111 protein-coding genes, 1 tRNA gene and 5 pseudogenes (1 of these 117 only partly in view) are annotated in these 113,882 nt (G+C 58.4%); 60 read left to right on the forward strand and 57 right to left on the reverse strand.

The window, feature by feature from the left end:
• Positions 1–85 precede the first annotated feature (85 nt).
• From QMK51_RS19140 to ppsA, 6 genes are all read right to left on the reverse strand, one after another.
• Positions 86–910 (reverse strand): mechanosensitive ion channel family protein, encoded by an 825-nt coding sequence (locus QMK51_RS19140; protein WP_007940637.1) that lies wholly within the window; start codon positions 908–910, stop codon positions 86–88.
• Positions 911–912: 2 nt separating this feature from the next.
• Positions 913–1,161 carry a hypothetical protein gene (locus QMK51_RS19145; RefSeq protein WP_007940635.1) on the reverse strand — a complete coding sequence of 83 codons (249 nt, stop codon included), beginning with the start codon at positions 1,159–1,161 and terminating at the stop codon, positions 913–915.
• A 63-nt stretch (positions 1,162–1,224) separates the two neighbouring features.
• Positions 1,225–2,220, reverse strand: a complete 996-nt coding sequence (locus tag QMK51_RS19150) for a zinc transporter ZntB (protein ID WP_320391253.1) — start codon at positions 2,218–2,220, stop codon at positions 1,225–1,227.
• A gap of 38 nt (positions 2,221–2,258) precedes the next feature.
• On the reverse strand, positions 2,259–2,750 hold the full coding sequence (gene rraA, locus QMK51_RS19155; RefSeq protein WP_258696777.1) for a ribonuclease E activity regulator RraA: 492 nt from the start codon (positions 2,748–2,750) through the stop codon (positions 2,259–2,261).
• Between the two features lie 192 nt (positions 2,751–2,942).
• Positions 2,943–3,932, reverse strand: coding sequence for an alpha/beta fold hydrolase (locus tag QMK51_RS19160; RefSeq protein WP_320391254.1), 990 nt, complete (start codon positions 3,930–3,932; stop codon positions 2,943–2,945).
• A 96-nt stretch (positions 3,933–4,028) separates the two neighbouring features.
• On the reverse strand, positions 4,029–6,404 hold the full coding sequence (ppsA, locus tag QMK51_RS19165; protein WP_320391255.1) for a phosphoenolpyruvate synthase: 2,376 nt from the start codon (positions 6,402–6,404) through the stop codon (positions 4,029–4,031).
• A gap of 174 nt (positions 6,405–6,578) precedes the next feature.
• On the opposite strand from ppsA, the gene QMK51_RS19170 reads away from it, so the two are divergent.
• Complete coding sequence (locus QMK51_RS19170) at positions 6,579–7,397, forward strand: pyruvate, water dikinase regulatory protein (protein ID WP_258696780.1); 819 nt, start codon at positions 6,579–6,581, stop codon at positions 7,395–7,397.
• Positions 7,398–7,534: 137 nt separating this feature from the next.
• On the opposite strand, the gene prpD is transcribed toward QMK51_RS19170, so the two are convergent.
• The 6 genes from prpD to QMK51_RS19200 form a co-directional block, all read right to left on the reverse strand.
• Entirely contained in the window at positions 7,535–9,019 is a 1,485-nt protein-coding gene (gene prpD, locus QMK51_RS19175) for a 2-methylcitrate dehydratase (RefSeq protein WP_320391256.1), read from the reverse strand.
• A 203-nt stretch (positions 9,020–9,222) separates the two neighbouring features.
• Positions 9,223–10,425, reverse strand: a complete 1,203-nt coding sequence (prpF, locus tag QMK51_RS19180) for a 2-methylaconitate cis-trans isomerase PrpF (protein ID WP_320391257.1) — start codon at positions 10,423–10,425, stop codon at positions 9,223–9,225.
• Between the two features lie 51 nt (positions 10,426–10,476).
• The gene (gene acnD / locus QMK51_RS19185) at positions 10,477–13,074 is read right to left on the reverse strand and encodes a Fe/S-dependent 2-methylisocitrate dehydratase AcnD (protein WP_320391258.1); all 2,598 of its coding nucleotides are present in this window, start codon (positions 13,072–13,074) and stop codon (positions 10,477–10,479) included.
• Between the two features lie 203 nt (positions 13,075–13,277).
• Entirely contained in the window at positions 13,278–14,405 is a 1,128-nt protein-coding gene (gene prpC, locus QMK51_RS19190) for a 2-methylcitrate synthase (protein WP_320391259.1), read from the reverse strand.
• Positions 14,406–14,548: 143 nt separating this feature from the next.
• Positions 14,549–15,439: a methylisocitrate lyase gene (gene prpB, locus QMK51_RS19195; protein WP_320391260.1), complete on the reverse strand. Its 891-nt coding sequence runs from the start codon at positions 15,437–15,439 to the stop codon at positions 14,549–14,551.
• Positions 15,436–16,158: a GntR family transcriptional regulator gene (locus QMK51_RS19200; protein WP_413817497.1), complete on the reverse strand. Its 723-nt coding sequence runs from the start codon at positions 16,156–16,158 to the stop codon at positions 15,436–15,438. The genes prpB and QMK51_RS19200 overlap by 4 nt, the downstream gene beginning before the upstream one ends.
• Before the next feature lie 297 nt (positions 16,159–16,455).
• On the opposite strand from QMK51_RS19200, the gene QMK51_RS19205 reads away from it, so the two are divergent.
• From QMK51_RS19205 to pabB, 4 genes are all read left to right on the forward strand, one after another.
• The gene (locus QMK51_RS19205; RefSeq protein WP_258696786.1) at positions 16,456–16,992 is read left to right on the forward strand and encodes an ATP-dependent zinc protease; all 537 of its coding nucleotides are present in this window, start codon (positions 16,456–16,458) and stop codon (positions 16,990–16,992) included.
• 5 nt (positions 16,993–16,997) lie between these two features.
• Positions 16,998–18,533: an inactive transglutaminase family protein gene (locus QMK51_RS19210; protein ID WP_320391261.1), complete on the forward strand. Its 1,536-nt coding sequence runs from the start codon at positions 16,998–17,000 to the stop codon at positions 18,531–18,533.
• Positions 18,533–19,519, forward strand: coding sequence for an alpha-L-glutamate ligase-like protein (locus tag QMK51_RS19215; RefSeq protein ID WP_320391262.1), 987 nt, complete (start codon positions 18,533–18,535; stop codon positions 19,517–19,519). The genes QMK51_RS19210 and QMK51_RS19215 overlap by 1 nt, the downstream gene beginning before the upstream one ends.
• Before the next feature lie 202 nt (positions 19,520–19,721).
• Positions 19,722–21,059, forward strand: a complete 1,338-nt coding sequence (gene pabB, locus QMK51_RS19220; RefSeq protein ID WP_320391263.1) for an aminodeoxychorismate synthase component I — start codon at positions 19,722–19,724, stop codon at positions 21,057–21,059.
• 52 nt (positions 21,060–21,111) lie between these two features.
• On the opposite strand, the gene thrH is transcribed toward pabB, so the two are convergent.
• Positions 21,112–21,729 (reverse strand): bifunctional phosphoserine phosphatase/homoserine phosphotransferase ThrH, encoded by a 618-nt coding sequence (thrH, locus tag QMK51_RS19225; RefSeq protein WP_320391264.1) that lies wholly within the window; start codon positions 21,727–21,729, stop codon positions 21,112–21,114.
• A gap of 173 nt (positions 21,730–21,902) precedes the next feature.
• Between thrH and QMK51_RS19230 the strand changes: the two genes are divergently transcribed.
• The 3 genes from QMK51_RS19230 (at position 21,903) to QMK51_RS19240 (ending at position 25,505) form a co-directional block, all read left to right on the forward strand.
• Positions 21,903–22,643 carry a phosphoadenylyl-sulfate reductase gene (locus QMK51_RS19230; RefSeq protein WP_008074131.1) on the forward strand — a complete coding sequence of 247 codons (741 nt, stop codon included), beginning with the start codon at positions 21,903–21,905 and terminating at the stop codon, positions 22,641–22,643.
• Positions 22,644–23,221: 578 nt separating this feature from the next.
• Positions 23,222–24,763, forward strand: coding sequence for an NCS1 family nucleobase:cation symporter-1 (locus tag QMK51_RS19235; RefSeq protein WP_320391265.1), 1,542 nt, complete (start codon positions 23,222–23,224; stop codon positions 24,761–24,763).
• Between the two features lie 13 nt (positions 24,764–24,776).
• Entirely contained in the window at positions 24,777–25,505 is a 729-nt protein-coding gene (locus QMK51_RS19240) for an aspartate/glutamate racemase family protein (protein WP_320391266.1), read from the forward strand.
• Between the two features lie 109 nt (positions 25,506–25,614).
• Here the strand turns inward: QMK51_RS19240 and QMK51_RS19245 are convergent, their stop codons facing one another.
• A complete protein-coding gene (locus QMK51_RS19245; RefSeq protein WP_320391267.1) occupies positions 25,615–26,538 on the reverse strand; it encodes a LysR family transcriptional regulator in 924 nt (307 codons plus the stop codon).
• 124 nt (positions 26,539–26,662) lie between these two features.
• Between QMK51_RS19245 and QMK51_RS19250 the strand changes: the two genes are divergently transcribed.
• Complete coding sequence (locus QMK51_RS19250) at positions 26,663–27,409, forward strand: 3-oxoacyl-ACP reductase family protein (RefSeq protein WP_258696798.1); 747 nt, start codon at positions 26,663–26,665, stop codon at positions 27,407–27,409.
• A gap of 117 nt (positions 27,410–27,526) precedes the next feature.
• On the opposite strand, the gene QMK51_RS19255 is transcribed toward QMK51_RS19250, so the two are convergent.
• A complete protein-coding gene (locus tag QMK51_RS19255) occupies positions 27,527–28,222 on the reverse strand; it encodes an HAD-IA family hydrolase (protein WP_258696799.1) in 696 nt (231 codons plus the stop codon).
• A 263-nt stretch (positions 28,223–28,485) separates the two neighbouring features.
• Here QMK51_RS19255 and QMK51_RS19260 point away from each other — a divergent pair, with 263 nt between their 5' ends.
• The 4 genes from QMK51_RS19260 to QMK51_RS19275 all read left to right on the forward strand — a co-directional run bounded on the left by QMK51_RS19260 (position 28,486) and on the right by QMK51_RS19275 (position 34,803).
• Positions 28,486–33,360, forward strand: coding sequence for an RHS repeat-associated core domain-containing protein (locus QMK51_RS19260; RefSeq protein ID WP_320391268.1), 4,875 nt, complete (start codon positions 28,486–28,488; stop codon positions 33,358–33,360).
• Complete coding sequence (locus tag QMK51_RS19265; RefSeq protein WP_320391269.1) at positions 33,357–33,767, forward strand: hypothetical protein; 411 nt, start codon at positions 33,357–33,359, stop codon at positions 33,765–33,767. Before QMK51_RS19260 ends, QMK51_RS19265 begins: the two co-directional genes overlap by 4 nt.
• A gap of 281 nt (positions 33,768–34,048) precedes the next feature.
• Positions 34,049–34,252, forward strand: a complete 204-nt coding sequence (locus QMK51_RS19270) for a hypothetical protein (protein WP_320391270.1) — start codon at positions 34,049–34,051, stop codon at positions 34,250–34,252.
• Between the two features lie 152 nt (positions 34,253–34,404).
• Positions 34,405–34,803 carry a hypothetical protein gene (locus QMK51_RS19275; RefSeq protein WP_320391271.1) on the forward strand — a complete coding sequence of 133 codons (399 nt, stop codon included), beginning with the start codon at positions 34,405–34,407 and terminating at the stop codon, positions 34,801–34,803.
• Between the two features lie 94 nt (positions 34,804–34,897).
• On the opposite strand, the gene QMK51_RS19280 is transcribed toward QMK51_RS19275, so the two are convergent.
• The 8 genes from QMK51_RS19280 to QMK51_RS19315 all read right to left on the reverse strand — a co-directional run bounded on the left by QMK51_RS19280 (position 34,898) and on the right by QMK51_RS19315 (position 38,443).
• A complete protein-coding gene (locus QMK51_RS19280; protein ID WP_320391272.1) occupies positions 34,898–35,248 on the reverse strand; it encodes a hypothetical protein in 351 nt (116 codons plus the stop codon).
• A gap of 101 nt (positions 35,249–35,349) precedes the next feature.
• Positions 35,350–35,565 carry a hypothetical protein gene (locus QMK51_RS19285; protein WP_258696803.1) on the reverse strand — a complete coding sequence of 72 codons (216 nt, stop codon included), beginning with the start codon at positions 35,563–35,565 and terminating at the stop codon, positions 35,350–35,352.
• Between the two features lie 107 nt (positions 35,566–35,672).
• Entirely contained in the window at positions 35,673–35,843 is a 171-nt protein-coding gene (locus QMK51_RS19290) for a hypothetical protein (RefSeq protein WP_320391273.1), read from the reverse strand.
• Between the two features lie 128 nt (positions 35,844–35,971).
• The gene (locus tag QMK51_RS19295; RefSeq protein ID WP_320391274.1) at positions 35,972–36,397 is read right to left on the reverse strand and encodes a glycine zipper domain-containing protein; all 426 of its coding nucleotides are present in this window, start codon (positions 36,395–36,397) and stop codon (positions 35,972–35,974) included.
• Between the two features lie 185 nt (positions 36,398–36,582).
• Entirely contained in the window at positions 36,583–36,948 is a 366-nt protein-coding gene (locus QMK51_RS19300) for a hypothetical protein (protein WP_008072998.1), read from the reverse strand.
• 348 nt (positions 36,949–37,296) lie between these two features.
• The gene (locus QMK51_RS19305) at positions 37,297–37,491 is read right to left on the reverse strand and encodes a hypothetical protein (RefSeq protein ID WP_258696806.1); all 195 of its coding nucleotides are present in this window, start codon (positions 37,489–37,491) and stop codon (positions 37,297–37,299) included.
• Between the two features lie 168 nt (positions 37,492–37,659).
• Complete coding sequence (locus QMK51_RS19310) at positions 37,660–37,980, reverse strand: YbjQ family protein (protein WP_258696807.1); 321 nt, start codon at positions 37,978–37,980, stop codon at positions 37,660–37,662.
• A 280-nt stretch (positions 37,981–38,260) separates the two neighbouring features.
• On the reverse strand, positions 38,261–38,443 hold the full coding sequence (locus tag QMK51_RS19315; protein WP_253551729.1) for a hypothetical protein: 183 nt from the start codon (positions 38,441–38,443) through the stop codon (positions 38,261–38,263).
• 141 nt (positions 38,444–38,584) lie between these two features.
• Between QMK51_RS19315 and QMK51_RS19320 the strand changes: the two genes are divergently transcribed.
• Positions 38,585–38,737, forward strand: a complete 153-nt coding sequence (locus tag QMK51_RS19320; RefSeq protein WP_320391275.1) for a hypothetical protein — start codon at positions 38,585–38,587, stop codon at positions 38,735–38,737.
• Positions 38,738–38,774: 37 nt separating this feature from the next.
• On the opposite strand, the gene QMK51_RS19325 is transcribed toward QMK51_RS19320, so the two are convergent.
• Positions 38,775–38,864: transfer RNA gene (locus QMK51_RS19325), tRNA-Ser, on the reverse strand.
• A gap of 308 nt (positions 38,865–39,172) precedes the next feature.
• Here QMK51_RS19325 and QMK51_RS19330 point away from each other — a divergent pair.
• The 3 genes from QMK51_RS19330 to QMK51_RS19340 all read left to right on the forward strand — a co-directional run bounded on the left by QMK51_RS19330 (position 39,173) and on the right by QMK51_RS19340 (position 41,949).
• Positions 39,173–39,862, forward strand: coding sequence for a crotonase/enoyl-CoA hydratase family protein (locus tag QMK51_RS19330; protein ID WP_258696809.1), 690 nt, complete (start codon positions 39,173–39,175; stop codon positions 39,860–39,862).
• A 214-nt stretch (positions 39,863–40,076) separates the two neighbouring features.
• A complete protein-coding gene (locus tag QMK51_RS19335) occupies positions 40,077–40,799 on the forward strand; it encodes a 1-acylglycerol-3-phosphate O-acyltransferase (RefSeq protein WP_018925219.1) in 723 nt (240 codons plus the stop codon).
• Between the two features lie 178 nt (positions 40,800–40,977).
• On the forward strand, positions 40,978–41,949 hold the full coding sequence (locus QMK51_RS19340) for a magnesium and cobalt transport protein CorA (RefSeq protein ID WP_320391276.1): 972 nt from the start codon (positions 40,978–40,980) through the stop codon (positions 41,947–41,949).
• A 122-nt stretch (positions 41,950–42,071) separates the two neighbouring features.
• Here QMK51_RS19340 and QMK51_RS19345 read toward each other — a convergent pair whose 3' ends face one another.
• The 3 genes from QMK51_RS19345 to QMK51_RS19355 all read right to left on the reverse strand — a co-directional run bounded on the left by QMK51_RS19345 (position 42,072) and on the right by QMK51_RS19355 (position 46,290).
• Positions 42,072–42,806, reverse strand: a complete 735-nt coding sequence (locus QMK51_RS19345; RefSeq protein ID WP_258696812.1) for an amidotransferase — start codon at positions 42,804–42,806, stop codon at positions 42,072–42,074.
• Positions 42,807–42,901: 95 nt separating this feature from the next.
• Positions 42,902–45,046 carry a 3-hydroxyacyl-CoA dehydrogenase NAD-binding domain-containing protein gene (locus tag QMK51_RS19350; RefSeq protein WP_320391277.1) on the reverse strand — a complete coding sequence of 715 codons (2,145 nt, stop codon included), beginning with the start codon at positions 45,044–45,046 and terminating at the stop codon, positions 42,902–42,904.
• A 38-nt stretch (positions 45,047–45,084) separates the two neighbouring features.
• Positions 45,085–46,290 (reverse strand): acetyl-CoA C-acetyltransferase, encoded by a 1,206-nt coding sequence (locus QMK51_RS19355; protein WP_320391278.1) that lies wholly within the window; start codon positions 46,288–46,290, stop codon positions 45,085–45,087.
• A gap of 642 nt (positions 46,291–46,932) precedes the next feature.
• Here QMK51_RS19355 and QMK51_RS19360 point away from each other — a divergent pair.
• The gene (locus tag QMK51_RS19360) at positions 46,933–47,754 is read left to right on the forward strand and encodes a cytochrome c (protein WP_320391279.1); all 822 of its coding nucleotides are present in this window, start codon (positions 46,933–46,935) and stop codon (positions 47,752–47,754) included.
• 122 nt (positions 47,755–47,876) lie between these two features.
• Here the strand turns inward: QMK51_RS19360 and QMK51_RS19365 are convergent, their stop codons facing one another.
• The 10 genes from QMK51_RS19365 to QMK51_RS19410 form a co-directional block, all read right to left on the reverse strand.
• Positions 47,877–48,686, reverse strand: coding sequence for a transglutaminase family protein (locus tag QMK51_RS19365; protein ID WP_258696815.1), 810 nt, complete (start codon positions 48,684–48,686; stop codon positions 47,877–47,879).
• Positions 48,683–49,633 carry an alpha-E domain-containing protein gene (locus QMK51_RS19370; RefSeq protein ID WP_010456611.1) on the reverse strand — a complete coding sequence of 317 codons (951 nt, stop codon included), beginning with the start codon at positions 49,631–49,633 and terminating at the stop codon, positions 48,683–48,685. Before QMK51_RS19370 ends, QMK51_RS19365 begins: the two co-directional genes overlap by 4 nt.
• A gap of 12 nt (positions 49,634–49,645) precedes the next feature.
• Complete coding sequence (locus QMK51_RS19375) at positions 49,646–51,055, reverse strand: circularly permuted type 2 ATP-grasp protein (protein WP_320391280.1); 1,410 nt, start codon at positions 51,053–51,055, stop codon at positions 49,646–49,648.
• A gap of 409 nt (positions 51,056–51,464) precedes the next feature.
• Entirely contained in the window at positions 51,465–51,806 is a 342-nt protein-coding gene (locus QMK51_RS19380) for a ribonuclease E inhibitor RraB (RefSeq protein ID WP_258696816.1), read from the reverse strand.
• A 215-nt stretch (positions 51,807–52,021) separates the two neighbouring features.
• Entirely contained in the window at positions 52,022–52,255 is a 234-nt protein-coding gene (locus tag QMK51_RS19385) for a hypothetical protein (protein ID WP_105339692.1), read from the reverse strand.
• Between the two features lie 214 nt (positions 52,256–52,469).
• Positions 52,470–53,345 carry a polyamine aminopropyltransferase gene (speE, locus tag QMK51_RS19390; RefSeq protein WP_205889622.1) on the reverse strand — a complete coding sequence of 292 codons (876 nt, stop codon included), beginning with the start codon at positions 53,343–53,345 and terminating at the stop codon, positions 52,470–52,472.
• A 220-nt stretch (positions 53,346–53,565) separates the two neighbouring features.
• Entirely contained in the window at positions 53,566–53,757 is a 192-nt protein-coding gene (locus QMK51_RS19395; protein ID WP_258696817.1) for a PLDc N-terminal domain-containing protein, read from the reverse strand.
• Positions 53,758–53,840: 83 nt separating this feature from the next.
• Positions 53,841–54,371: a hypothetical protein gene (locus QMK51_RS19400; protein ID WP_258696818.1), complete on the reverse strand. Its 531-nt coding sequence runs from the start codon at positions 54,369–54,371 to the stop codon at positions 53,841–53,843.
• Between the two features lie 237 nt (positions 54,372–54,608).
• Positions 54,609–55,127 carry an ankyrin repeat domain-containing protein gene (locus tag QMK51_RS19405; RefSeq protein ID WP_320391281.1) on the reverse strand — a complete coding sequence of 173 codons (519 nt, stop codon included), beginning with the start codon at positions 55,125–55,127 and terminating at the stop codon, positions 54,609–54,611.
• Positions 55,128–55,239: 112 nt separating this feature from the next.
• Positions 55,240–57,078 (reverse strand): long-chain-acyl-CoA synthetase, encoded by a 1,839-nt coding sequence (locus QMK51_RS19410; RefSeq protein WP_320391282.1) that lies wholly within the window; start codon positions 57,076–57,078, stop codon positions 55,240–55,242.
• Between the two features lie 354 nt (positions 57,079–57,432).
• Here QMK51_RS19410 and QMK51_RS19415 point away from each other — a divergent pair, with 354 nt between their 5' ends.
• Positions 57,433–57,711, forward strand: a complete 279-nt coding sequence (locus QMK51_RS19415; protein WP_258696821.1) for a DUF3509 domain-containing protein — start codon at positions 57,433–57,435, stop codon at positions 57,709–57,711.
• Between the two features lie 181 nt (positions 57,712–57,892).
• Here QMK51_RS19415 and mtnC read toward each other — a convergent pair whose 3' ends face one another.
• Genes mtnC through aroC form a run of 5 tightly spaced genes read right to left on the reverse strand, consistent with a single transcriptional unit; the run spans position 57,893 to position 62,041 of the window.
• Complete coding sequence (gene mtnC / locus QMK51_RS19420) at positions 57,893–58,576, reverse strand: acireductone synthase (protein ID WP_320391283.1); 684 nt, start codon at positions 58,574–58,576, stop codon at positions 57,893–57,895.
• Between the two features lie 4 nt (positions 58,577–58,580).
• Complete coding sequence (locus QMK51_RS19425; protein ID WP_320391284.1) at positions 58,581–59,126, reverse strand: acireductone dioxygenase; 546 nt, start codon at positions 59,124–59,126, stop codon at positions 58,581–58,583.
• Positions 59,127–59,146: 20 nt separating this feature from the next.
• On the reverse strand, positions 59,147–59,773 hold the full coding sequence (locus tag QMK51_RS19430) for a methylthioribulose 1-phosphate dehydratase (protein WP_258696824.1): 627 nt from the start codon (positions 59,771–59,773) through the stop codon (positions 59,147–59,149).
• Positions 59,770–60,915 carry an MFS transporter gene (locus QMK51_RS19435; protein ID WP_258696825.1) on the reverse strand — a complete coding sequence of 382 codons (1,146 nt, stop codon included), beginning with the start codon at positions 60,913–60,915 and terminating at the stop codon, positions 59,770–59,772. Before QMK51_RS19435 ends, QMK51_RS19430 begins: the two co-directional genes overlap by 4 nt.
• 34 nt (positions 60,916–60,949) lie before the next feature.
• Positions 60,950–62,041, reverse strand: coding sequence for a chorismate synthase (aroC, locus tag QMK51_RS19440; protein WP_320391285.1), 1,092 nt, complete (start codon positions 62,039–62,041; stop codon positions 60,950–60,952).
• An 85-nt stretch (positions 62,042–62,126) separates the two neighbouring features.
• Between aroC and QMK51_RS19445 the strand changes: the two genes are divergently transcribed.
• Entirely contained in the window at positions 62,127–63,125 is a 999-nt protein-coding gene (locus QMK51_RS19445; protein WP_258696826.1) for an alpha/beta hydrolase, read from the forward strand.
• A 130-nt stretch (positions 63,126–63,255) separates the two neighbouring features.
• The gene (locus tag QMK51_RS19450; protein ID WP_258696827.1) at positions 63,256–64,047 is read left to right on the forward strand and encodes a hypothetical protein; all 792 of its coding nucleotides are present in this window, start codon (positions 63,256–63,258) and stop codon (positions 64,045–64,047) included.
• A 125-nt stretch (positions 64,048–64,172) separates the two neighbouring features.
• Here the strand turns inward: QMK51_RS19450 and prmB are convergent, their stop codons facing one another.
• On the reverse strand, positions 64,173–65,081 hold the full coding sequence (gene prmB / locus QMK51_RS19455; RefSeq protein WP_320391286.1) for a 50S ribosomal protein L3 N(5)-glutamine methyltransferase: 909 nt from the start codon (positions 65,079–65,081) through the stop codon (positions 64,173–64,175).
• Positions 65,082–65,319: 238 nt separating this feature from the next.
• Here prmB and QMK51_RS19460 point away from each other — a divergent pair, with 238 nt between their 5' ends.
• The 5 genes from QMK51_RS19460 to QMK51_RS19480 all read left to right on the forward strand — a co-directional run bounded on the left by QMK51_RS19460 (position 65,320) and on the right by QMK51_RS19480 (position 68,485).
• On the forward strand, positions 65,320–65,910 hold the full coding sequence (locus QMK51_RS19460) for a cysteine hydrolase family protein (RefSeq protein ID WP_258696829.1): 591 nt from the start codon (positions 65,320–65,322) through the stop codon (positions 65,908–65,910).
• 131 nt (positions 65,911–66,041) lie between these two features.
• Entirely contained in the window at positions 66,042–66,362 is a 321-nt protein-coding gene (locus tag QMK51_RS19465) for a hypothetical protein (protein ID WP_258696830.1), read from the forward strand.
• Between the two features lie 87 nt (positions 66,363–66,449).
• Positions 66,450–67,007, forward strand: a complete 558-nt coding sequence (locus QMK51_RS19470; RefSeq protein ID WP_105339706.1) for a Smr/MutS family protein — start codon at positions 66,450–66,452, stop codon at positions 67,005–67,007.
• A gap of 866 nt (positions 67,008–67,873) precedes the next feature.
• Positions 67,874–68,110, forward strand: coding sequence for a hypothetical protein (locus QMK51_RS19475; RefSeq protein WP_320391287.1), 237 nt, complete (start codon positions 67,874–67,876; stop codon positions 68,108–68,110).
• A 165-nt stretch (positions 68,111–68,275) separates the two neighbouring features.
• A complete protein-coding gene (locus QMK51_RS19480) occupies positions 68,276–68,485 on the forward strand; it encodes a hypothetical protein (RefSeq protein WP_320391288.1) in 210 nt (69 codons plus the stop codon).
• A 372-nt stretch (positions 68,486–68,857) separates the two neighbouring features.
• On the opposite strand, the gene QMK51_RS19485 is transcribed toward QMK51_RS19480, so the two are convergent.
• A complete protein-coding gene (locus QMK51_RS19485; RefSeq protein ID WP_320391289.1) occupies positions 68,858–69,712 on the reverse strand; it encodes a hypothetical protein in 855 nt (284 codons plus the stop codon).
• Between the two features lie 462 nt (positions 69,713–70,174).
• Between QMK51_RS19485 and QMK51_RS19490 the strand changes: the two genes are divergently transcribed.
• The 7 genes and pseudogenes from QMK51_RS19490 (at position 70,175) to QMK51_RS19520 (ending at position 74,813) form a co-directional block, all read left to right on the forward strand.
• On the forward strand, positions 70,175–71,440 hold the full coding sequence (locus tag QMK51_RS19490) for a hypothetical protein (protein WP_320391290.1): 1,266 nt from the start codon (positions 70,175–70,177) through the stop codon (positions 71,438–71,440).
• 207 nt (positions 71,441–71,647) lie between these two features.
• The gene (locus QMK51_RS19495; protein ID WP_320391291.1) at positions 71,648–72,190 is read left to right on the forward strand and encodes a PAAR domain-containing protein; all 543 of its coding nucleotides are present in this window, start codon (positions 71,648–71,650) and stop codon (positions 72,188–72,190) included.
• A gap of 10 nt (positions 72,191–72,200) precedes the next feature.
• Complete coding sequence (locus tag QMK51_RS19500; protein WP_320391292.1) at positions 72,201–72,983, forward strand: hypothetical protein; 783 nt, start codon at positions 72,201–72,203, stop codon at positions 72,981–72,983.
• Positions 72,968–73,336 (forward strand): hypothetical protein, encoded by a 369-nt coding sequence (locus tag QMK51_RS19505; RefSeq protein WP_320391293.1) that lies wholly within the window; start codon positions 72,968–72,970, stop codon positions 73,334–73,336. The genes QMK51_RS19500 and QMK51_RS19505 overlap by 16 nt, the downstream gene beginning before the upstream one ends.
• 174 nt (positions 73,337–73,510) lie before the next feature.
• Positions 73,511–73,771, forward strand: a pseudogene (locus QMK51_RS19510) (site-specific integrase); the annotation flags it as partial.
• Between the two features lie 22 nt (positions 73,772–73,793).
• Positions 73,794–74,339, forward strand: coding sequence for a GTP cyclohydrolase I FolE (gene folE / locus QMK51_RS19515; protein WP_320394541.1), 546 nt, complete (start codon positions 73,794–73,796; stop codon positions 74,337–74,339).
• 102 nt (positions 74,340–74,441) lie between these two features.
• The gene (locus QMK51_RS19520) at positions 74,442–74,813 is read left to right on the forward strand and encodes a glutathione S-transferase N-terminal domain-containing protein (RefSeq protein WP_129436949.1); all 372 of its coding nucleotides are present in this window, start codon (positions 74,442–74,444) and stop codon (positions 74,811–74,813) included.
• Between the two features lie 200 nt (positions 74,814–75,013).
• Here QMK51_RS19520 and QMK51_RS19525 read toward each other — a convergent pair.
• Positions 75,014–75,151, reverse strand: a pseudogene (locus QMK51_RS19525) (PLP-dependent aminotransferase family protein); the annotation flags it as partial.
• A gap of 271 nt (positions 75,152–75,422) precedes the next feature.
• Between QMK51_RS19525 and QMK51_RS19530 the strand changes: the two are divergent.
• Both QMK51_RS19530 and QMK51_RS19535 read left to right on the forward strand, forming a co-directional pair.
• The gene (locus tag QMK51_RS19530) at positions 75,423–76,772 is read left to right on the forward strand and encodes an NCS2 family permease (protein WP_413817499.1); all 1,350 of its coding nucleotides are present in this window, start codon (positions 75,423–75,425) and stop codon (positions 76,770–76,772) included.
• Between the two features lie 72 nt (positions 76,773–76,844).
• Positions 76,845–77,471 carry a LysE family translocator gene (locus QMK51_RS19535; protein WP_320391294.1) on the forward strand — a complete coding sequence of 209 codons (627 nt, stop codon included), beginning with the start codon at positions 76,845–76,847 and terminating at the stop codon, positions 77,469–77,471.
• 181 nt (positions 77,472–77,652) lie between these two features.
• On the opposite strand, the gene uraH is transcribed toward QMK51_RS19535, so the two are convergent.
• Positions 77,653–78,006, reverse strand: a complete 354-nt coding sequence (uraH, locus tag QMK51_RS19540; RefSeq protein ID WP_320391295.1) for a hydroxyisourate hydrolase — start codon at positions 78,004–78,006, stop codon at positions 77,653–77,655.
• 434 nt (positions 78,007–78,440) lie between these two features.
• On the opposite strand from uraH, the gene puuE reads away from it, so the two are divergent.
• The 6 genes from puuE (at position 78,441) to QMK51_RS19570 (ending at position 84,349) form a co-directional block, all read left to right on the forward strand.
• Positions 78,441–79,367 (forward strand): allantoinase PuuE, encoded by a 927-nt coding sequence (gene puuE, locus QMK51_RS19545; protein ID WP_320391296.1) that lies wholly within the window; start codon positions 78,441–78,443, stop codon positions 79,365–79,367.
• A complete protein-coding gene (gene uraD, locus QMK51_RS19550; RefSeq protein WP_320391297.1) occupies positions 79,364–79,879 on the forward strand; it encodes a 2-oxo-4-hydroxy-4-carboxy-5-ureidoimidazoline decarboxylase in 516 nt (171 codons plus the stop codon). The genes puuE and uraD overlap by 4 nt, the downstream gene beginning before the upstream one ends.
• Positions 79,880–79,965: 86 nt before the next feature.
• Positions 79,966–80,961 (forward strand): allantoicase, encoded by a 996-nt coding sequence (gene alc, locus QMK51_RS19555; RefSeq protein WP_320391298.1) that lies wholly within the window; start codon positions 79,966–79,968, stop codon positions 80,959–80,961.
• Between the two features lie 139 nt (positions 80,962–81,100).
• Complete coding sequence (locus tag QMK51_RS19560; protein WP_258700767.1) at positions 81,101–81,604, forward strand: ureidoglycolate lyase; 504 nt, start codon at positions 81,101–81,103, stop codon at positions 81,602–81,604.
• A 52-nt stretch (positions 81,605–81,656) separates the two neighbouring features.
• Positions 81,657–82,958, forward strand: a complete 1,302-nt coding sequence (locus QMK51_RS19565) for a urate hydroxylase PuuD (RefSeq protein ID WP_320391299.1) — start codon at positions 81,657–81,659, stop codon at positions 82,956–82,958.
• 605 nt (positions 82,959–83,563) lie between these two features.
• Complete coding sequence (locus tag QMK51_RS19570) at positions 83,564–84,349, forward strand: outer membrane protein OmpK (protein ID WP_258696837.1); 786 nt, start codon at positions 83,564–83,566, stop codon at positions 84,347–84,349.
• 87 nt (positions 84,350–84,436) lie between these two features.
• On the opposite strand, the gene QMK51_RS19575 is transcribed toward QMK51_RS19570, so the two are convergent.
• Both QMK51_RS19575 and QMK51_RS19580 read right to left on the reverse strand, forming a co-directional pair.
• Positions 84,437–85,591 (reverse strand): patatin-like phospholipase family protein, encoded by a 1,155-nt coding sequence (locus QMK51_RS19575; RefSeq protein ID WP_320391300.1) that lies wholly within the window; start codon positions 85,589–85,591, stop codon positions 84,437–84,439.
• 35 nt (positions 85,592–85,626) lie between these two features.
• The gene (locus tag QMK51_RS19580; RefSeq protein WP_320391301.1) at positions 85,627–86,559 is read right to left on the reverse strand and encodes a lipid A biosynthesis lauroyl acyltransferase; all 933 of its coding nucleotides are present in this window, start codon (positions 86,557–86,559) and stop codon (positions 85,627–85,629) included.
• 118 nt (positions 86,560–86,677) lie between these two features.
• Between QMK51_RS19580 and minC the strand changes: the two genes are divergently transcribed.
• The 6 genes from minC (at position 86,678) to QMK51_RS19610 (ending at position 91,340) form a co-directional block, all read left to right on the forward strand.
• Positions 86,678–87,415, forward strand: coding sequence for a septum site-determining protein MinC (gene minC, locus QMK51_RS19585; protein ID WP_258696840.1), 738 nt, complete (start codon positions 86,678–86,680; stop codon positions 87,413–87,415).
• Between the two features lie 201 nt (positions 87,416–87,616).
• On the forward strand, positions 87,617–88,429 hold the full coding sequence (gene minD / locus QMK51_RS19590) for a septum site-determining protein MinD (protein WP_030131659.1): 813 nt from the start codon (positions 87,617–87,619) through the stop codon (positions 88,427–88,429).
• A complete protein-coding gene (gene minE / locus QMK51_RS19595) occupies positions 88,429–88,683 on the forward strand; it encodes a cell division topological specificity factor MinE (RefSeq protein ID WP_007898843.1) in 255 nt (84 codons plus the stop codon). The genes minD and minE overlap by 1 nt, the downstream gene beginning before the upstream one ends.
• 180 nt (positions 88,684–88,863) lie before the next feature.
• Positions 88,864–89,499 carry an RluA family pseudouridine synthase gene (locus QMK51_RS19600; RefSeq protein ID WP_007940846.1) on the forward strand — a complete coding sequence of 212 codons (636 nt, stop codon included), beginning with the start codon at positions 88,864–88,866 and terminating at the stop codon, positions 89,497–89,499.
• A 187-nt stretch (positions 89,500–89,686) separates the two neighbouring features.
• Positions 89,687–90,976 (forward strand): M18 family aminopeptidase, encoded by a 1,290-nt coding sequence (locus QMK51_RS19605; protein ID WP_258696841.1) that lies wholly within the window; start codon positions 89,687–89,689, stop codon positions 90,974–90,976.
• A gap of 187 nt (positions 90,977–91,163) precedes the next feature.
• Positions 91,164–91,340 carry a hypothetical protein gene (locus QMK51_RS19610; protein ID WP_258696842.1) on the forward strand — a complete coding sequence of 59 codons (177 nt, stop codon included), beginning with the start codon at positions 91,164–91,166 and terminating at the stop codon, positions 91,338–91,340.
• A 29-nt stretch (positions 91,341–91,369) separates the two neighbouring features.
• Here QMK51_RS19610 and phnR read toward each other — a convergent pair whose 3' ends face one another.
• Complete coding sequence (gene phnR, locus QMK51_RS19615; protein WP_320391302.1) at positions 91,370–92,083, reverse strand: phosphonate utilization transcriptional regulator PhnR; 714 nt, start codon at positions 92,081–92,083, stop codon at positions 91,370–91,372.
• A 351-nt stretch (positions 92,084–92,434) separates the two neighbouring features.
• Here phnR and QMK51_RS19620 point away from each other — a divergent pair, with 351 nt between their 5' ends.
• From QMK51_RS19620 to QMK51_RS19645, 6 genes are all read left to right on the forward strand, one after another.
• Positions 92,435–93,502: an ABC transporter substrate-binding protein gene (locus tag QMK51_RS19620; RefSeq protein ID WP_258696844.1), complete on the forward strand. Its 1,068-nt coding sequence runs from the start codon at positions 92,435–92,437 to the stop codon at positions 93,500–93,502.
• A 181-nt stretch (positions 93,503–93,683) separates the two neighbouring features.
• Positions 93,684–94,490, forward strand: a complete 807-nt coding sequence (locus QMK51_RS19625) for an alkaline phosphatase family protein (RefSeq protein ID WP_320391303.1) — start codon at positions 93,684–93,686, stop codon at positions 94,488–94,490.
• Between the two features lie 5 nt (positions 94,491–94,495).
• Positions 94,496–95,332: an ABC transporter permease gene (locus tag QMK51_RS19630; RefSeq protein ID WP_258700768.1), complete on the forward strand. Its 837-nt coding sequence runs from the start codon at positions 94,496–94,498 to the stop codon at positions 95,330–95,332.
• Positions 95,319–96,119, forward strand: a complete 801-nt coding sequence (locus QMK51_RS19635) for an ABC transporter permease (protein WP_258696846.1) — start codon at positions 95,319–95,321, stop codon at positions 96,117–96,119. Before QMK51_RS19630 ends, QMK51_RS19635 begins: the two co-directional genes overlap by 14 nt.
• Positions 96,116–97,105, forward strand: a complete 990-nt coding sequence (locus tag QMK51_RS19640) for an ABC transporter ATP-binding protein (RefSeq protein WP_258696847.1) — start codon at positions 96,116–96,118, stop codon at positions 97,103–97,105. The genes QMK51_RS19635 and QMK51_RS19640 overlap by 4 nt, the downstream gene beginning before the upstream one ends.
• A 34-nt stretch (positions 97,106–97,139) precedes the next feature.
• On the forward strand, positions 97,140–97,793 hold the full coding sequence (locus QMK51_RS19645) for an HAD family hydrolase (RefSeq protein ID WP_258696848.1): 654 nt from the start codon (positions 97,140–97,142) through the stop codon (positions 97,791–97,793).
• A 114-nt stretch (positions 97,794–97,907) separates the two neighbouring features.
• On the opposite strand, the gene QMK51_RS19650 is transcribed toward QMK51_RS19645, so the two are convergent.
• On the reverse strand, positions 97,908–98,870 hold the full coding sequence (locus QMK51_RS19650) for a zinc-binding dehydrogenase (protein WP_320391304.1): 963 nt from the start codon (positions 98,868–98,870) through the stop codon (positions 97,908–97,910).
• Between the two features lie 140 nt (positions 98,871–99,010).
• On the opposite strand from QMK51_RS19650, the gene QMK51_RS19655 reads away from it, so the two are divergent.
• On the forward strand, positions 99,011–101,092 hold the full coding sequence (locus QMK51_RS19655; RefSeq protein WP_320391305.1) for a carboxy terminal-processing peptidase: 2,082 nt from the start codon (positions 99,011–99,013) through the stop codon (positions 101,090–101,092).
• A gap of 134 nt (positions 101,093–101,226) precedes the next feature.
• On the forward strand, positions 101,227–103,017 hold the full coding sequence (locus QMK51_RS19660; protein WP_320391306.1) for a bifunctional diguanylate cyclase/phosphodiesterase: 1,791 nt from the start codon (positions 101,227–101,229) through the stop codon (positions 103,015–103,017).
• A 247-nt stretch (positions 103,018–103,264) separates the two neighbouring features.
• Here QMK51_RS19660 and QMK51_RS19665 read toward each other — a convergent pair whose 3' ends face one another.
• Positions 103,265–103,588, reverse strand: coding sequence for a hypothetical protein (locus tag QMK51_RS19665; RefSeq protein WP_320391307.1), 324 nt, complete (start codon positions 103,586–103,588; stop codon positions 103,265–103,267).
• Between the two features lie 683 nt (positions 103,589–104,271).
• Positions 104,272–105,429, reverse strand: a complete 1,158-nt coding sequence (locus tag QMK51_RS19670; protein ID WP_320391308.1) for a PLP-dependent aspartate aminotransferase family protein — start codon at positions 105,427–105,429, stop codon at positions 104,272–104,274.
• A 44-nt stretch (positions 105,430–105,473) separates the two neighbouring features.
• Between QMK51_RS19670 and QMK51_RS19675 the strand changes: the two genes are divergently transcribed.
• Positions 105,474–106,289: a helix-turn-helix transcriptional regulator gene (locus QMK51_RS19675; protein WP_320391309.1), complete on the forward strand. Its 816-nt coding sequence runs from the start codon at positions 105,474–105,476 to the stop codon at positions 106,287–106,289.
• A 125-nt stretch (positions 106,290–106,414) separates the two neighbouring features.
• On the opposite strand, the pseudogene QMK51_RS19680 reads toward QMK51_RS19675, so the two are convergent.
• Both QMK51_RS19680 and QMK51_RS19685 read right to left on the reverse strand, forming a co-directional pair.
• Positions 106,415–106,977, reverse strand: a pseudogene (locus QMK51_RS19680) (GGDEF domain-containing protein); the annotation flags it as partial.
• A 118-nt stretch (positions 106,978–107,095) separates the two neighbouring features.
• Positions 107,096–107,665 (reverse strand): annotated as a pseudogene (locus QMK51_RS19685) (YceI family protein).
• A 169-nt stretch (positions 107,666–107,834) separates the two neighbouring features.
• Between QMK51_RS19685 and QMK51_RS19690 the strand changes: the two are divergent.
• A pseudogene (locus QMK51_RS19690) lies at positions 107,835–108,158 on the forward strand (NmrA family transcriptional regulator); the annotation flags it as partial.
• A 39-nt stretch (positions 108,159–108,197) separates the two neighbouring features.
• On the opposite strand, the gene QMK51_RS19695 reads toward QMK51_RS19690, so the two are convergent.
• The 3 genes from QMK51_RS19695 to QMK51_RS19705 all read right to left on the reverse strand — a co-directional run bounded on the left by QMK51_RS19695 (position 108,198) and on the right by QMK51_RS19705 (position 111,404).
• The gene (locus QMK51_RS19695; protein ID WP_320391310.1) at positions 108,198–108,845 is read right to left on the reverse strand and encodes a hypothetical protein; all 648 of its coding nucleotides are present in this window, start codon (positions 108,843–108,845) and stop codon (positions 108,198–108,200) included.
• 559 nt (positions 108,846–109,404) lie between these two features.
• Positions 109,405–110,748 (reverse strand): sensor histidine kinase, encoded by a 1,344-nt coding sequence (locus tag QMK51_RS19700; protein ID WP_258696855.1) that lies wholly within the window; start codon positions 110,746–110,748, stop codon positions 109,405–109,407.
• Entirely contained in the window at positions 110,745–111,404 is a 660-nt protein-coding gene (locus QMK51_RS19705; RefSeq protein WP_027926047.1) for a response regulator transcription factor, read from the reverse strand. The genes QMK51_RS19700 and QMK51_RS19705 overlap by 4 nt, the downstream gene beginning before the upstream one ends.
• A 132-nt stretch (positions 111,405–111,536) precedes the next feature.
• On the opposite strand from QMK51_RS19705, the gene QMK51_RS19710 reads away from it, so the two are divergent.
• The 3 genes from QMK51_RS19710 to QMK51_RS19720 all read left to right on the forward strand — a co-directional run.
• On the forward strand, positions 111,537–111,860 hold the full coding sequence (locus tag QMK51_RS19710) for a PepSY domain-containing protein (protein ID WP_258696856.1): 324 nt from the start codon (positions 111,537–111,539) through the stop codon (positions 111,858–111,860).
• A 92-nt stretch (positions 111,861–111,952) separates the two neighbouring features.
• The gene (locus QMK51_RS19715) at positions 111,953–112,423 is read left to right on the forward strand and encodes a DUF2271 domain-containing protein (protein ID WP_027926045.1); all 471 of its coding nucleotides are present in this window, start codon (positions 111,953–111,955) and stop codon (positions 112,421–112,423) included.
• Positions 112,424–112,448: 25 nt separating this feature from the next.
• A protein-coding gene (locus QMK51_RS19720; RefSeq protein ID WP_320391311.1) for a PepSY domain-containing protein crosses the window boundary here: on the forward strand, positions 112,449–113,882 show its 5' portion. Its footprint extends 747 nt past the window's final position; only the first 1,434 of its 2,181 coding nucleotides appear in the window; the start codon lies at positions 112,449–112,451; the stop codon falls past the right edge of the window.

Consider the following 113,882-nt stretch of genomic DNA (forward strand, 5'->3'; position numbering starts at 1 on the left):
ACAAGTCGGGCCGACAGTCAGGTCAATGTCCGCCGCAGCCCCTCAGGGCATTTTGCGGCGGCATACATTAGCAGGATTTGCCGGGTTAGCGGCTACTCACATGCTGCTCCAGGAGAATCCGATTCGAGAGAGAGACTAGCTCACCCTCGTCGGTCAGCACGGTGGTTTTCACCGTCCCGATCTCTTCGATCTGACCTTCGACCTCGCCAACTCGTACTTGTTGCCCAACCTGATACAACTCACGCACATAGATTCCCGCAAGAATCTGACCGGCAATTTCCCGGCTTCCCAACCCCATGGCCAGCGCAACCGCCAGACCAACGGTAATCAAGACGATCACGATCACGTGGTTAAGCAGGTCTGTCTTGACCTCCAACTGGCTGATCGCAACCGAAATACTGATGATGATCACCAGGCCCTGGGCAATCCGCCCCAGGCCCGCGGCGTAATCCAGCCCCACGCCTTCTGCCGCGCCACGCACCAGCCCATTGGCCAGTTGCGCCAGCAAGACACCTACCAGCAGCACCAGCGCCGCGCCGAATACTTTCGGCACATACAGCGCCAACATGTCCAGCGTAGCCGAAACTCGCTCAAGGCCGAGGGATTCTGCGGCAGAAACCAGAAAAATCAGCAGAACAAACCAATACACGATTTTTCCGATCAGGGTCGAGATAGGTACCTGGAGGCCGGCGCGAGACAGCAACTTGGTCAGCCCGGTACCGCCCATCAGGCGATCGAGGCCCAGTTTGGCGAGCAATTTGGAGAGCAGCGTGTCCAGCAGCTTGGCCACGACAAAACCCAGCAGCAGCACAACCAGTGCGCCGAACAGGTTCGGAATGAAGTTCGCAACTTTGGTCCACAACGCAGTCATTGCAGTGACGAGGCTCTGAGTCCAGAGGTCAAGTTCCATATTCAATCAGCCTTATCAGCAGTGCGAGCGGTAGGTTTGCGCAGACGAGAAACCGGCGCGACATGGGCCGATCCGTTATTCAGGGCGATCATCAGCGCGGGCAGCCAACGGCCCAGCAGGCTGAACAGATCGCCGGCACCGACCTGGCGGTTGGCGGTTTTCAGCACGCGACCCAGGCACGCATCGTCGTCACGGCTGGACGGCGACGCTTTGAGCATGTCACGCAAAGACTGTTCAAACGGATCGTGCATACGCACCTCTCGTGATATCTGTGAAAGACGCGGTCAAATTTGGTCGGGTCACATGACTCATCGTCAGAACCAGCGCAAACGTCGGAATAGCCACCACTGCGCCAGCGCTACCGAGCCTGCCAGCAAGCAGGCGATCAGGAAGCCATAAGGGTTGGTGGAGAACGGAATGCCGCCTACGTTGATACCCAAAAGACCGGTCAGAAAACTCATCGGCAAAAAGATCCCGGTGATGATCCCGAAGCGGTACATCGTGCGGTTCATACGCACGGTCAGACGCCGGTCTTCGGCCTCCAGCACCAGCCCCACGCGCTCCCGGGTCAATTCCAGCTCCTCGAGATAACGGGTCAGGCTGTTGTTCAATTCGTTCCAGTAATCGCCATCGTCTTCGGCGAACCACGGCAGTTTTATCCGCGTCAGCTGACCGAAAATATCCCGCTGCGGCGCCAGAAAACGCTTCAGCGCAGCCGCCCTGCGACGGATCTGCAAAACGGCCCCATGCTCGGGTGTATACCGTTCGTCGGCATCCAGCTTTTCTTCTTCCTCATCGACGATTTCCGAGAGGCAACCGACCAGATCCTGCACCTTGTGGGTGAGGTATTGCGCCATATAAAGGATGAGTTCGGAGGCGGTTTTCGGCCCTTTGCCTTCGGTTAGCTGCACCAACAACTCATCGGTGGCGCGCAGCGGCCGCAGACGCAAGGAAATCACACGCCGCGCCGAACCAAAGATCCGCACCGAGACCATGTCTTCCGGCTCCGCGCCCGGGTTCAGGTTGATCCCGCGCAGAAACAGCAGCAGTTCGGAGTCCGGCAGCGGCAAGAGACGCGGCCGGGTGTTCTCTTCCAGCAACAAGTCGCAACTGAATTCACTCAAACCGCTGGATTTACGCAGCCAGGTCTGGGTTTGCGGGTGGCTGCGATCCCAGTGCAGCCACAGGCTTTCATGGGCCTGCAGCTGCAAGTCATCGAGTTCAGTCCGGGCTATCGAACGCGCACCGCCTTTACCATCCAGCACCAGGGCATGCACCAGCCCCCACTGCGCGTTTTCTTCCTCGAACATCCTCACCCCTATTCTTGAAACAAAAAGCTGGCAGTGCTTTATTCAGGCATCGCAAGCGGGCTTGGCGAGATGATCACGCCATTGTTGTCCGCATAAACGTAGTGGCCCGGGTGAAAGGTCACGCCTGCGAAGGTCACGGCAACGTTGAGTTCACCAACACCGCGCCTGTCGGTTTTCATCGGATGACTGGCCAGGGCCTGAACCCCCAGATCGGTTTGCGCAATGACGTCGACGTCGCGGATGCAACCGTAGATCACCAGCCCTTCCCACCCGTTCTTCGCGGCTTTCTCGGCCAGCATGTCGCCCAGCAGCGCGCGGCGCAGGGAACCGCCACCGTCGACCACCAGCACCTTACCGTTGCCCTTGAGCTCGACTTGCTCCTTGACCAGCGAGTTATCTTCGAAACATTTGACGGTCACGATTTCGCCGCCGAAAGAATCACGGCCGCCAAAATTGCTGAACATCGGTTCCAGCACCTGCACCAGCTCCGGGTAGGCATCGCACAGGTCAGGCGTGAGGTAATGGTTCATCGAGAAACTCCTGTAAAAAGGAAGACAATCGAGTATGCAGCATACTCGGGCCGAGGCTGGACGACTGTAAATCGCTCCGCTTGCACGAACATAGCGGCCGAATCGGTCACCAAAAGTGACCAGAACCGCTAAATTCGTCACATCTTAGCCGCAAGCCGATCAGAGCGAAATGCCCTTTTTAGAGCATCAAGCTCAAATCGCTGTGGCCAAATCCGGCGTACCACCCAGCAAAGGCGTCTGTTGATCCGCCAGCCAACGCGCCACCAACGGCCAGACTTCAGTCTGCGCAGCCTTGCTGACCAGCATTTCCACATGACCGAAATTATCGCCAAAGCCTTGCTCGCGGCCAAGGGTGATGAATTGCTTGTGCTCGGAGCCGACCTGATCGAACAGCTTGTGGCAGGCCCACGTCGGGTCCTGATGATCGCCCGCGGCGCTCACGGCCAGCACCGGCAACTGAACCTCGGCCAAACCCGCCCACCAGTCTTTGTCGGCATCGCCAAAACGGCCGAACAGGCCGTACCAGCGCATGCTTTCCAGGGCCAGGCCTATCGGCTCGTCCTCCGGGCCGCGCTTGAGCCGTGAACCCGACAGCTGGGCAAACCGCTTGAGAATGAAGCGTCCGCTCCACTCCACCGGAGGAAACTTCAACGGCCAGTAGGTGCGGCTGACCTGCGTGCCGAAAAACGCCGCAGAAGCCACGGCAGGCTCGCCCAGGTACTGACCGCCCAATGCCGCGGCCAGGGTAATGCCGCCCAGCGAATGGCCGATCCAGTGCGGGACCTGGCCGCTTTGCTCGCGCACGAACGCGCCAATGGCCGGCAAATCGTAACGCGCATAGTCGGCGACGCGGTTCTGACGATAGCCCTGATTGCGCTGAGACAAGCCGTGACCGCGCATTTCCGGAATCCACACATCAAATCCCAGGCGCGTCAGATAAGCGCCCAGGCCCAGACCTTTGGGAGAGAACCAGAACCGTCGATTGGAAAAGCTGCCGTGCAACAGAATCACCGGCACGCCACGCACCGCTGGCTCGTCGGCCAGGCCCAGGCGCGTCACAGCCAGTTCGACGGTGCCGTCGGGGCTGTTGCCGGGTTTCAAACGATAGACGTCTTCGCTCAGATCGCCGCGCCGCTCGGCGCTGATCAGGGCGACAGGAAATAGGTTGCTGCTGCTTTGCATAATGCTCTTGCACAAAAAAGGGCGGCATCCAGATGGAGCCCGCCCTACTTGAATCCTAAAGAGGCCAGTCACCGACAGGCCTCTTCACTCAACACATCAGGCCGAAGCCTGACCTTCAGCCAGGAAGAACCAGGTTTCCAGTACGGAATCGGGGTTCAACGAAACGCTTTCGATGCCCTGCTCCATCAGCCACTTGGCCAGGTCCGGGTGGTCCGAAGGGCCCTGACCGCAAATGCCGATGTATTTGCCCGCCTTGTTGCAAGCCTGAATTGCGTTGGCCAGCAGCTTCTTGACCGCAGGATTACGCTCGTCGAACAGGTGCGCGATGATCCCGGAGTCACGGTCCAGGCCCAGGGTGAGCTGGGTCAGGTCGTTGGAGCCGATGGAGAAGCCGTCGAAGAACTCGAGGAACTCTTCAGCCAGGATCGCGTTGGACGGCAGTTCGCACATCATGATCACGCGCAGACCGTTGTCGCCACGGGCCAGACCGTTTTCGGCCAGCAGATCGACCACCTGGCTCGCTTCGCCCAGAGTACGAACGAACGGCACCATGATTTCAACGTTGGTCAGGCCCATCTCGTTACGCACGCGCTTGAGCGCGCGGCATTCGAGCTCGAAGCAGTCACGGAACGATTCGCTGATGTAACGCGAAGCGCCTCGGAAGCCCAGCATCGGGTTCTCTTCTTCCGGCTCGTAGAGTTTGCCGCCGATCAGGTTCGCGTATTCGTTGGACTTGAAGTCCGACAGACGCACGATGACCTTTTTCGGCCAGAACGCTGCCGCCAGGGTGCTGATGCCCTCGACCAGTTTCTCGACGTAGAAGCCGACCGGGTCGTTGTAACCGGCAATGCGCTTGTCGACGCTGTCCTTGATTTCCTGCGGCAGGCCGTCGTAGTTCAACAGCGCTTTGGGGTGCACACCGATCATGCGGTTGATGATGAATTCCAGACGGGCCAGGCCCACACCGGCGTTCGGCAGCTGCGCGAAGTCGAAGGCGCGGTCCGGGTTGCCGACGTTCATCATGATCTTGAACGGCAGATCCGGCATGGCATCCACGGAGTTTTTCTTGATGTCGAAACCAAGCTCGCCTTCGAAGATGTAACCGGTGTCGCCTTCAGCGCAGGAAACGGTCACGCCCTGGCCGTCTTTCAACAGCTGGGTGGCGTTGCCGCAACCGACCACTGCCGGGATGCCCAGCTCGCGAGCGATGATCGCCGCGTGGCAGGTACGGCCGCCACGGTTGGTGACGATGGCGCTGGCGCGCTTCATGACCGGTTCCCAGTCCGGGTCGGTCATATCGGAAACCAGAACGTCGCCCGGCTGGACTTTGTCCATCTCGGACACGTCCTTGATGATCCGCACCTTGCCGGCGCCGATACGCTGGCCGATGGCGCGACCTTCCACCAGCACGGTGCCGGTCTCTTTCAACAGGTAACGTTCCATGACGTTGGCCTGGGTGCGGCTCTTCACGGTTTCAGGGCGAGCTTGAACGATGTACAGCTTGCCGTCGTCACCGTCTTTGGCCCATTCGATGTCCATCGGGCACTTGTAGTGCTTCTCGATGATCATCGCTTGTTTGGCCAGCTCGCTGACTTCGGCGTCGCTCAGGCAGAAACGCGCACGATCGGCTTTGTCCACGTCGATGGTCTTGACCGATTTACCGGCCGTGGCCACTTCGCCGTAAATCATCTTGATGGCTTTGCTGCCCAGGTTGCGACGCAGAATGGCCGGACGACCGGCTTCCAGCGTGCCTTTGTGAACATAGAATTCATCCGGGTTCACCGCGCCTTGTACGACGGTTTCACCCAGGCCGTAGGCGCCGGTGATGAACACCACGTCACGGAAGCCCGATTCGGTATCGAGGGTGAACATCACGCCGGCGGTGCCGGTTTCGGAGCGGACCATGCGCTGCACGCCGGCCGACAGGGCTACCAGCTTGTGATCGAAGCCCTGGTGGACACGGTAGGAAATCGCACGGTCGTTGAACAGGGAAGCGAACACTTCCTTGGCGGCGCGAATGACGTTTTCGACACCACGGATGTTCAGGAAGGTTTCCTGCTGACCGGCGAAGGAAGCGTCCGGCAGGTCTTCGGCGGTAGCGGAAGAGCGCACGGCCACGGCCATGTCAGGGTTGCCGGTCGACAGCGTGGCGAACGCAGTGCGGATCTCGGCGTTGAGCTTCTCGGGGAACTCGGCTTCCATGATCCATTGACGGATCTGGGCGCCGGTCTTGGCAAGGGCGTTTACATCATCGACGTCCAGGGCGTCGAGGGCAGCGTGGATCTGATCGTTCAGGCCGCTCAGTTCCAGAAAATCACGATAAGCCTGAGCTGTCGTGGCGAAGCCACCGGGCACCGATACACCGGCACCTGCAAGGTTACTGATCATCTCGCCCAGGGATGCGTTCTTGCCCCCCACATGCTCTACATCATGGACGCCGAGCTTATCGAGGGAAACTACGTACTCTACCAAGGTGATCTCTCCACTAACTGTGTTGGAAAAGCTCAGAAGCCGGCGACTCGGGGGAGCATTTGCCGGCTGTATGGCCTGGACCTGGAAAATAAGTGAGAATGCGGGCCATTGGCGGCCGACAAATCGCGCCTACTATATCCAAGAATCGTCACTAGCTTAAGGCCCAAGGTGCAAATGAAACGATCTGCTTTCTTTATCTCCGATGGCACGGGCATTACCGCCGAAACCCTCGGCCAAAGCCTGCTGGCGCAGTTCGAAAACATTACCTTCAGCAAAATCACGCGGCCCTACATCGACAACGCGGATAAAGCGCGGGCCATGGTACAACAAATCAACAAAGCCGCCGAAAACGATGGTTTTCGTCCGATTATTTTCGACACCATTGTCAATCAGGACATTCGTGAGATCCTCGCGACCTCGAATGGTTTCATGATCGACATTTTCTCGACCTTCCTGGCGCCCCTTGAACAGGAACTGACCGAGCATTCTTCCTACACCGTCGGCAAATCCCACTCCATCGGTGGCAACTCCAATTACATGGAGCGGATCGAGGCGGTGAACTTCGCCCTCGACAATGACGATGGCGCCCGCACCCACTATTACGACAAAGCTGACCTGATACTAGTAGGCGTGTCGCGATGCGGCAAAACACCGACGTGTTTGTACATGGCCATGCAATTCGGTATCCGCGCGGCCAATTACCCGCTGACCGAAGACGACATGGAGCGCCTGCAACTGCCGACCGCCCTGCGCGCCCATCAGCACAAGCTGTTCGGCCTGACCATCGACCCGGACCGCCTCACCGCCATCCGCAACGAACGCAAGCCCAACAGCCGCTACTCGAGCTACGCCCAGTGCGAATTCGAAGTGCGCGAGGTGGAGAATCTGTTTCGACGCGAGAACATTCCCCACATCAATTCCACGCATTTCTCGGTGGAAGAGATCTCGGCGAAGATTCTGGTGGAGAAAGGTGTGGAGCGGCGGTTCAAGTAAATTTCCGGCGACAGTTACACCGCCATCGCGAGCAGGCTCGCTCCCACATTTGAACGGTGTCGCACACAGATCATGTGTCCGCTGAAGAGCCAATGTGGGAGCGAGCCTGCTCGCGATTGAACGATGACGCGGTGCAACTAGATCACAAACAAATCCACAAACCGATTCACCGCCGTCTCCTCAAGCCGCGCCTGATCCTTGCACAACGCAAAGATCTCGGCACTTCGCTGAGCCGTGAAACGCGTTGCCAGATTGGCCTTGAACTTGTCTTCCAGCAGCGGGATACCATCGGTGCGGCGACGACGATGGCCAATCGGGTACTCCACTACCACGTTTTCGGTGCTGGAGCCGTCCTTGAAAAACACCTGCAGCGCATTGGCGATGGAGCGTTTGTCCGGCTCCAGGTATTCGCGAGTGAAGCGCGGGTCTTCGACGATGACCATTTTGTCGCGCAGCACGTCGATGATCGGATGTGCGACGTGGAAATCGTCTTCGTACTGCTCGGCCACCAGATTGCCGAAGGCCAGCGGTACGGCGGTCATGTACTGGATGCAGTGATCGCGGTCCGCGGCATTGGCCAGAGGGCCGACCTTGGAGATGATGCGGATCGCCGATTCGTGGGTGGTGATGACAATTTTGTCGATTTCGTGCAGGCGGTTTCTGACCAGCGGGTGCAGGGTGACGGCGGCCTCGCAGGCCGTTTGCGCATGGAACTCGGCGGGAAAGCTGATCTTGAACAGCACGTTTTCCATCACGTAGCTGCCGAACGGCCGGGAAAAGCTGAAGGCACGTTTGTCTTCAGGCTTGAGCGCCAGGTCGTTGTTGGTGTGGCTGAACAGCACATCGTAGAACCCCCATTGTTTGGCGGTCAGTACGCCGGGGATGCCCATTTCACCACGCATAGCGATGTCCGCCAGACGCACGCCACGGCTGGATGCATCCCCTGCCGCCCAGGACTTTCGCGACCCGGCATTCGGCGCATGCCGGTAAGTGCGCAGCGCCTGGCCGTCGGCAAACGCGTGGGACAACGCCGACAGCAGTTGCTCGCGGTTGGCGCCCATGAGTTTGGCGGTGACGGCGGTCGAGGCGACTTTCACCAGAATCACGTGATCGAGGCCAACGCGGTTGAACGAATTTTCCAGGGCGATAACACCTTGAATCTCGTGAGCCATGATCATGGCTTCCAGCACTGCGCGAACGGTCAACGGTGCGTCGCCATTGGTCAAATATTTTTGCGACAGGTGATCGGCCACCGCGAGAATACCGCCCAGGTTGTCGGACGGATGCCCCCATTCAGCAGCGAGCCAGGTGTCGTTGTAATCGAGCCAGCGGACGATGCAACCGATGTCCCACGCGGCCTTGACCGGATCGAGACGATAACTCGTACCCGGCACGCGCGCACCGAAAGGCACGACCGTGCCTTCGACGATCGGCCCCAGGTGTTTGGTGCACTCGGGAAAACGCAGGGCCAACAGACCGCAGCCGAGGGTGTCCATCAGGCAGTTGCGGGCGGTATCAAGCGCCTCTGAAGATTGGATTTTGAAATTGAGGACGTAGTTGGCGATGTCCTGCAGGACCGTGTCGTAGTCGGGGCGGTCGTTCAGGTCGACGTTGGCGCTCATGTTCGATTCACTCGGTCAGTGGTTCGCTGATGGGACCTCGGTTCAGGTTAAATCTCAGTCAGTCGCTACTTTCTTATTTTGGTAATCGAGATCAACTGTGGGAGCGAGCCTGCTCGCGAAGGTGGTGTGACAGGCAACATTGATGCTGAATGTCATGGCCTCTTCGCGAGCAGGCTCGCTCCCACATTGGTTCTGTGTCCGGTTTAGAAACAGTCACCCGGCACACGGACGTAACCTTCCATCAACACCCGCGCACTGCGGCTCATGATGGCTTTTTTCACGGTCCACTCGCCGTTGACCTGGCTGGCCTCGGCGCCCACGCGCAAGGTGCCGGAGGGATGACCGAAGCGCACGGCGTTGCGTTCGATGCCGCCCGCCGCCAGGTTGACCAGCGTGCCGGAAATCGCCGCCGCCGTGCCGATGGCCACTGCTGCCGTGCCCATCATCGCGTGGTGCAGTTTACCCATGGACAGCGCGCGCACCAGCAAATCGACGTCGGTTGCCGCAATCGCCTTGCCGCTGGAGGCGACATAATCCGCCGGCGTGGCGACGAACGCCACCTTCGGCGTGTGCTGACGCTTGGCCGCTTCGTCCAGGTGCTGAATCAGCCCCATGCGCAGCGCGCCGTAAGCGCGGATGGTTTCGAACATCGCCAGGGCTTTCAGGTCGCCGTTGATCGCGCCCTGCAACTCGGTGCCGGTGTAGCCGATGTCTTCGGCGTTGATGAAAATCGTCGGGATGCCGGCGTTGATCAGAGTGGCCTTGAGCGTACCGACGCCCGGCACTTCGAGGTCATCCACCAGATTGCCGGTGGGGAACATCGAACCACCGCCCCCCTCTTCTTCCGCCGCCGGGTCCATGAATTCGAGCTGCACTTCGGCCGCCGGAAAAGTCACGCCGTCGAGTTCGAAATCGCCGGTTTCCTGGACCTCACCGTTGGTGATCGGCACATGGGCGATGATGGTCTTGCCAATGTTGGCCTGCCACACGCGCACTACCGCCACACCGTTGTGCGGAATGCGGCTGGCGTCCACCAGGCCGTTGCTGATGGCGAACGAACCGACCGCCGCCGACAGATTGCCGCAGTTACCGCTCCAATCGACGAAGGGCTTGTCGATGGAGACCTGACCGAACAGGTAATCGACGTCGTGATCGGCCTTGATGCTTTTCGACAAGATCACGGTTTTGCTGGTGCTGGATGTCGCACCACCCATGCCGTCGATTTGCTTTTCGTACGGATCGGGGCTGCCGATCACCCGCAGCAATAACGCATCGCGAGCCGGCCCTGGAATTTGTGCCGCTTCGGGCAAGTCTTGCAGGCTGAAGAACACGCCTTTGCTGGTGCCGCCACGCATATAGGTGGCGGGGATCTTGATCTGCGGTGCAATTTGAGATGCGTGAGCCATATTGATCCTGTAGGCCAGCGCGGGACTCAAGATCCCGCGCGGCTCATCGTGTTAAACGGCAACCGCCGATTCTTCGAGGAAGTCTTGAGCGAAACGCTGCAACACGCCGCCGGCCTCGTAGATCGAGACTTCTTCGGCCGTGTCGAGGCGGCAGGTCACCGGCACTTCGACGCGCTCGCCGTTCTTGCGGTTGATCACCAGCGTCAGTTCGGCGCGCGGGGTGCGCTCACCGATCACGTCGTAGGTTTCGCTGCCATCGATGCCCAATGTCTTGCGGTCGGTGCCCGGCTTGAACTCCAGCGGCAACACGCCCATGCCCACCAGGTTGGTGCGGTGGATGCGCTCGAAACCTTCAGCGGCAATCGCTTCCACACCCGCCAGGCGCACGCCTTTGGCCGCCCAGTCCCGGGACGAACCCTGGCCGTAGTCCGCGCCAGCAATAATGATCAGCGGCTGCTTGCGTTCCATGTAGGTTTCGATGGCTTCCCACATGCGCATCACTTTGCCTTCCGGCTCGACGCGAGCGAGAGAACCCTGCTTGACCTTGCCGTTTTCCTGAACCATTTCGTTGAACAGTTTCGGGTTGGCGAAGGTTGCGCGTTGCGCGGTCAGGTGGTCACCGCGGTGCGTTGCATAAGAGTTGAAGTCCTCTTCCGGCAGGCCCATTTTCGCCAGGTATTCGCCCGCCGCGCTGTCGAGCATGATCGCGTTGGACGGCGACAGGTGATCGGTGGTGATGTTATCCGGCAGCACCGCCAAGGGGCGCATGCCCTTGAGCGGACGAGCGCCAGCCAGCGCGCCTTCCCAGTACGGCGGACGGCGGATGTAGGTGCTCATCTCGCGCCAGTCATACAGCGGCGTGACCTTCGGACCGGTGTCTTCGTGGATGGCGAACATCGGGATGTACACCTGACGGAATTGCTCCGGTTTGACCGAAGCTTTCACCACCGCGTCGATTTCTTCGTCGCTCGGCCAGATGTCTTTCAGGCGGATTTCCTTGCCGTTCGCGTCCAGGCCCAGCACATCTTTTTCGATGTCGAAACGGATGGTCCCGGCGATGGCGTAAGCCACCACCAATGGCGGCGAAGCCAGGAACGCGTTTTTGGCGTACGGGTGAATCCGCCCGTCGAAGTTGCGGTTACCGGACAGCACTGCCGTGGCATACAGATCGCGGTCGATGATTTCCTGTTGGATCACCGGGTCCAGCGCGCCGGACATGCCATTGCACGTGGTGCAGGCGAAAGCCACGACGCCGAAGCCGAGTTGCTCCAGCTCTTTGGTCAGCCCGGCTTCATCCAGATACAGCGCCACGGTTTTCGAACCCGGCGCCAGCGAGGATTTGACCCACGGTTTGCGGGCCAGCCCGAGCTTGTTGGCATTGCGCGCCAGCAGGCCTGCGGCAATGACGTTGCGCGGGTTGCTGGTGTTGGTGCAACTGGTGATGGCGGCGATGATCACCGCGCCGTCCGGCATTTGGCCGGGAACGTCGTCCCACTGGCCGGAGATGCCTTGCGCCGCGAGATCGGACGTGGCGACACGGGCGTGCGGGTTGCTTGGACCTGCCATGTTGCGCACCACCGAGGACAGGTCGAAGCTCAACCCGCGCTCGTATTGCGCGCCTTTGAGGCTGTCGGCCCACAGGCCCGTGGTCTTGGCGTAGTTCTCGACCAATTGCACCTGCTCGTCTTCACGGCCGGTGAGTTTCAGGTAGTCGATGGTCTGCTGGTCGATGTAGAACATCGCCGCCGTGGCGCCGTATTCCGGAGCCATGTTGGAGATGGTCGCGCGGTCGCCCAGGGTCAGGTTTGATGCGCCTTCGCCGAAGAATTCCAGCCACGCGCCGACGACTTTTTGTTTGCGCAGGTATTCGGTCAGCGCCAGCACCATGTCGGTGGCGGTGATGCCCGGCTGCAGTTTGCCAGTGAGCTCGACGCCGACACTTTCCGGCAGACGCATCCACGATGCGCGACCGAGCATCACGCTTTCCGCTTCCAGACCACCAACACCAATGGCGATCACGCCCAGCGCATCGACGTGCGGGGTGTGACTGTCGGTGCCGACGCAGGTATCAGGGAAGGCCACGCCGTCACGCACCTGGATCACCGGCGACATTTTCTCCAGGTTGATCTGGTGCATGATCCCGTTGCCCGGCGGGATCACGTCGACGTTCTTGAACGCCTTTTTGGTCCAGTTGATGAAGTGGAAACGGTCTTCATTGCGACGGTCTTCGATGGCGCGGTTCTTTTCGAACGCCTCAGGATCGAAGCCACCGCGCTCAACAGCCAGGGAGTGGTCGACGATCAGTTGCGTCGGCACCACCGGGTTCACTTGCGCCGGATCGCCGCCTTGCAGGGCGATGGCGTCGCGCAGGCCGGCGAGGTCCACCAGGGCGGTCTGACCCAGAATGTCGTGGCACACCACGCGGGCCGGAAACCACGGGAAGTCGAGGTCGCGTTTGCGCTCGATGAATTGCTTCAAGGATTCGGTGAGCGTGGCCGGGTCGCAGCGACGCACAAGGTTTTCCGCCAGCACGCGGGAGGTGTACGGCAGGGTGTCGTAGGCGCCGGGCGCAATGGCATCGACCGCCGCACGGACGTCGAAATAATCCAGGTGGCTGCCGGGCAGCGGTTTGCGGAATTCTGTGTTCATCGTCAGGACTCGGTCACGGTGGTTTCAAAGGGTGGGGCCTGGCGCAGCTATTGAAGCAAACACAATCCACTGTGGGAGCGAGCCTGCTCGCGATAGCGATATATCAGCCGACATAGATGTTGAATGTCAGTCCGTCATCGCGAGCAGGCTCGCTCTCACAGGGTTTCCGGCTCCTTCAGTACCTCGCGCCAGTGCTCCCCCAGTCAGCGTTGTTCGATTGGCACGAACTTGCGCTGTTCGACGCCGACGTACTCGGCGCTCGGACGGATGATGCGGTTGTTGGCACGTTGTTCGAACACGTGGGCCGCCCAGCCGGTCAGGCGCGAGCAGACGAAAATCGGCGTGAACAACTTGGTCGGAATGCCCATGAAGTGGTACGTCGAGGCATGGTAGAAGTCGGCGTTCGGGAACAGTTTCTTCTGTTCCCACATGGTTGCGTCGATGGCTTCGGAAACCGGGAACAGCACGGTGTCGCCCACTTCGTCGGCGAGTTTTTTCGACCAGCCCTTGATCACCTCATTGCGCGGATCGTTGTCTTTATAGATCGCGTGGCCGAAGCCCATGATCTTGTCCTTGCGCGCCAGCATGCCAAGGGTGCCCTCGACCGCCTCTTCAGGCGACGAGAAGCGTTCGATCATTTCCATCGCCGCTTCGTTGGCGCCACCGTGCAGCGGGCCGCGCAGGGAGCCGATGGCCGCCGTGATGCAGGAATACAGATCCGACAGGGTCGAGGCACACACCCGGGCGGTGAAGGTCGAGGCGTTGAACTCGTGTTCCGCGTAGAGAATCAGCGAAACGTTCATCACCTTGACGTGCAACTCGCTCGGCTTCTTGTCATGCAACAGGTGCAGGAAATGGCCGCCGATGCAGGCTTCGTCGGTCACGCAGTTGATGCGCTTGCCGTCGTGACTGAAGCGATACCAGTAGCACATGATCGCCGGGAACGCGGCCAGCAGGCGGTCGGTTTTGTCGTGTTGCTCGGTGAAGTCTTGCTCGGGCTCGATGTTGCCCAGAAACGAGCAACCGGTGCGCATCACGTCCATCGGATGGGCGTCGACGGGGATGCGCTCCAGCACTTCTTTGAGCGCTTGCGGCAGGTCACGCAGTTTGCTCAGCTTCTGGGTGTAGGCAGCGAGTTGCGCCTTGGTCGGCAGTTCGCCGTACAGCAGCAGATAGGCCACTTCTTCGAACTGTGCGTCAGCCGCCAGTTCGCGAACATCGTAGCCGCGATAGGTCAGGCCGGCGCCCGACTGGCCCACGGTGGACAGTGCGGTTTGCCCGGCCACCTGGCCACGGAGCCCGGCGCCACTGAGTACTTTTGCTTCGGCCATTGCTGTCTCCAGTTTTTGAATTTGTCAGGGAATCTGCAATTTTTGGGTGATGCCGAAAAGATCGCAGCCTTCGGCAGCTCCTACATTGACCGAGCCTGACGACATCTCTGTAGGAGCTGCCGAAGGCTGCGATCTCTTGATCTTTATTTCTTCGCGGCAAACAACGCATCGAGCTTCTGCTCGAACGTGTGGTAATCGATACGATCGTAAAGCTCCATGCGCGTCTGCATGGTGTCGATGACATTCTGTTGCGTGCCGTCGCGGCGGATCGCGGTGTAGACGTTTTCCGCGGCCTTGTTCATCGCGCGGAACGCCGACAGCGGGTACAGCACCAACGACACGTCGGCAGCAGCGAGCTGCTCGGTGGTGTACAGCGGCGTCGCGCCGAACTCGGTGATGTTGGCCAGGATCGGCGCTTTCACGCGGCTGGCGAACAGTTTGTACATTTCAAGTTCAGTGATCGCTTCCGGGAACACCATGTCGGCGCCGGCCTCGATGCACGCGGCGGCGCGATCCAGCGCAGACTCCAGACCTTCCACCGCCAAAGCGTCGGTGCGGGCCATGATCACGAAGCTATCGTCGGTGCGAGCGTCGACGGCGGCCTTGATGCGGTCGACCATTTCCTGCTGCGAGACGATCTCCTTATTAGGACGATGGCCGCAGCGCTTGGCGCCGACCTGGTCTTCGATGTGAATCGCCGCCGCGCCGAACTTGATCATCGACTTCACGGTACGGGCGACGTTGAACGCCGAGGAACCGAAACCGGTGTCCACGTCTACCAACAGTGGCAAGTCGCAGACGTCAGTGATGCGACGCACGTCGGTCAACACGTCATCCAGGCCGGTAATCCCCAGGTCCGGTACGCCGAGGGAGCCGGCAGCCACCCCGCCGCCCGACAGGTAAATCGCCTTGAAACCGGCGCGCTTGGCCAGCAGTGCGTGGTTGGCGTTGATCGTGCCTACCACTTGCAGCGGATGCTCGCTGGCGACCGCATCGCGGAAACGCTGGCCTGGAGTGCTCTTGCTGGAACTCATGACTCACCTCGTTCAGTGGCTGTCGGGTTAGCGCCGTCCTGATAGTGACGGGCGATATTGCGTTTGGAGGCGCCGATGTGACGGCGCATCAACAACTCGGCCAATTCACCGTCACGGTCGGCGATGGCATCAAGAATGCGGTGATGCTCGGCAAACGCCTGGCGCGGCCGATTGGGCGTGGTGGAAAACTGGATGCGGTACATGCGCACCAACTGATAGAGCTCGCCACAAAGCATCTGGGTCAGGGTGCGGTTGCCGCTGCCCTGGATGATCCGGTAATGAAAGTCGAAATCGCCTTCCTGCTGGTAATAGCCGACGCCTGCCTGAAATGCCGCATCGCGCTCATGGGTTTCGAGCACCCGGCGCAGTTCGTCGATTTCTTCGACCGTCATGCGTTCGGCCGCCAGACGGCAGGCCATGCCTTCCAGGGATTCGCGAATTTCGTAGAGCTCCAGCAGCTCGGCGTGGCTCAGCGACACCACCCGCGCCCCGACGTGCGGCACGCGAACCAGCAAGCGCTGGCCTTCCAGACGGTGAATCGCCTCACGCAACGGCCCGCGACTGATGCCGTAGGTGCGCGCCAGCTCCGGTTCGGAGATCTTGCTGCCCGGGGCGATCTCACCCTTGACGATAGCCGCCTGAATGCGTCGGAAGACATTTTCGGAAAGTGTCTCCGAGTCGTCCTGAACCGCGACCGGGGGATCGAGTTGATCCAGCATATTGTCGACACCTTGAAAACCAATGTGGCAAAAACTAGCGAATAAGACCAGTTACGTCAAAGGATAAATAGGTATTGTCGACAATCGTCTAATAACTGGCCGCACCATAACGAAGCAGAACCCCTGTTTATAGCCGCCCGCCAGCGCTGGCGCCATAAAACCACCGTGCTAGAATGCCGCCCGCATTTGCTTGTCATCTGCATTGCCGGTCATAAAAAGTGGACAGGCATACGAGGGAGCTTGTGCAGCAATGCCAGGGCCTTGAATTGAAGAACGGACCGCTGCGCATCAGGATTTATGAGACTCAAGCTCTTCACCACATTCCTTTGTCTTCTTGGCCTGTCAGGTTTCACCGCGGCAGGGGAAAAGACTGTGTACGGCCTCAATGAGTACGCTTCGCTGGACGGCATCAACCTGGAAGTCGCCGCCAAACTCGACACTGGGGCGAAAACCGCTTCGTTGAGCGCTCGCGACATCAAGCGTTTCAAACGCAATGGCGAATCCTGGGTGCGTTTCTATCTGGCCATCGACGCCGCGCATTCGCACCCAATCGAACGACCTCTGGCCCGTGTCAGCAAGATCAAGCGCCGGGCCGGCGACTACGACCCGGAAGAAGGCAAGAAGTACACCGCCCGTCCGGTCATCGAGCTGGATATTTGCATGGGTTCGGCTTTACGCAGTATCGAAGTGAACTTGACCGACCGCAGTGCCTTCCAATACCCGCTCTTGATCGGCTCCGAGGCGCTCAAGCGCTTCGACGCGCTGGTTGACCCAAGTCTTAAATACGCTGCTGGCAAACCTGCCTGCGCCACCGACGCACATACCGCAGAGTAATTCCAATGCGCTCTCTTACCCTCCACCTGAAATTGCTGATCGCCATCCTGGTGGTGCTGGGCATTTCAGTTACGGCCTATCAGATTTTCGTGCTCGGAATTCCGGTAACCGAAGACGCCACGGACGACTTGTGGAACATCGACGCCAAGGTCGAGTTCGTCGCCAACGCCAAAGACCCGATCAAGATCCAGATGTTCGTGCCGCCGCTGAGCCGCGACTACGTGAGCCTCAACGAGAGTTTCATTTCCAATAACTACGGCGTGGCGGTGAACCGCGTCGACGGCAACCGCAAGGTCACCTGGTCGGCGCGTCGGGCCAAAGGCAACCAGACCCTTTATTACCGTCTGGTGCTGACCAAGCGCTACAGCGGCGAAAAATCCAAGGTCAAAGGGCCGACCTTCCGCGACAGCATCGCCGTCGAAGGCCCGGAAAAAATCGCTGCCGAAGCCCTGCTCGCACCGATTCGCCAGCATTCGGCCGACGTCGAAACCTTCATCGGCGAAGCCATCAAGCGCGTCAACAATCTCAACGATGACAACGTGAAACTGCTGCTGGCGGGCGATCCGTCCACCGTGAACAAAGCCAAAATCGTCGAGCTGGTACTGTCCATCGCCCACGTGCCGGTGGAAAAGGTCCACACCATCCGCCTGGTGGCCGATCAGCCGCAAATGCCTGAACTCTGGTTGCGCAGCTTCAACGGCACCGACTGGCTGTACTTCAACCCGGAAACCGGGGAACAGGGTCTGCCCACTGACCGTTTGCTGTGGTGGACCGGCGATGAAAACCTGATCACCGTCGATGGCGGCAAGAAAGCCAACGTCACGTTCAGCCTGAACAACAGCGAAATGAACGCCATTCGCCTGGCCAAGTTGACCGACGAAAACTCCGACGCCAATTTCCTCGATTACTCGCTGTACGGCCTGCCGCTGGAAACCCAGCAGACCTTCATGATCATGGTGATGATCCCGATCGGCGTGCTGGTGATCCTGATCCTGCGCAACCTGATCGGCATTCAGACACTCGGCACCTTTACCCCGGTGCTGATCGCCCTCGCCTTCCGGGAAACCCAGCTCGGCTTCGGCATCGTGCTGTTTACCATCATCACGGCGCTGGGGCTGTCGCTGCGCTCCTACCTTGAGCACTTGAAGCTGCAAATGCTGCCTAGGCTGTCGGTGGTGCTGACCTTCGTGGTGGTGCTGATCGCGGCGATCAGCCTGTTCAGCCACAAACTCGGCCTGGAACGCGGGTTGTCGGTGGCGCTGTTCCCGATGGTGATTCTGACCATGACCATCGAACGCCTGTCGATCACCTGGGAAGAGCGCGGTGGCGGCCACGCGATGAAAGTGGCGATCGGCACTCTGTTCGCCGCCTCCCTGGCGCACCTGATCATGAGCGTGCCGGAGCTGGTGTACTTCGTGTTCACCTTCCCGGCGGTCCTGCTGATTCTGGTGGGCTTCATGCTGGCCATGGGTCGCTATCGCGGTTACCGCCTGACCGAACTGGTGCGTTTCAAGGCTTTCCTCAAGGAGGCTGACGCCTGATGTTCGGTCTCTGGAAGACCTGGAAAGCCCTGGAGGCCCGGGGCATCATGGGGATCAATCGGCGTAACGCAGACTACGTGCTCAAGTACAACAAGCGCAGCCTGTACCCGATCGTCGATGACAAGATCATCACCAAGGAGCGCGCCATCGCCGCCGGCATCCACGTGCCAGAGCTGTACGGCGTGATCTCCACCGAGAAGGAAATCGACAACCTCGGCGAGATCATCGGCGGGCGCACCGACTTCGTGATCAAACCGGCCCAGGGCGCCGGCGGTGACGGCATTCTGGTGATCGCCGACCGCTTCGAAGGCCGCTATCGCACGGTGTCGGGCAAGATCATCAGCCACGAGGAAATCGAGCATCAGATTTCCAGCATCCTGACCGGCCTGTATTCCCTGGGCGGTCACCGTGACCGTGCATTGATCGAGTACCGCGTGACCCCGGACCAGATCTTCAAAAGCATCAGCTATGAAGGCGTGCCGGACATCCGCATCATCGTGCTGATGGGCTATCCGGTGATGGCCATGTTGCGCCTGCCAACACGCCAGTCCGGTGGCAAAGCCAACCTGCACCAGGGCGCCATCGGCGTCGGTGTCGATCTGGCCACCGGCCTGACATTGCGCGGCACCTGGCTGAACAACATCATCAACAAACACCCGGACACCACCAACGCGGTGGACGGCGTGCAACTGCCCTACTGGGACGGCTTCATGAAACTCGCCGCCGGCTGTTATGAGCTGTGCGGGCTGGGTTACATCGGTGTCGACATGGTGCTCGACCAGGAAAAAGGCCCGCTGATTCTTGAGCTTAACGCCCGGCCCGGGTTGAACATTCAAATTGCCAACGATTGCGGATTGACGTTACGTACCCACGCGGTCGAAGCGCGACTGGAAGAATTGAAAGCGCGCGGGATAACCGAAACGGTGCAGGAACGCGTGGAGTTCGTTCAGGAAATGTTTGGGCATATTCCAGCGGTTGAGGGCTGATCCAAGACCGAGGTGCTGCCATCGCGAGCAGGCTCGCTCCCACAAGGACCGCGCTAAACCCTGTGGGAGCGAGCCTGCTCGCGATGGCTGACTGACAGTCACTAAAGCTCTCAACCTGCCAATCCCCGACATCCCCTCTAGGAGCAAATCCTGCAGAGGACTACAATCGCTCCCCCGCCTCGATGGCTGATCTGCCCCGCCCATGTTGACCTGTTCCGTACACCCGCTGCCCTATCGCGCCAACCCCGCCGAGTACTTCGCGGCGATTCGTCATGCCCCCGGTGCCGTGCTGCTCGACAGCGGCCGGCCGAGCGCCGAGCGCGGGCGTTATGACCTGCTCAGCGCCTGGCCGCTGGAGCAACTGGCTGTATTACCGAATGAAAGCGGCAGCCATTTCCTGCAACGCCTTCGCGACAACCTGACCCGACTCGGTGAAGCCACTGTTCCTGTCGACCTGCCTTTCGCCGGTGGCCTGATCGGCTACCTGAGCTACGACTTTGGCCGGCATCTGGAACACCTGCCGAGCCAGGCGCGGGACGACCTGCATTTGCCCGATGCACGTTTCGGGCTGTACGACTGGGCACTGATCAGCGATCACCACCTGGCCACCAGTCAACTGGTGTTCCACCCGACGCTGATCGACAGCGAACGACAGCGACTGATCGAACTGTTCACCCAACCGGCACCTCAGAAAGTCCAGCCTTTCAAACTGGACGGCCCGATGAACGCCGACCTGAGCGCCGATGACTATCGGCAGGCTCTCGAACGCATTCAGCAGTACATCCAGGCCGGCGACTGCTATCAGGTCAACTTCGCCCAGCGCTTTCGCGCGCAATGCCAGGGCGATCCGTGGGCCGCCTATTGCGCGCTGCGGGCGGCGTGCCCGACACCGTTTTCCGGCTTCCAGAGCCTGCCCGACGGCGGCGCCGTGCTGAGCCTGTCGCCGGAGCGTTTCGTCAAAGTCAGCGAACGCCACGTCGAAACCCGCCCGATCAAAGGCACCCGCCCCCGCGGGCTGACCGCTGCCGAAGATGCGGCGAACGCCGCCGAACTGCTGGCCAGCCCCAAGGACCGCGCGGAAAATCTGATGATCGTCGACCTGCTGCGCAACGACCTCGGTCGTACCTGCCGCATCGGCTCGGTGCGGGTGCCGGAGCTGTTCAGCCTGGAAAGCTATCCGAACGTGCATCATCTGGTGAGCAGCGTTACCGGCGAGCTGGCGGATGACAAGGATGCGCTGGATCTGATCGCCGGCAGCTTCCCCGGCGGTTCGATTACCGGCGCGCCGAAGATTCGGGCCATGCAGATCATCGATGAGCTGGAACCGACCCGTCGTGGGTTGTACTGCGGTTCATTGCTGTACCTGGACGTGCGCGGGGAGATGGACAGCTCCATCGCCATTCGCAGTTTGTTGGTCAAGGATGGGCAGGTGTGCTGCTGGGGCGGCGGCGGGATCGTCGCGGATTCGGATTGGCAGGCGGAGTATCAGGAATCGATTACCAAGGTGAAGGTGTTGCTCGATACGTTGCAGAGCCTCTGATACCGCACTTTTATGTGGCGAGGGAGCAAGCTCCCTCGCCACAGGATCGGGTTTACAGGCTCAGGTTGCGGTTCGAAGCCTTGATGAATTCCTGCTTCAACTCGGCAAAGCTGTGCACCGCCGGGAACTGTGGAAACTCGCGAATCACATTGTCCGGCGCATGGAACAGAATCCCGGCATCCGCCTCGCCCAGCATCGTGGTGTCGTTGTAGGAGTCGCCCGCCGCAATCACCCGATAGTAGAGGCTCTTGAACGCCAACACCGACTGACGCTTGGGATCTTTCTGACGCAACTGATAGCCCGTGACCCGACCGGCATCGTCAGTGATCAAGCGATGGCAAAGCAAAGTCGGGAAGCCCAGCTGGCGCATCAGCGGCTGGGAAAATTCGTAAAAGGTGTCTGACAGAATCACCACCTGAAAACGCTCACGCAGCCAGTCGACGAACTCGATGGCGCCCTCCAGGGGCTTGAGCGTGGCGATCACTTCCTGGATGTCGGAAAGCTTCAGGCCGTGCTCGTCGAGAATCCGCAGACGCTGCTTCATCAACACGTCGTAGTCGGGAATGTCCCGAGTGGTGGCCCTGAGGGAGTCGATCCCGGTTTTTTCGGCAAAGGCGATCCAGATTTCCGGGACCAGCACACCTTCAAGATCCAGACAGGCAATTTCCACAAGACACTCCTATTTGTACTGTTTATTGAGTCGAGCGAGCAAAGGGACTGCCGAACTCTAGCGACTAGCCTCCCTCTGTGCAACGCAGAGGGCACACCAGCCGCCGCAGGATTTTGTTACCATCAGGCACATATAGAGCGCCCAGCGCCACCGACCTGTAGGAAGCCGCCCTGATGAGCCCATCGTTCGATGTCGTGGAACTCGCCACGACCTATGCCAACAAATCCGCTCAGGACATCCTGAAACTCGCGTTTGCCGAGTTCGGCGATGACCTGTGGATATCTTTCAGCGGCGCCGAGGATGTGGTGCTGGTGGACATGGCCTGGAAGCTGAACAAAAACGTCAAAGTGTTCAGCCTCGACACCGGCCGCTTGCACCCCGAGACCTACCGCTTCATCGAACAGGTGCGCGAGCACTACAAGATAGACATCGAAGTGGTGTCGCCGGACTACACCAAACTCGAACCTTTCGTGAAGGAAAAAGGCCTGTTCAGTTTCTACAAGGACGGCCATGGCGAGTGCTGCGGCATTCGCAAGATCGAGCCGCTGCGTCGCAAACTGTCTGGCGTGACCGCCTGGGCCACCGGCCAGCGTCGGGACCAGAGCCCGGGCACCCGCAGCGCCGTCGCGGTGCTGGAAATCGACACCGCGTTCTCCACGCCGGAGCGCACCCTGTACAAATTCAACCCGCTGGCACAGATGACCAGCGAAGAGATCTGGGGCTACATCCGCATGCTGGAGCTGCCGTACAACAGCCTGCATGAGCGCGGGTTCATCAGCATCGGTTGCGAGCCTTGCACCCGCCCAGTGCTGCCGAACCAGCATGAGCGCGAAGGTCGTTGGTGGTGGGAAGAAGCCACGCAGAAAGAATGCGGGCTGCATGCGGGCAATATCATCAGCAAATCCAAGGCCTGATCCCCTCGCCCTATGCAATCCCCTGTGGGAGCGGGCTTGCTCGCGAAGGCGGACTGTCAGTCAACATCAGTGTTGAACGTGACTGCCTCTTCGCGAGCAAGCTCGCTCCCACACTGATCCTGGGTCAACCAGAATAATTCTGTACACATAAATGTCACCATAAGTGCCATATTTGTGTGCATTTTTAGTTTCAAAGCCCCAAAAAGTTACATCCCCCTCTCCTGACTTCCTCAGTCGATCATTTCCAGAAAATCCCCGTCGAAATAAATACCTGTTCAATCGGTCAATTTATATCGCCATTTTTTCAGCTACTTAGCTTCAATCAATAACAAAACGAAATTAACGCTGAAATTAATAGATCAGGGGCTGGCACAAATCTGGCTTAAGTGAACACATGTTTTGTATACAATAAATACAAAAACATACACACACTTTAGATCCGCAAGCCTGAAGCGCCCTATCCCGTACAGGCTGCAGATGCCCCGTAACCAAGGATGCCCTCCCGCCCGCGACGAAGATTTGTCGAGCCCACGCTCATGCACAGTCATCGCGGCAACGAGCTTCAGGAGCCTGCCGGAATGCGTACTAGCCTCCCCGATAACAACATCGCGCTGGATCTGCCCTCCCCCCTTTCCACGTCTGTCATTCACGATCAAACGTTTCAGCCACCCGTCGTGCTCAGCCCCCGCCTGCACAACAAGGACCTGGCACCGACCAAGGCTGAAGGCCGGCGCTGGGGTCGTTACAGCATCTTTGCCCTGTGGACAAACGATGTGCACAACATTGCCAACTACTCCTTCGCCATTGGCCTATACGCACTGGGCCTGGGCGGCTGGCAGATTCTGCTGTCCCTGGGAATCGGTGCGACGCTGGTGTATTGCTTCATGAACCTGTCCGGTTACATGGGCCAGAAAACCGGTGTGCCGTTTCCGGTGATCAGCCGCATCAGTTTCGGCATCCATGGGGCGCAGATTCCTGCATTGATTCGCGCCATTATCGCCATTGCCTGGTTTGGAATTCAGACGTACCTGGCGTCAGTGGTCTTTCGCGTATTGCTGACGGCGGTGCATCCCGGCTTCGCCGATTACGACCATAACTCGATCCTCGGGCTGTCGAGCCTGGGCTGGGTGTGTTTCGTGGCGATCTGGTTCGTGCAGTTGGCGATTCTGGCCTATGGCATGGAAATGGTGCGACGTTACGAGGCGTTTGCCGGCCCGGTGATTTTACTGACCGTCGCCGCCCTCGCCGGGTGGATGTACTTCCAGGCCAACGCCACCATTGCCTGGTCGATTCGCGAACCACTGACCGGCGGCGAGATGTGGCGCAACATCTTTGCCGGCGGCGCCTTGTGGCTATCGATCTACGGCACGTTGATCCTGAACTTCTGCGACTTCGCCCGCTCTTCGCCCTGCCGCAAGACCATCCGGGTCGGAAATTTCTGGGGTCTGCCTGTCAACATTCTGGTGTTCGCCGGGATCACCGTCCTGCTATGCGGTGCGCAATTTCAGATCAATGGCCGGATCATCGAAAGCCCGACGGAGATCATCGCGTCGATTCCCAATACCTTCTTTCTGGTACTCGGTTGCCTGGCGTTCCTGATTGTCACCGTGGCAGTGAACATCATGGCCAACTTCGTGGCCCCGGCCTTCGTCCTGAGCAACCTGGCGCCCAAGTACCTGACCTTCCGCCGCGCCGGGCTGATCAGTGCAACCATCGCGGTGCTGATCCTGCCGTGGAACCTCTACAACAGCCCGCTGGTGATCGTGTATTTCCTGTCCGGCCTCGGTGCCCTGCTCGGCCCGTTGTACGGGGTGATCATGGTCGACTACTGGCAGGTACGAAAAGGCCGGATCAACGTGCCGCAGTTGTACAGCGAAGATCCCGATGGCGATTATTACTACAGCTATGGCGTCAATCTGCGTGCCGTGGCGGCGTTCATTCCGGCAGCCATGATCGCCATTGTCCTGGCCCTGGCTCCAGGTTTCGACAACGTATCGCCGTTCTCCTGGCTGATTGGCGCCGCAATTGCAGGGATGCTTTACCTGATCATCGCCAAACGGCAGCCCTACTACGCCGATGTCAGCGGCGAAGCCATCGCGGTCGATAATGTCAGCCATTAATAAAGGACTTCCCATGCGAATTCTCGTGGTCAACGTCAATACCACCGAATCCATCACCCAGGCCATCGCCCGCCAGGCCCAATCCGTGGCCTCGCCCGGCACGCAAATCATCGGCCTGACTCCGCATTTTGGTGCCGACTCCATCGAAGGCAATTTCGAAAGCTACCTGGCCGCCATCGCGGTGATGGATCGGGTCATGTCCTACGACCAGCCCTTCGATGCGGTGATCCAGGCCGGGTATGGCGAGCACGGTCGCGAAGGTTTGCAGGAGTTGCTCAACGTGCCGGTGGTGGACATCACCGATGCCGGCGCCAGCACCGCGATGTTCCTCGGCCATGCCTACTCGGTGGTCACCACCCTGGACCGTACCGTGCCGCTGATCGAGGATCGCCTCAAATTGTCCGGGCTCTGGGACCGCTGCGCGTCGGTGCGGGCCAGCGGGTTGGCGGTACTGGAGCTGGAATCCGATCCAGAGCGTGCGCTGGAGGCGATTGTCCGGCAGGCGGAATTGGCGGTGAGCGAGGACAAGGCCGAGGTGATTTGCCTGGGCTGTGGCGGCATGGCCGGGCTGGATGAACAGATTCGTCAGCGCACCGGCGTACCGGTGGTGGATGGCGTGACGGCGGCGGTGACCATTGCCGAATCACTGGTGCGGTTGGGGTTGTCGACGTCGAAAGTGCGGACGTATGCGACGCCTCGGCCGAAGACCATTATTGGTTGGCCGGGGCGGTTTGGGCGGTAGATCGCGTTATCGTTTATCGCGGGCAAGCCACGCTCCCACAGGGTTTTGCACAACACCCTGTGGGAGCGTGGCTTGCCCGCGATGGCCACACCTCGGTCTTATGCCAGGTTCAAAGCGCACTAAATCGCTGCCCCAACCCCTGCTCCGCAAACTGCTCAATGATGAAATCGACAAACGCCCGGGTCTTGCCCGGCAGCAGTTTGTGCTCGGCGTAATAGATAGAGATGTTGCCGTCATCGACATGCCAGTCGGGCAACACCCGCTGCAACGTTTCGGCATCCAGATAGCCCACGGCGAACGGCATGCTGACCAATGCGATGCCCAAACCCTGGGCCGCCGCGGCACAAGCGGCTTGCGAATCGCTCATGGTCATCCGCGCCTTGAGTGTCAGCGGGCTGTGTTGCCGGGTTCGGCTGGTCAACTGCCAGGAACGCACGCGCCCCGTCTGCGGCGAGCGTATCAAGATGCCATCGTGGTGCTTGAGGTCGTCGGGCTCGACGATCGCCTCGTGCCCCGCCAGGTACTCGGCTGAGGCCACCAACACCCGATGAGCGGACGTCAGCTTGCGCGCCACCAAGCCTTGGGGCAGCTCGAATCCGCCACCAATCGCCGCATCGAAACCCTGGCCGATCAGGTCAACCTGGCGGTTGTCGAAATGCCAGTCCGGGTTGATCGCCGGAAAGCGCCGCAGAAACTCTCCGAGCAACGGTACGATGTACAAACGCCCGAACACCGTGCCCATGCTGACCTTCAGCGTTCCCGCCGGGCGTCCCTCGGCGCTGGCCAGGTTGGCCACGGCATTCTGGATCGTGTGCAGGCTGGCGCTGACTTCGCCGAGAAACAGCTGACCGGCCTCGGTGAGCGTCAAGCTGCGCGTGCTGCGCTGGAAGAGCCGCACACCCAGTCGCGCCTCCAGCTTGGCGACGCTCTTGCCCACCGCCGCCGGCGTTAGGCTCAAGCGCCGCGCGGCTTCGGCGAAGCTGCCGACCTCGGCGCTACGCACGAAGCATTCGATACTGCTGAAGGTTTCCATAGGCGCCACTATAAACTTTTGGTTTACACAGACTATAGCAATAACGGTCTACCCTCAGGGTAATGCGAGGCCGATACTCGACTCCGACAACAAGGCAGCCCGCCTTGAATTTCTGGAGATCGACATGACCACTCAACACCTCAGCGGTAAAGTAGCTCTGATTCAAGGCGGCTCACGCGGCATCGGCGCTGCCATCGTCAAACGCCTGGCCTCCGAAGGCGCTACCGTCGCCTTCACTTACGTCAGCTCTACCGCCAAAGCCGAAGACCTGCAAAACAGCATCACCAGCGCTGGCGGCAAAGCCCTGGCCATCAAGGCCGACAGCGCCGATGCCGTCGCCATTCGCAATGCCGTGAACGCCACCGTCGAAGCCTTCGGTCGCCTGGACATCCTGGTCAACAACGCAGGCGTTCTGGCTGTCGCACCGCTGGAAGACTTCAAACTCGAAGATTTCGACCAGACCCTGGCCATCAACGTACGTAGCGTGTTCATCGCCACCCAGGAAGCAGCCAAACACATGACCGAAGGCGGTCGCATCATCAACATAGGCAGCACCAACGCCGAGCGCATGCCCTTCGCCGGTGGCGGCCCGTACGCCATGAGCAAATCGGCGCTGGTCGGCCTGACCAAAGGCCTGGCTCGCGACCTCGGTCCACGGGGTATCACCATCAACAACGTGCAACCGGGCCCGGTCGACACCGACATGAACCCGGCCGACGGTGATTTCGCCGAAAGCCTGATCCCGCTGATGGCCGTGGGCCGTTACGGCAAAGCAGAAGAAATCGCCAGTTTCGTGGCCTACCTTGTCGGTCCCGAAGCCGGCTACATCACCGGTGCCAGCCTGACCATCGACGGTGGTTTCGGCGCCTGATGCAGCTCACTGTGGGAGCGAGCTTGTTCGCGAAGGCGTCGTATCAGTCGACATTGATGTTGCCTGACACGCCCACTTCGCGAGCAAGCCCGCTCCCACATTTACCGGCTACCGGCGTTAAACCCACTCGAGTGCCGGCAAGCCACATGCACTGGGCTTGAACGCCTTCAACGTACGAAGAATGCCATCGGCATGCGCGTATTTTTCGTCGGCCATCGCCGCATCCGGGACCGCAATCGCCGTCATCCCCGCCGCTTTCGCGGCAGTGACGCCGAACGGCGAATCCTCGAACACCAGGCAATCCCGGGGTGCGACACCCAAGCGCCGCGCCGCTGTCAGGAAAATATCCGGTGCCGGTTTGGCCGCGCCCACTTCCGGGTCGTCAGCGGTGACAATGAAGTCGAACAACGCGAACCAGTCGCGGTGCAAAGTGGTTTTCTGACCGAACGACTGACGCGACGAACTGGTGCCCACCGCAATAGGAATGTGGTTGGCTTTCAAGTGCCTAACCAGCTCCTCTGCGCCGGGCATCGCCAACGCCGTCGGAAAACGCTCGCACATCAGTGGCTCGCGGATCACCAGAAACTCTTCGGCGGTGATCGGCAGGTCCAGCGCCTCGACCACATAGCGCGCCAGATCACCCGCGCCGCGGCCGATGATGTTCTGTTTGACGCTCCAGTCGAAGGTCCGGCCATAACGCTGGGCAATGATGGAGGTGACCTCGGTGTAAATGCCCTCGGTATCCAGCAGCAAGCCGTCCATATCGAAAATCACGGCCTTGATCGGGCCGAACTCATCCAAGGGTGCATTCATCGCATCTGATCCGTTTTCTCATGACATCCCAGGAGCGGCTCAGGCACGACCGGGTCCGTGATGGATTAAAGGGTTCAGCAGCATAGCGAGCGCACTTGGCAGAGAGCAACGGGCAATGCCTGGCGGATACAAAAACCTGTATCGAGGCGCCTGCGATGATTTAGCGATTTCCCCTACACCAAACACCTCCTTTCCCGACTTCTTTCCTTTTTGATCCCCCGCAAAGTCTCTCGCTCCAAATTAATCGGCGCGAGGGATTGCGAATGTTCGAACCTGACAAGGTCCTGGCCTTGAACAACGCCATCGGTCTGTTGGTGGTCGCCGCCATGAACCCCGAGCAGCCGGACGTCGAAGCGCTGCTCGGTGATTTCCGACTCTGCCTCAACGACTACGAGGCCTGGGCGGAAAACTTCTGGACCGCTGGCGCGCTGAACGTCGAGCAAGCGTTCAAGGTCGGCAACGAAGTCCGGCTCAGCGCGCCGAAGGACTCCACCGTTCCTGTCAGCTCGACGCTTGCCATGTGCCCGGCCAGTGGTCCGTTGACCCTGGTGCATATGTTTGAAGCCGCGCGTTTCGTGCCGATCGGCGATACGCCGGTGATGCTCGAGCCGGTTATCTCGCAGCGCAATGGTGAACAGATCTTCGGTGAGCCCGTCCACGCAACCATCGGCCCCAGCGGCATTCTCGAAATCCCCGAATGCTGGCGTGGCCATCGCTATCGCATCACCTTCTTTCCCAATGTCTCCACTGAACACGTCAAAGCGCTCTACGCCTCCTATCAAAGCGTGATCGGCGAACTGGAAGGCTGGTTGCGCAATGAATGGACGAGCGAATTCGAACCTTTGTGGGCGGGGTTTTCCGAGGCAGGGTTCACCCAGCGCTACGGCTTGCTGCAACAGGCTGACTGGCGCGGCTTCGAGCATTCGCTGCACGGTTTGTGGGATGACGTGAAGCAGGTCTACGCCCTGGTGGCAGACCTGCAAGGCAACAGCGAAAAACTCCTTGAGTACCTGACCCAAGGCGAGCTTGAGACGCTGCTGAACGCTTCGGCTGAAACCATTGCCAATGTGTTGCTGATGTTGAGCGATGAGCCATTGATGTTCATCCATCTCGCGGCGTTCACCAGTTGGCTGAGGATGTTGCCGCCGCAGTACATCGCCGAAGTCGTGGCGCAAATTCGTACGGAAATATTGATCAGCTTCCTGTTGGTACGTCTCATCGGTCCTACGGGCCTGAAGCTCGGCATGAGCGCCAAATTACTGGACAAGATCAAGTCCCCGCGGGCTCGGCAGTGGTTGGCGGCGGCCAGTTTGCGGTTGGCCGGGCTGACGGCCAAATCCGACCTGACAGCCCACGCTGGCGCGCTCAAACCGCTCGTGGTCAGCGTGCGGAATGTACCGCTGAAACCTGCACCGACGGTTCCGCTACAGATCAGCGCCGGCGCCTCACCGATTGTGCAGGTGAGCAATCCGGTTGCCATTGCTCGCGACAAATCCACAGACATGACCCGGCTGGGTCGTCACGAACCTCACGACGATGCACCGAATCAGGCAAAAAACCCCAACGGCGACAGCGCCACTTGTGTGCCGTCGACCTGCAAGAACGGGTGCCCGGTATCGATGGTCACCGGCGAAGAACTGCTGACCCTCACCGATGGTTCGCTGGACGGCATCCTGCCGTTCGACTTCACCCGGCTCTACCGCACCAGTGCCGCCGAGATCGACTGCGGCCTCGGCTTTGGCTGGAGCCATTCGCTCGCCCATCGATTGGAAATCGACGGCGACACCGTCATCTGGATCGACCACGAAAACCGCCGCACCACGTTCCCGCTGCCGAGTGTCGAACGCCCTGCGATCCATAACAGCCTGTCGCGCGCGGCGATTTATCTGGGCGATGCACCCGAAGAGCTGATCCTCGCCCAGGCTGGCGACGACACGCGTTTCTACCACTTTCACAACGGCTGGCTGACGGCGATCAGCGATGCCTACGACAACCGATTGCGCATCACCCGCGACCGGCAGGAACGCATCCAGCGCCTCGACAACGGCGCCGGGCGTTCGTTGTTGTTTCGCTACGAGCGCAGGCACCTTGTGGCCGTCGAATACCAGTCGTTTCACTCCGGCGATGCCCCGGGTGAGGCCTGGCATACAGAGCAGACACTGGTTTCCTATCGCTACGACGCCCGCCAACGCTTGATCGCAGCGACCAATGCCGCAGGGGAAAACGAGCGCTACGACTACGACGACCGGCACGTCATCCTGCAGCGGCAACTGGCCGGTGGCGCGAGTTTCTTCTGGGAGTGGCAGCGGTCCGGCAAGGCGGCACGCTGCGTGCGGCATTGGGCGTCGTTCGCGCAAGTGGACACGCGCTACGCCTGGGATGACCAAGGCAGCGTCACGGTCCAGAACATCGACGGCAGCGAAGAAGTTTACGTCCATGACGACCGGGCGCGACTAGTGCACCGGGTTGAGCTCAATGGCGGCGAACAGCTCAAGGCCTATGACGAGCAGGGTCGGTTGGTGGCCGAGCAGGATCCGCTGGGGGCCGTCACCGAATACCGCTACGACGAAGTCGGAAGGCTGGTGGCGTTGATTCCACCGCAAGATGAGCCAACGACCTACGAATACCGCAACGGTTTCCTGCATGCGCGCAATCGCGGCCAAGCAGTGTGGAAATACCAGCGCAATGCTCAGGGCGATGTCACCGAGGCCACCGATCCCGATGGCCAGGCCACTCACTATCACTACGACCCTCAGGGCCGGCTGTTGTCGATCCGCTACCCGGACGCCAGTCGCCATGTATTCGTCTGGAATGCCTTGGGCCAGTTGCTTGAGGAAACACTGCCGGACGGTGGGCAACGACGCTTTTCCTACGATGCGCTGGGGCGGCAGACGACTCGTCAGGACGAACACGGTGCGGTCACCCGCTACCAATGGGACGCCGTCGGCCGACTGGTCCAGACGACATTGCCTACCGGCGCCACGCGCGCGTTCAGCTACAACGCCTATGGCAAGGTCACCGCCAAACGCGACGAGCTGGGCCGCGTCACTCGTTACGAATACGTCGACGATTTGCACCTGGTCAGCCGCCGGATCAACCCCGACGGCACCCAGCTCAAATATCGCTACGACAACGCGCAGCTGCTGCTCACGGAAATCGAGAACGAATCCGGCGAACACTATCGGCTGGACTACACGTCCAACGGATTGATCCGACAGGAAACCGGTTTCGACGGTCGCCGCACCGCCTATGCCTATGACCTCAACGGCCATCTGCTGGAGAAAACCGAGTTCGGCGACGACGGCTCGCAGCTGGTCACGGGCTATCAACGGGATTTGGCCGGACACCTGTTGGTCAAGACCCTACCCGACGGGACTCAGATCGCGTACCGCTACGACCGCCTCGGCCGACTGACCAGCGTCGACGACGGCCACGACCACCCGCTGGAATTCGAATACGACCAACAAGACCGCCTGATCACCGAACACCAGGGCTGGGGCACCTTGCGTTATGGCTACGACGCCTGCGGCCAGCTCAACCGCCTGCGTCTGCCAGACGGCAGCAAACTCGATTACCACCACGCCAAGGGCGGCGCGCTGACCGCCATTGACCTCAACGGCGCACGCCTCACCAGCCACCAATTTGTCTTCGGCCGCGAACAGCAGCGTCAACAGGGTCTGTTGCTCAGTGAATACGCCTATGACGAACAGGGTCGCCTGAAGGCCCACGCCGTCGGCCAACACCAACATCCGCTGTATCGCCGCGACTATGCCTACAGCCTCAATGGCAATCTCGACAGCATCGCCGACACCCGCCATGGCCAACGTAGCTACCAGTACGACTCGCTGAACCGCCTGATCCGCGTGCGCCACTCTCGCGATCAGCCACCGGAAAGCTTCGCCCACGACCCGGCCAGCAACCTGCTGATGCAGGACCGCCCGGGCCCGGCCACCGTCAAAGGCAACCGCCTGTTGATGCACGGCGACTGCCACTTCGATTACGACACCTTCGGCAACCTCATCCGCGAACGCCGTGGTACCAGGCAGAAACTCGTCACTGAATACCGTTATGACTGCCAGCATCGGTTGGTCGGCGTCACCACCCCGGACGGTCGTTGCTCAACTTATCGCTATGACGCTTTCGGCCGTCGCATTACCAAAACCGTCGACGGTAAAACCACCGAGTTTTTCTGGCAGGGCGACAACCTTGTCGCTGAAAGCAGTCGCGAGCACTACCGCAGCTATGTCTATGAACCCGTCAGCTTCCGCCCGCTGGCGATGCTCGACGGCAAAGGCCCGCGCAAGGCCTGCCCGTTTTATTACCAACTCGACCACCTCGGCACCCCGCAAGAACTCACCGACTACAGCGGCGACATCATCTGGGCCGCTCGATACACCGCGTATGGCCGCCTCACCCGCCTCACCCGCGACACCCATCAGGTCCTCGATCAGCCGCTGCGCTTTCAAGGGCAGTATTTCGACGCGGAAACCGGCCTGCATTACAACCGGCATCGCTACTACAATCCGGATGTCGGGCGGTACCTGACGCCGGACCCGAGCAAGTTGGCGGGCGGGTTAAACGGGTATCAGTACACGCGCAATCCGGTGGGTTGGGTTGATCCGTTGGGGTTGAGTGAGTGCCCTGGGGGGGATGGGTGTAAGAAGCCGTCGTTTGGGGATGAGGATCCGGCGGGTAAGGCTGTGGTTGATGAGGGGGAGCCTGGAACCCCAAATCCAAAACAAGAGAACTATTATTTGTACCGTGGTGACGACCGAGAACCATGGGAAATTTTTGAAGCAGGATTTGAACCTTTGGGAGATAGTACAGATCTGTACATGCACGCATTGGATAACAGAAGTCCTCCTAGTTACTTTGTCAGTACTTCGACGAGCGAAAATGAGGCAAAAAAGTTTGCCACAGGCTACTGGCTTGACGACGGCTATGTATATGTACTGAAAAACATTAACGGAATCGATGTAAATAAAGAACTTGGTATAATGTCACCACATCGGCGTGAGGTTGAGATAGCGTTCCCGGGAGGAATAAAAAATCACGACATCGTCGGCGCCACCCCCGTCCATGATGATGGTAGCTATAAGGGCTACTCAATACCCAACCCTTACAGGAAGCAACCATGAAACCAATAGAAATACTAATAAACAATCATGGAGCCATAGAGACAGCCATAATCGAATGCAACAGAAAAAATCCGACACTCACATTTACGATGCGAAGTGGTTCAACCAAAATTTATTCAGCCTATGACCTTTATGTATGCTTTGGCATGTTAAGAGCCGACTACCCTGAAATAAAATTTCTGTGCAAAGGAGCCAAGTTAAACGTTCATCCTTCACGAATGTCCTCCCAAATGTCTAGCGGCTTAGTCGCATACGAACTTAAACTTGGAAAACCCAGCGAAGAAGAGGACCTAGTGCGAATTTTCGACTACGAAGACGAAAACATCACTAACAATATTGAAGAACAAAAAAAATTCTATCAGAACTGGATCGAATCACTGACAATTACAACACCAAACAAAACCTAAAGACAACAGCCGCAGTTGATCACAACTAATAAAATTTGGCACACAGAGCAAATACAATGAAACACTACATAAAATTACAATTCGGCAATACCATTCAAACCGCAACTCTTGAAGAGCGCTTTAGTTCACTGACGTTCACAATGGAAAATGGATTCAGAAAAACTTACACCGACCATGACCTTTATTTATGCCTGGCACAAATCCGACGAGATTTCCCATAAATAAAATTTCTTTGCAAAGGAGCAAAACTTAATGTACTCCCTTCACGAATGTACTCTCAGATGAGCGATGGAGCTGTAGCTTATGAGATGAAACTTGGAGAAGCAGCATCACGAGATAATATTGTTCACATTTTTGATTTCGAGGACAAAAACATCACCAATGACATCTCTGAACAAATAGACTTCCATCACCAATGGATAAGCCATTTTCGACCAAGTCAAATTAACTCAATAAAAGCTAAGACCCAGCTTAAAGAAGACTAATTCATTTAGCCTCCGCAAAAAACCCTGATAGCGTTCAAGACAAGTAATCCAAGGCAAAATCAATAGATCAGATACTCTCGGCGTTACGCCCTTCTTTGCTAATGTTCGCACACCAGGTAACACCACCTTTAAATCCGAGCTGGAAATGGAACTTGGATAGCATAGAGATTGTAATAATCAAAAATGACAAGCGTCAATCCGCGGAGTTTCTCTGTGACTCAGAAAACCTGACCATTACTTTCGTCATGAAAAATGGATATCAACAATCATACACAGGTGATAATTTTTATATTTGCTTGAGCCATATCAGGCAAGACCATAGTGATGTAACCTTCCTGTGCAAAGGAGCAAAAATAAACGTACACCCTTCCAGCATGTCCTCGCAGATGTCGCTTGGAGTAAAAGCATATGAACTCACATTAGGTAAGTATGCAACAAGGAATGACCTGGTAAATATTTTTGACTATGAAGAAAATAACCTTACCAACGATCCGGAGGTTCAGCGAGACTTCTTTATGCGCTGGTTTGAATCAGATATTGAAGAGGATTAGCGGTCGAAAAAGAGGTCAGGAAACTTTGAACTCCTGTGCAAACACCGAAGCCCAGCTCGACGCTGGGCTCAGTGCAACGGTAAAGAATCTGACTTCAGCCACCCGAATTACCGGTTTTATCTGCCCTGCCTCCACTCACCCCAGAACCACCTGACTCTCCAGCCCCACTTCCAGAACCACTCCCCATCGAACTTCCACCATTCATCGACCCACTTCCCTCCTCCGGGCTGGTGCTACTCCCGTTGGCATCGCCGCCATTCCCACCACCAACAGTCTCCGGTGGCAGCGCCTTCCCATCCGAAGTACCCGCATTCATTTCCGAGTAAGGTGGCATCCCCCCCTTGTCGACCGGCGCATCGCGGCCAGTAGATTGAGCAAACGCCGCCAATGAACTGATCGACAATAAGCCAACTACCGTCAGCGCTGTCAGTTTTGACCTGATCATGATGCATCTCCTTTAAAGAGTGCTTTACCTGACCTCTGGCAGTGATCGCCTTTTAAAGGTGCTGCGCAATCGACAAGCGGCGATGCACCACCGCACAGGCTTCAGCTCGGTTCACCCGAGGCGTCATCACCGGCAATGTCCGGGTCTTCCGGGTCGGCTTCCACATTCCCACGCTTCACATCATCGGCGGGCACTTGCTCCACAGCCGTGTCGTCATCGTCGGGCGGGCGCTGGTCACGGCGCAGGGAATTGGTGGGAGAAGGCAGCGGATATTCGGGGGTATCGTCGATATCGGAGTCTTTCGGGTCAGCGTTCATAACGCACCTCTCATTGGACCTGCAAAGCAGGTCCTGACCTTTCGAGGATGACACGATAGACGCGTTCGATCAGAAGGACGATTGGTCGTCCCGCCCCCAAAAACCGATCACTCGTCGTCTTCCTCGTCATACTCATCATTCTCGTAGTTGCCCACGCCGCCTGCATCATCGGCATCGTTGAGCGGCACTGTGGCGTCGTCCATCAGAGACCCCGGATCTTCATTGCCGGGATCGTTGATCGGGCCTTCTTCTTCCTTGTCTTCGGTTTCCGGGGTCATGGCATGCCTCACAACGTTCAGGTGTATATAAAGTTCGAAACGTCCTACAGCCAATCGTTCCAGAGTCCTATCGACAGAAATGAAAAACCCGGCACAGGGCCGGGTTTCTACTGTCACTCGATATCGAGTTAGCGATGCTTGTACTTATTTTTATGCTTGTGTTTGTAATTGCCGCCACCGGAATGCGAGCTGCCGCGATCATCACCCAAGCTGCTGCCCACCGCGCCACCGGCTGCACCGCCCACACCTGCGCCAATGGCCGAACCAGTCGAGCCGCCCAGGCTGTTGCCGATCACCGAACCGCCCGCCGCGCCGAGACCACCGCCAACGGCTGCTTCTGTGCGACTGCCCTTGCGCGCACCGACCGCACTGCCTGCCGCACCGCCGACGCCAGCGCCCACCGCAGCTCCGGTGCTGCCGCCCAACTGCCCGCCGACTACGTTGCCCAACACACCGCCAAGACCACCGCCGACTGCAGCGTCGCCGTTGCCGGCCGCCATTGCGCCCTGAGCGACCAAAAACCCTAGAAACACCGTGGACAATGTCAAACGCATGATATGCACCTCTAATTTCCGCATTGGGGAAGAGAACATGCCGCGGATAGCCTCAGCTGGCATCTGCGTCTGTTGAACAGCAAATCAAACACCGACTGTACGAGATTTGAGCCACATGCGGGAAAAACGTTCAAAAACGAAAAAGCCCGGCATCTAGCCGGGCTTTTTCAGCGGATCATTCAGGATCAGTGACCCTTTTTGGACAGGTTGCTGCCCACGCCGCCGCCCAATGCACCACCCAGGCCTGCGCCGATGGTGGAGCCGGTCTTGCCGCCCAGGCTGTTGCCGATCACCGAACCGCCCGCCGCGCCGACACCGCCGCCGATGGCCGCTTTGGTGCGGCTGCCTTTACGTGCGGCAACAGCGCTGCCGGCTGCGCCCGCTACGCCAGCACCAATGGCGGCACCGGTGCTGCCGCCCATTTTCTGGCCGATCACATTACCCAACGCACCACCCAAACCACCACCGAGCGCAGCCGTGCCGTCACCGGCAGCCATCGCACCTTGAGCAACCAAAAGGCCCAGAACCAGGGCAGGCAGTGTCAAACGCATCACAAGAACCTCAAAAAAAAGGGGAACGGAAAGGCCGGAAATTGAATGCTTTAGAGGAGGCAAAGTCCAGACACAAAACCGGAACAACCTCGCCATTGGCGACGGTTGGACAGCGTTTATGCAAAAGGTTTTATGACAGGCAAAAAAAAGCCCGCTGGGGAGACGGGCCAGGGTACTGCTTTCTAACGGATGAGCTGAGCCTACGTAGGCCGGTGTGAAAAGTTTGTGAAAAAACCACCAACGCTCGAAAAGTTGTAGGACATTTCTCGGCATTGCCAACGAGCCACGCTTTCAACCCTTCAAAAACAAGAAACCCCGCTCAATGGCGGGGTTCGTGCTGTTATCGGTTTACTTCCTGGAAGGCGCCCCCAGCTTGGGCATGAATTTCGATTTGGGCCCTCGGGTTCGAGGCACTGCGGATTTGATTTTGTTGATCTGGACACGGTCTTCACCGAAGCTCGGCACATAGTCCGTCTGACCACACTGCACGCAATCATTGATTGGAAACTCTGCCCCGTCGTCTTCGATATACGGCTCAGCCATATCTTCGCTCCTCTCAAAACGGGTCGATACCGGCAAGCCCTTTTTGCCTGAAAAATATCGACCACCCTGGATTTTGAGACTAGCCGGTCATTCCCAGACTTGTGATTCAGATCGTTACATGCCCGACGAATGGCCAGCACCGCGCGCCCAAGATCGGCTTACAGCGACCTACCTCAGTTTGACCGCCGTCCCGGTCACAAACACCACCACCATCCCCCCCTTGCCGGCCGGCATGCTGATCTCATAATCGAGCCCCACCACCGCATCCGCCTGAAGCGCCCGCGCCCGCTCCTTGATCTCGTCGGTCGCCTGAGTCCGCGCATCCTTCAATGCCCGCTCCAACGTCTGAGAACGCCCACCGAAAAAATCCCGCATTCCGGCAAACATATCGCGGATCACGTTAACGCCCTGCACCGACTCGGCGCTGACGATGTCCAGGTAAGCGGTGATTTGCCGGCCTTCAATGGTGTGGGTAGTGGTGGTGATCATGAGATGTCCTTCTTCATAGAAGCGCGCATTATTCCTCGGTAGCCAGGTGATGAAAACAAAAAGCCCGGCATCAGTTGAACTGGGGATAACGACTCAAGGCAACCCGGACATCAGCGGGTGGTGGGGAGCCGACCATTCCAGCCGAGCTTTGCCGGGTCGCTGGTGGCTGCGTCGGGGAAGATTTCAGGGGTGGCTGCGATGGCAAGTGATGACATGGCGCACATCAGCAGAGCCGTGATCGATAAGGTGAAACAACAGGAAACGGCGCTAGAATTGGGTATTAGAGCAGCTTGATCAACACCGCAGTAACGGTAGCTACCGTACCAATCAGCCCAATAGCAACTGCCACTGGATACCAAAAAGTCTCACGGGTCATCTTGCCGGCCTCGGCGTTCAGCTTGCGCTGTTCAGCGATCAGTTTGACGATCTCCACATGAACCTTTTCCAGCTCTGCCTGTTTCATGGTCATTTCCTGCATAACGTGCGTACGTCCGCTCCGGATAATGGGGGGCGTCATTTGTACTGCCCTTTGATTCATTTTGTACCCTAGAGGCGCAAAAAAAATACCCCTTCCCGAGATGGCTCATGTGAGGTGCTGAAACCTATGGAAGCACCCAACCGCCTGGCTTTCCAGCATTACTTCCCACACGCCTGGCACTTGTCCTACATCATTTTCGGACGCGCCTTTACTGATGCGCCTGAGCCAGCGGCGGCCATGATTGAAAAACCCAGACACCAGAAACCACAAAACCCCTGATTTCTCTCGAAATCAGGGGTTTTGTGTACATCGAATTTGGCGGTGAAGGAGAGATTCGAACTCTCGATACAGTTTCCTGTATACACACTTTCCAGGCGTGCTCCTTAAGCCACTCGGACACTTCACCGTATCTCGTCAAACATGTTCTGTCTGTCGAGGCGCGCTAATGTAGTCGAAAGCTTTTCTGATGGCAAATTTTTTTTGCAGAATTTTCATGCGGTTAGCGATTTAGTCGTTCCGGTGGGTGCCGTGCCATGGCAAACCCGCCAATCTCCGGCTTCGCGCCCTCTTCTATATAGAGGGGAATGCGCGGCTGGCGTGGCCGGCAACGCTTGCCGGGCGGGGAAAAGGGTGACCGGGCGGTCAGTCACAGCGCTTTACCTGACCTACAGCGGTGGGTAACGTCTGCCCTACTTTATTTGAAGGATTAGCGTCATGAGTGAGTTGATTTCCTACCATCTCGAAGACGGTATCGCGACCCTGACCTTGAGCAATGGCAAGGTCAATGCCATCTCGCCGGACGTGATTGTTGCGTTTAACGCTGCGCTGGATCGGGCGGTGGAGGATCGGGCGGTGGTGATCATTACCGGTCAGCCGGGGATTTTGTCGGGTGGTTATGACTTGAAGGTGATGACGGCCGGCCCTAACGAGGCCATGGCGCTGGTGGCTGCGGGTTCGACTCTGGCTCGTCGTCTGCTGTCGCACCCGTTCCCGGTGGTCGTGGCCTGTCCTGGGCATGCGGTGGCCAAGGGTGCATTTATTCTGTTGTCGGCCGACTACCGCATTGGTGTCGATGGCCCGTTCAGCATTGGCCTGAACGAAGTGCAGATCGGCATGACCATGCACCACGCCGGTATCGAGCTGGCCCGTGATCGTCTGCGCAAGTCGGCGTTTCATCGCGCGGTGATCAACGCCGAGATGTTCAACCCGCAAAGCGCCGTGGATGCCGGTTTCCTCGATAAGGTGGTGTCGGCCGAAGAGCTGCAAGGCGCGGCGCTGGCGGCGGCTCGTCAGTTGAAGAAGCTCAACATGATCGCCCACAAAAACACCAAGTTGAAAACGCGCAAAGCGCTGCTGGAGACGCTGGACAACGCGATCATCCTGGATCAAGAGCACATGGGTTAAGCCCGAATGCGTTGCACCGAAAAGCCCGACCGTCGTGTCGGGCTTTTTCTTGCGTGTTTGGTTTAAAACCTTACAACCGCTCTAGGCCACATCTGACCAATAAGTCGGGAACATGCACTCAAACATCGGCCATCTCCCACTTCTATAGCGGCAATTGCCGAAAACAGTGCACATCCGTACACTGCGCCACCTTTTGTCCCGGTGGGCCCTTTAAATGCTGTTTGTGTTTCGTATGCTATTGATGGGCCTGCACTTTATTCTGGCCGGTGTGCTTGGGGTGATCCTCGGTCTGTGCCGGCCGTTTAATCCGGACAACAGCCGTTTATGCGCGCGTCTGTATGCGTGGCCGGCGATGTGTATTTTGCGTTTGCGGGTGAAGGCCGACGTCGGGCCGTTGATGGATAAACCCGACAGCTGCGTGATCATCGCCAACCATCAGTCCAACTACGATCTGTTTGTGTTCGGCAACGTCGTGCCTCGCCGTACCGTGTGCATCGGCAAGAAGAGCTTGAAGTGGGTGCCGCTGTTCGGGCAATTGTTCTGGCTGGCCGGCAATGTGCTGATCGACCGCGGCAATGCGCACAAGGCACGCCAGTCGATGCTGACCACCACTCACACCTTGCAAAATGAAGACACCTCGATCTGGGTCTTCCCCGAGGGCACCCGCAACCTCGGTGAAGAGCTGCTGCCGTTCAAGAAAGGCGCGTTCCAGATGGCGATTGCCGCCGGGGTGCCGATCGTTCCGGTATGTGTCAGCAGTTACGTCAAACACATGCGATTGAACCGCTGGCGCAGTGGGAAGATTCTGATCCGTTCGCTGCCGGCGATTCCCACGGCTGGATTGAGCCTGGATGACATGCCGATGCTGATCGCCCAGTGCCGTGAGCAGATGCGCGAGTGCATCGACTCGATGGATCGGCAACTGCAAGCCGCCTGAAAGAAACCCCGCTCCCACAGGTTCCGCGTGCATTACCCGCCCTGCGCGGGTTTTCTTTTGCCTGCGAACTCTACAGATTTTGCTGACTCTCAAGCAGTAGACAAGGTTAAGCTGAAACCTGCCTGGCACCGCCAGTCTTTACCAATAGAAAGCGGCCAATAAGAAGTGAATCACCATCATGGGTAGAGTCGTTGCTGCTGCGGTTTACAGCGCCGGTAAAAAAGTCACCAACATTACCCTCGACGAAGGCGCTGCCTGGGCTGCCAAGCCTGGCCACTTTGTGTGGATCGGCCTCGAAGAGCCGAACGCTCAGGAGTTGTTCAACCTGCAACGCCAGTTCAACCTGCACGAATTGGCCATCGAAGACGCCCTGGAAAAACACAGTCGACCGAAGCTGGAAACCTTCGGCGATGCATTGTTTATCGTCACGTATTCGCCGATCCGCAACGAAGGCAAACTGCAGTTCATTGAGACGCATATCTTCGCCGGCAAGGGCTACATCATTACTGCACGTAACGGTCATTCCGCGTCCTACGCCCATGTCCGACAGCGTTGTGAGGCGCGGCCTCTGTTGCTGGAGCATGGGGAAGATTTCGTACTCTATGCCATCCTCGATTTCGTGATTGAAAACTACCAGCCGATGGGCGAAGCGATCCATGCCGAGATCGATGAACTGGAGAGCAATGTCATCTGCGGTTCCCTGAACGAGCGTGACATCCAGAAACTCCACGGCCTGCGCCGCGATGTGTTGCGCTTGCGCCGGTTTGCGGCGCCGATGGTGGAGATCGGTGAGGAACTGCAAAAGCTGAGCTTTCCGTTCATCGATAAAAACATGCGCCCGTATTTCCGCGATGTGCAGATTCATGTCACGCGGCAGATGGAAGATCTGACGACCCTGGCAGACATTGCCAGCCAGACCATCGAGGTCGGGGTGTTGCTGGAGGCGTCACGGCAAAGCGTGGTGCAGCGCAAGTTTGCCGCGTGGGCGGCGATTCTGGCGTTTCCGACGGCGGTGGCCGGGATTTACGGGATGAACTTCCAGAACATGCCGGAGTTGAGTTGGCATTACGGGTATTTCGCGGTGCTGGGGTTTATCACCGTTGGGTGCGTCGGTTTGTGGGCGAGTTTCAAGCGGTCGGGGTGGTTGTAAGGCCGTGTGTTTTCGGTGAGAAACGGTTGCCCCCATTCGCGAGCAAGCCCGCTCCCACATTGGATCTGTGTACGACGAAGATCCAATGTGGGAGCGGGCTTGCTCGCGAAGCTTTTAGCTTTCTAGCTTTTAGCCGCTTCACCCTCAGGCTTGTGCGCCACAAACCGCATCATCCACTCCGCAACGGTGGCGCCATGGTGTGGATGCTCCAGGCTCGCCACTCCCTTCTGATAAACCTGTTCGCCCAGATGTTGCTGACGGATTTCCAGCAGCGCCCGTGAGTAATCGTGAATGAACTCCGGATGCCCCTGGAAGCACAGCACTTGATCGTTGATGTGGTACGCGGCGAACGGGCAGAAATCGCTCGAGGCAATCACCGTAGCGTTTTCCGGTAGCGCGGTGACCTGATCCTGGTGGCTGATCAGCAACGTCAGCTCTTCCCTCACCGGGCTCATCCACGGCGCCTTGGCCGCGAGTTTGTAATTGTGGGTGCCGACGCCCCAGCCCTGGGTCGCCCGCTCGCTCTTGCCGCCCAATAGCAGCGCCAGCAGTTGATGGCCGAAGCACACGCCCAGCAGTTTGTCGCCACGTTCGTAGCGCTTGAGCAGGTACGTCTTGAGGGTTTGAATCCATGGGTCGGTGCCAAAGGAATCGGCCTTGCTGCCGGTGACCAGATACGCATCGAAGGTCAGGTCATCGCTGGGATAATCGCCCTGCATCACGTTGTACACGGTGAATTCGGCCGCGATGGGTTGCTGCGAAAACAGACGCTGGAACATCTGCCCGTAACCCTGATATTGATCGACCAGTTCCGGACGCAGGATGTCGGTTTCCAGAATGCAGATGCGTAACGACATAAAAAATACCTGACACGTGATGGGAATAGTGCACACCCCAGAGCCTGCCTTGAAACACAGTGGCAAGGCAAGTCCCGGAGCGCGTCATCGGTCCCTTAGAACAGCGCGTTTTTGGCGGCTTTCTCCAGCAGCAGCGCAGGCGGCGTGAAGCGCTCGCCGTACTGCTCGGCCAGGTACTGGGCGCGGGCGACGAAGTCTTTCACGCCGTACTGGTTGATGAATTGCAACGCACCGCCGGTCCAGGCCGCGAAGCCGATGCCGAAGATCGAGCCGACGTTGGCATCCGCCGTCGAGGTCAGCACGCCCTCCTCCATACAACGCACGGTTTCGATGGCTTGCACGAACAGCAGCCGATCGCGCACATCCTGCGGCGAAATCTGCCCGTCGGCTTTCTCGAAACGGGTTTTCAACTCTGGCCACAGATGTTTCTGCCCGGCAGCCGGGTAATCGTAGAAACCTCCTCCAGCGGCCTTGCCCGGACGCTTGTATTCCTTGAGCAGCAAGTCAATCACGGCGAACGCCGGGTGCTCAATCAGCGGTTTCCCTTCCGCTTGCAGGTCTTGGGCGGTTTGCTGGCGGATATGGCTCATGAGGCTGAGGGAAACTTCGTCGGAAATCGCCAGAGGCCCGACAGGCATGCCAGCCTTGCGCGCTTCGGTCTCGATAATCGACGCGCTCACCCCTTCACCGAGCATGGCAATGCCTTCATTGGTAAAGGTGCCGAATACCCGCGAGGTGAAGAAACCGCGACTGTCGTTGACCACAATCGGGGTTTTCTTGATTTGCAGGACGAAATCGAACCCGCGAGCCAGGGTTTCAGCACTCGTGTGGGCGCCTTTGATGATTTCCACCAGCGGCATTTTCTCCACGGGACTGAAGAAATGCAGGCCGATGAATTTCGTCTGGTCCGGCACGGCGGTGGCCAGGCCGCTGATCGGCAAGGTCGAGGTGTTGGAAGCAATGACCGCGTCCGGGCCGACGACTGCTTGTGCCGCCGATGAGACTTTGGCTTTCAGTTCGCGATCTTCAAACACCGCTTCAATGATCAAATCGCAACCGGCCAGGTCCGCATCGGTTTCGGTGGCATGGATTCGCGCCAGAATCGCCTCGCGCTGCTCTCGGCTCATCTGACCACGGGTGACTTGCTTGTCCAGCAGCGCCGCCGAGTGGGCCTTGCCCTTCTCTGCCGCAGCGAGGTTGATGTCTTTGAGCACCACGTCGATGCCGGCCGAGGCGCTGACAAACGCGATGCCCGCACCCATCATCCCGGCGCCGAGCACGCCGACTTTCTTCGTCACGTAAGGCACGATGCCTTGGGGCCGCGAGCCACCGGCATTGATCTCATTGAGCTGGAACCAGAACGTGCCGATGAGATTTTTCGACACCTTGCCAGTGGTCAGTTCGGTGAAGTAGCGGGTTTCGATCAGGTGCGCCGTGTCGAAATCCACTTGGGCGCCTTCCACCACGGCGCAGAGAATTTTCTCCGGCGCAGGCAGGCAACCCTGGGTTTTGCTGCGCAGGATCGATGGCGTGATGGCCAGCATCGCCGCGAGCTTCGGATCCGACGGCGTGCCGCCGGGAATCTGATAACCCTTTACGTCCCAACGCTGCACAGCAACCGGGTGAGCAACAATCCACGCCCGCGCCTTGGCCATCAGCGCATCGTGATCGGCGGCCAACTCGTCGATCAACCGCGCCTGCAACGCCTGTTGCGGCCGGATTTTCTTGCCTTCAAGCAGATACGGCAAGGCTTTTTCAATGCCCAGCATGCGAACCATGCGCACTACCCCGCCGCCGCCCGGCAACAGGCCAAGGGTGACTTCCGGCAGGCCAAGCAACACCGACGGATTGTCCAGCGCCACACGGTGATGGCACGCCAGGCAGATTTCCCAACCACCGCCGAGCGCCGCACCATTAATGGCGGCAACCACCGGTCTGCCGAGGGTTTCCAGGGTGCGCAGCTGGCCCTTGAGGGTCAGCACCCTGTCGTAAAAGGCTTTGGCTTCGGGTTTGCCGACCTTGATCAGTTCATTGAGGTCGCCGCCGGCGAAGAAGGTTTTTTTGGCCGAGGTGATGATCACGCCGGCAATCGCATCCTTGTCGGCGACCAGGCGCTCGACGCAGGTGGCCATGGCCTCGCGGTAGACCGCGTTCATGGTGTTGGCGCTCTGGCCCGGCATGTCGATGGTCAGGACGACAATCTGGTCCTGACCCTTTTCGTAACGGATGGCTTGGGTCATGGCAATTTTCCTTGAGTCGGATTTTCTTAAAGTCAGGCTCAGAGGCGTTCGATGATGGTGGCAATCCCCATGCCGCCGCCGACACACAATGTCGCCAGGCCATAGCGCAGGCGCCGGGTTTCCAGTTCATCGAGCAGCGTGCCGAGAATCGCGCAGCCGGTGGCGCCGAGCGGGTGGCCCATGGCGATGGAACCGCCGTTGACGTTGACCCTGTCCGGGTCGATGGCCATGTCTTTGATGAACTTGAGCACGACCGAGGCGAACGCTTCGTTGACTTCGAACAGGTCGATGTCTTCGACCCGCAGCCCGGCCTTGGCCAGTGCCTTGCGGGTGGCCGGCGCCGGGCCGGTGAGCATGATGGTCGGGTCGGTGCTGGTGACGGCCGTGGCGACGATCCGCGCCCGTGGCTGCAAGCCCAGCGCCCGGCCACAAGCTTCGGAGCCGATCAGCATCAGCGCCGCGCCATCGACGATCCCGGAACTGTTGCCCGGCGTGTGAACGTGGTTGATCCGCTCGACCTGGCTGTAAACCCGCAATGCCGTGGCGTCAAAGCCCATTTGCCCGATCATTTCGAAGCTCGGTTTGAGCTTGCCCAAGCCTTCCATGGTCGATTCGGCGCGAATGAACTCATCGTGATCGAGCAGGATGATGCCGTTCTGGTCCTGCACCGGCACCAGCGACTTGTTGAACGAACCGTTCGCCCGCGCCCGTGCAGCCTTCTGCTGGGAGTGCAGCGCGAAAGCATCGACGTCCTGACGGCTGAAGCCTTCAATCGTGGCGATCAGGTCGGCGCCCACGCCCTGAGGCGTGAAATGGTTGTGCAAATTGGTTTCCGGGTCCAGCGCCCAAGCGCCGCCATCGCTGCCCATGGGTACGCGGGACATCGACTCGACGCCACCGACCACCACCAGATCTTCGAAGCCGGAACGCACTTTCATCGCGCCCAGGTTCACCGCTTCCAGCCCCGACGCGCAGAAGCGATTGAGCTGCATCCCGGCCACACTGACGTCCCAATCGGCCACCTGGGTGGCGGTCTTGGCGATGTCGGCCCCCTGGTCGCCGATGGGCGTCACACAGCCGAGCACCACGTCATCGACCTGACTGGTGTCCAGGGACGTGCGCCGCTGCAACGCCCTCAGCAGCCCGGCCACCAGGTTCACAGGTTTGACGCTGTGCAACGCGCCATTGGCTTTGCCTTTGCCACGGGGCGTGCGTAACGCGTCGAATATCAAGGCTTGGGTCATGACGTCCTCGAACCTGGTGGTGAATGGAAATCAAAGGATCAAAAGATCGCAGCCTTCGGCAGCTCCTACGGGAGGCCGCGAGATTCTGATCTTTATGCATTCACCTTATGCCGAGCAGCCGTGGATTCAATGACCATAGTGCTCACTGGCGTTGACGGTCACGCTCAGACGAACGGTAGTCAGCTACCGGATTAACCGATTCATGTCACCAAGCTGTCTAGCCAACGGGCGCCCAAGTAGCTGGCCATAGGCCTCATGCCTTTTTAACAGTAACTAGTGCCAATCCCATACGAAATGGATCTAAGCCAAGCGTGACGCGGGCCCTAATGTAAACCTGTACGAAGTTGTCGTCGGGTTTTGCCGAGGCACTCGTCCTACAAGGAAGTGCAGCGCTCTGCCGTCATGGAGATAGGCAGGCATCAGGAAATAACAAAAAAGGCGGTCAAGCCATGTTCAAGCATTCGAAAGTACGTCAAGCCGGGCTCATTCTATTTGCCACTACGCTGTTGTTGATTTTGCCGAACCTGACCAAGGTGATTGGCTGATCGAGCATCAGGGTTTTCATTTCGCCTGATTAAAAATGTGATTGGCTCGCTACCCGGGCCAGCGTGGCTGTGCCAACCTTGCGGCACTTCTCACGACATGGACGGCGATCATTTGAAAACGCTCATTCTGTTTGGGGCCTTGCTGCTCAGCACGCCTCTGTTTGCCGCACAGCTGAATCTTGAGCTGGGCGCGAGACCTCGCACGTGGCAAACCGAGGAATTGCTCAAGCATCCTCAGGTTCAGACCATCACGATCACTAACGACGTTTCCTACAAGCGGGACATGAGCTATCGCGCCGTGCCGTTGGCGGCGTTGTTGACGGGCATCCAGCCTGACGATCATCTGCAAGCCGTTGCCCTGGATGGTTTTGCCGCCGAACTGGCTGCCGCGCCGCTGCTCAATACCCAAGGGGCGCGGGCCTGGCTGGCGATTGAAGACCCGGCCAAGCCGTGGCCGCCGCTGTCAGAGGGCAAGCACAGTGCCGGGCCGTTTTATCTGGTCTGGACCGATCCGCAGGCGGGCAATATCAGCCCCGAGCAATGGCCGTTCGAAGTGGCCAGTATCAAGCGCATGGCGCCGGTGGCCGAGCGCTTCCCTGCCTTGCTGCCCGATCCTGCGCTGAAGGCGGACGATCCGGTGAACAAGGGCTTTGCGCTGTTTCAGAAGAACTGCCTGGCGTGTCATCGATTGAATGGCGCGGGGGATGCGCAGTTCGGGCCGGACCTGAATATTCCGTTCAACCCGACCGAGTATTTCGGCGCGGACTTCCTCAAGCGCTACATTCGTGACCCGCAGAGTTTGCGTCAGTGGCCGCAGGCGAAAATGCCGGCGTTCGCGACGACGGTATTGCCGGAGGGGGATCTGGAATTGTTGGTGGGGTATTTGAAGCACATGGCGGGGCGCAAGGTGAAGCCCTGACACAAATCCCCTTGTGGGAGCGAGCCTGCTCGCGATAGCGGATGTTCAGTCAGTAAATCTATAGCTGACACACCGCTATCGCGAGCAGGCTCGCTCCCACAGGGGATTTGTGAAATCCCCGATTACTGCTGCTGGACGGAGATCACCGGCAGCGGCGTCGGCGAAACAAACACCTTGGCATGCATCTGCTCGCACCCACCGCCACGGCGCATGCCGCGCACCGGGCAGGCGTCGAGGTAGTCGAGGCCCACAGCCAGTTTCAGGTGACGCTCAGGGCGGGCCAGTTCGTTGGTCACGTCGAAGCTGTACCAGGCGTCATCCAGCCAGGCTTCAGCCCAGGCGTGACTGGCCAGGTGCTCGCTGTTCTCGCTGTATAAATACCCCGACACATAGCGCGACGGAACCCCAAGGCTGCGGGCGCAGGCGAGAAACGCATGGGTATGGTCCTGGCAGACCCCGGAACGCCTGGCAAAAGCTTGCGCGGCGCTGGTGTCCACTTCGGTGGAACCCGGCGCGTAGGTCATGTGCTGGTTCAGGCCATGCATCAAATCGATCAGCGCCGTGCGATCCCGGCGCTGTTTGCACTGTTTCTCGGCAAACGCGCGCAGGGCTTCGTCGGCTTCGGTCAGCCGGGTGAAGCGCAGGAACGGCAGCGCCGACTGGCTCTCATGCTCGGCTTCGCGCAATTCGTCGATGTCCACCTGGCCACGGGCACCGATGATGATTGCCTCGTGGGGTTCGTCCAGGGTCAGCACATGCAGAATGTTGCCGAACGGATCGAGTTGCGCGCGTACCGGGCGCGGCAGGTCGAGCTGCCAGCTGAGCACATGCTGGCGCTCGCTGTCGTGAGGGGTCAGTCGCAGGTACTGGATGCTCGCCCGCACCTGATCTTCATAGTGATAGGTGGTCTCGTGGCTAATGGAAAGTCTCATGCAGCCTCCAGGTAGGAACTGTGAATGGCGTTGCCCAACTGGCGCACCAGCGGGATGAACTCGGTCAGCCAGGCGTGCAGGCCTTCGTCGAGGATTTCGTTGATACCGGTGTAACGCAGGCGCGCGTCCATCTCCGCCGCCAAACGCTGCGCAGGACGGCCATTGGCCCCCGGCAATTGGGCAAGGATCTGGTCGATTTCTTCGGTGCAGGCCCGCAGGGATCGCGGCACGTCGGCGCGCAGCAGCAACAGCTCGGCCACATGCCGGGCGCCGGGGGCATCGCGGTAGATCTCGGTGTAAGCCTCGAACGACGACAAAGCCCGCAGCAAGGCGCTCCACTGGTAGTAGGCGTGGGCCGTGCCGTCGCTGACCGCTTCGGCCTGATCGCCGGCCATTTCGTAACGGGCGTCGAGCAGGCGCAAGGTGTTGTCAGCCCTTTCGATAAAGGTACCCAGACGAATGAACCGAAACGCGTCGTTACGCATGATCGTGCCGTAGGACGCGCCGCGGAACAGGTGGGAACGCTCCTTGATCCACTCACAAAAACGGCTCATGCCGTAGCGACTCAAGCCCTGCTCGGCGATCCCGCGAATTTCCAGCCAGGTGGCGTTGATGTTTTCCCACATGTCGGCGGTGATTCGCCCACGCACCGCATGGGCACTGGCTCGCGCGGCACCGAGGCAACTGTAGATACTCGCCGGGTTAGCCGCATCCAGAGCGAAGAAATGCAGCAGCCGTTCGGCATGCAAATCGCCGTGGCGCTCCAGGTAATCATCCAGGGTGCCGGTGATCAGCAACGGCATGGCAAGTTCGTGCAAGCCGTCGCCACGACCGTCCTGGGGCATCAGCGACAGCGAATAACTGATGTCGAGCATCCGTGCGAGGTTTTCCGCCCGCTCCAGGTAACGCGACATCCAATACAGATCCGAGGCAGTTCTACTTAACATGGCAGGCTTCCTTCAATCCTCGACCACCCAGGTGTCCTTGGTTCCGCCGCCCTGGGAGGAATTCACCACCAGGGAGCCTTCACGCAAGGCGACACGGGTCAAACCGCCGGGCACAACCCGGGTTTCGCGGCCAGACAATACAAACGGACGCAGGTCGATGTGGCGTGGAGCAATGCCGTTTTCGACAAAGGTCGGACAGGTCGATAAAGACAACGTCGGTTGGGCGATGTACGCGTGGGGCTTGGCTTTGATCCGCTCGCGGAAAGACTCGATTTCCGCCGCCGTCGCCGCCGGCCCCACCAGCATTCCGTAACCGCCGGAACCCTGGGTTTCCTTGACCACCAGCTCTGGAAGATTGGCCAAGACATGGGACAGTTCAGAGGGATTACGACACTGCCACGTCGGCACGTTCTTCAGGATTGGCTCTTCATCCAGGTAGAAACGAATCATGTCCGTGACGAAGGGATACACCGACTTGTCGTCCGCGACCCCGGTACCGATGGCATTCGCCAGCACCACGTTGCCGGAGCGATAGGACGACAGCAGCCCTGGCACGCCAAGCATCGAGTCCGGGTTGAACGCCAGCGGATCGAGGAAGGCATCGTCGAGGCGACGATAGATCACATCGACCGCTTTCGGCCCGTCCGTGGTGCGCATGAACACCTTGTCGTCGCGCACGAACAGGTCCGCGCCTTCCACCAGTTCAACGCCCATTTCCCGGGCCAGAAACGCATGCTCGAAAAATGCGCTGTTGAAGCGCCCTGGCGTCAGCACCACCACACTCGGGTTGTCGATCGGGCTGGAGCTTTTCAGGGTGTCGAGCAACAGGTTCGGATAGTGGTCGATTGGTGCGATGCGCTGGGCCGAGAACAACTCGGGGAACAGGCGCATCATCATCTTGCGGTCTTCGAGCATGTAGCTCACGCCACTGGGGGTACGAAGATTGTCTTCGAGCACGTAGTACGTGCCGTCACCATCGCGCACCAGGTCGACACCGGAAATGTGCGAATAGATATCGCGGTGCAGATCCAGCCCTTGCATCGCCAACTGGTATTGCTCGTTGGCCAGCACTTGCTCGGCCGGGATGATGCCGGCCTTGATGATGCGCTGCTCGTGATAGAGGTCGGCAAGGAACATGTTCAATGCCTTGACCCGCTGAATGCAGCCGCGCTCGACGACCCGCCATTCACTGGCGGGGATACTGCGGGGAATGGTGTCAAAGGGAATCAGGCGCTCTGTCCCCTGCTCATCACCATAGAGCGTGAATGTAATCCCGGCACGATGAAATAACAGATCGGCCTCGCGTCGCCGTTGTGCCAGAAGCTCGTCAGGCGTTTCGGCCAGCCAACGGGAAAACTCCCGATAATGCGGGCGGACCTGGCCGCCGGCATCGTACATCTCATCAAAATAGGTGCGGATCATGCCGTACTCCTTGTCACCCGGACATCCAGGCCTTCGCAAGGCCCGTGCCATCGGCATAAACGCTTTGATATCAATCAGTTGGATAATAGCGCCACACGCACCGCACCAAATCCGTGCAGTAAATGTCCCAACCTGATCGCCCCCGCTTCATGGCGAAGCAATGCTGTCGCCTATCAGCAGCATAGTCAGAGTTGATTTCACCGCTCGGGGGGGAGATGCGGATAATTCGGGCATTCGCTGCAAAACTTATCGCTCTTCCCTTTTAGCCACTTGTTTAGGTGGCTTTTTTTTGTCCGTTTGAAATGTCGTGAAATAAAAGCAAGATCAAAAGATCCTTTTCACCCCCCACAAACGAAAACGGCCAACCCGAAGGTCAGCCGTTGCTGAGTGTTGTCGCTTGTTCATAAGGTTATGCGAGTAGCCCTCGTACCTCCTGCTTGACGCCCCATCCTTCGATGATACCGCCCAAAGGTTCGACCACCGCCTCGAAGTCCTGCTCAAAGTCGCCGATCCCGTCGTAGGTGGCGTACATCACTTTGCTCAGTTCCAGATACCACGCACCGTCGTCGCGCACGCTGATCTGGGCATTCAAGGACTCACCACAAAAATGACCTGCCGCCCTGCGTGCCCGCTCCTCGTCCGGGAAAATGGCGTAGAACTCGATGGGGTGGAATCGTGAAAAGTCGAAACCGCCTTCTTTCATGCGGCGCAGCACGCTGCTGCTGATGTCTTCTTGATAGGCTGTGCTCATGAAACGTCCCCCTCAGACTGATGGATAGACTTTCCGTATTCCCTGCACTTTCAACCGATTGGCGAGAGCGATACGACAACAGAGGTTGCCGACGGGAAACAAGCATGTAGCTGACAAGACCAGACCTTAGCGAGTCATTCGCTGATCTCGCTTGCAGAGTAGCCCCAAGACAGAGCCGCTGCCAAGGTCTGGTGGTGAATGTGACAAGAGGTGTATCAGATCGGGGTAATACCGAGGATTTCAATGCTGTACTGGGATTTCAGACTTTTGACGGTCGGATCATCGGTACGACCCTCCAGATCGTTGAGGTCCAGTTCGGCAGCGACCGGTAGGCGCCGGGCGCGAATGAGTTTGGCGGCTTGCTCGCTGTTCGGGCATTCCTCGCACTCGAAGAGTTCGTCGACTGTTTCACCGTGATCATCCACGAAAGTGATTTTCCACTTTTGCATCGGTGCCTCCTCGATAACCCCGCAAAGGGGCTTACAACTATCTGGACTTTGGCACTGACTGATCGTTCAAACGGATTACACCGCAAAGTATGAAAAGTAGACGGCATTGTGGGAGCGAGCCTGCTCGCGAAAGCGGTGTGTCAGTCGACATCTCTATTGACTGGAAGACCGTCTTCGCGAGCAGGCTAGCTCCCACAGAGGTTATGCGCAGGATTTAGTCGTTGCTGGGTTTGTTCACCGCTTGCAGCACGTATTGCGGCAAGGCGAACGCACCGATGTGGATTTCCGGGTTGTAGTAGCGGGTGATGATGCCGCTGCCAGCGAAACGCTGTTGCAAGGTTTCGCGGGACAACTTGCGATAGGCGGTATCGGTCGCGCCCCAGGCGAAGGTCATCGCGCCGCCGATGTAGGTCGGCACGGCCGCCTGATAGAAGTGCCAGTCCGGGAACAGGCTGCGCAGGCGGCCGGCGGTGGTTTTGACTTCTTCGATCTGCATGAACGGGGTGCCGTTCTGGGTCACCAGAATGCCGCCTTCGTTCAGGCAGCGACGGCAAGCCTGGTAGAAGTTTTCGGAGAACAGCACTTCGCCCGGACCGATCGGATCGGTGGAGTCGGAAATGATCACGTCGAACTTTTCGGTGGTGGTGGCAACAAAACGCATGCCGTCGTCGATCACCAGGTTCAGGCGTGGATCATCGAACGCACCCTTGGAGTGGTTCGGCAGGAATTCCTTGCACATGTCGACCACGGTGCCGTCGATCTCGACCATGGTGATGTGCTCGACGCTGCGGTGCTTGGCCACTTCACGCAGCATGCCGCCGTCGCCACCGCCGATGATCAGCACGCGCTTGGCGGTGCCATGGGCGAGGATCGGCACGTGGGTAAGCATTTCGTGGTAGATGAACTCGTCGGCTTCGGTGGTCTGGATTACGCCGTCCAGCGCCATCACCCGGCCCATGCGCGGGTTCTCGAAGATCACCAGGTGCTGGTGCTCGGTGCGCACTTCGTGCAGCAGTTTTTCCATGCGAAAACGCTGGCCATAGCCTTCGTAGAGGGTTTCCAGGTACTCGCTGGTTGGGGTATTGCTCATGGGAAGTGCTCCGATGAATGCGGGTGGCAACGGACGGTTACCCGCCCATGATGGCCAATCGATCGCCTCGATTGACCGGGAAAGGCGCGCATTCTACGTTGCGGAACATGACAGGTCGAACCTTCGTCAGACAGAAGACATTTTGCACGCTCAAGAGACCCACTGTGGGAGCCGGCTTGCTCGCTCCCACAGGGGAAATGTGTCGGCCCTGAGCGCGGTATCAGATCCGCACGTCGCCTCGCGGCCCGGCGATGGCCCAGATGATCAGGCCCAGGACCGGCAGCAGGAGAATCAACAGCACCCAGAGGATTTTCATCCCGGTGTCGGCGCCACTTTTAAGCACGTTGATGATGGCCCAGATGTCCAGGGCAAGAATAATCAGGCCGATCAGACTGTTGAACGTGGAACCCATGGTGACGCTCCCAAAAAGTGATAGGCACTCTTAGGATAGTCGGGCCTGACGAGGGTTCCGTTTTATTACCGCCGTAGACGGCTTCATACGTGGATGGCCAGTTTCAGGGCTTCCAGGGATGGCGCGGCAGCGATGCCGACTTCGGCGCACAATTCGAGTACCCGTGGCACGTCATTACCGTAGACCAGCACCACTTGCAGTTCATCGTCGAGCAACTGGCTGAAGTTCATCAGCACGTAGCCACCGTTTTCCTTGTTCATGCTGCTCATCTGCACTTGAATGCGGTTGAGCGCCGTCAGGGCTTCGGTCTTGGCCAGTTGCTTGGGTTTGATGTTGAATTCAACGCCGGGGCCAAACGAGGCGACGATCTGCGCGAACAGGTCCATGTAGGTGTCAGCCTGGAACAGCACGGTTTCCGGCAAGCTGCCGACGACTACCCACTCACCCAACGGGATCGGGAAGGTGTCGTCGTAGTTGATGTCCGGATTGGCCGTCAGAAAAGCCTCGGGGTCGGCGTAGGCCTGAGCCGCTTCGTCAGCGACTTTCAGGATTTCGTCCTCGCCCATGCACCCGGAGCTGATTTTGCTGATGAGTTCGACGAGTGCGGCTTTCATGGGGCGGATCCTGTAGCGAGGGAATTTTGAGGGCGCGAAGGATAGCGCATTAAAAACGGATTGCGGGGCCTGGCATGAACCTGTGGCGAGGGAGCTTGCTCCCGCTGGGCTGCGAAGCAGCCCCAAAATCAGCCATCGCGGTCATTCAGATAGACCGCATTCGCCGGGTTTACGACTGCTTCGCAGCCCAGCGGGAGCAAGCTCCCTCGCCACAAAAGCCCCGCGACACTAGAGAGGTCAGGCCTGGAGTTTTTGCAGCTGCGCCGTGGTATCCGCTGCGCCCATGGTCTTGGCCGCATCCAGTGCGGATACACCGTTGGCATCCTTGGCTTTCGGATCGGCGCCTTTGCTGATCAGGTAGTCGATGATTTCGACACGGTTGAACATCGCCGCCATCATCAGTGCCGTGCGACCGTCGAAGGACGAACCTTCCACCTCCGCGCCCCCCTCAACCAACGCCTTGACCACCGCCAGATCACCCTTGAACGCCGCACCGGCAATCGGGCTCTGGCCGTTGTCGTTGCGGATTTCCGGGTCGGCCTTGTGCTCGAGCAGGACTTTTACCGTGTCGACATGGCCGTGGTAGGCGGCGAGCATCAGCAAGGTGTCGCCCTTGTGGTTGCGCAGGTTCGGCGGCAGGCCCTTGGTCAGCAGCGCAGCCATCATGGCCGCATCGCCCTCGCGCGCTTTGTTGAACACCTGTTCGGCAAATTCAGCAGCCTCTTCGGGCGTCATCTGGCGGCTTTTGTCTGACATTGGGGACTCCACATTCGGTCAATCGGAAAGCCGATAGTTTCCCGAGCGCTCCGGAACCTGTCACTTCTTTTTTCTCATGGATGGCCATAGCCATATTCAATACGGGCCACACTCAATAGCGGTACTTGCCGCCGTAGATATCCGCCAGCACCTGCTCGGTAACTTGCACGTAAGTCTGGGTACCCGGCAACCAGGCGTAGATCGGGTCATCGCCGGTTTTGTTCGGGTCGAAGGCTTCGTCCTTGAGCCGGGTCTTCTGGTATTTGAACGTCCCGGTGGTCTCCATTTTCACTTTCACTCGCAGGAACAGTGGCACCGCATAAGCAGGCATTTGCTGCCTGGCGAAAGCCAGCAACTCACTGAAATCCAGGGTCGCCAGCGATTCAGCCGGCGTGATCGCCACCATCCCGGCACGCCCGTTGGTGTTGTGGATTTCCACGCCATAGGCCACGGCTTCGGCGATCTGCGGGTGTTGCAGGAGGATGTTTTCAACCTCGGTGGTCGAGACGTTTTCACCCTTCCAGCGGTAGGTGTCGCCCAAGCGATCCACAAACTGCGCATGGCCGAAACCAATGTTGCGCAGCAGGTCACCGGTATTGAAGTAACGGTCGCCCGTCTTGAACACGTCGTGGAGCACGACTTTTGCGGTTTTCTGCGGGTCGGTGTAGCCGTCCAGCGGCGCCTTGTCGTCGATCCTCGCCAGCAGCAGACCTTGCTCGCCCTTGGCCACTTTGTGCATGAATCCCTGGGCATCACGGGTGGGGGCGCCGCTGTCGTGGTCGTACGCCACCAGTTCCCAGGCCATCAGGGAAAACCCGATGGTGTTGTCGAAATTGAGGATGTTGGTGAAGCCGATGTTGCCGTCGCTGGCGGCGTACAGCTCGCAGATATGGTTCACGGCAAACCGCGTCTTGAACTCGCTCCACGCACCAGGGCGCAGCCCATTGCCGATCATCTTCGTCACGCCGTGCCGACTGTCGTCGATGCTTGGCGGTTGATCCACCAGGTAACGACACAATTCGCCGACGTAACCGAGGGTGGTCGCTCGGTATTTGCGCACGTCGCTCCAAAACTGGCTGGCGCTGAACTTGCGGCGGATGGCAAACCCCGACGCCCCGCTGATCGCCGAACCCCAGCACACGCAGAGCCCGGTGGCGTGGTACAGCGGCAAGGTGCAATAGACGATGTCCTGCGGCTGCATGTCCAGGGCGATCAACCCGAAACTGGCGGAACTGCGCATCCAGCGGCCGTGCTTGAACACCCCGGCCTTGGGCAACCCGGTGGTGCCCGAGGTGTAGATATAGAAACAAGGGTCGTCGAGAAAAACCTGCCGGCTGCTGTCGGGGTTGCTGCTGGACGCGTCGCAGCTGGCCATCATCAGGTTGATGAAACCATCGGGCGTTTTGCCCGGATCGCTGAAGGTGTCTTGATCGGCGACAAACCAGGTGCGCGCCGCTTCGATGGCCACCCGCTCACGGACTGCGTTGAAGGCTGGAACCAGCTCTTCTCCGACGACGATCGCCACGGGCGCCACCAGGTTCAGACTGTGAGCGAGGGTGTCGCGGGTCTGTGAGGTATTGAGCAAGGCGCTGATCGCGCCGATCTTGGCCACCGCCAATATCGTCACCAGCAGCTCTACGCGATTCTCGATGAAGATCGCCACCACATCGCCCTTACCGATGCCTTGGGCGATCAGGTGATGGGCGATGCGATTGGCCCATTGATTGACCTGTGTATAAGTGAGCGCCACCTCGCCCTGCAACAAGGCCGGGCCATCGGGATTGCGCAACGTCGCCTGTTCGAAGCTCCAACCGAGGCCACACGGTTGGGTCGGGTCCTTGACGTTGGCGGCTTTCATGCCCCTCACCACGCGAGGAATGGCTTTGGCAATGGAAGGCAGCTTGCGCAGCATCATGCCCCAGGTAATCGTGTCGTTCAGCGTGCGGCTCATGGTTGCTCCCGTTCGATCTTCTTATTGTCGGGTGGCGTTGATTGAGGCCGAAAATACGTCAGCGCTTCTTGAGCTGTACACGCGGTTTTTGCAATGTTTTGTATCCGCACGCGAAGCGTTCGGTCGAACATTCGAAATGCGGAACCCTGGCGTTGTGATTGGTTCCATCCGGTCGACGGCGACCACGCAAAATGCAGGATGCACGATGGCCATTCATGCAAATTGCACGAACACCAAAAATACCAAAAAACATAAGTTATTGATTTATATAGTATTTTAAAAAATCAGGCGCTGGCACAATCACTGCAACTACCTCTCCATGTTGCCCTTCAAGCACTCACGGAGCCGATAGACATGAGCCTGATCCAGGAAAAATTTTCGTCGCTGTTCTCCAACTTCGAAGTGACCACCCAGCCACGGCCTGACGGCGGCATTCTGCTGACCCTGCGCGGTCAGGAAGGTAAAGTCTTCAAACGTTCGATTTCCTACCAACAAATGCATGCCGGCGATCAGCTGTCGTGGGTGATCAGCGCGATTCGCCGTGACATCGCCGAACAGGCCAGCGAATTGCCGCAGATCTCCATGCTGCAAAGCCAGCAACGGTTCGCCCTGCCCACCTATCACTCGGCGTAAACATGCTTTAAACAAACAGGCCGTGAAAGCTTTCGCTTCACGGCCTGTTGTGTTTCTGGAGTTGCGCAATCCATGTGGGAGCGAGCCTGCTCGCGAAAGCGGTGTGTCAGGCAACATCAATGTTGAATGGCATACCGCTTTCGCGAGCAGGCTCGCTCCCACAGGTTATGTGCATTGATCCTTAAAAAGTGGAAGGATTTATCCGCACAAAACTGTCGACGGTCACATGCCCCGCCAACTCCCCGCCCTCACGGGCCAGGCCACAAGTGGCCATGCCGGCCGCACGCGCCGCGTCCAGTTCCTGAACGATGTCGGACAGAAACAGAATCTGCGAAGCCTCGATGCCAATCGCCTGGGTGATGCGCTCGTAGGACTGCGCTTCGCGCTTGGGCCCCGAGGTGGTGTCGAAATAGCCGCTGAACAACGGCGACAAGTCACCCGCCTGCGAGCAGCCGAAGATCAGTTTTTGCGCCTGGATCGAGCCCGAAGAATAAACAAACAGCTGATAACCTTCCTGATGCCAGCGCTTGAGCGCTTCAACGGCGTCCGGATAAACGTGGCCCTTCAACTGCCCGGCTTGATAACCCTGCTCCCAGACCATGCCCTGCAACGCTTTGAGCGGCGTGGCTTTGCGGTCTTCGGCGATCCAGCCAAGCAAAATGTCGATGACCCGTTCAACATCGGCGCCCGGCTCATTATTGTCCCGGCGCACGGCCACCAGTTGCTCGGCCACATCGGAGCGCCCGGCGTTCTGGCGAACGAAGTCCGGCAGGTGCTTGGCTGCATACGGAAACAACACGTCGAACACAAAACTCACCGCGCTGGTGGTGCCTTCGATGTCGGTGAGAATCGCTTTGATCGGCATCGGCTCAGTCCTCAAGACGCGGGAAGTGGCTGGCGATGTTGTCGCCGGTGAAATTGGCCACCCAGCCTTCGGGGTTGTTGAACAGGCGGATCGCGACGAAATGCGGGTTTTCGCCCATGTCGAACCAGTGCGGCGTGCCGGCTGGCACGGAGATCAGGTCATTTTTCTCGCAGAGCACGGCGTAGACGTAATCGCCGATGTGCAGGGTGAACAAGCCACGGCCGGCGACGAAAAATCGCACTTCGTCTTCGCCGTGACGGTGTTCATCGAGGAACTTGGCACGTAACTCGTCTTTTTGCGGGTGATCGCTGTTCAGGCTGACCACGTCGACGGTGATGTAACCGCGCTCGGTCATCAGCTTGTCGATTTGCTCCTGATACGCGGCGATCACTTCTTCCTGGCTGGCGCCGGGCTGGATTTTCGCCGCAGCTTGCCAACGGTCGAAGCGCACGCCCTGTTCGGCCAGGGTCGAGGCGATGTCTTCGAGGTGGGTCAGCACCTTGTTCGGAATTTCAGGGCTTGAGACGTGATAAACGGACAGGCTGCTCATCTGGGCAACTCCTTAACGGTTCATGCTTTATGGTTCGAGAGCGAGCGCGTCTTCAACTCGCACTCGAACAAAAATTCAAAGGCCTCGATCTGCCGCAAAGCATCGCTCATCCGTGCGCCCCAGGTGTAGAGGCCATGGCCGCGAATCAGGTAGCCGACGCAATCAGGATGAGCATCGAGCCAAGGCTGCACCTTGGCGGCCAGCCGCGCAATGTCCTGATCGTTGTCGAAAATCGGCACGCGCACACGGGACTCGTGGGTCGAGACACCGCTGAAGGCCTTTTGCAGTTCGTAGTCTTCGAACTCGATGAACGCTTCCGGCGTCAGGCGCGACAGCACCGTGGCGTTCACCGAATGGGTGTGCAGTACCGCACCGATCTCAGCGCGCCAGCTATAGAGCTGAGTGTGCAGCAGGGTTTCGGCGGACGGCTTTTTGCCGGGCTCCAGACTATTTCCCGACATATCAGTGGCCAGCACATCATCCGGGCCCAGTTGGCCCTTGTGCTTGCCGGACACGGTCAGCAAGGCTTCGGTTGGCGACAGGCGGGTCGAGTAATTGCTGCTGGTGGCCGGCGACCAGCCGCGGCCATACAGAAAACGCCCGGCGTCGATGATTTCCTGGGCGAGGTGTTCACGGGTGAGGCTCATGGCCTGTCCTCTTGCATACGTGTGGCAATGATAATGGCAGCGGCGAAGGCTGCGAGACTGGCAATACTAAAGGTCAATGTGGCGCCGAGGGCATTCCAGCTGTAACCGGAGTACAACGCGCCCAACGCGCCGCCGGTGCCGGCCAGCGCGGCATACAACGCCTGGCCCTGCCCTTGCTGGCGTGCGCCGAAGCTACGTTGCACGAACTGGATGGCAGCCGCGTGAAAGCTGCCGAAGGTGGCGGCGTGCAGCACCTGGGCGAACAGCAGCACCCAGAGGAACTCGGCAAACGAACCGAGCAACAGCCAACGCAGGGCCGCCAGCAGGAAACTCGCCAGCAGCACCCGGCGCACCGAGAAACGCGTGAGGATCTTGCTCATGGCCAGAAACATCAAGACTTCGGCGACCACGCCGACCGCCCAGAGCATGCCGATCAGCCCGCGACTGTAACCGAGCCGCTCAAGGTGCAGGGTCAGAAAGGTGTAATACGGCCCGTGACTCATCTGCATCAGCGCCACGCAACCGTAGAATGCCAACACACCGGGGTTGCGCAATTGCTCGATAAACCCCTCCCCCGTCAGGCGATTGCCTTGGGCCGGTTGCGCATTGGGCACCCACAAACTGCTGACCACGATCCCGGCCATGATCAGCACCAACGCCACCGGATAGATGTCCAGGCTGAGCCATTCGAACAACCGGCCCAGCGCAACCACGGTAATGATGAACCCGATGGAACCCCACAGGCGGATCTGACTGTAGCGCGACGTCTGCCCCTGCAAATGCGCCAGGGTGATGACTTCGAACTGCGGCAATACCGCGTGCCAGAAGAACGCGTGCAAGGCCATGACCATCGCCAGCCACGCATAGCTTTTGCTGACGAAAATCAGCGAGAACGTCAGCAAGGTGCAGACCGCGCCGAAACGCACGATGGCCAGCCGTCGGCCGGTGTAATCACCGAGCCAGCCCCAGATATTCGGCGCCACGCAGCGCATCAGCATCGGGATCGCCACCAGTTCGCCGATGCGCGCGCTGGAAAAACCCAGGTGATCGAAGTACAGCGCCAGAAACGGCGCCGTCGAACCGAGCAAGGCGAAATAGAACAGATAGAAACTGGAGAGCCGCCAGTACGGGAGCGCCGCCACAGCCGTCAGACCGTAGCGACGTTAAGGTCAGCCATTAAAGCTGACCCAGCACCGGAGTGCTCACGCGAACATCGGCGTTCTGCCCACGGTGACGCAGCAGATGATCCATCAGCACGATGGCCATCATCGCTTCGGCGATCGGTGTGGCACGGATGCCGACGCACGGATCGTGACGGCCCTTGGTGACGACCTCCACCGGGTTGCCATGGATGTCGATGGAACGGCCCGGCGTGGTGATGCTCGACGTTGGCTTCAGCGCCAGGTGCGCGACGATCGGCTGACCGGACGAGATGCCGCCCAGAATGCCGCCGGCGTTGTTGCTGAGGAAACCTTCCGGGGTTATTTCATCGCGGTGCTCGGTGCCCCGCTGGGCGATGCTGGCAAAACCGGCGCCGATCTCCACGCCTTTGACCGCGTTGATGCTCATCAGCGCGTGGGCCAGTTCGGCGTCGAGGCGGTCGAAGATCGGCTCGCCGAGGCCCGGCATCACGCCTTCGGCGACCACGGTGATCTTCGCGCCGACCGAATCCTGGTCACGGCGCAACTGGTCCATATAGGCTTCCAGCTCCGGCACTTTGTCCGGGTCGGGGCTGAAGAAGGCGTTTTCTTCCACCGAATCCCAGGTCTTGAACGGGATTACGATCGGACCGAGCTGGCTCATGTAGCCACGAATGACGATGCCCTGGGTGGCCAGGTACTTTTTCGCAATCGCCCCGGCCGCCACGCGCATGGCCGTTTCCCGGGCCGAGCTGCGACCGCCGCCGCGGTAATCGCGTTCGCCATATTTGTGGTGGTAGGTGTAGTCGGCGTGGGCCGGGCGGAACAGATCCTTGATCGCCGAGTAGTCCTTGGACTTCTGGTCGGTGTTGCGGATCAACAGGCCGATGGCGCAACCGGTGGTGCGGCCTTCGAACACGCCGGAGAGGATTTCGACTTCGTCGGCTTCCTGGCGCTGGGTGGTGTGGCGGCTGGTGCCGGGCTTGCGGCGGTCCAGGTCGCGCTGCAGGTCCTCAAGGGAAATCTCCAGGCCCGGCGGGCAGCCATCGACAATGGCGACCAACGCCGGACCATGGCTTTCGCCCGCGGTGGTGACAGTGAACAGCTTGCCGTAGGTATTGCCGGACATGCGGGACGCTCCGTGAAATCGAAACTAAAATACGTAATGCGCGCCAGTATACGCAGGCTACCCGACTAGTTCATCCTCGAACCTTATGGGTGCCTGCGAGTCCAACCGGCACCTTGTGAATGATGGCGTGATGATGCTGCGAGTTTTAGCCTTGAGCCTTACCCTGTTTACCGGCTTTGTACAGGCCACTGTCCTGCAACGCCCGATCAGCCTGGACACGGGCAGCGGCGAGCTTTTCGGCTCGCTGTTACTGCCCAAGTCCGACACGCCTGTGCCGGTTGTCCTGATCATTTCCGGCTCCGGCCCTACGGATCGTGACGGAAACAACCCCGACGGCGGGCGCAACGACAGCCTCAAACGGCTGGCCTGGGTGCTGGCCAAACACAACATCGCCAGCGTGCGCTACGACAAGCGCGGCGTGGCGGCGAGCCTTGCGGCCACACCGGATGAGCGCAATCTGTCGGTGGAAGCCTATGTAGCCGATGCCGTGGCCTGGGGGCAGAAGCTCAAGGCCGATCCGCGCCTGGGCAAACTGATTTTGCTGGGTCACAGCGAAGGTGCGTTGATCGCCAGCCTGGCGGCGCCCAGTGTCGATGCCGCGGCGGTGATTTCCATGTCCGGCAGCGCCCGCCCGATCGATCAAGTGCTGCGCCAGCAGTTGAGCAATCGCCTGCCGCCGCCATTGATGCTGCGCAGCAATGAACTGCTCGACAGCCTCAAGGCCGGTCACACCGACGACAACGTGCCGCCGCAATTGCAGGTGATTTTCCGCCCCAGCGTGCAGCCGTACCTGATTTCGCTGTTTCGCCAGGACCCGGCGGCGGCCTTCGCCAAACTGAAAATGCCGGCACTGATCATCCAGGGCAGCAACGACATCCAGGTCGGCGTGGGTGACGCCAAGGCACTCAAGGCGGCCAAACCGGACGCCGAACTGGCGCTGATCGAAGGCATGAACCACGTGCTGCGCATCGTGCCCAACGATGTGAAGCGGCAATTGGCCTCCTATAAAGATCCGCAATTGCCGCTGGCGGCCGAGCTGGGCACGCGAATCCTCGGGTTTATTGACGGACTTCGCTCCAGCTAAGCGCTGTTAGGGGCGTGAAAACTAGTTGAGAACGCCCCCTAGCCCTCCAGTCCTGAAAAAAACGGCCGATAAGCCTTTGTCGCCAGCGTTATGACTGGCGGCAACAGAGCTTGGACAGGATCTCGCCGTTATGACTGATACCCCGGCTTCACCCGACACCACCGCTGAAAAAGACGCACCGCCAGCGGTCGAGCTGCCGTGGGCGGACGTCCACGTCGAGCACCACAAAATGCTCCGCCTGGCGCCGCTGCAAACCGACCGCAACACCGGTGGCCGGCCATTGCGCTTTGTCGAATTCGGTTACGCCGAACGCAATAGCAAGGAACACAGCCTGATGCGCATGACCATCAAGCTGCCGGGCCAGCGGGTGCGCAAAGAACAGAACCATCTGGACGTGTGGGTCAATCACACGACCAAACGCGTGCATTTCGAGCCGGAAAGCGGCTTGCAGATCGAGCCGATGAACCGTGGCATCGGGCGCTATATGGCCTCTCAGGGCGTCACGTGGGCGAAGAAGAGATGGCCCGCCTACACCATCGACGGCACCGACCTGAACAACAAGGATGCGCTGAACGAAGACACCCGTCTGCGTCGCGATCACTTTCTGCGGGTGCACGGTTTTGACGTGGTCTACGCCGATGCCCAGCATTTGAAGGGCAGCGTCAAAGAGGTGCAGGTCGGTGACTTGCTCGGCGACTGGAACAGCGAAAAGCTGCAACAGGTGGAAATCCTCGAAGCCGCGCAGATGCTCCAGCAAGCCGAGCAGAACCTGGCGGAACAGGAAGTCAAACTCAAGAAGCACGAAGAGAAGGTCAGCAAGTACAAACGCGAAGACGCCGGGCTGCGTTTTACCATTACGTGTCTGGTGGCGTTTGCGGTGTTTCAGGCGGGGCTGTTGATCTGGATTGCCACGCACCGCTGAAGGTTATAACCGAGGCGCGACCATCGCGGGCAAGCCACGCGCCCACAGGTTTTATGTCGTGTCCAAATGATGTGGCACACACAAAACCTGTGGGAGCGTGGCTTGCCCGCGAAGGCTTTCTACAGTCAGACGCGGGAAGCGAACAGCGCCTGATGATCGCGGCACTGCTGCGCTGTCAGCATGAACACACCATGCCCGCCGCGCTCGAACTCCAGCCAGGCGAAGGCGACTTCCGGGTACAGCGCCTCGACGTGAACCTGGCTGTTACCCACCTCGACGATCAGCAAACCCTTCTCGGTCAGATGATCCGCCGCTTCGGCGAGCATGCGGCGCACCAGATTCAAACCATCGTCGCCGCAGGCCAGGCCCAGCTCGGGCTCGTGCTGATACTCATCCGGCATGTCAGCGAAATCTTCCGCATCGACGTAAGGCGGGTTCGACACGATCAGGTCGAAACGCTGACCCGGCAAACCATCGAAACCATCGCCCTGAACGGTGAACACCCGCTCGTCGACACCGTGACGCTCGATGTTCTGGTTAGCCACTTCCAGCGCTTCGAACGACAGGTCGGCCAGTACCACTTCGGCGCTCTGGAATTCATAAGCACAGGCGATGCCGATGCAACCGGAACCGGTGCACAAGTCGAGAATGCGCGCAGGTTCGGCGCCCAGCCACGGCTCGAAACGTTTTTCGATCAGCTCGCCAATCGGTGAACGCGGGATCAGTACACGTTCGTCGACAATGAACGACAGGCCACAGAACCAGGCTTCGCCCAGCAGGTAAGCGGTAGGAATGCGTTCTTCGATACGGCGCTTGAGCAAGCGTTGCAGATGGACCAGCTCGTCGTCTTCCAGACGGCAGTCCAGATAGCTGTCGGCGATTTCCCACGGCAGGTGCAGCGCACCCAACACCAGTTGACGGGCTTCGTCCCAGGCGTTGTCGGTCCCATGGCCGAAAAACAGATCCTCCCCATGGAAGCGGCTGACGGCCCAACGGATATGGTCACGCAGGGTACGAAGTCGGGAAGTGATCACGGGGTAAACTCCAGAAAAAACGACTGACGATTCTAACAGCCAAAAGGCGCCGCGACGACGCAGGAAAAACACCGGATCAGATGTAGGATTCTTCTATTTTCTCAGCAGGCTATTGAACAGAACGAGTATCTTGACAAGGCTACAAGCCAACAACGGCGGTGCCTACGATGGTAGCGATTCACAGAAGCGCTCAGCCAGAGGACAATGTCGCAAAAGCCCCACTCGAAGGAGCCCCAGAATGTCCGTTCCAAAAACGATGTTTCAACTCAGCGGCCGCGGTTATGCAGCGGCCAATCTGGGTCATGCGACCCTTGTCATCATCGATGCCCAGAAAGAGTACCTCAGTGGCCCGCTGGCCCTGAGCGGCATGGATGCTGCCGTCGCGAACATCAAACACCTGCTGGCCGCTGCCCGTGCGGCCGGTCGTCCGATCGTGCACGTGCGTCACCTCGGCACTGTCGGTGGGCTGTTCGATCCACAAGGCGAACGCGGTGAGTTCATCCCGGGCCTGGAGCCGCAGGGCGACGAAACCATCATCGGCAAATTGCTGCCGAGTGCGTTTCATGGCACCGAACTGTACGATCGCTTGCAACAACTGGGCTCGCTCGACCTGATCGTCTGCGGCTTCATGAGTCACTCCAGCGTCAGCACCACCGTGCGCGCGGCGAAGAACCTGGGCTTTCGCTGCACCCTGGTGGAAGATGCCTGCGCAACGCGGGACTTGCCCTGCAAGGGCGGTATCCTCAGCGCCGAACAGGTTCAGCAGACCGAAATGGCGATCATGGCGGACAACTTCGCCACCCTCGCCCTGACCCGCGAACTGATCTGATCGACCTTCAATGAGCGGTCCACTCCGCCGCTCATCCGCAAAAGCCTCTCATTTGCCGTAATTGCCCTAGCCTCAGGAACATCCCGGTCAACTCCCGGTCGAAGGGCCGATACCCATTGAGGAAGGTCGGAATGAAGTTATCCGATGGTTTTGATGCACGCCGCTTGCGACCCAAGGGCCAACGCAACTGGCGGTTTCGCTTCGGCGCAGCGTTCGCTGCCCTGCTGGCGACGTGCGGCGTGTTGCTGGCGATGGCCGGCGCGGCCAGCCTGCTGGGGCGGCCACCAGCATTGGGCGAATTGAATGCCAGCCCGCTGGGCTCAGCGATCATTCTGGCCGTGGGCCTGTTCGTGCTGTACATCGGCGTCTGGCTGTGGCGCCGCTGCCGTCGCCGCTCGCGCCAGTCACAAGAGCTGAACATGGCGCCGCACCTGATGAAAAAACACGACTGAATCAACGGCCCGGCGTTTTGGCGGGCCCGAATTGTTATGGATAGGGTCCCGACTTGGGTAAACTGGCCGCCCTTCGCGGAGGCTGACATGCAAGACGACGATTTTTCCCTGTTCAAAAGCGCGATCCAAGGCGTCAAGCCGATCAAGCACGATCGCGCCGAAACCGGCAAACCCAAGGCCGACCGCGCGCAAATCGCCAAGCTGCGCCAGGCCGCCACCGTGCGCACCGATGCCACCACCGTTGACGGGCTGTCCGATCAGTTCGTCATTGATGTCGGCCCCGAAGATGAGCTGATGTGGGCCCGCGACGGCGTTCAGGAAAGCCAGATCCGCAAGCTCAAGATCGGACAGATTCCGTTCGAAGGCAGCCTCGACCTGCATGGCATGAACGTGGAAAAGGCCCGTGAAACCCTGTGGGCGTTTCTGGCCGAAGCGACCAAATTCGAAATCCGCTGCGTGCGCGTCACCCACGGCAAGGCCGTGCGTCTGGACGGCAAGCGGCCGATGATCAAGAGTCACGTCAACACCTGGCTTCGTCAGCATCCACAGGTGCTCGGCTTCACGTCGTGCCAACCGAAACACGGCGGCGCCGGAGCGGTTTATGTGATGCTCAAACGCACCATGATGGAAGGTCGCGACGAGTGATGCTGTCGCTTCACGCTTGCAGCGCCGAGTCCGCCACCGTACCCTTGCCCTTTGCGTAAAATCCCACAGGTAGTTTCATGTCCCTGGAACAGAATTACACCGACATGTTGAGAGGTGTTTACTAAGTTGCTAGGGGCAATGAAATCAGGGGCTTAATGCCCAGGCCAACTCAGAACTTCCCACCAAAACGCAGTCATTGGTACAAAAATTGGTACGGGGTTCCCTCCTCTCGCAACACATAAAAAGCCCCGCTCCGGCTGTACCCGTGCGGGGCTTTTTTACAACTAGGGCTGATGTTCTTAACGCTCGCTGAAAGGCAGCTATCGACTGTGGATTCAACCGGTCGATCCATCAAAGCATCGGTACACAAGATCGCTTTTCTAGCCCTCTCCCCTTGAAGTCTCGTGAATTGGTTCTAACTTTTCTGTGCACGCCTAGGAACCATGTCGTAGGTTGCTAGCTGCCCCTGAAAATTAACCACTTGGATATCGAGACAAGTATGTCAACTCACATCAAGCCAGGTCCAAAACCAAAACGTGACGACGGAAAGGATGACAGAAGGCATCACGTTAACCCTCCAAACAAACCGAAACATCCGACGCTACCGACGCACAAACCAGAAAAGTAACAAGCACTAAGGGAATCGGGAGGGTTCCGTGGTTTGATTGAAAGGAACCCTACCGAAGCCTGCTTAAAAGCTTCAGCCCACCACCGAGAGCCTGGCCAAAGCCCTTTGCATAAAAAACGGAAGCAAGGCCTGTCGGCGGCATGGGGATAAGCTTTTCATCTTTTTTTTCCATCGGGAGAGTTTTGTATCGGGCTGCTATGGTTTTCTATATCAGACAGCGAGCCATAGGGGCACCGCGATGAGCGAGAACGGGATACTAAAAATTAGCTACAAGGAGCTCGGTTATCCGTTGGAGTTGTTTATCGCCGCGCCATTGCGTGCGAGAGCAGATGAGTACGCTGCGCTGTTCAATATTCTTAGACACTATGAAAACCGGAAGAACGTTGACATTGACTTGACTGCAATCGGGGCAGAGCAGCTGCGTCCGCAGGTGGCAGCATTAAATGTAACCGATGTCACGTGGGAATTCGTGTAGGGAGTATAATGTATTGGGTCTAGCAATCCTCCAATGCCCCACCCAGACTGGCTAACCCGCCGCAACCTCTTCGCTTTATAGCAATTTCTAAGCAAACTGAAATTACTGTCTGACATGGGCACTGCCGGTACTATGCTTGTGTTTTTCTCGAAAGGAGTCGACGTCATGCCAGATGATTATTCACTGTCGGATGTACTGGAAAGGCTGTTCGAAAACCAGCAGGCCCTAGAGGCGGCCATTCTGGATTATATTAGTCATGGGCTAAGTGATGAAGAAAAGGAGGAGTTCCGAACCTATCCGCAACTCAATCATCGTTGGGACAAAGTAATCCTGACCGATCCGACTGAGCCGAGTAATGCGTACGAGGTGAGTTAGCCCTTCCACCGTCACTGACTCCACCCAGTGTGCTTACCATCACTTGCGTCCGACTCTACAAGTAGGCGGCAGAGATGCAACAGGCAGATAACGACCCAGGCTGTGTGAAATCGCAAACACTGTTTTGAAGTCCGCATTGCTACGTAAAATCTGCCAGAGTTCGGTTAGTGAGCCGACCTAGATTTTGTGTGAGAGCGCGATTTTAGTTGCGATCCCGGCGGCCTGACACGCTCTAAAACGTTTTCACACAGCCTGGACCCTTTGCAGACATTCATAACGCTCCGGTTCAGGCGCGGCGGCGCGTTAGCGCCGACGTCGCCTGGAACTGATAGTTAGGTGTTATATCGATTGTGATTGCTTGAGAACGAAGATTCATTGGAGGGTCTCAAGAGTGATGACTAGGATTTCCTTCCCATTACTATCAAATCCAACTAATTCATCCTCGTCGATTTTCCTTTTGAATCTGTGTTCCCACCTCAAGCCATCGGAATCAACATAGGTGTTAACCGCACCAAAGAATTCTGTTATTCCTTCTCCTTTTTTCTGAGCCACCAATTTCCATTTCTTTTGGATAACCGGGAATCTACTCGCACCTTCCTTAAGCGTGACGAGCACAAATGAACTGGCAATGGTTACTATGAAGTTATCCGCTTCGATATGCAGCGCGACAGTCTGGCGCTTACCTGAACTGTAATCATCTATGCCCTTGGCTTTCCTGCTGGGACTCGTAAGCAATCCGGTTATTGTCTTGAGGAGTCCAAGTTTCTGAACCTTGCCAAAGTGAGGGTGCTCAACTTTTAGTAGTTCCGCCGTGCTCAAAATGTGAGTGAGATCCATGTGGTATGCCTCTATCGCTGCATCCGTTGCATATAATCGGTGAAATACTGCAAACACGGCATCGGGCACAGTGACGTGTGGGATCTTTTCGGTTTGTAGTTGTTCCACAAAGAACTGAAAATACTCTTCCAGAGCTAGCGATGGAGCTTTGCCTCGTGCAATGTAAATCAGCAGGGCGTCGTGAACTCGGGCCTGATCCTCATCTGTGAAAGGTCGACCATGGCATCCAAGCCACGACTCAATTGTCTGCCAATCAGCCTTCATCGACGCAGGAGCGACTGGTCGTTGCACGTCCTCGCGCAGTTCACGAACGCTGAGCATGCCGCTTTGCAGCAGAAGGCCGAGTGGCTGCTGAGGATTGATAACTATGGTTCGCCGATTGTCTGCCATACGAATCTAACGTTCCTTGACGTCCTGTAAGCCCTTGTTTTCCTGAAGGTGGTCACGGCGAACGCGACACTATTCGAGGAGAAACACGACACAGATGACAAGCCCAAGCTGCTAGATCAGTGTAGCCGGCAAATCAAACAACGCTCCCAACATGCCAGCAGCTTCATTGGCCACTTCTGGCCCAGGCTGTGTGAAAACGCAGGCACCGTTTTGAAGTCCGCGCTTCTACGTTAAATCTGCCAACGTTCGGTTAGTCAGCAGCCCTGGAGTTTACGTAGAGGCGAGGTATTTGCTCAATTTTTGAACGCTACGATTGCTCAAAAGCGTTTTCACACAGCCTGGACCCTTTGCGGACGTTAAGCCACTATCGTGATACTCCCCTGATTGCCCATTGCGCTCGTCCCTGAACTCGTATAACAGGGGAGCATACAGCCCCAGCCACGTCAGCCAAAGAGAACGCTAATGCAGGAACAGCACGAATCATTTAAAAATATATATCCGCTTTCCAATATTGATGACCTGGCAAAGCAGCGATTGTTTCTAGAATATTTAGATAGCGCGCTTAATCGGTACAGCGATTCGCTAGGCGGAAGCAATTACTATGATGATAACGGAAATTATATTGACGAATCCGCACTTAACATAAATCTCGAAAATGACTCTGGCACTCTTTATATAAGAATAATCGCGCATGACGATGATAGATTGATAAAGATTGAATACGAAAGCCCCGACTCTGAGGCAGTAGAGAAACTTGCTAATGCATTGATAATAGAGTCTCTCGGCAATGCATTGGGAGCAAAAAAGAAGGAGTTTTTTAGAAGGGTTTGGTTTTGTTATATAGGAGAGCGGCTTGATGGTGAATACTGGCTAAGCAGTAACGTTCGAGTGGCCCCTGTAGATCCAGAAGACCCAAACCCTCAGCTCTCAAGAGTCGAGCGTTATATTTCAATCGACATGAATGTAGAAGCGATTGATGTGTATGGCGCTATCGCTATTGCTAATAATCGCGCAAACATCTTGGCTGCGCGGCTATCATTAATTCTGAATATTGGAATTTACAGCCCATCAGCCGAGCATCGCTGGACAATTCCTGAGGACTTTAACTCGGCATGTGAGTTGAGGCAGCTGGGGTACTTTAATAAAGGGGCAGACCTTAGTAAGATGCCGCGCAAAGGGAGGTTTTGTAAGTTAGGGAAATTTGAGCACTCCATGCATTTTCGAATCAAATACCAGGGAGAGTCAACAAAACTTCCTGAGGAAACCAGAAAGCTCCTAGGTGCCATTGATAAGTCTGACAATCGAATTGTAACGGCATTTGATAATTGTGCGCTCCTGTATCAGCTTGCACTCAATGCAGGTCGATATATGCCTACAGTCAAACTTTCCTACCTGGTAGCTGCTATCGACGCATTATGCAAAGCAGAGAACGAATTCAAGGATCCAAGTCCGTTCATACGCCATTACGCGTCAGCCACGCACAATATTGAACACTTACTTGACTTTATGCATGGCTCCGTTAGATCTGCACACTTTCATGCGGGCGAGTTTTCATTTGGTGAGTTTGAACAGCCAAGACGCCTAAGAATCTACAGTGGTAGCTCAAGTCGGATGTCTGAGCACCGGCTCCATGAATGTATAAAGCTAATTCGTGCAGCTCTTGCGAACTGGGCAGCTATAAAAATAGAGGGATCAGCACGAAGTCCGCAGGCACAAGGTACAAGTTAATAAATCCTAATAAAGGTTCGCTTCTGGTCGTTCTCTGCCTGTTGCAACAGGCTGCTATGGGTCGGTGCAGCTCTTGGTCACCGTCAGCTCTCAGCCAGAAGTCACTGTTCAGCTCGCAGGACGCCAATCGAGAACATCTTCCAGAGCCGCTTCCCATACAAGTCTGATACAGTCGGTCCCGGTAAAATTCGTGACAGGACGTCAAATATGGCAAGGCCAGCCGCACGCATAACTGACCCAACCACTTGCCCTATCCCTGGGCATGGCCCCAAAGCCATTGCTATAGGCTCCCCCGATGTGTTCTTCGACGGGCTTGCAGCTGCTAGCCAAGGCGACACCTGCACCTGCGGCAGTGCTTTATCTTCGGGCCTATCCTCAACAGTTTTCATCAATGGCAAGAATGCCGCATTGCAGGGCAGTGGCGGCACTCATGGTGACATCGTGATCGGAGGTTCCGGCACAGTGGTAATCGGAGACACGCACACTCCCGCCCCTTTCACTCCTCCAACCCCCATGAATATCCTCTCGAGCTGGATCAGCTTCAGCATTCCAGCAACTGAGTCGTATGCGGGTTTGGCCTGCGTCGCGCACTTTGAAGACGGGACATCCATATCAGGCGTGTTTGATGCAAATAACGTTGTGAAATTTGCCAATACCAGTGGAAAGATTTGCCAAAAGCTTGACTTTGATACCCAAGCCGCCAGAGACGGGGAATCAATACTGGACACCTTTCTCACAACATTGAAATAGGGAACATTTCATGTCTGAACCGTTACTAGTAACTGGTAGCTACGTCGTCCAAAAGGCACACGCGCTAGAGAACTCCCCACTAGATATGGCCATTGCAGGCCTAGAGGGTGCCGCAACAAGATTTTCAGCGGATGCGATCTCTGATGCAAAGACCCGCACCAGCTATATGGACAGTATAAAACGTATGTCGATTCAGACTCAGGCCGATGTCAGCGCGGGAAAAATCAGCGCTCGTGAAGGCGTAGAGTTTTGTCAAGAAATGCGCAACAGGATTATGTTGGAGCATCGTAAATTCACCTCCGCTCAAGGCTTGGCCTTTGCAGAAAGAAAAAAGAAACTGCCACCAACTTTACAGGACATATTAGACAGATATGCCAAACGCGCAGAGGGCATAGAATACAACAAGCTAACAGTGGAACAAAAAAGTAAAGTCCACTATTCAATATTGGAATCATCTGGCCGCGATAATGCACCTATAAGTCGCGGCACAAAAAAAATGAAAATAATGGGCAAGGTGGGCATTCTTATCACTGCAACCTTTGCTGCCTATGAAATCATCAATGCTGACAACAAGGTCAAGGAAACTGCTCGTCAAGGCATGATCGTTGGCGGTGGTGCCGCGGGTGGTGGGCTGGCAGGTTTGAGCGTATCAGCACTTTGTGGTCCCGGGGCGCTTGTCTGCGCCGTGGCTATTGTCCTTGCAGGAAGCATTGCCGGCAGCATCGCTGGATCTATTGCTGCCGACAGTTTGGACGAGGAGCTTGAGGAGTTTTCCAAGTGGAACATCCTATAAGTCGACAAGAACGTGCTGATATACGGTGGGCATTATCGGATGCATTTGTTGACAACGAAGTCAATTATGCAGCCATTGCAAAACAAGTCAAAGACTTCGATAAAAAGGACATAGAGGACATTCTCTTTTCCGAGGTCGCTCCCGTGTGCCATACCAATTTAGAGAGCATACTTCCCTCGATATGGAGCTGTTTTAATAGAGAGGAACTGGAGAGTGATATCGAAAAAATGCTCAGACTACGGCAACAAAGTTTTTTTCGGCGTCAATTAGACAAATTGCTTATCGAATGGCTTCGTTATCGGTACAAATATATCTGGATAGAAATAGCCAAACACTATCAAAACAAAAAATAGCTAACATCTACAATTATCAGAATCATCCCACATACGGGCAGAGGCTAAGCCGGATCGGCGCCGATACCCGTAACGAATCGAACAAAAGGCCCCGCGCCGCTGGCCGCTGGACTAGGCTAGGTGTGCCACTCAAGCTTACGTAACGAAGGGCCCCCGTCATGAGCCAGACCGAACAAACACTTCCAGGTGGCGCTGACCGATTTGAAGCTTCGCGCCCGCCGGCAATACAACTGCCGACACACATACGCTACCATGTGCCTCATGGCGGGTATGAACCCTGCATTTATTGCCACTCAGCTCGGTCATAGCGTTCAGATGCTGCTATCGACCTACGCCCGATGGATAAACTCCAGCACTGACTGGGGTGAACTCGGGAAGCTCGAAAACAGCTGGATTGGTACAAAATTGGTACAGACTGAAACAGTACCCCTCTGAAACCCTTATGGAATCAGCCTCTGTGACACTGGAACAGAATTACACCGAGATTCTCGGCCAATTGGGCGAGGACGCCTCCCGCGAGGGCCTGCTCGACACGCCAAAACGTGCCGCCAAAGCCATGCAGTACCTCTGCCGCGGTTATGAACAGACACTGGAAGAGGTCACCAACGGTGCCTTGTTCAGCTCCGACAACAGCGAGATGGTGCTGGTCAAGGACATCGAGCTCTACTCGTTGTGCGAGCACCATCTGCTGCCGTTCATCGGCAAGGCCCACGTTGCCTACATTCCGAGCGGCAAGGTCCTGGGGCTGTCGAAAGTCGCGCGCATCGTCGATATGTACGCCCGCCGCCTGCAGATCCAGGAAAACCTCAGCCGCCAGATCGCCGATGCGGTCCAGCAAGTCACCGGCGCACTGGGCGTAGCGGTGGTGATCGAGGCCAAGCACATGTGCATGATGATGCGCGGTGTGGAGAAACAGAATTCGACGATGATCACCTCGGTGATGCTCGGCGAGTTCCGCGAAAACGCAGCCACCCGCAGCGAGTTTCTCAGCCTGATCAAGTAACGCGCAGCACGAAGAAAACCGGCACTGATCGCCGGTTTTTTTTCGCCCGTGAAAAATCAGGTAAGCTGCGCGCCTTCTGTTTACCCCTGAGAGGCTTATACCGTGTTCGTAAAAGCGCTTCGTGTCGGCCTCGGCCAATTGATCATCTTCATCGACTTCATCACTCGTCCAGGCAAGAAGCAGCGCCCCGCCGCCGCTCAGGCTCAGGTCGAAACGGCCGCCAAGGACCTGACCCTGTATCAGTTCCACGCCTGCCCGTTCTGCGTGAAAACCCGCCGCACCCTGCGTCGCCTGAACGTTCCAGTGGCCTTGCGCGATGCCAAGAACAACGAACAGGATCGCCAGGCCCTGCTGGAGCAAGGTGGCAAGATCAAGGTGCCGTGCCTGCGCATCGAAGAGAATGGCCAGACTACCTGGATGTATGAGTCCAAGGTGATCATTGATTATCTGGATAAGCGGTTTGCTGCGGCCTGATGGTTTTTGTGGTGCTTCGACCGGCGCCATCGCGGGCAAGCCCGCTCCCACAGGGATTTGTAGAGTAAATGGGATCTGTGTTTAAAACAGATCCACTGGTGGGAGCGAGGCTTGCCCGCGATGAGGCCAGACCAACCACCACAAACTTCAGACAAAAATAAACCGGCCCATAGGCCGGTGTATTTGTTTACGCCCTCCCCTCAAGCCGCTTCTGCCGCCTGTGCCTGACGCACCACCGCCGCCAAGCGCTTGAGCCCTTCGTCCAGATGCGCCGGGTCGATGTGGCTGAAGTTCAGCCGCAGATGACCGGGGTTATTGTCCGGCTCAGGGAAAAATGGGGCAAGCCTCGCTCCTACAGTCGTACACACACCCTGCAGGAGCGAGGCTTGCCCGCGAAGGCGTCCTTCCTGGCGATATATCCCTATTGCCAAACTTTTCGCCCACAAAATCAAAAACATTATTTGCATTATTTGTATACAAAAGCATAATTCGCTTCGTGCGAGTTCCTGACCAATAGGTCAACAAATTCGCAAATACCTCAAAGGGTCGCTGCCACCCTCATGGGTCCGGCCCTGGAAATAACAATAAAACTCTTGAGGAGTACTCGCTGTGGAAAGCCGCAAATCCGAAGCCTCGACGCTGGAACTCTCGCCGCCATTACGCAATGGCTGGCTGGAGCGCATCTTCAAACTCAGCTTGCACGGCACCACGGTGAAGACCGAGCTGATCGCCGGCCTGACAACCTTCATCACCATGGCTTACATCATCTTCGTCAACCCCAACATCATGGCCGACGCCGGGATCGATCACGGTGCCGCGTTCGTCGCCACCTGCATCGCCGCCGCGCTGGGTTGCCTGCTGATGGGGCTGTACGCCAACTGGCCGGTCGGCCTGGCACCGGGCATGGGCCTGAACGCGTTCTTCACCTACACCGTGGTCGGCACCATGGGCTACAACTGGGAAACCGCACTCGGCGCGGTGTTCGTTTCCGGTGTGTTGTTCATGTTCCTGACCTTCTCCCGGATCCGTGAATGGTTGCTCAACAGCATTCCAGTGAGTTTGCGCTTTGCCATGGGCGCCGGTGTGGGCCTGTTTCTGGGGCTGATCGGCCTGAAAACCGCGGGCATCGTCGTCGATAGCCCGGCCACTCTGATCAAACTCGGCTCCCTGCGCGAACCTGGCCCACTACTGGCTGCCATCTGCTTCCTGATGATTGCCGTGCTCAGCTACCACAAAGTGTTCGGCGCGATCCTCATCAGCATCATCACCGTGACCCTGGCCGGCTGGGGCCTGGGCCTGGTGCACTACGAGGGCATCATGTCTGCCCCGCCGAGCCTGGCGCCGACCTGGATGGCCATGAACATCGCCGGCGTGTTCAACGTCAGCATGATCAGCGTGGTGCTGGCCTTCCTCTTCGTGCACATGTTCGACACTGCCGGCACCTTGATGGGCGTTGCCCAGCGCGCCAATCTGGTGAACGCTGACGGCCGGATCGAAAACCTGTCCCGCGCCATGAAAGCCGACAGCGCCTCTAGCGTCTTCGGCGCCATGGTCGGCGTTCCGCCAGTTACCAGCTACGTGGAAAGTGCCGCTGGCGTAGCCGCTGGTGGTCGGACTGGTCTTACCGCCTTGACCGTAGGTGTGCTATTTATAGCCGCGATGTTTTTCGCACCGCTGGCTGGCATGATCCCCGCTTATGCAACGGCCGGTGCGCTGATTTATGTGGCAATGCTGATGATGGGCGGCATGGCGCACATCGAATGGAACGAAGCGACCGACAGCATTCCGGCGATCGTCACCGCGATCATGATGCCGCTGACCTTTTCGGTCGCCGACGGCATCGCGCTGGGCTTCATCACCTACGTGGCGCTGAAGGCCGGTACCGGTAAGCACAAGGAAATTTCCGTCAGCCTGTGGGTGCTATGCGCGATCTTCATCGCCAAGTTCATCTTCTTGTAAGCGTCACGCGGTACCCGTTTCAAACCAGCCTCACCCCGTCGGGTGGGGCTTTTGCACATAGGGAGGAAAGTGATGAGTCTGGAAACCTGGCTGCTGTTCAGCGGCGCTGCGCTGGTGGTGATCCTGATCCCGGGGCCACTGTCTTTGCTGATGATCAGCAACAGCTTGAATTACGGTTTGCGCCGTTCTTACCCGGCGTTTCTGGGCGGCGTGATTGCGTCGATCTGCCTGCTCAGTGCTTCGGCGCTTGGCTTGGGCGCATTGTTGCTGGCGTCGGAACAGCTGTTCAGCGCCCTGAAAATCGTTGGCGCGCTGTACCTGTTCTACCTCGCCTGGCAGAGCTGGCAGCAATCGCGTCAGCCATCCCAAGGCGCTGAAGTGCCTCAGGCTGCGCCGGTGCCACGCTTTCGTGCGCTGTTTGGGCGCGCGTTCATGCTCGGCGCCAGTAACCCGAAAGACATTTTGTTCTTTGCCGCGTTCCTGCCGCAGTTTCTGAGCGCCGAGCAACCGTTCCTGCCGCAGTTGCTGGTGATGATTGCCACCTGGACGGTGCTGGATCTGCTGTGCAAGCTGGCTTATGGCCTCGGTGCCCATGTCGCGGCGCGGTATCTGCGCAGTGGCAAGGGGCAGAGCTGGTTTAACCGGGTCAGTGCGGGGTTGTTCAGTGGCGCCGGTGCGGCGTCGTTATTGAGCCGCTAAAAGTAAGAGCTTCGCGAGCAAGCCCGCACACACATTGGAATGCGTACTCCTGTGGGAGCGGGCTTGCTCACGAAGGCGTCATTCGCAACACCACATTATCTACAGGCAAAAAAAAGCCCGCAGTGTGAGCGGGCAAAAGACCAAAGAAGCTATATGCGCAGGATTCTTGGGGGGGAAAGTCCTAGCTTCCTCTATAGGTCGAATAGCTGTAAGGCGAAATAAGCAACGGCACATGGTAGTGATCCTGTTCGGCAGAGATACCGAACCGCAGCACCACCACATCCAGGAACGCAGGCTCTGGAAGCTGAACACCACGGGCGCGGTAGTAATCGCCCGCGTGAAACTGAAGCTGATAGACCCCGGACCGATAGTCATCGCCTTGCAGCAGCGGCGCGTCGACCCGGCCATCGCTATTGGTGAGCGCCGTGGCGACCAGTTCCAGCTGCGAACCTTCAACGCGGTACAGCTCGACCTTGATCGAACTGCCTGGGCAACCGTGTGCAGCGTCCAAAACGTGTGTAGTCAAACGTCCCATTGATTCTGCGCGCCTGCCTGCGTGGAGCAGTCAGACCTCGCGCCTCCCGAAGTCAGTTGAAAAGGAGGCCGCACCGTTTCGGAGCACGAAAAGTTGCGGCGAGCGACTGATTAAGACATTTTTCAAAAAAATTGTACACAATAAAAACGACATTTTTACCACCATCGCCGTCATTCAGGGTTTGACGGCGAATCTTGCACCGAACCATAAGATCAGCGGACCTTCCATCCATTAGCTGACCAGTCAGGCAGGTTTCTTGCAGTACCCTCCAAAGAGGACAGTCAGTGAAAAAGGCAAAAAATCAGGCTTACAAAGTGAATATAAAGTTGTATACAATCAACCCATCGCTGTGACGCCAGCCTGTCATCCCACTGCCTGGCCGCCACACAACCCTGACCTTGAACAAGTCGACACGAACAAGAAGGAAGACTGCAGTGAGCGCTGACTACCCACGCGACCTGATCGGTTACGGCAGTAACCCTCCTCACCCACACTGGCCGGGCAATGCCCGCATCGCCTTGTCCTTCGTGCTCAACTACGAGGAAGGTGGCGAGCGCAATATCCTTCACGGCGATAAAGAGTCCGAAGCCTTCCTTTCGGAAATGGTCTCGGCGCAGCCGCTGCAAGGCGAGCGCAACATGAGCATGGAATCCCTTTACGAGTATGGCAGCCGTGCCGGCGTCTGGCGGATTCTGAAACTGTTCAAGGAATTCGACATCCCGCTGACCATCTTCGCCGTGGCCATGGCCGCCCAGCGCCACCCGGACGTGATCCGTGCCATGGTCGAGGCCGGCCACGAAATCTGCAGCCACGGCTATCGCTGGATCGACTACCAGTACATGGACGAAGCGCAGGAACGCGAGCACATGCTCGAAGCGATCCGCATCCTCACCGAAATCACCGGCGAGCGCCCGTTGGGCTGGTACACCGGCCGCACCGGCCCGAACACCCGTCGGCTGGTGATGGAAGAAGGCGGTTTCCTCTACGACTGCGACACCTACGACGACGACCTGCCCTACTGGGAACCGAACAACCCGACCGGCAAGCCGCACCTGGTGATTCCGTACACCCTGGACACCAACGACATGCGCTTCACCCAGGTCCAGGGCTTCAACAAGGGCGACGACTTTTTCGAATACCTCAAAGACGCCTTCGACGTGCTGTATGCCGAAGGCAGCGATGCGCCGAAGATGCTGTCGATCGGCCTGCATTGCCGGCTGATTGGCCGCCCGGCGCGCCTGGCCTCGCTCAAACGCTTTATCGAATACGCTAAAAGTCATGAACAGGTGTGGTTCAGCCGTCGCGTCGACATCGCTCGTCACTGGCAGCAAACCCATCCGTACCAAGGGGCTGCCAAATGAGCCACTTCCAGACACTCAAGCCATCGACCCTCGGCCGCGACGCGTTTGTCGCCGCCTTCGCCGACATCTACGAACACTCGCCATGGGTGGCCGAAAAGGCCTTCGACCTGGGCGTGGACGCTTCGATCGACGACATCGAAACCCTGCACCAGCGCATGAGCGACATTTTGTTGAGCGCTGATCACACAAGCCAACTGGCCCTGATCAACGCGCACCCGGACCTCGCCGGCAAAGCGGCCGTCCAGGGCCAACTGACCGAAGCCAGCACCCATGAACAGGCTGGCGCCGGTATTCACCAATGCTCGAGCGATGAGTTTCAACGCTTCACCGAGCTGAACGATGCCTACAAAGCCAAGTTCAAGTTTCCCTTCATCATGGCGGTAAAAGGCAGCAACCGGCATCAGATCCTCGCAGCGTTCGAAACGCGCATTCACAACTCGGTCGACACCGAATTCAAATGCGCGCTGGCGCAGATCAACAAGATCGCGTTGTTCCGATTACTGACTCTTTAGCGAACCTTGCCCGAGTGTTTAAAACGCGAAGACACCCAGGGCACTGCAAGCATCCCAAGCCAACTAATTAAAGGCAGACAAGAAGAATGAAAGCTTACGCCGTACCTTTCGAGAAGTTCGTCAACCTGGCCGACGCCCGCCTGGGCACCAAAATCATCTCGGTCACCGATGACTGGTTCGCCGACGCCAACCGTCTGTTTCAACCGACCCCGGCCGTGTGGAAGGAGGGCGTGTTCGATGACAACGGCAAGTGGATGGACGGCTGGGAGTCGCGCCGCAAGCGCTTCGAAGGCTACGACAGCGCGGTGATCCGCCTGGGCGTACCGGGTTCGATCAAGGGCGTGGACATCGACACTTCATTCTTCACCGGTAACTACCCACCATCGGCCTCGCTGGAAGCGTGCTTCCTGGCCTCGGGCGAGCCGGACGAAAACACCCAGTGGACTGAAGTGCTGTCGGCCGTCGAGCTGCAAGGCAACAGCCACCACTACCACGAAATCAACAACGACCGGGCGTTCAGCCACCTGCGCTTCAACATCTACCCGGATGGCGGCGTGGCCCGTCTGCGCGTGTACGGTATTCCGCACCGCGACTGGTCCGCTGTGGGTGACAACGAGCAAATCGACTTGGCCGCAGCCCTCAACGGTGGCCGCGCCCTCGCCTGCTCCGACGAACACTTCGGCCGCATGAGCAACATCCTCAACCCGGGCCGTGGCATCAACATGGGCGACGGCTGGGAAACCGCCCGTCGTCGCACGCCGGGCAATGACTGGGTGATCGTCGCACTGGGTCATGCCGGCGAGGTCGAGAAAGTCATCGTCGACACCCTGCACTTCAAGGGCAACTACCCGGACACGTGCTCGATCCAGGGGGCATTCGTGAAAGGCGGCACCGACAGCCAGATCGAAACCCAATCGCTGTTCTGGCGCGAACTGCTGCCGAGCCAGAAGCTGGAAATGCACGCCGAACACACCTTCGCCGAGCAGATCAAGGCACTGGGCCCGATCACCCACATCCGCCTGAACGTGTTCCCGGATGGCGGTGTGAGCCGCCTGCGCGTTTTGGGCAAGGTCGCGAAGTAAGATTGCGATGATCGTTCCCACACTCTGCGTGGGAATGCATACCGTGACGCTCCGCGTCACAGTGGACGCGGAGCGTCCATGGCGGCGTTCCCACGCAGAGCGTGGGAACGATCAAATTCAAAAGATTAAGAAGACCAGCATGCGCACATTGACGATTGAACCGCTGACCAAAGAAGCCTTCGCCCCTTTCGGTGACGTGATCGAAACCGATGGCAGCGATCACTTCATGATCAACAACGGTTCGACCATGCGCTTTCACAAACTGGCTGTGGTCGAAACCGCCACGCCAGAGGACAAGGCAATCATCAGCATCTTCCGCGCCGACGCGCAGGACATGCCGCTGACCGTCCGCATGCTGGAGCGCCATCCGCTGGGCAGTCAGGCTTTCATTCCGCTGCTCGGCAACCCCTTTCTGATCGTGGTCGCGCCACTTGGCGATGAACCTGTATCAGGCTTGGTCCGCGCCTTCGTCACCAACGGCAGGCAGGGCATTAATTACCATCGCGGCGTCTGGCACCACCCGGTGCTGACGATCGAAAAGCGGGATGACTTCCTGGTGGTTGATCGCAGTGGCACAGGCAACAACTGCGATGAGCATTTTTTCAAAGAGGATGAGTGTTTGATCCTCGCCCCCCACCAATAAGAGAAGAGTCCGATCACTTGACAACAAAAGTGACGGGCGAGAGGTAAAGACTGTGGAAGCACATCTGTTGGAATGGCTGAACCTGAGCGTGCGCTGGGTTCACATGATCACTGGCGTGGCCTGGATCGGTGCGTCGTTCTATTTCGTCTGGCTGGAAAACAACCTCAACCGGGTCAACCCGAAAAACGGGCTGGCGGGCGATTTGTGGGCGATCCACGGCGGCGGCATCTACCACCTGGAAAAATACAAACTGGCTCCACCGACCATGCCGGACAACCTGCACTGGTTCAAATGGGAAGCCTATTTCACCTGGCTGTCGGGGATCGCGCTGCTGTGCGTGGTGTTCTACTCCAACCCGACGCTGTACCTGCTGGCACCGGGCAGCACCCTGAGCGGCCCTGAAGGCGTAGCCATCGGCCTCGGCTCGCTGTTCATCGGCTGGTTCATCTACTCCTTCCTCTGCGACTCGGCCCTGGGCAAACGCCCTGCCCTGCTGGGCTTCATCCTGTTCGTGCTGATCATCGGCGCCGCTTACGGCTTCAGCAAAGTGTTCAGCGGTCGGGGTGCGTACCTGCATGTCGGCGCCATCATCGGCACCATCATGGTCGGCAACGTGTTCCGCATCATCATGCCGGCCCAGCGCGCCCTGGTGGCGGCGATTGCCGAGAACCGCACGCCCGATCCGACGCTGCCAGCCAAAGGCTTGCTGCGTTCGCGGCACAACAACTACTTCACCTTGCCGGTGCTGTTCATCATGATCAGCAACCACTTCCCGAGCACCTACGGCAGCCAATACAACTGGCTGATCCTGGCCGGGATCGCGGTGCTGGCGGTGTTGGTGCGTCACTACTTCAACACCCGTCATGACAGCCACAAATTTGCCTGGACCCTGCCCGTCGCGGCGGTTGGCATGATTTGCCTGGCGTACGTCACGGGGCCGGCGCCGATGTCCAGCGCGCCTGAAGTGGCCAAGGCACCTGGGACTATCGAGTACCAGCCGCTGCCGGAAACCGCCCTTGGCGGTGGTGCCAAACCTGAAGCTGCAAAACCCGCTGCACCTGCCGCTGCACCGGCCCAAGCCTCGAATCAGGGCCCGACGTTCGACAAGGTTCACAGCGTCATTCAGGAGCGTTGCGCGGTCTGTCACTCGGCCAAACCCACCAGCCCGCTGTTCAGTGCGGCACCCGCCGGCGTGATGTTCGACACGCCAGAACAGATCCGCCAAAACGCCGCTCGCATTCAGGCTCAAGCCGTCACCAGCCAGATCATGCCACTGGGCAACATCACCCAGATGACCCAGCAGGAACGTGACCTGATCGGTGCGTGGATTGTTCAGGGAGCTGCGACCCATTAAGTAGCAAAAGCTTCGCGGACACGCCTCCCCCTACAGGATTTGCATTGACCTTGCAGGGGCGAGGCTTGCCCGCGAGTGGCCGCATTGATCTGAACCTGTGACGAGGGGGTTCGCCCGCCCTCACATCAGGGCAAGCCTCCTTATCACAGTGCACCTCAAACAATAAAAACAAGAGGGAGCAACAGATGATTAATCCCCAGACAAGCCTGTCGCTTGGCAGCGTCGGCCTGACTGCCTACAACCGTGCCCCAAACCTGTCGCCAGTGCTCTGTTGCGGGGCACTTGAGCCGTGGCACGGGAGTCAGCGTTCTCCGCGACCGCCCGAATCCGCTCTAAAAAAAAGCGCAGATTTAATTCCTGACCAGAAAGCCAACTTACCCCGGCTCTGGACCGCACCAAGGCAACCCGAATTGACACTCAATCGACTGTTTTCGAACAGCCGAACGGGCGTCTTTTGGCTTTTTTAAAGCCTTGGCTCAGCTCTTGCTAACAGCACCAAAGCTGACCGACTGGATGACTTTTTACCGCAGCAAGAAAAGGCGCCACACCAGAGCGCCGACCTTAGAAAAACAACGTGGAACCACCTACTTTTTGGGAGCAACCGAATGAAACGTACGTGCACCAGCCTGATGCTCGCGGGATCCTTGCTGGCCGGGGGCCAGGCAATGGCCGGCGACTTGCTGCAATGGCAGAACAACAGCCTGACCTACCTCTACGGCAAGGACTTCCAGGTCAACCCGCGCATTCAGCAAACCGTCACCTTCGAGCACGCCGATGCCTGGAAATACGGGGACAACTTCGTGTTCGTCGACAAGATTTTCTACAACGGCAAGGACGACAGCGGCGTCGGCTCGAACACCTATTACGGCGAAATCAGCCCGCGCTTGTCGTTTGGCAAGATCTTCGACCAGAAGCTGGAATTCGGTCCGGTCAAGGACGTACTGCTGGCGATGACGTACGAGTTCGGTGAAGGTGATACCGAGTCCTACCTGATCGGTCCGGGTTTCGACCTGGCCATTCCCGGGTTCGACTACTTCCAGCTGAACTTCTACCAGCGCCACACCGAAGGCAGCCGCCCGGGTGACAACGTCTGGCAGATCACCCCGGTCTGGGCCTACACCATTCCTGTCGGCGATTCGAACATCCTGATCGATGGTTTCATGGACTGGGTGGTCGACAACGACCAGAACAGCAAAGGCACCTACCATGCCAACCTGCACTTCAACCCACAGATCAAATACGACTTGGGCAAAGCCTTGAACATTGGCGAGAAGCAGTTGTATGTGGGTGTCGAGTACGACTACTGGTCCGACAAGTACGGGATCAAGGACAGCCAGGCCTTCAAGACCGATCAAAGCAACACGAGCTTGCTGGTGAAGTTCCACTTCTGATTTAAAGTCAAAAGATCGCAGGATTCGCCAACTCCTACGGACGTGCGCATCCGGGGTAGGAGCTGCCGCAGGCTGCGATCTTTTGCTTTATGACAACCCCAGAAACCGGCACAACTCATCCCGCTTGGCCAGCGCATCGCGCCGCCCCAAATCGATCAACTCGCTGCAATACCCCGCCTCGAACAACAGATAACTCAGCACCCCCGCCCCGCTGGTCTTGGTCGCCCCCGGCCCGCGTAAAAACAGACGCAAGGCCGCCGGTAATTCCTGCCGATGCCGCGCCGCAATTTCATCGATCGGCTGACTCGGCGAAATCACCAGCACCTCCACCGGCGCCGCCCCCAATGCACGACTCGACATGCCGTCGGGCAGCAGATGGCTGAACTGATTCAGACGCTGCAACAACTCGATGTCACTTTCCAGGCTGTCAATGAACGTACTGTTGAGCATGTGCCCGCCAATCTGCGCCAGGGTCGGCTGCTGACCGGTGTAGGCGCGTTGCAGCGGCTGTTGCGGGTCGACGCCGCGCGGGTTGCCGCTGACGCCCACCACCAGCACGCGGCTGGCGCCCAGGTGCAGGGCCGGGCTGATCGGCGCCGACTGGCGCACTGCGCCATCGCCGAAATACTCTTCGCCGATTTTCACCGGTGCGAACAGCAACGGAATCGCCGAACTGGCGAGCAGATGGTCGACGCTCAATTGAGTCGGTACGCCGATTCGCCGATGGCGCAACCAGGATTCGATGGTGCCGCCGCCCTGATAAAACGTGACAGCCTGACCGGACTCATAACCGAACGCCGTGACCGCCACCGCCTTCAATTGTTTTTGCGCGATCGCTTCGGCAATCCCGGACATGTGCAGTTTGTGATTGAGCAAACGGCGCAGCGGCGAACTGTTGAGCAGGGCCACTGGCACCGGCGAACCAATGCCCATCAGGTTGTGACTGACAAAACGGGTGGCCTGATGAATCACCCCCGGCCAATCGCTGCGTAATACCAGATGGCTGCGAAAACCTTGCCAGAAGGCCGTCAGACGCTCGATCGCGCCACGAAAGTCCATTGCTCCACTGGCCAGGCTGACCGCGTTGATCGCACCGGCCGAGGTGCCGACGATCACCGGAAACGGATTCGCCGCCCCCATCGGCAGCAGCTCGGCAATCGCCGCGAGCACGCCCACCTGATAGGCCGCCCGAGCCCCACCGCCGGAAAGAATCAACCCTGTAACCGGTTCAGCAGAACTCATTGCAACACTCCATGGTGCTTAAAGGGGTCGGTGACTCAACCGCGTTTGACGTACAACTTCGGCTCGCCCGGTGGACGGCTCTTGAAGCGGCGATGCGCCCAGAGGTATTGCTCCGGACATTCGCGCAAGGCACTTTCGACCCACTGGTTGATCCGAATGCAGTCAGCCTCTTCCGTCTCGCCGGGAAAGCCTTCGAGCGGCGCGTGAATCACCAACCGATAACCGCTGCCGTCAGCCAGGCGCTCCTGGGTGAACGGCACCACCAGCGCCTTGCCCAGCCGTGCGAATTTACTGGTGGCGGTGACAGTCGCCGCCTGAATCCCGAACAGTGGCACGAAGATACTTTGCTTGGCGCCGTAGTCCTGATCCGGTGCGTACCAGATCGCTCTCCCTGCCCGCAGCAGTTTGAGCATGCCACGCACGTCGTCGCGCTCCACCGCCAGCGAGTCGAGGTTGTGCCGCTCGCGGCCACGACGCTGGATGTAGTCGAACAGCGGATTCTTGTGTTCGCGGTACATGCCATCGATGGTGTGCTGCTGACCGAGCAGCGCCGCGCCAATTTCCAGCGTGGTGAAATGCACGGCCATCAGAATCACGCCCTTGCCCTCCGTCTGGGCCTGCTTCAAATGCTCCAGGCCTTCGACATGGGCCAGTTTCGCCAGACGCTTACGCGACCACCACCAACTCATGGCCATCTCGAAGAAGGCGATGCCGGTGGACGCGAAGTTTTCCTTGAGCAGGCGCTTGCGCTCGGCCGCGGATTTTTCAGGGAAACACAGCTCAAGATTGCGCTTGGCGATGCGCCGTCGGTCGCCGGCCACTCGGTACATCAATGCACCCAGGGCGCGACCGATCGACAGCAACGCCGGATACGGCAATTGCACAATCAGCCACAACAGCCCCAGGCCACACCACAGCGGCCAGAAACGCGGAGAAAGAAATGCTGTTCGAAAACGCGGGCGATCCATTAAAGGTTCCGTCAAGACAGTGGCCGCGCATTCTACATCGTTCGACCCGGCTTGCGGCCCGCGGGCGTTCTCGTTATAAGTCTCGGCACTTTTAGTGACAAGCCGTTGTATGCCGACCATGAGCCAAACCGAACCGCTAGACCAAGATCCCGTGTTCCAGTTGAAGGGCAGCATGCTCGCCATTACGGTGCTGGAACTGGCCCGTAACGACCTTGAGAGCCTTGATCGGCAACTGGCCGCCAAAGTCGCCCAGGCGCCCAACTTCTTCAGCAACGCGCCGCTGGTACTGGCCCTGGACAAACTCCCGGCCAGCGAAGGCTCGGTCGACCTGCCGGGATTGATGCGCATCTGCCGTCAGCACGGCCTGCGCACCCTGGCGATCCGCGCCAGCCGCATCGAAGATATCGCAGCGGCCATCGCCGTCGATCTGCCGGTGCTGCCGCCGTCCGGTGCGCGTGAGCGCCCGCTCGACCCGCTCGAAGGCGTCGTTGCGAAAAAACCGGAAAAACCACCGGAACCGACCATCAAACCGACGAAAATCATTACCTCGCCAGTACGCGGTGGCCAGCAGATTTATGCCCAGGGCAGCGATCTGGTGGTGATTTCGTCGGTCAGCCCGGGGGCGGAACTTCTCGCCGATGGGAACATCCATGTATACGGCGCGATGCGCGGTCGTGTGTTGGCCGGCGTCAAAGGCGACACGAAAGCCAGGATTTTCTGTCAGCAAATGACCGCTGAACTGGTCTCCATCGCCGGCCACTACAAGGTTTCCGAAGATCTGCGTCGCGATCCATTGTGGGGCGCGGGCGTACAAGTCAGCCTGTCGGGCGACGTGTTGAACATCATTCGGCTTTAACGGATACTGCCGCATTTTCCAAGCATCTCTAAAACGTAGCGAAAACGGCTCAAACGAAGTAGGAAAAAGGCCAAAAGCAGTGTTTACCGGGGGTAAGCACCGCTCAGAACCGGATTCCAGCCAAGGCTGTCCGACTGCAGTAGTTTTTCAAGAGATGTTTTTCAGGGGCTAAACGTCCTTTTTCCTTAGGGGTAAAACACCTTGGCCAAGATTCTCGTGGTTACATCCGGCAAGGGTGGTGTGGGTAAGACCACCACCAGCGCCGCTATCGGTACCGGCCTCGCTCTGCGTGGTCACAAAACAGTAATCGTCGACTTCGACGTCGGTTTGCGTAACCTCGACCTGATCATGGGTTGCGAGCGCCGCGTGGTATATGACTTCGTCAACGTGGTGAACGGCGAAGCCAACCTGCAACAGGCCCTGATCAAAGACAAACGCCTGGAAAACCTCTACGTCCTGGCCGCCAGCCAGACGCGCGACAAAGACGCGCTGACCGTCGAAGGCGTGGAAAAAGTCCTGATGCAGCTCAAGGAAGACTTCGATTTCGTGGTCTGCGACTCCCCGGCCGGTATCGAGAAAGGTGCCCACCTGGCCATGTACTTCGCCGACGAAGCGATTGTCGTGACCAACCCGGAAGTTTCCTCCGTACGTGACTCGGACCGCATGCTGGGCCTGCTGGCCAGCAAGTCCCGTCGTGCCGAAAGAGGCGAAGACCCGATCAAGGAACACCTGCTGATCACCCGCTACCATCCAGAACGTGTCAGCAAGGGCGAAATGCTCGGTGTCGAAGACGTCAAGGATATTCTCTCGGTGACATTGCTCGGCGTGATCCCTGAATCCCAGGCGGTGCTCAAGGCATCCAACCAGGGTATTCCGGTGATTCTCGACGACCAGAGCGACGCTGGTCAGGCCTACAGCGATACCGTTGACCGCCTGCTGGGCGAAAATCGCGAACACCGGTTCCTTGATGTCGAGAAGAAGGGATTCTTCGAGCGACTTTTTGGAGGTAGGTAATGAACCTTTTTGACTTCTTTCGTGCCAGTAAAAAGGTCAGCACCGCGTCGGTAGCGAAAGAGCGTCTACAGATCATCGTGGCGCATGAACGCGGCCAGCGCAGTACGCCGGACTACTTGCCAGCCCTGCAGAAGGAACTGGTGGAAGTGATCCGCAAGTACGTCAATATCGGGTCCGATGACGTGCACGTCGCTCTGGAAAACCAGGGCAGCTGCTCGATCCTGGAACTCAATATCACCCTGCCAGATCGCTGAGTCGATCCGGCGGGAGCCACGGCGGCTCAGAACCTTTGAGCCTGTGTAGGAGCTGCCGCAGGCTGCGATCTTTTGATCTTGTTTTAAAAGCAAAATCAAAAGATCGCAGCCTGCGGCAGCTCCTACACGGGACAATGGAGGTTCTGAGCCGCCGTTGGCGTTTGTTACGAGGCTGTTTTAATGCCGTTGTCCAACATCCGTATCATCCATCAGGACGCCGCCGTACTGGTGGTGGACAAGCCGACCCTGCTGCTCTCTGTCCCTGGCCGGGCCGATGACAACAAGGACTGCCTGATTACCCGCCTGCAAGAAAACGGCTACCCGGAAGCGCGAATAGTCCATCGGCTGGACTGGGAAACCTCCGGCATCATTCTGTTGGCCCGTGATCCGGACACTCATCGTGAGCTGTCTCGGCAATTTCACGACCGAGAAACCGAAAAAGCCTACACCGCCCTGTGCTGGGGACAACCGGAACTGGACAGTGGCAGCATCGACCTGCCCCTGCGCTACGACCCGCCGACCAAGCCACGTCATGTGGTGGACCACGAATTCGGCAAGCACGCCCTGACCTTCTGGCGCGTGCTGGAGCGTTGCGGCGACTGGTGCCGCGTCGAGCTGACGCCGATCACCGGCCGCTCCCACCAGTTGCGCGTGCACATGCTCTCCATCGGCCATCCGCTGTTGGGTGACGGGCTCTACGCCCATCCGCAAGCCCTGGCCGCCTGGCCACGCCTGTGTCTGCACGCGAGCATGCTCAGTTTCACTCATCCGCAAAGCGGCGAACGCTTGCGTTTCGAGTGCCCGGCACCGTTCTAGAGCAACAACCGAAAAAATGTGGGAGCGAGCCTGCTCGCGATGGCGCAGGGACAGGCAACATGGATGTCACTGAAACGCCGCCTTCGCGAGCAGGCTCGCTCCCACAAGGGACCTTCCACAGCAGCAGCCCGCCGCCAATTCTGCGGCCAATACGTTAGACTTGCGCCACTGCTGTCTGGAGCTGCTTATGCGCGAAGAGTTGAACCAAGGCCTGATCGATTTCCTCAAGGCCTCCCCTACCCCGTTCCATGCCACCGCCAGCCTTGTTCAGCGTCTGGAGGCCGCCGGCTTTGTGCGCCTCGACGAGCGCGAGCCGTGGAACACCGAAGCCAACGGTCGTTACTACGTCACCCGTAACGACTCTTCGATCGTCGCGTTCAAAATGGGCCGTCATTCGCCCCTGCATGGCGGCATCCGCCTGGTCGGCGCGCACACCGACAGCCCGTGCCTGCGGGTCAAACCCCAGCCGGAGCTGCAACGCCAAGGCTTCTGGCAACTGGGTGTCGAAGTCTATGGCGGTGCACTGCTGGCGCCTTGGTTCGACCGCGATCTGTCCCTGGCCGGCCGCGTGACCTTCCGCCGTGATGGCAAGGTCGAGAGCCAATTGATCGATTTCAAGGCACCGATCGCGATCATTCCGAACCTGGCCATTCACCTTAACCGTGAAGCCAACATGGGCTGGGCGATCAATGCCCAGACCGAACTGCCGCCGATTCTCGCGCAATTTGCCGGTGACGAACGCGTGGACTTCCGCGCCGTGCTCACCGATCAACTGGCCCGCGAACATGGCCTGAACGCCGATGTGGTGCTCGATTACGAGCTGAGTTTCTACGACACCCAAAGCGCTGCGGTCATCGGCCTGCATGGCGATTTCATCGCTGGCGCACGCCTGGACAACCTGCTGTCGTGCTACGCCGGCCTGCAAGCGTTGCTGACGGCCGAAACCGACGAAACCTGTGTGCTGGTCTGCAACGATCACGAAGAAGTCGGTTCCTGCTCGGCCTGTGGCGCCGACGGTCCGATGCTTGAGCAGACCCTGCGCCGTCTGTTGCCCGAAGGGGATGAATTCGTACGGACCATTCAGAAATCCCTGCTAGTCTCGGCCGACAACGCCCACGGCGTGCACCCGAACTACGCCGACAAGCACGACGCCAACCATGGCCCGAAACTCAACGCCGGCCCGGTGATCAAGGTCAACAGCAACCAGCGCTACGCCACCAACAGCGAAACCGCCGGGTTCTTCCGCCATTTGTGCATGGCCGAAGAAGTACCGGTGCAGAGCTTCGTGGTGCGCAGCGACATGGGCTGTGGCTCGACCATCGGCCCGATCACCGCCAGCCACCTGGGCGTACGCACCGTGGACATCGGCCTGCCGACGTTCGCCATGCACTCGATCCGTGAGCTGTGCGGCAGCCATGACCTGGCGCATTTGGTCAAAGTGCTGAGCGCGTTTTACGCCTGCCACGAATTGCCGTAAGAACGCAGTCCCCCGTAGGAGCTGCCGAAGGCTGCGATCTTTTGATGTTGATCTTTTGGCGTATTCAAATGTGCTGAAAATCAAGATCAAAAGATCGCAGCCTTCGGCAGCTCCTACGCCACACATCACCAACGCCCGCCCGAAAGCCGCCTAGACTTGCAGTACACCCTCCGACAAGGCTGGCACCATGATCTCGATGTCTGCGTTTCACGCCATGCTGATCCCGATTCTGTCCGGGATGATCATGTTGGCCATCGGCTTCAACTTTCGCGACAAGAACGCCGGTGTGTTCGCGATGTGGGTCGGCATGCTGATGATCCTCGCCACCGTGATCTACAAGATCCTCGCCAAACTCAACGAGTAAAATCCTCGCGCCTACGCAAGATCAAACAATCAGACCACATCCACCCCGACATGAATCGCATCATGACGCCAAAATTCCAGGTCACAATCGATCAAGCGTCCATGCTGATCATAATTGACCCGGGCAATCCGCAACCCGGGGCTCCCCACCGACACCCGTAAAGCCGCCGCCGCATCCACCGACAACGCCGTCGGCACAATCTCGAAACGCACACGCCCATAGTGCAAATCATAGTGCCGTGCATACAGCTCGGTGATCGACTGATTCAGATCGAAGTCCAGAATCCCCGGAAAAAACTGCGGGTTCAGGTAATGCTCCACATACAGCACCAATCGCCCGTCAATCCGTCGCGAGCGGCAGATCTGGATCACACTCGACAGCGCCGGCAACTGCAACCACGCACACACCGCCGCCGACGCCGGCTGCAACCGCGCTGAAATCACCTCGGTGGACGGCACTCGCCCCTGGGCACTGACCATCGCGTGAAAGTGGCTGCGCTGCATCAGGTTATAAGCCAGCCGAGGGGGCGACACGAACCAGCCGCGCCGCTCCTCGCGATAAATCTGGCCCTGGGCCTCCAACTGCAATAAGGCCTCACGCACGGTGATCCGCGTGGTACCGAACAACTCACTGAGCTTGCGCTCGGCCGGCAACTTGCTCCCGGGCGCCAACAGACCGTGGTCGAGCTGTTCTTGCAGAACCTGCCCGATCGCTGTCACCGCTTTGGTTGTCTCGATGCGCATCAACGTTACCTATCTGGACTAGACCAGCACTGTTTCAGGGCAGAACCGCGATTGAAACCGGGCTCCATCAACTGCCTGCAAGCCTAGGCACTGCACATGACTGGCAGATGACAAAGCCGCCGAACGGTTGTGCCAGACACCTGCAATTTTATGGCCAAGTCCCTTTCATATCAGCCCTTTAGCCATGGTCTACGCTTATCTCGCACCCCGCGTATCCGAGCGCAGAAAATTCAGGCCGACCGGTCGTCGACATCAAAATGTCATCCAGGACGCCTAAATTGGCTCAGGTATTGCTGACCTAGACCAACACAACCGCAATCGCAGCGTTGAAAGCGCCCAAAGGAGCTTCGGATGAAACAGTTTTTCCTGGCATCACTGTTAGGCTCGACCATTGCCCTGTGCACTGCCGCCATGGCGGCGGATACCGATCTGAAAACACTCGAAGCCGCTGCGAAAGCGGAAGGCGCCGTCAACAGCGTCGGCATGCCCGATGACTGGGCCAACTGGAAAGGCACCTGGGAAGACCTGGCCAAGAAATACGGCCTGAAACACATCGACACCGACATGAGCTCGGCCCAGGAAATCGCCAAGTTCGCCGCCGAAAAAGACAACGCCACTGCCGACATCGGCGACGTCGGTGCCGCCTTCGGCCCGATCGCGGTCAAGCAAGGCGTGGTGCAACCTTACAAACCCACCACCTGGGCACAGGTTCCGGATTGGGCCAAGGACAAGGACGGTAACTGGGCGCTGGCCTACACCGGCACCATCGCGTTCATCGTCAACAAAAAACTGCTGCACGGTTCCGCGGCGCCGACCAAATGGGCCGACCTCAAGACCGGCAAGTACAAAGTCTCCATCGGTGACGTGAGCACCGCCGCACAAGCGGCCAACGGTGTACTGGCCGCCGCCCTCGCCAATGGCGGTGACGAGAAAAACATTCAGCCAGCCCTGTTGCTGTTCGCTGACATCGCCAAGCAAGGCCGCTTGTCCATGGCCAACCCGACGATCGCCACCATGGAAAAAGGTGAAATCGAAGTCGGCGTGGTCTGGGACTTCAACGGCTTGAGCTACAAGGCCAAGATGGCGAATCCGGATGACTACACCGTGCTGATTCCATCCGACGGCTCGGTGATTTCCGGTTACACCACCATCATCAACAAATACGCCAAGCACCCGAACGCCGCCAAGCTGGCCCGCGAATACATCTTCAGCGACGCTGGCCAGATCAACCTGGCAAAAGGCAACGCCCGTCCGATTCGCGCCGAGCACTTGACACTGCCGGAAGAGGTCAAGGCCAAGCTGCTGCCTAACGAGCAGTACAAAAAGGTTACGCCGATCAAAGACGCCGACGCGTGGGAAAAGACCTCCAAGGCGCTGCCGCAGAAGTGGCAGGAAGAAGTCATCATCAATATGCCGTAATGCAGTAGATCCCCAGCTGGGGATCTGATGGTGATCCAAATGTGGGAGCGAGCCTGCTCGCGATGAGGGACTGTCAGCCAACATCAATGTTGAATGTCAGACCGCTATCGCGAGCAAGCTCGCTCCCACAGGGGATTGGTTGCGTACTTGAATCATCTGTTTTTGCGGAGTTCCAGCCCCTATGAAGCACAACGTCATCCTTGTCGTGCTCGACGGCCTCAATTACGAAGTCGCGCGTCACGCCATGGGGCATCTGCAGGCTTACGTTGGCGCAGGACGCGCAGCGCTCTACAAACTGGAGTGCGAATTGCCGGCCCTGTCCCGCCCGCTTTACGAATGCATCCTGACCGGCGTAACGCCGATCGACAGCGGCATCGTTCACAACAACGTCTCGCGCCTGTCCAGCCAGCGCAGCATTTATCACTACGCCACCGACGCCGGCCTGAAAACCGCCGCCGCGGCCTATCACTGGGTCAGCGAGTTGTATAACCGTTCGCCGTTCGTGGCCGCCCGGGATCGTCACACCGACGACCCGAAACTGCCGATCCAGTACGGTCACTTCTACTGGAGCGACCACTACCCGGACTCGCACCTGTTCGCCGACGCGGAAAACCTGCGCCTGCGCCACGCGCCGAACTTTCTATTGGTCCACCCCATGAACATCGACGACGCCGGGCACAAGCACGGCCTCGACACCCCGCAATACCGCAACAGTGCCCGCTCGGCCGACATCATCCTCGCCGACTACCTGCAAGGCTGGCTCGACGCCGGTTATCAAGTGCTGGTGACCGCCGACCACGGCATGAACAACGACCGCTCGCACAACGGCCTGCTATCCGAAGAACGCGAAGTGCCGCTGTTCGTCCTCGGCGACGCCTTCAGTTTCAACGCCAACGCCGCACCGAAACAAACCGAACTGTGCGGCACCGTCTGCGAACTGCTGGGCGTGCCCCACGACAAACCTGTGTGCCGGGAGCTGCTCAAGTGAACGCCATGACCCGTGGTAAATGGCTGGCCGCTCTGTGCCTGGTGCCCTTCACGCTGTTCTTTATCGTGTTCGAGATTGCCCCGCTGCTCTGGGTGATGATCAACAGCCTGCAATCGGAAGAGTTCGGCTGGGGCCTGGCCAACTTCAGCAAAATCTTCAACTCGAAGTTCTATTTGCAGGCGATCCAGTACAGCCTCGAAATCAGTTTCTGGTCCAGCGTGTTCGGCATCATCATCGCCGTACTCGGCGCCTACTCCCTGCGCCGGGTCGACTCGAAACTGCGCAACTTCGTCAACGCCTTCGCCAACATGACCAGCAACTTCGCCGGCGTGCCCCTGGCCTTCGCATTCATCATTTTGCTGGGGTTCAACGGCAGTATCACCATCATGCTCAAACAGGCCGGGATCATTCAGGATTTCAACCTGTATTCGAAAACCGGGCTGATCATTCTCTACACCTACTTCCAGATTCCCCTGGGCGTGCTGTTGCTCTACCCGGCGTTCGATGCCCTGCGCGAAGACTGGCGTGAGTCCGCCGCCTTGCTGGGCGCCAACGGCTGGCAGTTCTGGCGGCACATCGGTTTGCCGGTGCTGACCCCGGCGCTGCTGGGCACGTTCGTGATTCTGCTGGCCAACGCCCTCGGCGCGTATGCCACGGTCTACGCCCTGACCACCGGCAACTTCAACGTGTTGCCGATCCGCATCGCGGCGATGGTCTCCGGCGACATTTCCCTCGACCCGAACCTGGCCAGTGCCTTGGCCGTGGTGCTGGTGGCGTTGATGACCCTGGTGACCATCGTGCATCAGTTGCTGTTGAAGAGGAGCTACCATGTCTCGCGCTGAACTGGGCCCCGTCGGTGTCTACCACCGGGTCGTGGTGTATTTGCTGTTTGCCATTCTGCTGTTACCGCTGCTCGGCACCTTGATCTACTCGATCGCCAGCAGTTGGTCAGCGACGATTATGCCCAGCGGCTTTACCTTCAAGTGGTACATCCAGCTGTGGAGCGATCCGCGCTTTCTCGATGCGTTCGGCCAGTCGTTGCTGGTCTGCATCGGTTCGCTGATTCTGTCGGTGGTACTGATCCTGCCGCTGCTGTTCGTGGTGCATTACCACTTCCCGAAACTCGACGCGCTGATGAACATCCTGATCCTGCTGCCCTTCGCGGTGCCACCGGTGGTGTCGTCGGTGGGGCTGTTGCAGCTCTATGGCTCGGGGCCGTTCGCGATGGTCGGTACGCCGTGGATTCTGATCGGTTGCTACTTCACCGTGGCGCTGCCGTTCATGTACCGGGCGATCACCAACAACCTGCAAGCGATCAACCTGCGCGACCTGATGGACGCCGCGCAACTGCTCGGCGCCAGCACCTGGCAAGCGGCATTCCTGGTGGTGCTGCCGAACCTGCGCAAGGGTTTGATGGTGGCGTTGTTGCTGTCGTTCTCGTTCCTGTTCGGTGAATTCGTGTTCGCCAACATCCTCGTCGGCACCCGCTACGAAACCCTGCAGGTCTACCTCAACAACATGCGCAACAGCAGCGGCCACTTCACCAGCGCGCTGGTGATTTCCTATTTCTTCTTTGTGCTGGTTCTGACCTGGGCGGCCAATATCTTGAACAAGGACAAAAGCGAATGAGCTATGTCAGCGTCCAACACCTGCAGAAAAACTACGCAGGCACTACCGTATTCAGCGACATCAACTGCGAAATCAAGAAAGGCGAATTCGTCACCCTGCTCGGCCCGTCCGGTTGTGGCAAATCCACCCTGCTGCGCTGCATCGCCGGGCTGACCTCGGTGGATGGCGGCAAGATTCTGCTTGAAGACCAGGACCTCGTGCCACTGAGCCCGCAAAAACGCGGGATCGGCATGGTGTTCCAGAGTTATGCGCTGTTCCCGAACATGACCGTGGAGCAGAACGTCGCCTTCGGCTTGCGCATGCAGAAGGTCAACGCCGACGACGGCCACAAGCGCGTCGCCGAAGTGCTGAAACTGGTGGAGCTGAACGACTTCGCCGCCCGTTATCCCCATCAACTGTCCGGTGGCCAGTGCCAGCGGGTCGCCCTGGCCCGTTCACTGGTAACCCGGCCTCGCCTGCTGTTGCTGGATGAGCCGCTGTCGGCGCTGGATGCACGGATTCGCAAGCACTTGCGCGAACAGATCCGTCAGATCCAGCGCGAACTTGGCCTGACCACGATCTTCGTCACTCACGATCAGGAAGAAGCCCTGACCATGTCTGACCGAATCTTCCTGATGAATCAGGGAAAGATCGTACAAAGCGGCGACGCCGAAACCCTTTACACGGCGCCAGTCGATGTTTTTGCCGCAGGCTTCATCGGCAACTACAACCTGCTGGATGCCGACAGCGCGACAAAACTGCTGCAGCGGCCGATCACCCACCGCATCGCGATTCGCCCGGAAGCCATCGAGCTGAGCTTGAACGGCGAACTCGACGCGCAAGTGCGCAGCCACAGCCTGTTGGGCAACGTGATTCGCTACCGGGTAGAAGCCCGGGGCGTGGAATTGGTGGTGGATGTGCTGAACCGCTCGGCGGCTGACCTGCATCCCGATGGTCAGCGCCTGGCACTTTCCATCGATCCAACGGCCCTGTGTGAGGTAGCCTGATGACCTTGCTGATGTTGAAGAGAGAACTGCACTGATGGCCCTGGCAATTTTTGATCTGGACGAAACCCTGATCCACGGCGACTGCGCCACCCTCTGGAGCGAGCAAATGGGTCGCCTGGGCTGGGTCGATCCCGAGTCGTTCATGCGTCAGAACAACGAACTGATGGACGCTTACAGCCACGGCAAGTTGCGCATGGAGGAGTACATGACCTTCAGCCTGGAGCCGATGATCGGTCGCACACCGCAAGAGGTCGAGCACTTGGTGGCGCCCTGGGTGGAAGACTTCATCGAGCCGATCATCTTCAGCGACGCCACCAAAGCCATCGCCGCCCACCGCAAGGCCGGCGACCGGATCCTGGTGATCTCGGCCTCGGGCACGCACCTGGTCAGGCCGATTGCCGACCGTCTGGGCATTGACGAAATTCTCGGCATCGAGCTGGAATTGGCGCACGGGGTATACAGCGGTAACACCGTTGGCACCCTGACCTACCGCGAAGGCAAGATCACCCGCTTGCTGGAGTGGCTGGATGCGCAAGAGGAGAACCTGGAAGGCGCGAGCTTCTATTCCGATTCACGCAACGATTTGCCGTTGTTGCTGAAGGTGGATTTCCCACACGTGGTAAACCCCGACCCGGTGCTGCTCGAACACGCCGAAAAAGCCGGCTGGCCAATCCATATCTGGAAGTAATTTGGCCCCTGTGGGAGCGAGCCTGCTCGCGATGAACGATAACGCGGTCTTGCAGATAAACCGCGCCGCCTGAATCGCGAGCAGGCTCGCTCCCACAGGTTCAGTGCATTGTCGTCAAGTCAGGCTTTCGTCGATCACCAACACCAGTTTGCCCGACACCTTATTGGTCGCCAGCTCAGCAAACGCCGCTTCGGCATCCTCTATCGCAAACGTCCTGGCCAGTTGCGGGCTCAACCGCCCTTCGGCAAACAGCGGCCAGACGTGCTGGCTGAGATCGCTGAACACATCGGCCTTGAACTGCTCGTCGCGATTGCGCAGGGTCGAACCCAGCAGTTGCACACGCTTGGCCAGCACCTGTGCCAGATCCAGCTGCGCCTCACGACCGCCCATCAAACCGATCAGCACCCAACGCCCATCGCGGGCCAGCAGCTTTAGGTTCAGTGCAGCATAATTACCGCCCACCGGATCGAGGATCACGTCGAACGGGCCCAGATCATTCAAACGGTCCAGATCCTTGCTGCGCACGACGCCACCCTGGGCGCCCAACGCTTCACAGTAGGCCAGACGTTCCTCGGAGCCGACGCTGACCCAGCACGGGTTGCCAAACGCCTTGCACAGCTGAATGGCAGCTGAACCGATTCCACTTGCTCCGGCGTGCAGGAGAACTTTCTCACCCGGCTTGATTGCAGCCAATTGAAACAAATTCAGCCAAACGGTCGCATACACTTCCGGCAATGCCGCGGCCTCGGCCAGGGACAAACCCTCGGGAACCGGCAACACGTGCCGTCCGTCGACAACTACCTCTTCGGCCATCCCGCCCCCGGCCAGCAAGGCGCAAACCCGATCGCCTACCTGCCAGGACGAGCCCGGACCGACCTCGCTGATCACCCCCGAACACTCAAGACCCAGTACCTGACTGGCCCCCGGTGGTGGCGGATAAAGGCCTGCTTTCTGTAACAAATCGGCGCGATTGAGTCCTGCAGCCGCCACTCGGATACGAACTTGTCCTACATCGCATGTAGGACTCGGCTCTTCAACCCACTCCACTCGCCCCTCAACGCCTTGCAATGCTTTCACAGTGCCTCCATAGTGAGTCTGGACTGAGCCCGTAGCTGTAGCGCCGGGCTTTCTTGCATTATGCGACCGGCCCTTGTGGGAACCGGCGACTTCAAAGACGGCCTAATATGCGTGATCAATTGTCCCCGCGTCGAATCAGCATGAAGCATTTTTTCCCCAGCACCGCCCTCGCGCTTGTCATTGGTCTCGGTCTTTTGCCGATGTCGAGCAATTCGTTCGCAGCCAACAGCTGGGACAAGCTTCAGCCCGATCGTGACGAAGTCATCGCCAGCCTGAACGTCGTCGAATTGCTCAAGCGTCACCATTACAGCAAGCCACCGCTCGACGATGCGCGCTCCGTGATCATCTACGACAGCTACCTCAAGCTGCTGGATCCATCGCGTAGCTACTTCATGGCCAGTGACATTGCCGAATTCGACAAATGGAAAACCCAGTTTGACGACTTCCTCAAAAGCGGCGACCTGAACGCCGGGTTCACCATCTACAAGCGCTATCTGGACCGCGTAAAGGCGCGCCTGGACTTTGCCCTTGCCGAGCTGAACAAGGGCGTCGACAAGATCGACTTCACCACCAAGGAAACCTTGCTGGTCGACCGCAAGGATGCCCCTTGGCTCAAGACCACCGCCGAGCTGGACGACCTGTGGCGCAAACGCGTCAAGGACGAAGTGCTGCGGATGAAGATCTCCGGCAAAGAGCCAAAGCAGATTCAGGAAACCCTGACCAAGCGTTACAAGAATCAGCTGGTGCGTCTGGACCAGACCCGCGCGGAAGACATCTTCCAGGCGTACATCAACACCTTCGCGATGTCCTACGACCCGCACACCAACTATCTGTCGCCGGATAACGCGGAGAACTTCGACATCAACATGAGCCTGTCCCTGGAGGGCATCGGCGCCGTGTTGCAGAGCGATAACGATCAAGTGAAAGTCGTGCGTCTGGTGCCTGCCGGCCCGGCCGACAAGACCAAGCAGGTCGCACCGGCCGACAAGATCATCGGCGTGGCCCAGGGCAACAAAGAGATGGTCGACGTAGTCGGCTGGCGCCTGGACGAAGTGGTCAAACTGATTCGTGGTCCGAAAGGCACCGTGGTGCGCCTGGAAGTGATCCCGGCCAGCAATGCGCCGAACGACCAGACCACCAAAATCGTGCCAATCACCCGCGAAGCGGTGAAACTTGAAGACCAGGCCGTGAAGAAGTCGGTCCTCAACCTCAAGCAGGACGGCAAAGACTACAAGCTCGGCGTCATCGAGATTCCGGCCTTCTACCTGGACTTCAAAGCCTTCCGTGCCGGCGATCCGGATTACAAGAGCACCACCCGCGACGTCAAGAAGCTGCTGACCGAGCTGCAGAAAGACAAGGTCGACGGCGTGGTCATCGACCTGCGTAACAACGGCGGCGGCTCCTTGCAGGAAGCCACCGAGCTGACCAGCCTGTTCATCGACAAAGGTCCGACCGTACTGGTGCGTAACGCCGACGGCCGGGTCGATGTACTGGAAGACGAAAACCCGGGGGCGTTCTACAAAGGCCCGATGGCGTTGCTGGTCAACCGTTTGTCCGCCTCGGCGTCGGAGATCTTCGCCGGTGCCATGCAGGACTACCACCGCGCACTGATCATCGGCGGCCAGACCTTCGGCAAAGGCACCGTGCAGACCATTCAGCCGCTGAACCATGGCGAACTGAAACTGACCCTGGCCAAGTTCTACCGGGTTTCCGGCCAGAGCACCCAGCATCAGGGCGTGCTGCCGGACATCGATTACCCGTCGATCATCGACACCAAGGAAATCGGCGAAAGCGCCCTGCCGGAAGCCATGCCGTGGGACACCATCCGTGCGGCCATCAAGCCGGCGCTCGACCCGTTCAAACCGTACATCACGCAGCTCAAGTCCGAGCATGACGTGCGTTCGGCCAAAGACGCGGAGTTCGTGTTCATTCGCGACAAACTGGCCTTGGCCCAGAAGCTGATGACCGAAAAAACTGTCAGCCTCAATGAAGCCGACCGTCGTGCACAACACGCCGATATCGAAGCCAAGCAACTGGCCATGGAAAACATCCGTCGCAAGGCCAAGGGTGAAGAACCGCTCAAAGAGCTGAAGAAAGAAGACGAAGATGCCATCGCGGCCGAGTCGGACAAGACCAAGCCAGAAGACGACGCCTACCTGAGCGAGACCGGGCGGATTCTGCTGGATTACTTGAAACTCAACACCGCGGTCGCCAAGCACTGAGTGGTTACAATCCGAATGATGGCAATTTAATGCTGACGCTCCCCGGAGCGTCATCAAACAGACATCATTCTGTCGTGAAATAAAGGACTGGGAGCTTTGCGCTCCCGGTCCTTTTTTTATCGCCAGAGATCGCCATGACCACAACCGAACAGCTGAGTGCCTTGAGCTCAATACTGACTCAAAGCGGTTTGCACAGCCTGTTCCAGCCGATCATCTCCCTCTCCGAACGACGTATCATCGGCTACGAAGCCCTCAGCCGCGGCCCCTCCAACAGCCCGCTGCACTCCCCCGTTGCCCTGTTCGCTGTTGCCCGGCAGGCCGGTCGCCTCAGCGAATTGGAGATCGCTTGTCGCCAAAGCGCTTGCCGACGCTTCAATGAACAGCAACTGCCCGGCAAACTGTTCCTCAACGTATCCCCGGAATCCCTGCTCGAAGCCGCCCACCAACCCGGCCGCACCCTGCAACTGCTGCAGGATTTCGGCATACCGCCAAGCCAGGTAGTGATCGAACTCACCGAACAGACCCCGACCGACGATTTCCAGTTGCTGCAAACCGCCCTGCATCACTATCGGGCGATGGGGTTTTCCATTGCGCTGGATGATCTGGGGGCGGGTTATTCGAGCTTGCGGCTCTGGTCTGAATTGCGGCCGGACTACGTCAAGATCGACCGGCACTTTATCGACGGCATTCATCAGGACGCGCTCAAGCGTGAATTCGTCGGTTCGATCCTGCAAATCGCCAAGGCCTCCCGGGCAAAAGTGATCGCCGAAGGCATCGAATTGCCGGAAGAACTGGCGGTGTTGACTGAGATGGGCGTCGATCTTGTGCAAGGCTATCTGCTCTGCCGGCCCCAGGAGCATCCGCCCCGCGATGCCCGAACCTTAATGCCCAAACCCAACAGCACCGCAGCGGCACTGAACGAGGAAGTCAGTGACCTCAGCGCCCTGCTCAACGACCAACCGGCGGTCACCAGCGACACCCCAACCGCCACCGTGCTGGAAGCCTTCCGCCGCCAAGCCAACCTGAACTCCCTGGCAGTGCTCGACGAGCAAGGCCAGCCCTGCGGCATTGTCCACCGTCATTCCCTCTCGGACGCCCTGCTCAAGCCCTTTGCCACCGACCTGTTCGCCCGCAAACCCATCAGCCGGCTGATGAGCGACGACTTCCTCGCCGTGGAGCTGAGCCAGTCGCTGCAACAGGTCAGCCGCTTGATCACCAGCCGCGCCCGGCAGCGCATCGAAGAAGACTTCATCATCACCCTCAACGGCAGCTATCTGGGCTTGGGCCGAGTGATCGACGTGCTCAAACTGATTACCGAACTGAAAATCCAGCAAGCCCGCTACGCCAACCCGCTGACCCTGCTGCCGGGCAACGTACCGATCCAGCAATGCCTGACACGGCTGCTGCAACAGGAACGGGAATCGGTGATCTGCTACGTAGACATCGACAGCTTCAAACCCTTCAATGACATCTATGGCTACGGCCGCGGGGATGAAGTCCTACTGTGTTTGGCGCAATGCCTGAACGACCGCGTCGACCCGACCCGCGACTTCGTCGGCCATATCGGCGGCGACGACTTCCTGCTGGTGCTCGGCCCGGAAGACTGGCGCAAACGCCTGAATCAACTGCTGGACGACTTCCACAGCCAATGCCGACGTTTCTACCGCAGCGAACACCTGGAAGCCGGCTGCTTCATCGCCCCCAACCGCCAGGGTGTGCGCCAGGAGTTTCCGCTGTTGTCCCTGTCCATCGGTGTGGTGCATTTGCATCCCCAGGCCTGCGGACAGCTTGATGCCAGCCAGTTGGCGGAAATGGCGTCGCAGGCCAAACACCACGCGAAGAATGTGCCGGGGTACAGCGTGCATGTAATTGATAGCCTGGCGGTGCCGGCAACCGAGGAAGCGTTAGTCGCCGGACATCGGTGATTTGCCGTACATCCCGTAGGAGCTGCCGAAGGCTGCGATCTTTTGATCTTGCTCCCCCACGACCCAGTGGCAAAGGGGCCTCTGCCCTAATGCCAGTCGATAAGGTTGAACACCCATCCTGTGGCGAGCGAGCTTGCTCGCGCTGGGCTGCGTAGCAGCCCTAAAAAATCCGGCTATACCGCAGATTTCATGAGTGCTTCGCACTCAAGCGGGAGCAAGCTCCCTCGCCACAAAAAGCCATTCGGCGCTAATCCGAAGACCGAGCCCGCAACCGCCGCCCAATCACATCCAGCACATCACACCCATCACGCAATGGAATGGCACAAAGCAAGGCAAAGTCGCTGAGAATCATCGAATCGCATTCGACTGAGCCACGCATGGACAGGTTCTCAAGCACTTGGGTGACAGCACGAATTCGGTAGCTGGCGGCGTCGGTCAAAATATCGAGCGGCGCATGGGTATCGACAAACAGCGTGGGCATGTCGTTGCAGTTACTGGTGAGCGCCATGAAGCGGTTTTCGGGGTGGGGAATTGGTTTTTCGTAGGGTGGATCGGGGTGAAGTGTAGGCATTTTAAAACTCCAGGAAAAATAGGAGCTGCCATTTGCCTTCCTACAGGCATGGGTGGCAGCTATACGCGGGGTAGGAATATCGAGCCCCAGAGACACTCGACCACGCCGAAGCGTGCCCGCGCACAGCCGCCGCAACTGATTTTACGGACGCAAGTCAGCAGCCGCAAATCAGAAGTCGACACTTATGTCGTCTTTGGGAGGTTGAAGGGTTCCTACACCCTGCCACTGAATATGCAGTGACTCCCAAAGCCTATCGATCGAACTCACTGCGCACCAGTTCACGAAAACCGCCACAACTTGAAGGAAACTTCCGAAGACCTTGCCCAGAAATTTCGCTCAAAAAAGAAAACTTGGCGGAAGGCTTCGCTGAAGCCTGGCTTGATTTCTCTACCGTGGGTTAACCGGTTTCGACCTATAGCTGCCGGTAGCGACAGGCAGAAATCGGCCGATTCTGTTGAAAAAGTCGGTCTGCCCAAACGGCCTGATCATTGACTGGTGAAAACGCCTTGTTTGCACGCTGCTAGGTGAAATCCGAGTCCGGAAGCCTCTGCCAAAAGTAAAGATTTCAATCTCGGGCACGTACTTTTTTGATGCGCAAACCATGGCCGACTTTTTCAACAGAATCGGCCAAAAACAGCCATTCAGACACCCTATGGAACCTGGATCGATTCAGTCGTCCAGGTTCATCCGCCCATTTGATCAAACGCGTGAGCCAGGTCTGCACACAGATCTGGCGCGTGTTCGAGCCCGATGTGCAGACGAACCAGCCGCCCTTCGTCCGGCAGAGTCTTAACCGTGCGCAGTTCGTATGGGATTGCGGGTATCACTAAACTTTCAAAACCGCCCCAACTGGTACCCAGACCAAACAAGTTCAACGCATTGATGAAGCGTTCAAACGCGGCTTCGTTGCAAGATTGCAATTCGAAGGTAAAGGGCCCGGCGCCACCGGAAAACTGCTTCTTCCAAAGTTCGTGCCCAGGATCTGAGGCCAACACTGGAAACATCACGCACTTGACCTTCGAATGCTTGCACAGCCATTCAGCAACCTCGATTGCGCTGGCTTGATGCCGGGGCATGCGCACAGCCAGTGTTCTCAATCCGCGCAAGGTGAGCCAGCAAGAGTCCGGGGAAGCATGTGAGCCGAAGCGGTCGCACCATTGGCGCGCAGTGTCCAACGTTGAGTAAGTGCCGGTAATCAGACCGAGCATGACGTCTGAGTGACCATTGATGAACTTGGTTGCTGCATGAATCGAAATGTCGATCCCCAACGCATGCGCGTTGAAATACACCGGTGAGCCCCACGTTGAGTCGCAGGCAACCGGTATGCCTCGTTCATGCGCCGCCGCGCAAATTTGCGTGATGTCCAACATCTGCATCGTCAACGACGAAGGAATTTCAACGAAGACAAGGCTCGTATCGTCATTGATCAGTTGGCTCACTTCGGCGCTGTCATTGAAGAAGCTGATCGTCGTGCCGAGTGCTGTCAGCGATTGCTCGCAAAATGCGCGGGTTGGGCCATACACACCGTTGTAGACCAGAATATGTTTTCCCGGCCCCGCGTGTGCGCCTAGCACTGCCGTGATAGCGCTCAAACCACTGGAGGTCGCGATGCAGGTTTCGGCATTCTCAAGCCGCGCCATGGCCTCTTGTAACTCAAACGTGGTGACCGTACCCGAGCGCCCATAGCGTGAAGATTCAAAAACCCTGCCCTGGTACGACTGCCGGTACTCCTCCAGGGTATCAAACACCACCGTTGACGCACGCACCAAGGGCGGATTGACAGCGTGAACCGCTGCGGCGCTGGTACGACCCAGGTGAACAAGATCAGAATCACGATGCATGATGGCCTCGATTCAAGTAGTCAGAGTCCTATAGTATGTTTGGCATGTCAGACCCCATCAGCCAAAATACATCGCCGAAGCGCCATCACAAGCCCGTTGAGTTTCGCCTGTTGGCGAAGCGGTATGAGCGTGGTGCTGTGTTGCCTTCGCACGAGCACCAGAATGGGCAGCTGGTGTTTGCGTTGAGCGGCACGATGTTGGTTGAGACCCACCTGAATCGCTGGACGGTACCGCCGCAACGCGCGTTGTGGATACCACCACATCAACCGCATGCCATTCAGATCCTGTCGGATGTTGAGATGCGAACGGTGTATTTCCAGCCGGCGATCTTCGCCAAAATTGCTGGCTTTGCGCGTTGCAACGAGGTGCATGCGGTTGTGGCATCCACCTTGATCAAGGAGTTGGTACTGGGCTTGTTCGAGCAGCCGCGCGAGGGTGAAATGCGCGATCTGATGGCGAATCTGCTCCTGCATGCGTTACGTGAAGCAGCCTGCCTGCCCACACACTTACCGATGCCAACTGACGACAGGCTGCGCGCGGCATTGATGGAGCTGATTTCAGGCAATCAGTGGCATTGGCCAATCGCTGAGGTAGCGTATCGCGCGGCCATGTCTGAGCGCACTTTTACGCGGCGCTTTACTGCTGAAGTAGGCTTGAGCTATCGCACCTGGCATCAACGGGCACGTATCGTTACCTCACTGGATTTACTGGCATCGAATCGATCCGTCAAATCAGTTGCGCACATTTTACAGTTTGCGAGCGCAGCGGCTTATGTGGCGGTGTTTCGAAAAATAACAGGCAGTACGCCACGTGCATTTCAATCTACTGATTCAACACGACACCACGCCCCAGTAAAGTAGGTGAGCGACCACTTTGGATTGTGGATTTCGGTCAGTCGCGACAGGCAGAAAACGGCCATAAGTAGCCCTTCGTGAAAAGTAGCTCACAACTAGAATCGGAACACGACTCACCCTTGTTACCTGGCGCTGACGTTGTGTATTGCCCTGGCGACTAATGAAGCGAACACCACGACGGCCAGGGCCATACCGACTTGCAAGGTCGAGTGTTGAAACAACATGGCAACAACACCAGGGCAATCGACACCAGCGTCATGTACCGATAGGACGAGTAACACGACACGGCACTGACCGACATGCCAACGGCAAACAGCATGACCAGCGCCTGGGCCAGCAGGTCGTCTGCCGGCATGACGGCTAACGCGCCAGCGCCCCAGATACCGGCAGACAACACCAGCGTCACCCAATAGATCCGCTCCCAGCGTTGCGGCGTGCGCTCACTGTCAGGGCTGCGAAAATAGACCACAAACATTAGGATACGCAATAACGACGAGGCGCTCAGCAGGCCAATCCAGCCGATCATCACGCTGTGATCCATGCGCTCCCAGCACAGCTCGCAGAGCATAAGCGCGGCCAGGTAACTGCCGAACACCGCGGACACGGATTGGTGGAACAGTTGTCGCAATCGGTCACCGCGCACTTGCGCCGCGATGAAAGTCTCCTGGTCGTACCGAAATCCTGGGCCATCAATGTGAACCGCCTGATCATGATGCTGCGACAAAAAAAGCGATTGCGGCACCCTGCCACCTAGACAAACAAATGAATAACACGCCTGACCTCATGCCGATCACACGGACGACACCGCTGCATCACTGCTGCGGCGTAACCATCTTGAACCGGATATTGATGTCGTCGGAAACCATGGTATCGGCATATTCACCTTCGCCGATCTTGAAATCGCTGCGTTTGAGCGTTAACTCGCCGTCGAAGATGCCGATGGTGTTCTCGGCTTTCAGCAGGACCGGAACCGCTACATCACGGGTAACGCCCCTGAGCGTCAGTTTGCCGATGATCGTGTATTTGTTGTCGCCAAGCGCCTTCACATCGGTCGATTCAAAAGTCGCCACGGGATAGGCCGCCGAATCGAACCAGGCGGGCTTTTGCAGTTCCGTGTTGGCGTCACTGCTGCCGGCATCGATACTGTCGAGCTGGATGGTGAGCGATGCCCGGGCTGCCGCAGGGTTGGTCGTGTCGAAATCCAGCTTGGCTTCGAATACGCCAATCGTGCCGTATACCCGCGAGGCGAATTGGTTTTACGTGAAGGAGATCTTGCTCGCGGCTTGGTTGACTTGTTTGTATTGCACCGCTTGCGCGCAGGGCAAGTAGCCAACAGTCAGCACGACGGCCAGAACAGCTAGCCGCGGGAATCGAACATTCATGGGATACTCCGTCAGAGGGTTCCCGTTATGAGCCGAACCGCCCGCACACGTGGGCCAGCGATAGGAGGACTAAAGCAAATAACTCGCGTTTCTTCCACTGGCTGCAGGACTTTCGACCACCTGTCGGCCACTCCGGGGCAGCGCCCGATATTGCCACCTTGGCGGGTGTTACTCCGGGCGTGAAGTAGGCGACACCATTCACCTGACGTCCGCCGCGTTGCAACCGGTGGCCTCGGACGATGTCGCGGCGGCGCTGACCGATATTGCGTTGAAAGCGCCGGTCAATCAGACCGTCGAAGTGGCCGGACCTGATAACCGCCCGCTCGTCGAGTTCGCCAGCGATTACCTCAAGCACACCCAGGACCCGCGCCAAACCGTCGCGGACGACACGGTTCCTTACTTTGGTGCGCCGATCAATGACCAGTCACTGACACCGGGCGCCAATCCCATCATTGGCAAAACTCGGTTTCAGGACTGGCTCAAGACCCACTAGGCCACTGTTTGACCAGGAAAACTTAAACGCTGAACGGACCTAACATTGGCTCGCCACCGTCCGCGAAGAAATAGCGGCGTAGTCCTGTTGTTTCACTCGCTGCGTCAACACCAGCATGCTCAGGAAACCCAATGCGATCAGCACTGGATACGCCATCAACAGTTCGAACAGGGAGTATTTCCAGGCCAACGGCCGACCGACGCCCAGCATGGCCGCATACATCCAGGACACGGCCGACAGCGAGCCGCAGAACAGCGCGAGCATCCGTGCGCTGAACCCGAGATCGAGCAAGGAGCCTGCCTTTTGCAGCGCGGGCAATACCAGGCGATGCAACAAGATGCCGTTGTAGGTCAGCAGCATGACAATGATCACCTTGGCGTGAAGTTTCGGGTTCATGAAGTAGCTCATACCTTTTTCCAGGTAATCAATACCGATGACCGCGGCGCCCGTCACCCACAAGGCTATCAAAGCAACGATCACCGACTTCTGCAGACTTTTCATATGAGCATGATCGTGCTCAGTGAATGTTTTTCGCTTTAACAAATCTTTAACCATTGCAATATCACTGGTCAATACCAAACCAATGGCCACACAACAAGACACTAAATGAATGTAAATAACGCCCAACCGCAAAAACTCCATACATTCTTTATTTTCGAGCAGGCTCATAATTGTATTTATCGCCACGGTACTTTCTCCACCTTGTTCGATAGTACAGATCGACAACTAACAGGGCATTTAACTCTTCTAACCCCTGTGCGATCTTACTTTTATAAGAGATGCCAAATCGCAGACCTGACACTGCGTAGCCCATTGATTCACTTGGCAAACCAATGATCGACTTGTTTACTGCCTCCTGAATTTCAGATAAAAAAATCCCCATTTGCAGTCACTGCATATGAGGTTCGTTTTCCACTTCTTTTCTACGATTGCTGGAGCAGATCATGGTAACGCGCTGAAGTATCAGAGGGTGTTACGCCTCGAATGTTCATTTTTTAAGCAGACTACCGACAAACGGTTACTTCAGCGCAAATGATCTAAATCGACAATGAACCGATAACTTCTCCGTAAGCCGCCGGCTAACTGGCCCGCTTTAAATTAGATAAGCCTCAGACTCTTTCATTGGATCCATTAGTTGTTGCGTTACTTACGGAAAGTGCAATAGAGACCCGCTCGCATTTACCCCCATGCACGACTGAAACAGTCATACTTTTTCACGTCAGAAACTCGGGGACCCGCCCCCCCCTCAACCGTCGATCGCCGACGCGAGCGGGAGCCAGACGCACACTTCGAAACCCTCTTGCCGACCTGTTGCAGGGGAGCTCAATTTCATTCTCGCGTTAACCCCCTGCACAATCGTTTTGGCAATCGCCAGGCCCAATCCTGAACCGCTGATCTCACTGTGACCTCGTACAAAGCGCTCGGTCAGGTGCTGCAACACTGGCGCCGGCACCACCGGCCCGCCATTGACTATCCGCAGTTGAGCCTGTTCAGTGAGGCTGACTTCGATCGGTTGCGCCGTCGCGCCATACTTCAGAGCGTTCTCAATCAGGTTGCGCAACAAGATGCCAAAAGCGTCCGGGTCAATGTTCGAGTACACGCTGGCCTGGTGTGGCAGTTGCAACTTGATGCGCTGGCCGCTGCGTTGGTTCCACTCATCGACGCCATGGGCCAACAACGGAATCAGGTCCTGAGGCGTTTCGGACAGCAGCCCACCGCCCTCGGCCTTCGCCAGTTGCATGAGTTTTTCCGACAGCCGCGCCAGCTCGCGCAAGGCGTTTTCGATCTTCGCCGCACGCACTCGCAAAGGGCCTTCAGGCGCCTCCTGGTGCAAACGCTGGATCTGCGCGAGGGTCGCCGCCAGTGGCGTACGCAACTCATGAGCGCTGTTGGCGGTAAAGCTGCGCTCGGCTTCGAGGGCCTTGCGCAAGCGCTCCAGCAGGTGATTGACCGCCTCGGCCAACGGATCGATTTCTGCGGGCAGGCGGGCCACCTTGATCGGTGACAGATCACCCACACCACGCGCCTCGACCGCACGTCGATACGCCAACACGCTACGCAGGCTGATCCGCACGAACAACCAGGTGCCCAACAGGCTGACGGGAATCAGCGCCAACAGCGGCAACAACAAGGCAAACAAGGCTTCTCGCGCGGCTTCACGGCGATGATTCAGCGGCTCGGCGATTTCAATGAACAGCGTCCCGCGCAATGCACTGGCGCCATACAAGCGGTACTTCTCAGAGGTCGAAAAACCCTCGGTTGGCTGTCGATTGAAGATCTTCGGGTTGGCATCGTGGGACTGCATCAGGATCTTGCCACTGGCATCGCGCACCAGGTACGTCAGGTATTCCTTATGCATTTTCAACGTCGCAACGTGCTGTGCCTCTCGGGGTTCCTCCCGGTTGCTGATTTCCAGCACGGCCAGCGGCAAGATGCGTTGCGCGGTCTCTTCCAGTGCGCTGTCGAATGCCTCGTCCAACTCATGTTGCACCACCAGCCAGGCGCCGACGGTTGCGCCCAGCCAGAGCAACGTCATGCCCAAGGTCAAACCCAGGCCGAGACGTTTTTGCAGGCTCACGGAAGGCTTCATACGGCCATCAACCGGTAGCCCATGCCGCGCACGGTTTCGATCAGATCGCGCCCCAGTTTTTTACGCAGCCGGCTGATATAGACCTCGATGGTATTGCTCTCGATTTCGGCACCGAAGGCATACAGCCGTTCTTCCAGCTGCGACTTGGACAACAGCGCGCTGGGGCGCTGCACAAACGCTTCGAACAGCGCCCACTCACGCGCCGTCAGGTCCACGGTGGTGCCGGCCCGCTGCACGGTGCGGGCGTTCATGTCGACCTGCAAATCACCGAGTCTGATCTGCGGGTTGGGGTTGCCGCTGTAGCGTCGGGCCACCGCGGCCACACGGGCCGAGAGCTCAAACAGGTCGAACGGTTTGACCAGGTAATCATCGGCCCCGGCATTGAGGCCGGCGATACGGTCGGAGATCTGATCCTGAGCGGTCAGAATGATCACCGGGGTCACGTCCCCTGCCGAGCGTTGCTGACGCAAAAAATCCAGCCCGCGCCCATCCGGCAGCATCAGGTCAAGCAGGATCAGGTCGTAAGGCGTGGTGCGCACGCTGTTGCGCGCATGGTCCAGGCGCTGCACCCAATCAACGGCGTGGCCGTCATCGGCGATCTGCTCGCGCACCGCCTCCCCCAACCCAGGTGCGTCCTCGACCAATAAAACCCGCATCTGGTACCCCCCGTGATGGTTGTCGTGCAACACCTTAATTGCCTTACCTGACGTCAATCTGAAGATTCAGCTGGTTGTCAGGAATGCACCTTAGGGTATGCCACAGACGCCGACCTCGGCAGGAGACAGATCATGAAAACAGGTTTTATTGCCCATGCCGCGCTGTTGAGCCTGCTGCTCAGCGGTTACGCCCTGGCCGATGACGATTGCAGCGACCCGGTGAGCGACTGGCAACCGCGCGAAACCTTGCGCCAGCAGGTCGAGCGGCAATACGGCTGGAGCGTGCAGCGCATCAAGGTCGACGACGGTTGTTATGAGCTCAAGGGCCTGGACCGCAAAGGCAATGCAATCGAAGCCAGCTACTCACCGGCCTCGCTGCGCCTGCACACACTTGAGATTCATTTCCGCGACGACGGCGATGCCAGGGATTACCTCGGCAGCCCGCTCACCGAATGACGCCTCACTTGTCGATGAATTTTTCCTGCGCTTCAGGTTGCTGTCAGCCAGCAGGTCCAGTCTCTCGACCTAACGATCAAAAGGACACCCTCATGAAAAAGATCATCGCAGCCACCTGCCTCGCCAGCGCCATTGCCTTGCCGGGTCTGGCCCAGGCCCGTGAAGTGACCCTGACCACTCAGCTCAAGGACTACAGCGGCAATGATGCCTACCTGGCGATCTACGTCACCGACGCCAATGGCCAATACCAGAAAACCCTGTGGGTGGCCGGCAAGAAGGCCAAGTACTACAAGCACCTGGGCGACTGGGCCCGTGGCAGCGGGATGAACCCGAGCGAGTTTGACGGGGTCAGCGGCGCCAGTGTCGGCAGCGGGCGCACGCTCAAAGTCAGCGTCGAACTGGCAGACACCCTGATTGATGCCGGGTACCAGATTCGCATCGACAGTGCTGTCGAGGACAAACGCGACGCCCGCGCCGATGTCAGCGTTCCCCTGACCTCCAAAGGCTCAGGCAAGCCGGCGACCGGCAGCGCCTACGTCGACTCCTTTACTTACGATCTGTAGCACCTGCCCTTCCTGGAGGCTGAACATGCTTCGCCAGTCCCATTCCCTGCCCGGCCTGATCGCTGCCCTGTTGGTCATGCTGTTGGCAATCAGCGGCGCGATCCTCTCGGTCAACCCGGCGCTGGAACGCTTGCACAGCACCTCCACTCCTGCCGGACAACTTAACGTCGGCCAACTGGCCGGGCGCGTTGCCAGCCACTTTTCGGGCGTAGAGCAGATCCAGCGCACAGCGTCTGGCACGGTGATCGTCTACTACAACCAGAACGGCCAGGCCGGGGCGGAAAAAGTCGACCCAATGACCGGCCAAGGCCTCGCGCCCGACGAGCCATCCGCGTTCTCACGCTGGGTGAAAGAGCTGCACCGCTCGCTGTTCCTTGGCACGCCGGGCCATGGCGTGTCGGGTGTCGGCGCGCTGTTCATGCTGATGCTGTCGGTGTCCGGCGCGCTATTGCTGGCCCGGCGCCTGGGTGGCTGGCGCAACCTGCTGCGGCCGCTGCGGGGTACTTTCAGCCAGCGTTGGCACGCTGAAGTCGGGCGACTGGCCTTGCTGGGGCTGCTGCTGTCGGCATTGAGCGGGCTCTACATGTCCGCCACCACTTTTGGCTTTATCGCCGACGGCAGTCAGAGTGAACCCGCCTTCCCCGCCCACGTCAGTGCCGGTCCGGCCCTGCCGGTGGCGAAGCTGCAAGCCTTGCAGGCCACCGACTTGAACGACCTGCGCGAGCTGGTCTACCCGAGCCCCGGCAACCCGCGCGATGTGTTTTCTCTGCGCACGGCCCAGGGCGACGGCTACGTGGACCAGGCCAGCGGCGCCTTGTTGTCCTATCAAGCCCACGACTCGATGCACAACCTCTACGAATTGATCTATCAATTGCACACCGGCGAAGGCCTCTGGTGGCTGGGCCTGCCGCTAGGGCTCTGCGCCCTCTGCGTACCGTTGATGAGCGTGACCGGCATTGTGTTGTGGTGGCGCCGTCGCAAGGCGAGCCCGACCCTCCGCCACAACAGCCCGGCCCACACTGCTGACTGCATAATTCTGGTGGGCAGTGAAAACAACAGCACCTGGGGCTTTGCAAAAACCTTGCATGACGCTTTGCACCTGGCGGGACACCGGGTACACAGCGCGACAATGAATCAATACGCCAACCACTACCGCAACGCTCAGCGGGTGTTCATCCTCACCGCGACCCACGGTGACGGCGATGCGCCGGCCTCGGCTTCGCAGTTTCTGACGCAACTGGCAAAAACCGGCCTCAAGCCTGGGCTGCCCTTTGCCGTACTGGGCTTTGGTGATCGGCAGTTTACGCAGTTCTGTCAGTACGCCCATCAGGTACAGGAAGCGATGTTGCAGGCCGGTGGCTCGCCATTACTGGGGCTGGAAACCGTCAACCGTCAGTCCTCTCAGGAGTTTGCGCGCTGGGGCCACGCCTTGGGCGAAGTGCTCCAGCATGACCTGCCA

This window comes from Pseudomonas sp. P9_31, from assembly GCF_034008235.1.
Lineage (GTDB): Bacteria > Pseudomonadota > Gammaproteobacteria > Pseudomonadales > Pseudomonadaceae > Aquipseudomonas.

Excerpts from the sequence above, each read along its gene's own strand:
- rraA (WP_258696777.1), bottom strand. The coding sequence starts at position 2,750 with ATGAACCATTACCTCACGCCTGACCTGTGCGATGCCTACCCGGAGCTG.
- QMK51_RS19205 (WP_258696786.1), top strand. The coding sequence starts at position 16,456 with ATGAGACTCAAGCTCTTCACCACATTCCTTTGTCTTCTTGGCCTGTCA.
- QMK51_RS19200 (WP_413817497.1), bottom strand. The coding sequence starts at position 16,158 with ATGCTGGATCAACTCGATCCCCCGGTCGCGGTTCAGGACGACTCGGAG.
- QMK51_RS19305 (WP_258696806.1), bottom strand. The coding sequence starts at position 37,491 with ATGGCTGAGCCGTATATCGAAGACGACGGGGCAGAGTTTCCAATCAAT.
- QMK51_RS19255 (WP_258696799.1), bottom strand. The coding sequence starts at position 28,222 with ATGAATGCACCCTTGGATGAGTTCGGCCCGATCAAGGCCGTGATTTTC.
- QMK51_RS19480 (WP_320391288.1), top strand. The coding sequence starts at position 68,276 with ATGCCAGATGATTATTCACTGTCGGATGTACTGGAAAGGCTGTTCGAA.
- QMK51_RS19625 (WP_320391303.1), top strand. The coding sequence starts at position 93,684 with ATGAAGCACAACGTCATCCTTGTCGTGCTCGACGGCCTCAATTACGAA.
- prpB (WP_320391260.1), bottom strand. The coding sequence starts at position 15,439 with ATGAGTTCCAGCAAGAGCACTCCAGGCCAGCGTTTCCGCGATGCGGTC.
- QMK51_RS19430 (WP_258696824.1), bottom strand. The coding sequence starts at position 59,773 with ATGAGCCTCACCCGTGAACACCTCGCCCAGGAAATCATCGACGCCGGG.
- QMK51_RS19320 (WP_320391275.1), top strand. The coding sequence starts at position 38,585 with ATGGAAGCACCCAACCGCCTGGCTTTCCAGCATTACTTCCCACACGCC.
- aroC (WP_320391285.1), bottom strand. The coding sequence starts at position 62,041 with ATGTCCGGCAATACCTACGGCAAGCTGTTCACTGTCACCACCGCGGGC.
- QMK51_RS19260 (WP_320391268.1), top strand. The coding sequence starts at position 28,486 with ATGTTCGAACCTGACAAGGTCCTGGCCTTGAACAACGCCATCGGTCTG.
- QMK51_RS19450 (WP_258696827.1), top strand. The coding sequence starts at position 63,256 with ATGACTGATACCCCGGCTTCACCCGACACCACCGCTGAAAAAGACGCA.
- QMK51_RS19570 (WP_258696837.1), top strand. The coding sequence starts at position 83,564 with ATGAAACGTACGTGCACCAGCCTGATGCTCGCGGGATCCTTGCTGGCC.
- QMK51_RS19340 (WP_320391276.1), top strand. The coding sequence starts at position 40,978 with ATGGGTAGAGTCGTTGCTGCTGCGGTTTACAGCGCCGGTAAAAAAGTC.
- QMK51_RS19475 (WP_320391287.1), top strand. The coding sequence starts at position 67,874 with ATGAGCGAGAACGGGATACTAAAAATTAGCTACAAGGAGCTCGGTTAT.
- QMK51_RS19415 (WP_258696821.1), top strand. The coding sequence starts at position 57,433 with ATGAGCCTGATCCAGGAAAAATTTTCGTCGCTGTTCTCCAACTTCGAA.
- QMK51_RS19230 (WP_008074131.1), top strand. The coding sequence starts at position 21,903 with ATGAGCCCATCGTTCGATGTCGTGGAACTCGCCACGACCTATGCCAAC.
- QMK51_RS19675 (WP_320391309.1), top strand. The coding sequence starts at position 105,474 with ATGTCAGACCCCATCAGCCAAAATACATCGCCGAAGCGCCATCACAAG.
- pabB (WP_320391263.1), top strand. The coding sequence starts at position 19,722 with ATGTTGACCTGTTCCGTACACCCGCTGCCCTATCGCGCCAACCCCGCC.
- QMK51_RS19210 (WP_320391261.1), top strand. The coding sequence starts at position 16,998 with ATGCGCTCTCTTACCCTCCACCTGAAATTGCTGATCGCCATCCTGGTG.
- QMK51_RS19270 (WP_320391270.1), top strand. The coding sequence starts at position 34,049 with ATGAGCGATGGAGCTGTAGCTTATGAGATGAAACTTGGAGAAGCAGCA.
- QMK51_RS19635 (WP_258696846.1), top strand. The coding sequence starts at position 95,319 with ATGTCTCGCGCTGAACTGGGCCCCGTCGGTGTCTACCACCGGGTCGTG.
- QMK51_RS19600 (WP_007940846.1), top strand. The coding sequence starts at position 88,864 with ATGCCGTTGTCCAACATCCGTATCATCCATCAGGACGCCGCCGTACTG.
- QMK51_RS19235 (WP_320391265.1), top strand. The coding sequence starts at position 23,222 with ATGCGTACTAGCCTCCCCGATAACAACATCGCGCTGGATCTGCCCTCC.
- QMK51_RS19700 (WP_258696855.1), bottom strand. The coding sequence starts at position 110,748 with ATGAAGCCTTCCGTGAGCCTGCAAAAACGTCTCGGCCTGGGTTTGACC.
- QMK51_RS19535 (WP_320391294.1), top strand. The coding sequence starts at position 76,845 with ATGAGTCTGGAAACCTGGCTGCTGTTCAGCGGCGCTGCGCTGGTGGTG.
- QMK51_RS19365 (WP_258696815.1), bottom strand. The coding sequence starts at position 48,686 with ATGAGACTTTCCATTAGCCACGAGACCACCTATCACTATGAAGATCAG.
- QMK51_RS19295 (WP_320391274.1), bottom strand. The coding sequence starts at position 36,397 with ATGCGTTTGACATTGTCCACGGTGTTTCTAGGGTTTTTGGTCGCTCAG.
- prpC (WP_320391259.1), bottom strand. The coding sequence starts at position 14,405 with ATGGCCGAAGCAAAAGTACTCAGTGGCGCCGGGCTCCGTGGCCAGGTG.
- QMK51_RS19360 (WP_320391279.1), top strand. The coding sequence starts at position 46,933 with ATGGACGGCGATCATTTGAAAACGCTCATTCTGTTTGGGGCCTTGCTG.
- mtnC (WP_320391283.1), bottom strand. The coding sequence starts at position 58,576 with ATGCCGATCAAAGCGATTCTCACCGACATCGAAGGCACCACCAGCGCG.
- prpF (WP_320391257.1), bottom strand. The coding sequence starts at position 10,425 with ATGGCTCACGCATCTCAAATTGCACCGCAGATCAAGATCCCCGCCACC.
- QMK51_RS19710 (WP_258696856.1), top strand. The coding sequence starts at position 111,537 with ATGAAAACAGGTTTTATTGCCCATGCCGCGCTGTTGAGCCTGCTGCTC.
- QMK51_RS19160 (WP_320391254.1), bottom strand. The coding sequence starts at position 3,932 with ATGCAAAGCAGCAGCAACCTATTTCCTGTCGCCCTGATCAGCGCCGAG.
- QMK51_RS19495 (WP_320391291.1), top strand. The coding sequence starts at position 71,648 with ATGGCAAGGCCAGCCGCACGCATAACTGACCCAACCACTTGCCCTATC.
- QMK51_RS19215 (WP_320391262.1), top strand. The coding sequence starts at position 18,533 with ATGTTCGGTCTCTGGAAGACCTGGAAAGCCCTGGAGGCCCGGGGCATC.
- uraH (WP_320391295.1), bottom strand. The coding sequence starts at position 78,006 with ATGGGACGTTTGACTACACACGTTTTGGACGCTGCACACGGTTGCCCA.
- QMK51_RS19315 (WP_253551729.1), bottom strand. The coding sequence starts at position 38,443 with ATGAAACAGGCAGAGCTGGAAAAGGTTCATGTGGAGATCGTCAAACTG.
- QMK51_RS19645 (WP_258696848.1), top strand. The coding sequence starts at position 97,140 with ATGGCCCTGGCAATTTTTGATCTGGACGAAACCCTGATCCACGGCGAC.
- QMK51_RS19605 (WP_258696841.1), top strand. The coding sequence starts at position 89,687 with ATGCGCGAAGAGTTGAACCAAGGCCTGATCGATTTCCTCAAGGCCTCC.
- QMK51_RS19240 (WP_320391266.1), top strand. The coding sequence starts at position 24,777 with ATGCGAATTCTCGTGGTCAACGTCAATACCACCGAATCCATCACCCAG.
- uraD (WP_320391297.1), top strand. The coding sequence starts at position 79,364 with ATGAGCCACTTCCAGACACTCAAGCCATCGACCCTCGGCCGCGACGCG.
- QMK51_RS19170 (WP_258696780.1), top strand. The coding sequence starts at position 6,579 with ATGAAACGATCTGCTTTCTTTATCTCCGATGGCACGGGCATTACCGCC.
- QMK51_RS19145 (WP_007940635.1), bottom strand. The coding sequence starts at position 1,161 with ATGCACGATCCGTTTGAACAGTCTTTGCGTGACATGCTCAAAGCGTCG.
- QMK51_RS19670 (WP_320391308.1), bottom strand. The coding sequence starts at position 105,429 with ATGCATCGTGATTCTGATCTTGTTCACCTGGGTCGTACCAGCGCCGCA.
- QMK51_RS19385 (WP_105339692.1), bottom strand. The coding sequence starts at position 52,255 with ATGCAAAAGTGGAAAATCACTTTCGTGGATGATCACGGTGAAACAGTC.
- QMK51_RS19290 (WP_320391273.1), bottom strand. The coding sequence starts at position 35,843 with ATGACCCCGGAAACCGAAGACAAGGAAGAAGAAGGCCCGATCAACGAT.
- QMK51_RS19665 (WP_320391307.1), bottom strand. The coding sequence starts at position 103,588 with ATGCCTACACTTCACCCCGATCCACCCTACGAAAAACCAATTCCCCAC.
- QMK51_RS19485 (WP_320391289.1), bottom strand. The coding sequence starts at position 69,712 with ATGGCAGACAATCGGCGAACCATAGTTATCAATCCTCAGCAGCCACTC.
- QMK51_RS19140 (WP_007940637.1), bottom strand. The coding sequence starts at position 910 with ATGGAACTTGACCTCTGGACTCAGAGCCTCGTCACTGCAATGACTGCG.
- QMK51_RS19150 (WP_320391253.1), bottom strand. The coding sequence starts at position 2,220 with ATGTTCGAGGAAGAAAACGCGCAGTGGGGGCTGGTGCATGCCCTGGTG.
- prpD (WP_320391256.1), bottom strand. The coding sequence starts at position 9,019 with ATGAGCGCCAACGTCGACCTGAACGACCGCCCCGACTACGACACGGTC.
- QMK51_RS19300 (WP_008072998.1), bottom strand. The coding sequence starts at position 36,948 with ATGCGTTTGACACTGCCTGCCCTGGTTCTGGGCCTTTTGGTTGCTCAA.
- minE (WP_007898843.1), top strand. The coding sequence starts at position 88,429 with ATGAACCTTTTTGACTTCTTTCGTGCCAGTAAAAAGGTCAGCACCGCG.
- QMK51_RS19560 (WP_258700767.1), top strand. The coding sequence starts at position 81,101 with ATGCGCACATTGACGATTGAACCGCTGACCAAAGAAGCCTTCGCCCCT.
- QMK51_RS19630 (WP_258700768.1), top strand. The coding sequence starts at position 94,496 with ATGACCCGTGGTAAATGGCTGGCCGCTCTGTGCCTGGTGCCCTTCACG.
- QMK51_RS19250 (WP_258696798.1), top strand. The coding sequence starts at position 26,663 with ATGACCACTCAACACCTCAGCGGTAAAGTAGCTCTGATTCAAGGCGGC.
- QMK51_RS19285 (WP_258696803.1), bottom strand. The coding sequence starts at position 35,565 with ATGAACGCTGACCCGAAAGACTCCGATATCGACGATACCCCCGAATAT.
- QMK51_RS19345 (WP_258696812.1), bottom strand. The coding sequence starts at position 42,806 with ATGTCGTTACGCATCTGCATTCTGGAAACCGACATCCTGCGTCCGGAA.
- alc (WP_320391298.1), top strand. The coding sequence starts at position 79,966 with ATGAAAGCTTACGCCGTACCTTTCGAGAAGTTCGTCAACCTGGCCGAC.
- QMK51_RS19355 (WP_320391278.1), bottom strand. The coding sequence starts at position 46,290 with ATGACCCAAGCCTTGATATTCGACGCGTTACGCACGCCCCGTGGCAAA.
- QMK51_RS19405 (WP_320391281.1), bottom strand. The coding sequence starts at position 55,127 with ATGTCAGACAAAAGCCGCCAGATGACGCCCGAAGAGGCTGCTGAATTT.
- QMK51_RS19465 (WP_258696830.1), top strand. The coding sequence starts at position 66,042 with ATGAAGTTATCCGATGGTTTTGATGCACGCCGCTTGCGACCCAAGGGC.
- minC (WP_258696840.1), top strand. The coding sequence starts at position 86,678 with ATGAGCCAAACCGAACCGCTAGACCAAGATCCCGTGTTCCAGTTGAAG.
- QMK51_RS19310 (WP_258696807.1), bottom strand. The coding sequence starts at position 37,980 with ATGATCACCACCACTACCCACACCATTGAAGGCCGGCAAATCACCGCT.
- QMK51_RS19395 (WP_258696817.1), bottom strand. The coding sequence starts at position 53,757 with ATGGGTTCCACGTTCAACAGTCTGATCGGCCTGATTATTCTTGCCCTG.
- phnR (WP_320391302.1), bottom strand. The coding sequence starts at position 92,083 with ATGCGCATCGAGACAACCAAAGCGGTGACAGCGATCGGGCAGGTTCTG.
- QMK51_RS19425 (WP_320391284.1), bottom strand. The coding sequence starts at position 59,126 with ATGAGCAGCCTGTCCGTTTATCACGTCTCAAGCCCTGAAATTCCGAAC.
- QMK51_RS19350 (WP_320391277.1), bottom strand. The coding sequence starts at position 45,046 with ATGACCCAAGCCATCCGTTACGAAAAGGGTCAGGACCAGATTGTCGTC.
- QMK51_RS19705 (WP_027926047.1), bottom strand. The coding sequence starts at position 111,404 with ATGCGGGTTTTATTGGTCGAGGACGCACCTGGGTTGGGGGAGGCGGTG.
- QMK51_RS19400 (WP_258696818.1), bottom strand. The coding sequence starts at position 54,371 with ATGAAAGCCGCACTCGTCGAACTCATCAGCAAAATCAGCTCCGGGTGC.
- QMK51_RS19245 (WP_320391267.1), bottom strand. The coding sequence starts at position 26,538 with ATGGAAACCTTCAGCAGTATCGAATGCTTCGTGCGTAGCGCCGAGGTC.
- acnD (WP_320391258.1), bottom strand. The coding sequence starts at position 13,074 with ATGAACACAGAATTCCGCAAACCGCTGCCCGGCAGCCACCTGGATTAT.
- QMK51_RS19660 (WP_320391306.1), top strand. The coding sequence starts at position 101,227 with ATGACCACAACCGAACAGCTGAGTGCCTTGAGCTCAATACTGACTCAA.
- QMK51_RS19265 (WP_320391269.1), top strand. The coding sequence starts at position 33,357 with ATGAAACCAATAGAAATACTAATAAACAATCATGGAGCCATAGAGACA.
- QMK51_RS19490 (WP_320391290.1), top strand. The coding sequence starts at position 70,175 with ATGCAGGAACAGCACGAATCATTTAAAAATATATATCCGCTTTCCAAT.
- QMK51_RS19620 (WP_258696844.1), top strand. The coding sequence starts at position 92,435 with ATGAAACAGTTTTTCCTGGCATCACTGTTAGGCTCGACCATTGCCCTG.
- speE (WP_205889622.1), bottom strand. The coding sequence starts at position 53,345 with ATGAGCAATACCCCAACCAGCGAGTACCTGGAAACCCTCTACGAAGGC.
- QMK51_RS19380 (WP_258696816.1), bottom strand. The coding sequence starts at position 51,806 with ATGAGCACAGCCTATCAAGAAGACATCAGCAGCAGCGTGCTGCGCCGC.
- QMK51_RS19410 (WP_320391282.1), bottom strand. The coding sequence starts at position 57,078 with ATGAGCCGCACGCTGAACGACACGATTACCTGGGGCATGATGCTGCGC.
- QMK51_RS19460 (WP_258696829.1), top strand. The coding sequence starts at position 65,320 with ATGTCCGTTCCAAAAACGATGTTTCAACTCAGCGGCCGCGGTTATGCA.
- QMK51_RS19500 (WP_320391292.1), top strand. The coding sequence starts at position 72,201 with ATGTCTGAACCGTTACTAGTAACTGGTAGCTACGTCGTCCAAAAGGCA.
- QMK51_RS19640 (WP_258696847.1), top strand. The coding sequence starts at position 96,116 with ATGAGCTATGTCAGCGTCCAACACCTGCAGAAAAACTACGCAGGCACT.
- QMK51_RS19375 (WP_320391280.1), bottom strand. The coding sequence starts at position 51,055 with ATGATCCGCACCTATTTTGATGAGATGTACGATGCCGGCGGCCAGGTC.
- QMK51_RS19330 (WP_258696809.1), top strand. The coding sequence starts at position 39,173 with ATGAGTGAGTTGATTTCCTACCATCTCGAAGACGGTATCGCGACCCTG.
- QMK51_RS19470 (WP_105339706.1), top strand. The coding sequence starts at position 66,450 with ATGCAAGACGACGATTTTTCCCTGTTCAAAAGCGCGATCCAAGGCGTC.
- QMK51_RS19445 (WP_258696826.1), top strand. The coding sequence starts at position 62,127 with ATGGGTGCCTGCGAGTCCAACCGGCACCTTGTGAATGATGGCGTGATG.
- QMK51_RS19655 (WP_320391305.1), top strand. The coding sequence starts at position 99,011 with ATGAAGCATTTTTTCCCCAGCACCGCCCTCGCGCTTGTCATTGGTCTC.
- QMK51_RS19610 (WP_258696842.1), top strand. The coding sequence starts at position 91,164 with ATGATCTCGATGTCTGCGTTTCACGCCATGCTGATCCCGATTCTGTCC.
- QMK51_RS19580 (WP_320391301.1), bottom strand. The coding sequence starts at position 86,559 with ATGGATCGCCCGCGTTTTCGAACAGCATTTCTTTCTCCGCGTTTCTGG.
- QMK51_RS19370 (WP_010456611.1), bottom strand. The coding sequence starts at position 49,633 with ATGTTAAGTAGAACTGCCTCGGATCTGTATTGGATGTCGCGTTACCTG.
- QMK51_RS19715 (WP_027926045.1), top strand. The coding sequence starts at position 111,953 with ATGAAAAAGATCATCGCAGCCACCTGCCTCGCCAGCGCCATTGCCTTG.
- QMK51_RS19335 (WP_018925219.1), top strand. The coding sequence starts at position 40,077 with ATGCTGTTTGTGTTTCGTATGCTATTGATGGGCCTGCACTTTATTCTG.
- QMK51_RS19280 (WP_320391272.1), bottom strand. The coding sequence starts at position 35,248 with ATGATCAGGTCAAAACTGACAGCGCTGACGGTAGTTGGCTTATTGTCG.
- QMK51_RS19575 (WP_320391300.1), bottom strand. The coding sequence starts at position 85,591 with ATGAGTTCTGCTGAACCGGTTACAGGGTTGATTCTTTCCGGCGGTGGG.